Origin of the sequence: Nocardioides sp. GCM10030259, assembly GCF_042666375.1 — a bacterium.
Lineage (GTDB): Bacteria > Actinomycetota > Actinomycetes > Propionibacteriales > Nocardioidaceae > Nocardioides.
Window position 1 is genome coordinate 225,733 of the sequence record NZ_JBHTDF010000006.1, and the last position, 91,023, is coordinate 316,755.

A 91,023-nucleotide genomic window follows, 5' to 3' on the forward strand; every position below is an offset into this window, starting at 1 on the left:
AGTGCGTCACTCGTCGAGCCCGGCAACGCCGTCGCGCTGCTCGTCTACGAGAACACGTGGGCGGGGCCGTTCGTCACCGCCATGCGGGAGGCGGGTGCCGAGGTCATCGCGAGCGGTCGGATCCCGGCCGACGACGTGGTCGCCGCGCTTGACGCGCTCGAGTCGGCGAACGCCTGACAGGAAAGGGAAGGACTGACATGGGACTCATCGGAGGAATGGCCCGCACGGCGGTCGTCGCCGGCACCGCGACCGCGGTCTCGAACCGGGTGTCGCGACGCCAGGCCGGACGGTGGCAGGCGCAGGCGGACGCACAGGCCTACCAGGATCAGCAGTACCAGCAGCAGCAGTACCAGCAGCAGCAGTACCAGCAGCCGGTGTACGCCGCACCGCCCCCCGCCGCGGCTCCGCAGGCAGCGGACTCCGACGACCTGATCGAGCAGCTCCAGAAGCTCGGAGCGCTGCGCGACCAGGGCATCCTGACCGACGCGGAGTTCGATGCGCAGAAGGCGAAGCTGCTCGGCGGGTAGCTGCCGAGCACGTCGAACGGCCCCCTCGCTGAGCGAGGGGGCCGTTCCGTGCGCCGATGCGTCAGGCGAGCACCTTGGCCTTGGCCTGCTGGAACTCCTCCTCGGTCAGCGCGCCGCTCGAACGGAGCTGCGCCAGCCGCTCGATCTCGCTGGCACCTGACGACGTGCCGGAGACGCTCTGGACGTAGTCCCGCATCTGCTGGTCGCGGCGCTGCGCGTCCCGGACCGCGTGCTCACCCATCTTCTTGCCGCGCGCGATCAGGTAGACGAAGACCCCGAGGTAGGGCAGCACGATCACGAAGACCGTCCAGAGCGCCTTGCCCCAGCCACCCAGGTCGTCGCTGCGGAAGATGTCCGAGAACACGGTGATCAGCAGCCAGATCCAGATGAAGAAGAGGAAGAACCACAACATGCTGAGGAAGACGTCCCCGGGGGTGTACTCCAGGACGGTGACCATATGAACCTCCTGCGTTGCGCAGCGTCGCTGCGTCAGTAGTCGAGGCTCCGCACCTGGGAGCTCAGGACCCAGATGACGAAGCCGTTGAACGCGATGATCACGATCGACCACAGCGGGTAGTGGGGGATGAACGCGAAGTTGGTCAGGATCGCGACGCCGGCGTAGAGCATGCCGCCGACGAGGGCCCAGCCCACGCGCGCGACGATGCCGATGCCGCAGGCGACACCGATGATGCCGAGCACCAGGTGGATCGTGCCCCAGACGGTCATGTCGAGCTTGTAGAGGTACTCGCTGCCGGCCGCGTACAGCTCGTCGTTCGAGATCGCCGAGAGGCCCTGCAGGATGTTCATGCCCGAGGTGATGATCAGGAGGATCCCCGCGAGGGTCGCCCCGAAGTCGAGGACCATGCCACGAGCCGAGTAGTCGTCGTACTTCTGCTCCGTGCTCATGGTGTGCCTCCTGGCTGGCCGGTGGCTGAATGGTCGGATCGCGATGGGTGGCGTCGCACCACCCGGCGCGGGGTGGTTGCGGGGCGAGCCGCTCGATCGGCCGCCGCGGGGTCAGTCGATGTAGTCCTCCCTGCGCAGCCAGCGCAGGGCCCAGACGCCGTAGATGGGCGGGAGGTACGACGTGGCCAGCCGCTGGGTGACGGCGATGGCGAACGCCGGACCGCTGGGGACGCCGACGGCGACCAGGCCGGCGGCGATGGCGGCCTCGCCGACGCCGACGTTGCCCGGGACCGGGATGACGCTGGCGAAGAGCGCCGCGGCGGCGGTCACGAACAGGCAGGTCGGGTAGGACAGGGATGGCTGCAGCCCCTCGACCATGCAGGTCATCCCGACGGCCGTGATCATCAGTGACGCGAGGTTGGTGCCGAAGAGGCCGAGCGCGCGGACCGGGCTTTCGGTGACGACCCGCAGCGACGTCCGCAGGCTGCGCAGCGCGGTCACGAGGTGCCGGCGCAGTCTCGGCACCACGGCCACGACGATCGCGGACAGGACCATGGCCACGACGAGCAGCGCGATGATGCGGTCGAGGTTCCCCGGGCCCGAGAGGTCGACGTCCGGCCGGTTCGATGCCAGGAGCAGGGCGACGACCACGACCAGCACGTTGGCCACCGCTGCGGCGAGGGAGTCGAGGGCAGTGGCGGTGACCGCGACGGAGGGGCCCTCGCCGAAACGACGCAGGAAGGCCGTGTAGAGCGCGACGCGACCGAGGGTGGCGGAGATCGCGAGCCCGACCGTCTTGATGGCGTACTGCAGCTGCACGAGCGGGAACAGCGGCAGGCGGGTGCGCACGGTCGTCATCGCGGTGCCCGCGTCCGCGACGGACGTGGCCTGCACGACGACGAGCCCGATCGCGACCCAGGCCCAGTCGGCGTTGCGCCACGTGTCCCAGACCGTCTGCCAGTCGAGCTCGATCAGCGTCGACAGCAGGGCGTACGCCGCGAAGAGGATGATCCCGGTCTGCAGGATGTCCCGCCAGCGGATCCGGACGATCTCGGCGGGCTCGGGGGGCGGGGTGCCGGTGCGTTCGGTGATGGCCGCGCTGATCGCCGGCAGGGTGGACTTGAGGGCCTGGCCCGGCAACGACCGCGGCATCGCCGCCCGTTGCAGGTAGGGCTGGGCGGCCGCGACCGCGTCGGTCCCGATGCCGGCGAGCGCCGCGTCGACGGCCCGCTCCGCACCGACCCGCGTGGCCTGGCTGGCCAGGAGCACGGCGACGTCCTGAGCTCGCTGCGCGTCGACTGCCGCGACCACTCCCGACCCGAACTCCGACAGCACCGGCTGCCCGTCCACCACGGCGATGTGCTCGAGCGTCAGCTCGCCGTGCGCCAGCCCCGCCGCGTGCAGGGTGCCGACGGCGACCCAGACCGTCCGCAGCGTGACGTCGTCGATGCCCGCGGCGTCGACGGCCAGGGACGGAGCCGGTGCCCCGAGCACGAGCACGGCGTCGCCGGAGACCTCGGCGGACGCGACCAGCGCGTCCACGCGTACGCCGGCGCGATCGGCGAGCAGCGACATCAGCGCCTCGTGCTCGACCAGCTGCAGGCGGGTCGCCCCGGGAGCGGACTGGTCGCGGTAGAGCAGCGTGCGCCACCACCGGGCCGCGAGTCGGGCGTCCGTCGCATCGCGCCCGTAGACCTTGACCAGCAGCGGCGTGCCGTCGGGCGCCTCGGCGTACAGGATCCGGGCGCCCCAGGGCTGGGTCGGCGCAAAGCGCAGCCCCGTGACCTCGATGCCGAGCTGGGCGAGGCTGGCCGCCACCTGGCTGCGGTTGGGGTGGCCGGCGGGGGAGCCGACCAGCACCAGCGCCAGCCCGGCGCCGGCGATGCCGATCGCGAGCGCCCCCAGGACGTCGGTCGGGCCGGCGATCCCGATCGCCCAGGCGCCGATGCACTGCGCCCCGACCACGGCGACGTGGAAGCGCCGCAGGGTGACCACCACGAACGGCCGCAGGACCATCAGCACCGCCGTCACCACGGCGACCCGGAGCGTCGGGAAGCCTTGCGGTGACCCGCTGCGGACCGGTCCGGGGTCGAGCTCGGGGAGTCCGGCGCCGGCGAGGTAGGAGGCGACGAACGCGCCCCCGACGGCTGCCGCGGTCGCCACCACCACGGCCAGCGGCAGCCGGCCGCGTCGCGGCACGGTCACGACGACGGCGACGAGCACACCGATGGCGTAGGCCGCACCCAGCGCGTACGCCGCGTCGAACAGCGCGGTCGCCCAGCGCGGCAGGTCGTCCGCGACGCCGCGTACCGCGCCGTCGAGGACACCGCGGTGCGCCGCCGCCCGCGCGCATCCGAGCGCGACCAGCACGCCGACGACGACGAGGGCGACGTCGATCGGGCGCCGAGACCGGGCGTCCGTGTCCGCGACGAAGAACCCCGACGACATCCGGCGGCGACCGCCCGGGGTCGTGGTGACGGCGACGGGCGTGGTCATCACGCCGCCGCTGCCGCGAGTGGGGGCACGTGCGTGCGCAAGTCCGTCATGATCCGCGACCCATCAACCGCCTTCCTGCCTCCCCGGAGCGTGCCGGGACCGCTCGGTCCGGGGCTTCACCCTTTGCAGGTGAGCCTGCGGTCGCGCGCCCTCGGGACGCGGTCTTCCGGCGCTCCTCACCCGTCGCGGGTGAGGAAGACCGGACCGCTGGGTGGCGATGCTGGACGGCGTGACGTTCAGGTTCGCCGACCTGGCCCGCATGGCCGTGTCGTGGCTGGTGTCGACCGCCGCGCTGGCTGTCGCGGTGCGGCTGCTCCCCGGGCTCCATGCCGACAGCGCGTGGCCGCTCTTCGTCGCCGCGGCCACGACGGGGATCGTCGGTGTCCTGGTCCGGCCGGTGCTGGTCGAGGTGGGTGCGCGCATCGGCTGGCTCGCGCTGGGCGCGCTCGCAGTCGTGGGCCAGGCCGCCGTCATGTACGTCGCGCTGGTGATCGTCCCGGACATCGACGCCACCTCGTTCTGGTCGACCGTCGCCGCCGCGTGGATCGCAGCCGTGGTCGGCACGATCCTGTCGTGGCTCCTGGTCGCCCACACTCCGGAGAGCTTCGCCGCCGCGCTGCGGCGTACCGGGAAGCGGCACCCGCCGGTGTCCGACCCCGACACCGACGGCGTCGTGTTCATCCAGCTGGACGGCGTCGCCCAGCCGGTCATGCAGTGGGCGCTGGCGTCGGGAACGATGCCCACGCTGCGCGGCTGGGTGGACGAGGACTCGCACCGTCTGCACGGCTGGACCGTCCAGATCCCGTGCACCACACCCGCGAGCCAGCTGGGCATCCTGCACGGCACCTGCGACCGCGTGCCCGCGTTCCGGTGGTACGACCGCGAGCTCGGCCGGGTCCTCGTCGCCAACCGACCGGCCGACGCCGCGATCATCGAGGAGCGGGCCAGCGACGGGCGCGGCCTGCTCGCCGACGACGGGATCTCGGTCTCGAACCTCTTCACGGGCGACGCCCCGCGGAGCTCGATGACCATGAGCAGGACGGCGCTCAGCCGGGGATCGACGGAGACCCGTCGGGCGTTCGGATGGTTCCTGGTCCGCCCCGACGGCTTCGCGCGCAGCCTGGCGCGCACCGTGGCGGAGGTCTGGCGCGAACGGTTCCAGGCGCGGCGCCAGCGCCTGCGCGACGTACAGCCCCGGGTGCACCGCAACTGGACCTTCGCCGCGCTGCGAGCCGTCAGCAACGGGCTGCTGCGCGACCTCAACACCGCCATCGTCGCCGACGAGCTGATGCGCGGCACCCGGGCGATCTATGTCGACTACGTGGACTACGACGAGGTCGCCCACCACGCGGGTGGGTCGCGGATCGAGTCGCTGGCGGCGCTCGAGGGACTCGACACGGTGCTCGCCGTGCTGTCGGACGTGGCGCAGGCCGCACCGCGTCGCTATCACCTGGTGGTGCTCTCGGACCACGGGCAGTCCATGGGGCAGCCGTTCGCCTCGCGGTACGGGATCGACCTCGCGGGCCTCTGCGCCCAGCACATGGAGGAGTCCGTCACCTCGCTGGAGACGAACGTCGAGAGCTGGGGGCGCGCCGAGTCCATCGTCGACGACCTGTCCTCGGGGGCGCCCGGCTCCCGTAGCCCGCTCGGGCGCACCGGCGACCGGTTGCGCCGACACACCGGCCCGGTGACGGCCGACCACGGCGACGACGGCGGCGGGCCTGTGGTGCTCGGCTCGGGCAACCTCGGCCTGGTGTACCTGCGCCAGCCCACCCGGCTGCACCTCGAGGACCTCGAGGAGCGCCACCCGCGTCTCCTGGCCGGCCTGGCCGCGCACCCCGGCATCGGCTTCCTGTCGGTGCTGAGCCGGCGCGACGGCCCGGTCGTTCTGGGTGCTGGCGGCCGGCGGCGGCTCTCCGACGGCGCCGTCGACGGGATCGACCCGCTCGCGCCGTTCGGGGAGTACGCCGCGGCGGCGATCGCCCGTGCCACCCTCCTGTCGGAGGCACCCGACATCTACGTCAACAGTGCGATGGATCCGAGCACCCAGGAGATCGCGGCGTTCGAGGACCTGGTCGGTGCGCACGGAGGCCTCGGCGGCTGGCAGGACCACGGCATGCTGCTCGCGCCCGTCGAGCTGCTGCCCGACGCACCGGCGATCGTCGGAGCAGACATGCTCCACCGGGTGCTGGTCGGCATGCTCGAGCAGCTGGGGCACCGGACCGACCTCGGCACCCGGGAGGTGGAGGCGAGCCCCGGGTGAGGGCCACGTCCGGGTCTGCGACCGCGGTCACCGATCCGCCGCGCGGTCGGGTCCGGCCGTCGGCGTGTGGATGAGCCCGAGCTCCCGCGCGGTCCGCAGCGCGTCGGCCCGGCGCTCGACCCCGAGCTTGCGGTAGATCGAGCCGACGTGGCTCTTGACGGTGTTCTCGGTCACGAGGAGGGCCCGCGCGATGTCGCCGTACGAGCCGCCGAGCGAGAGCTGGAGCAGCACCTCGGTCTCGCGAGGAGTCAGCGGGACGACCAGTGGCTCTCTCGTGTCGGCCGCGATCGGCTGGACCGCCGGCGTCCCGGTCTCCCTCGGCGTCGGGACGTCCACGTCGGCGGGCGGGCTCGGCACGGGCGCCCGCTCGTGCGCCCTGACCGGCCGACGGTAGCGGCTGACCGCTGCCAGCGCCTCGGCGGCGAACGGGTGCGCGGCGGGGCGCTGGACCTCGTCGTACAGCAGCTCCACGAACCGGCCGTCGGCTCCGGCCGCTTCGGCGAGGACGCGCAGGAGGCGTTGCGACGCGACCGTCGTCAGCACGTGCGGCAGCGCCTCGCGCGCGTCCTGGGTCCGCCCATGCTCCAGGAGGAGGGCGAGGCGGAGGACGGCCGTCCAGGCCCGCTCGACCAGGTCGGCGTCCTGCGCACCCAGATTCGGGTCCAGAAGCGCGATCGCCTCCTTCGCCCTGCCGGCCGCGGCCGTGCCGAGGGCCTCGAACGCGCGGGCCAGCACGTCGTAGCCCAGTTCCCGCAGCTGCGCGACGTACGTCGCCACGGGGATCTCCTCGCCGGCGTCGATGGCGAGGCGGGCGCGGGTCGCGGCGACCATCTGCAGGCCGAAGCGGCTGCGGATCGCCGGCGCCGGCGCCGCAGCGGGAAGGGCACGCTCGGCCTCTTCCGGCCTTCCGGCGTCAGCGAGCAGGTGGGCGCGCAGGACCGACGCCATCAGGCTGACCATGGGATCCAGCACCGACACCGACGCTGCTCGGACCCGATCCAGCTCTCGGGCCGCCACTTCGCTGTCGAGCATGTGGAACGCCGCCCAGGCTCGGGCCAGCCGTGCCCGGACGGTCGACGTGTCCTCGTCGATGCCGTTGAGCTCGGCGAGCTCGAGGCAGCGGTCGGCCGCGAGCACCGCGGACTGGACCTCGCCGATGCAGACGTCCACGAGTGCCCGGAGGCTCAGCGCGGCGATCGTCAGCTGGTCGGCACCGAGCGACGAGGCGTCGAGCAGTGCCGCCTCGACGTGGGTCGATGCGGCGTGCAGCTCGCCGGACCACGCCTCCACGGCGGCGAGCTCCAGCCGCACCAGGCAGACGCGGGTCAGCGGGAGCTCACGGACGATGCCGTCCCCGCCCGGGTCGCCCCCGGCCTCCCCGAGAGTCGCTCGCGCCCGGGTGACCGCTGCCTCGTGGTCGAACCACCCGAACCGCGCACGCCACAGGTCGAGCAGGACCAGGTCGGCCTCGAGCAGGGCACCGACGTGCGAGGTGCTTCGCCTGGCTGCCTGGCGGGTGGATGCCTCGATGGTGAGCTGCAGCGCGCCGCCCACGTCACCCAGGGCACGACGGCTCAGCGCCGCGACACCGAGGAGCTCGGGGAAGCCGGTGCTCCGGGGCGACAGGTGCGTGAGTCCGCGCTCCAGTGCGGCACCGTCCCCGGAGACGAGCAGGTCGGGTCCGAGCTCGAGGAGCTCGAGGGCGAGGAGGTCCGGGTCCTCACTGAGGATCGCGTGCCGGATCGCACCCGGGTCATCGCCCACGGCCCGGGCGTACCGGACGCCGCGCACATGGGCGGCGCTGGCCGTACCGTCGTCCGTCGCCCAGGACGTCGCCCGCCGTCGCAGCAGCTCGATGAGGAGCGGGTGGTACTGCCAGACGATGCCGTGGCGCGCATCGGGGTACGCCGTGACGAGGAGCCCGTCGCGCGCGAGGCCGGCGAGCCGGACGGGTGCGTCCTCGAGACCGGAGAGCGCGATGGCCGCCTCGACCGTCACCTCGTCCTCGTCGCACGTGGCGAGGAGCAGCTGGCGAGTCTGCGCGGCCAGGCCGTCCAGCGACTCGCTCAGCAGGTAGTCGAGCACGGGGAGGTCGGTCATCCGCAGCAGCATGTGCATGGTCGACTTGTCGTCAGCGGCGTCGACCGCTCGGGCGCCCAGGATGAGGGCCGCCGCCCAGCCCTGGGTGCGCTCCTGCAGCTGGTGTACGTCGTCGTCGGTGGCGGCCGGCGCGTGGGAGCTGACGAGCTCCCGGGCCTCGTCGTCGCGGAAGCGGAGCTGCCCCGCCCGGATGACCGTGAGCTGACCGCTGAGCTCCAGCGGGATCAGCGGGAGGGCCAGGTCGCGACGGGTGAGCAGCACCAGGCGGAGCCGCTCGGGCACGAGGGCGATGGCGCGCGCGAGGAACCGCACCGACGAGGGGGGCAGCTGATGGGCGTCGTCGACGATCACCACCCGTGGCGTCTCGAGCGCATCGGTCTCGCGCAGGAGCTCGATCGCGTCGGCGTGCGCGGATGCCTCGTCGCGCTCCAGGACGACCCGGGCGACGGCGCTCTGGGGGACACCCGCCCCAGAGAGGATCCCGGCGATCAGGATCTCGTGCTCACGCACGGGCACCCACTGGGCGTCGAAGTCCGTGTCGGCGGCATGCCGCGCCGCCACCCAGCCGGCCACCAGGGAGGTCTTGCCCAGGCCGGCCGGTGCCACGATCATCGTGAGCGCGGTCTCCGGAGCGCCGTCGAGCAGCTCCGTGAGTCGAGCGCGCACGACCAGCCTGCGTGGCGACGCAGGTGCACTGCTCAGCAGGGCGCGCCGATCGGCGGTCGACGTCCTCCTGACACTGGCCATGACGGTCTCTCCCCGGCCTCCCGACCGACCCCACCGGATGGTGCAGCACCACCATCCTGCACCTACGGCGAGGGGTTGCACATCTGGCCACGCCGTCGCCCCGATCGGGTGATGCCGAACCATGCGGCGGGCCCCATCGTGGGATGGCAGCCGCACGAGCGAGGTGGAGCGATGGGGGAGTACCTCATCCGGGTCAGGGGCCGGGTCTCACAGGACCTGACCGACACCTTCCCGAGCCTGAGCGCGGACGCCGCTCCGGAGCAGACGACGCTCCGCGGTCACCTGGAGGACCAGGCCGCCCTCGCCGGCGTCCTGAGCCACCTCGACATGCTCGGCGTCGAGATCCTCGAGGTACGCCGGCTGCTGCCGCCCGCGAACGACGGCTAGTTGTCGGCCGGCCTCCCCCGTCCCGGGTGACGACGCTGCGCCACGGCGTTCCTAGCGTCGAGCTGTCGGCCGACCCGGCGAGGAGGAGCGATGGTGAGCCTGACCGTCTGGGAGTTCGCCACCGTCGCAGGCGCCGAGGACGCGGAGTTCAAGCTGAAGACGCTGCAGTCCGAGGAGCTGATCAGGGTCCACGACGCTGCGGCGCTCTACTGGCCGGCGGACGAGAGGAAGCCCTCCACCCGCCAGCTCGCGAGCATCCGGTGCGGGGGAGCGATGGGCGGCGCGTTCTGGGGCCTGCTGTTCGGGATGCTGTTCTTCGTGCCGCTCCTCGAGCTGACGGCCGGCGGCGCCGGAGGAGCCTCGAGCGGGGCGCTGACCGACGTCGGGATCGACGCCGAGTTCGTCGATGCGGTGCGGACGAGCGTGACCCCCGGCACCTCCGCGATCTTCGTGCTCGCCGGCGACGTGGAGCTCGACCGCGTCGAGGCGGCGCTCGCAGGCACCGGCGCCGCGCTGATCCGCACCCGTCTGTCGACCGACCAGGAGTCGGCGCTGCGCGCAGTGTTCGCCGACTGAGCCCGTCGGCTGGACGGCCGGGCCGGGGCATCACCCGGTTCAGGTGAGCCGCCGCGCACCGGTCCCGGAAAGAGCTCAGCCCCACCCCCGACGATGCGGGAGTGGGGCCTGGCGATGGTGTCCGAGGGGGGACTTGAACCCCCACGCCCTAATACGGGCACTAGCACCTCAAGCTAGCGCGTCTGCCAATTCCGCCACCCGGACGAGTGCGGTGGAACAGTAGCAAAGGCCCGGCCGAAGTTCCGCATCGGCACCGGGGTGGAGTTCGGCCTCCGCGGTGACATGCTGGGAGCATGACCGACGGACCCGTCAGCCCTGCCGCCGAGGGCGCCTCCGACCCCACCGCCGAGGTCGTCGAGCTGTGCCGAGACCTGATCCGGATCGACACCACGAACTACGGGAGCACGGCCGACGGCCCGGGGGAGCGGAAGGCCGCCGAGCACGTCGCCACCCTCCTCGACGAGGTCGGGATCGAGGCACGCATCTACGAGTCCGAGCCGGGGCGGGCGTCCGTCGTCGCGCAGTGGGGCGGCTCCGCGAGCGACCGGGGCGGGCTGCTGCTGCACGGCCACCTGGACGTCGTACCCGCCGCTGCCGAGGACTGGCAGGTGGACCCGTTCTCCGGCGAGATCCAGGACGGCTACCTGTGGGGTCGCGGCGCGGTCGACATGAAGGACTTCGACGCGATCCTGCTCTCCGTCGTCCGCGACCGGCAGCGGACCGGTCGGGTGCCGGAGCGGCCGATCACCCTGTGCTTCACCGCCGACGAGGAGGCGGGCGGCCACCTCGGCGCCCAGGTGCTGGTCGAGGAGCACACCGACGAGCTCGAGGGCTGCACCGAGGCGGTCGGCGAGGTCGGCGGCTTCAGCGTCACCGTCCGCGGCCGCCGGGTCTACCTCATCGAGGCCGCCGAGAAGGGCATGGCGTGGATGCGCCTGACCGCGCGCGGTCGCGCCGGCCACGGCTCGATGATCAACCGCGACAACGCCGTGACCGCCCTGACCACGGCGGTCGCCCGGATCGGGGGGCACCAGTGGCCGGTCCGGCTCACCCCGGCCATGCAGACCCTCCTCGCGGCCATCGGCGAGATCGCCGGCACCGAGGCCACCCCCGAGAACGCCGAGGCGCTGGTCGAGGAGTTCGGCGGCGCCGCCCGCATGCTCGGCGCGGTCATCCGCAACACCGCCAACCCGACGATGCTCGACGCCGGCTACAAGGTCAACGTCATCCCGCAGGAGGCCACCGCGCACGTCGACGGCCGCTTCCTGCCCGGCTTCGAGGACGAGTTCTTCGCGACGATCGCCGAGCTCGTCGGCGACGGTATCGACATCGACTACGTGAGCAACCAGCCGCCCTGGGAGACGCCGTACGACGGCGAGCTCGTCGACGCGATGACGCGGTCCCTCCTGGCCGAGGACGAGGGCGCGGTCGTCGCGCCGTACCTGATGAGCGGTGGCACCGACGCCAAGCACTTCCGCAAGCTCGGCATGCGCTCCTACGGGTTCGCGCCGCTGCGGCTGCCCGCCGACCTCGACTTCACCGCGCTCTTCCACGGGATCGACGAGCGGGTGCCGGTCGATGCGCTGACCTTCGGCGCGCGGGTCTTCGACCGCTTCCTCGACGAGGTCTGAGGACCGTCAGGCGGTCCGCACCGCCCGGATGATCTTGCGGCGCAGCACGACCCGGCGGGTGCCGTCGGCGGTGATCCGCACCCGGTCGAGCTCCCAGCCGCCGTGCTCGGCCCGGTCGACGAGCAGCTTGGTGACGACGTTGCGGGAGTACTCCCGCGAGAACGACACCTTGTCGAACTCCCACTCCACCCCACGGGCAGGTGGTCGGCGAAGCACACGGCTCATGCAGTTCCCCCAGTCAGGAGTCAGTCGCTGGACACATCATCCAGCGCGATGGCGATCTCGGTCGGGAGTTGCAGCTCATCTACCCCAAGTGCGCCACGGAGCTGGGCGGCGGTCCGGGCACCCACGATAGGGGCGGTCACCCCCGGCCGGTCGCGCACCCAGGCGAGCGCCACCTCGAGGGCGGACCAGCCCAGGCCGTCGGCGGCGCGGGCGACCGCCTCGACGATGCCGGCCCCGCGCTCGTCGAGGTAGGGGTTGACGAAGTTCGAGAAGTGGCTGGTGGCGGCGCGCGAGTCCGACGGCGTGCCGGTGCGGTACTTGCCGGTCAGCACCCCGCGCCCCAGCGGCGACCAGGCCAGCACCCCGAGGCCGCACGCGTCCGCGGCCGGGAGGACCTCCTGCTCGATCCCGCGGTTGAGCAGGGAGTACTCGACCTGGGTGCTCGCCAGCAGCGTCCGGCCCGGCACCGCGCGCTGCCACGTCGCCGCCTGGGCGGTCTGCCAGCCTGCGTAGTTGGAGACGCCGACGTACGACGCGCGCCCCGTCGCCACCGCGTGGTCGAGCGCCGCGAGGGTCTCCTCGAGCGGTGCGTCGTCGGACCAGATGTGCACCTGCCAGAGGTCGACGTGCTCGACGCCGAGCCGGCGCAGCGAGGCGTCGAGGGTGGTCAGCAGGTGGCCGCGGGAGGTGTCGTAGGTCCGACCGCCGTGCCGGGCGCTGATCCCGGCCTTGGTCGCCAGCACGACCTCGTCGCGGGCGACCACGTCGCCGATCAGCGAGCCGATCAGCTCCTCCGAGGCGCCGTTGCCGTACCCGGCCGCGGTGTCGACCAGCGTCCCGCCGGCCTCCGCGAACGCGATCAGCTGGTCCCTGGCCTCGTGCTCGTCGGTGTCCCGACCCCACGTCATCGTGCCGAGGCCGATCCGGGACACCGTCAGGCCGGTCGAGCCGACACGCCGCTGCTGCATGGCGACAAGGTAGTCGGCGTACGCATGCGGGTCGTCGTCGGCACGCCAGACGGTCGCCCGTAGGATTCCGCGACGTGGTGGACTACCTCCAGGCCGTCGTCCTCGGGATCATCCAGGGACTGACCGAGTTCCTCCCGATCTCCAGCAGCGCGCACCTGCGGATCTTCCCGGAGGTCTTCGGCTGGGGCGACCCGGGCGCCGCGTTCACCGCCGTCGTGCAGATCGGCACCGAGCTCGCCGTGCTCATCTACTTCTGGCGCGACATCTGGCGGATCGCCTCCACCTGGCTGAAGTCGCTCGTCCGCCCGGAGTACCGCGGCCAGCTCGACGCCCGGATGGGCTGGTTCATCATCCTCGGCTCCACGCCCATCGTGGTCCTCGGCATCCTGCTCAAGGACACCATCGAGGAGGACTTCCGCAACCTCTGGGTGATCGGCACGATGCTGATCGTGCTGGGCATCGTCCTCGGCATCGCCGACCACGTCGGCGGCACCACCAAGACGCTCAAGCAGCTCACGCTGCGCGACGCGATCCTGATGGGCTGCGCCCAGGCGCTCGCGCTGGTCCCCGGCGTCTCCCGCTCGGGCGCCACGCTGTCGATGGGCCGCTTCCTGGGCTACGAGCGCGAGACCGCGACCCGCTACGCCTTCCTGCTCGCGATCCCGGCCGTCATCGGCGCGGGCCTCTTCGAGCTCCAGGAGATCCCGCACGGCGACAACCTCTACGGCTGGGGCCCGACGATCGTCGCGACCATCGCCGCGTTCGTCGTCGGGTACGCCGCGATCGCGTGGTTGCTCCGGTTCATCTCGACGCACTCGTTCACGCCGTTCGTCATCTACCGGATCGTGCTCGGCGCGGGCACGCTCACCCTGGTCGCGGCCGGCGTCATCGCCGCCTGAGGTCACCATCGCGATAGTCCGTCACGTTCTGGTCGCCGTTCCGGCACTCCGGGCGGCCAGAACGTGACGGACTATCCCGAAGGTCGCGGTGAGGTCAGAGCCAGCCGGATCGCTTGAACAGCACCCACAGCAGCCCGGAGATCCCGCACATCAGCAGCAGCGCGAACGGGTAGCCGAAGTCCCAGCCGAGCTCGGGCATGTGCTCGAAGTTCATGCCGTAGACCCCCGCTATGAGGGTCGGGGGAGCGATCAGGCCGACCCACGCCGAGATCTTGCGCATGTCGTTGTTCTGCTGCACCGAGATCTGGGCGAGGTGGGCGTCGAACGCCGTCGACAGCAGCGAGTCGAGCGAGTCCACCGTCTCGGCGGCGCGGGCCAGGTGGTCGGCGACGTCGCGGAAGAACGGCGTCGCCTTCTCCGGTACGGCGGGCACGGCGCCGCTCGCCATCCGGGCGACGGGCTCGCGCAGCGGCAGCACCGCGCGGCGGACCTCCGCCAGCTCGCGCTTGAGCACGTAGATCCGGGCGGAGTCGTTGGTGCGGTCGGCGGAGAAGACCGACGTCTCGATCTCGTCGACGTCGACGACCAGCTCGTCGACCACGTCGAGGTAGCCGTCGACGACCCGGTCCATCACGGCGTACACGACGCCGCCGGGGCCGTGGCCGAGCACGCGGTCGGTCGACTCGAGCTTCTCGCGGGCCGAGTGCAGCTCGTTGCCCTTGCCGTGCCGGACGGAGACGACGAAGTCGCCGCCGACGAACATCGCGATCTCGCCGGTCTCGACGGCGTCGTCCTCGTCGACGTACCAGAGCGTCTTGAGCACCAGGAACATCATCTCGTCGTACCGCTCCAGCTTCGGCCGCTGGTGCGCCTTCACGGCGTCCTCGATGGCCAGCGGGTGCAGCCCGAACACCTGCGCCACGTCGGCGAGCTCGGCCTCCGTCGGCTGGTGCAGCCCGACCCAGACGAAGTCCCCGGGCTCGGTCGCGCGCTCGCGCAGCTCGCGGCACCCGCCGCCCAGGTCGACGCGGGACCCGGCCCGGTAGAGGGCGCAGTCGACGATCACGGGGCCACCGTAGTCCCACTACAGTCGCCGACATGGCAACGGTGATCCTGGTCCGCCACGGGCGCACGACGGCCAACGCGGCGGGCACTCTCGCCGGCCGGCTGCCGGGCGTGCTGCTCGACGACGTCGGGACCACGCAGGCCCAGCGGACCGCCGAGCGACTCTCCGTGCTGCCGCTCGTCGCGGCCGTGACGAGCCCTCTCGAGCGCTGCCGGCAGACCGCGAAGGCCGTCGTGGCCGCGCAGCCGAAGGGGCTGCGCCTGGTGTCGGACCGCGGGCTCATCGAGTGCGACTACGGCGAGTGGCAGGGACGCCCCATCAAGGAGCTCGCGAAGGAGAAGCTGTGGTCGACCGTGCAGACCCAGCCGTCGGCCGTGACGTTCCCGGGCGGCGAGGCGATGACGGCGATGCAGGCCCGCGCGGTGGCCGCCGTACGCCGTCGCGACGCCCTCGTCGAGGCCGAGCACGGCCCGGGCGCGGTGTGGGTCGCGGTCAGCCACGGCGACCTCGTGAAGTCGATCCTCGCCGACGCGCTCGGCATGCACCTCGACCTCTTCCAGCGGCTGCACGTCGACCCGGCGTCGGTGTCGATCATCCGCTACACGTCCAGCCGCCCGTACGTGCTCGCGACGAACACGCACTCCGGCGACCTCGGCTGGCTGGCCCCGCCGAAGAAGAAGGGCGGCCGGGAGCGGCGGTCCCACGACGCCGTCGTCGGTGGCGGGGCCGGCCCTTCCGCTACCGCCTAGGGTGGCTGCCATGGCACCCCTCGTCCACGGTTTCGACCCGCCCGAGCGCTTCGTGGCCGGCACCGTCGGCCCGCCCGGACAGCGCACGTTCTTCCTCCAGGCGAAGGACGGTGCCCGGCTGGTGAGCGTGGCCCTCGAGAAGCAGCAGGTGCAGGCGCTCGCGGAGCGCATCGACGAGCTGCTCGACGAGGTGCTGGCCAGCTCACCGGGCGACGCGGTCGTCCCCGCGATGGCACCGCTGGGGCTCGACGACACCGAGCCGCTGGACCAGCCGATCGAGGAGGAGTTCCGCGCCGGCACGATGACGCTGTCCTGGGACCCCGAGGCCGAGCGGGTCGTGATCGAGGTCTTCCCCTACACGGAGGCGGCCGTCGTCACGCCCGACCAGCTCGACGAGGACTTCGAGGAGCCCGAGCCGGACGAGGTGTTCCTGGTCCGGATCCCGGCCGGCACCGCCCGCGCGTTCGTGAAGCGGGCGGAGCAGGTGCTCGGGGCCGGACGACCGGACTGCCCGTTCTGCGGCAACCCGATCGACCCCGACGGTCACCTGTGCGTGCGGGCGAACGGTTTCCGACGGCGAGACCCGTGACGGCCGAGCCCGTCGCGGAGCTCCTCGAGGGCGAGCTCACGCTCCACGGCCGGATCATGCCGGCCTCCAACGCCACCTTCCTCGGGGACATCGCGGGCACCAGGGTCGTCTACAAGCCGATCGCGGGGGAGCGGCCGCTCTGGGACTTCCCCGAGGGCACGCTCGCCGACCGGGAGCGCGCGGCGTACCTGCTCTCGGAGGCGACCGGCTGGAACGTCGTGCCCGAGACCTGGCTGCGCGACGGTCCGCACGGCCGCGGGATGGTGCAGCGCTGGCAGGAGCCCGACCCGGAGCAGGTCGCGGTCACGCTGGTGCGCGAGGGCGAGGTCCCGGAGGGCTGGCGGCACGTCTTCGACGGCATCGACGCCGAGGACCAGCCGGTCTCGCTGGTCCACGAGGACAGCACGGCGCTGCGCCGGATGGCCGTCTACGACATCCTCGCGAACAACGCCGACCGCAAGGGCGGGCACGTGCTCGAGATGGCCGACGGGCACCGGTACGGCGTCGACCACGGCGTCACCTTCCACACCGAGGACAAGCTCCGGACCGTGCTCTGGGGATGGCTCGACGAGCCGCTCACCGACGAGGAGCTGACCTGCGTGGAGCGGGTCCGCGCAGCGGCGTGCGGGCCACTCGGCGACCAGCTCGCCGACCACCTGACCGACCGCGAGATCGACGCGCTGGTGCGGCGCTGCCTCGACCTCGCCGACCGGGCGGTGCTGCCGGTGCCGCACGGGGAGTGGCCGGCGATCCCGTGGCCGCCCTTCTGACCGCCACTCGCTACGCTTCCCGCATGCGTGCCTGGCCATCCCCGGAGATCCCGACCCTGCCCGTGGCGGGCCCGCCAGTGGCGCTCCACGACACCCCGTCGGGGTCCCCGGTCACCACGACGCCGGAGGGTCCGGCCCGGCTGTACGTCTGCGGCATCACGCCGTACGACGCGACGCACCTCGGCCACGCCAACACCTACGTCGCCTTCGACCTCCTCAACCGGGCCTGGCGCAACGCCGGCCACGGCGTCGTCTACGTCCAGAACGTCACCGACGTCGACGACCCGCTGCTCGAGCGCGCCGTCAAGGTCCACGTCGACTGGCGGGAGCTGGCCGAGCGCGAGACCGAGCTCTTCCGGCAGGACATGGCCGCCCTGCGGGTGCTGCCGCCCGACCACTACGTCGGCGCCGTCGAGTCGATCCCGCTCGTGATCGAGCTGATCCAGCGGCTCGAGGCGGCCGGCTCGATCTACCGCGTCGAGAGCGACCTCTACTTCTCCGTGACCGCCGACCCGCAGTTCGGCGCGGAGTCGGGCTGGTCGCGCGACCAGATGCTCGAGATCTACGCCGACCGCGGCGGCGACCCCGACCGCCCCGGCAAGAAGGACCCGCTCGACTGCGTCGTCTGGCGCGGCGAGCGCGAGGGCGAGCCGTCCTGGGACAGCCCCTGGGGCCCGGGACGCCCCGGCTGGCACGTCGAGTGCACCGCGATCGCCCAGCAGCACCTCGGCGGCGCCTTCGACGTCCAGGGCGGCGGCAGCGACCTGGTCTTCCCGCACCACGAGATGTGCGCCGGGCACGCCCAGGTGGCCGTGCCGGGCACGCCGTTCGCGCAGGTCTACAGCCACGCCGGGATGGTCGCCTACGACGGCGAGAAGATGTCGAAGTCGCGCGGCAACCTGGTCTTCGTCTCGGCCCTGCGCAACAGCGACATCGACCCGATGGCGATCCGGCTGGCGCTGATGCGGCACCACTACCGCGCCGACTGGGAGTGGGTCGACGACGAGCTCTGGACCGCGGTCGACGACCTCGACCGCTGGCGCCGCGCCCTCTCGCTCGGCGCCGGCGCCCCCGCCGGTCCCGTGGTCGCCGAGGTCCTCGAGGCGCTCGCGTCGGACCTCGACGCGCCCCGGGCCACCGCCGCCGTGGATCGCTGGGTCGCCGCCACGCTCGGCACCGACGGTCTCGCCGACACCTCCGATGCAGACGCCGCCGTCCAGATGATGGCGCTGCTCGACGCCGCGCTCGGCATCTCCCTCTGACCCGGACCGCACGGGCGGTCAGGAATCGCCCTGACGCCTCTTCAGGTAGCGCTCGAACTCGCGCGCGATCGCCTCGCCGGAGGCCTCGGGCAGGTCGGTCGTGTCCCGCGTCTCCTCGAGCGACCGGACGTAGTCGGCGACGTCCTCGTCCTCCTGGGCGAGCTCGTCGACGCCCCGCTCCCAGGCCTTCGCGTCCTCGGGCAGCTCGCCGAGCGGGATGCTGGCCTCCAGCAGGTCCTCGAGCTGGCCGATGAGCGCGAGGGTGGCCTTGGGGCACGGCGGCTGGGCGACGTAGTGGGGTACGGCGGCCCAGTAGGACACCGCCGGCATGTCGACCTGGGCGCAGGCGTCCTGGAAGACGCCGACGATCCCGGTCGGGCCCTCGTACGTCGACTCCTCGAGCTTGAGGCGGTCGATCAGGTCGGGCTCGGTGGCGGTGCCGGTGACCGGGATCGGGCGGGTGTGCGGGGTGTCGGCCAGCAGCGCCCCGAGCGTCACGATCATCTGCGCGCCGAGCTCGTCGCACGCGGCGAGCAGCTCCGCGCTGAACTGCCGCCAGCGCATGTTGGGCTCGATCCCGCGCAGCAGGATGATGTCGCGGTCGAGGGTCGGGGGAGAGGCGATCGCGATCTGCGTGCTCGGCCAGGTGACGCGCCGGTGGCCCTTCTCGTCGATGCCGACGGTGGGCCGGTTGACCTGGAAGTCGTAGAAGTCCTCTGGGTCGACGGCGCCGACCACCCGAGCGCCCCACACCTTCATCAGGTGGTCGACGGCCGAGGACGCGGCGTCGGCCGCGTCGTTCCAGCCTTCGAACGCCGCGATCACGATCGGGTCCACCAGGTCGGGAACGCCCTCCAGCTCGATCACGTCTCCAGCCTAGACCTCGGGAGGAGACGGCTGAGGATTTCTTGCACCCTCCCGTTGGGTGTCACGATCTGGGAAACCTGTCCGCGACGTGGACACGGTTCCTAGGCTTGATCCCTGGTCGCCGTCGGCGGCCCGAGAGGAGACGACGTGCCGTCTGCCCAGACGCCCCACCTGCGGCCCGATGCCACCGAGGAGCTCACCCGAGCCCTCGAGGCGCGGATCCTGGTGCTCGACGGCGCCATGGGCACGGCGATCCAGCGCGACCGGCCCGACGAGGCCGGCTACCGCGGCGAGCGGTTCGCAGACTGGCCGAGCGATCTCATCGGCAACAACGACCTCCTCACCCTGACCCAGCCCGAGCTCGTCGCCGGCATCCACCGCGAGTACCTCGACGCCGGCGCCGACATCATCGAGACGAACACGTTCAACGCGAACGCGGTCTCGCTCGGCGACTACGGCATGCAGGAGCTCGCCTACGAGCTCAACTTCGAGGCGGCCCTGCTCGCCCGCCGCGAGGCCGACGCGGCCAGCACGCCGGAGAGGCCGCGGTACGTCGCCGGCGCCCTGGGCCCGACGACGCGGACCGCCTCGATCTCGCCCGACGTCAACGACCCCGGCGCGCGCAACGTGTCGTTCGACCAGCTCGTCGCGGCGTACCTCGACGCCGCGCGAGGCCTCGTCGACGGCGGCTCCGACCTGCTGATGATCGAGACGATCTTCGACACGCTCAACGCTAAGGCCGCGATCTTCGCCGTCGAGACGCTCTTCGAGGAGCGCGGCCGGCGCTGGCCGGTCATCGTCTCCGGCACCATCACCGACGCCTCCGGCCGCACCCTGTCGGGGCAGGTCACCGAGGCGTTCTGGGACTCCATCCGCCACGTCCGCCCCCTCGCCGTCGGCCTCAACTGCGCGCTCGGCGCCAAGGAGATGCGCCCCTACATCGCGGAGATGGCCCGCCTGGCCGACTCGTTCGTCTCCTGCTACCCGAACGCCGGCCTGCCCAACGCGTTCGGCGAGTACGACGAGGCGCCCGAGGAGACCGCCGCGGTCGTCGCCGAGTTCGCCGAGGCCGGCTTCGTCAACATCGTCGGCGGCTGCTGCGGCACCACGCCCGACCACATCGCCGCGATCGCCCGGGCCGTCGACGGGACGGCGCGGCGTACGCCCGTCGAGCTCCCGGCGGGCATGCGCCTCTCGGGGCTCGAGCCGCTCTCGATCACCGAGGACTCGCTCTTCGTCAACATCGGCGAGCGCACCAACATCACCGGCTCCGCCCGGTTCCGCAACCTCATCAAGGCCGGCGACTACGACACCGCGCTGTCCGTCGCCGCCCAGCAGGTCGAGAACGGCGCCCAGGTCATCGACGTCAACATGGACGAGGGCATGATCGACGGCGTCGCGGCGATGGACCGCTTCACGCGGCTGATCGCCAGCGAGCCCGACATCAGCCGGGTGCCGGTGATGGTCGACTCCTCCAAGTGGGAGGTCATCGAGGCCGGCCTGAAGAACGTCCAGGGCAAGGCCATCGTCAACTCGATCTCCATGAAGGAGGGCGAGGAGAAGTTCCGCGAGCAGGCCCGGCTCTGCCGCAAGTACGGCGCCGCCGCCGTCGTGATGGCCTTCGACGAGGACGGCCAGGCCGACAACCTCGAGCGCCGCAAGGCGATCTGCGAGCGCGCCTACCGGATCCTCGTCGACGAGGTCGGCTTCCCGCCCGACGACATCATCTTCGACCCGAACGTCTTCGCCGTCGCGACCGGCATCGAGGAGCACGCGTCGTACGGCCTCGACTTCATCGAGGCGACCCGCTGGATCAAGCAGAACCTGCCCGGCGCCAAGGTCTCGGGTGGCATCTCCAACGTCAGCTTCTCGTTCCGCGGCAACAACCCGGTCCGCGAGGCGATCCACGCCGTGTTCCTCTACCACGCGATCGCCGCCGGGCTCGACATGGGCATCGTCAACGCCGGCGCCCTCGCCGTCTACGACGAGGTCGACCCCGAGCTGCGCGAGCGGATCGAGGACGTCGTGCTCAACCGGCGCCCCGACGCCGCCGAGCGCCTCCTCGAGATCGCCGAGCAGCACAACCGGGCGGGCGAGGTGGCCGAGGAGTCCGCCGAGGAGTGGCGCTCGCTCCCGGTCGGCGAGCGGATCACGCACGCCCTGGTCAAGGGGATCGACGCCAACGTCGAGACCGACACCGAGGAGCTGCGGCAGGAGATCGCCGCGCGCGGCGGTCGCCCGATCGAGGTCATCGAGGGTCCGCTCATGGACGGCATGAACGTCGTCGGCGACCTCTTCGGCGCCGGCAAGATGTTCCTGCCCCAGGTCGTCAAGAGCGCCCGGGTCATGAAGAAGGCCGTTGCCTACCTGATCCCCTTCATCGAGCAGGAGAAGCTCGACAACCCGGAGCTCGCCACGGCGAAGGACACCAACGGCACCATCGTGATGGCGACCGTGAAGGGTGACGTCCACGACATCGGCAAGAACATCGTCGGCGTCGTCCTGCAGTGCAACAACTACGAGGTCATCGACCTCGGCGTCATGGTGCCGGCGCAGAAGATCCTCGACGCCGCGGCCGAGCACGACGCCGACATCATCGGCCTCTCGGGGCTGATCACGCCGTCGCTGGACGAGATGGTCAACTTCGCCACCGAGATGCAGCGCCAGGGCCTCACCATCCCGCTGCTGATCGGCGGCGCCACCACCTCCCGGGCGCACACCGCGGTCAAGGTCGACAAGAAGTACGACGGTCCTGTCGTCTGGGTGAAGGACGCGTCGCGCTCCGTGCCCACGGCGGCCGCACTCCTCGACGATCGGCAGCGCGACAAGCTGCTCGCCACGATCCAGGAGGACTACGACTCGCTGCGGGCTCGGCACGCAGCCAAGCACGACCGGCCGCTGGTCACCATCGACGCCGCGCGGCAGAACCGCACGCCCGTCGAGTGGGACGGCTACCTGCCGCCGGTGCCCGCCCGGCCCGGGGTCCACGTGCTGTCGGACTACGACCTGGGGGAGCTGCGCGAGTTCATCGACTGGCAGCCGTTCTTCAACGCCTGGGAGATGAAGGGCCGGTTCCCCGACATCCTCAACAACCCGCAGACCGGTGAGGCGGCGCGCAAGCTCTACGACGACGCGCAGGTGATGCTCGACCGGATCGTCGCGGAGAAGTGGCTGACCGCCAACGCGGTGTTCGGGCTGTTCCCGGCGAACGCCGTCGGCGACTCCATCGAGGTGTACGCCGACGACTCGCGCTCCGAGGTCCTCGAGACCCTCCACCAGCTGCGCCAGCAGGGTGAGCACCGCCAGGGTGTGCCCAACCGCGCCCTCAGCGACTTCGTCGCTCCCCAGGAGACCGGCCTCGCCGACCACGTCGGCGCCTTCGCGGTGACGGCCGGCCTGGGCACCCAGGAGCGGATCATGAAGTTCAAGTCCGACCTGGACGACTACTCGGCGATCCTGCTCGAGGCACTGGCCGACCGGCTGGCCGAGGCGTTCGCCGAGCGGCTGCACCAGCGGGTGCGCACCGAGTTCTGGGGCTACGACAGCGGCGAGACCCTCGCGAACGAGGACCTCATCGCCGAGAAGTACCGCGGCATCCGCCCCGCGCCGGGCTACCCCGCGTGCCCCGAGCACACCGAGAAGGAGACCCTCTGGCGGCTCCTCGACGTCCAGGCCAGCACCGGCATCGAGCTCACGGAGTCGATGGCGATGTGGCCGGGCGCCGCGGTGTCGGGCTGGTACTTCTCGCACCCGCAGTCGCAGTACTTCGTCGTCGGCCGGCTCGGCCCCGACCAGGTCGCCGACTACGCCGAGCGCAAGGGCTGGACGCTGCCGGAGGCCGAGCGGTGGCTCTCGGCCAACCTCGGCTACGACCCCGAGGACTGAGCATGAGCCTGCGGGCGGTGGTCTCCGGCGTGCCCGGGATGTACCGCTCCGCCTCCTCGCAGCTCGGCGCCGTCGAGGGGTGGCGCGTGCTCGCGGTCGCGGGGTCGTGCCTGGCCCTCGCGACGCTGCGCGCCGGCGGGCGCCCGCGCGCCCAGAACGCGCTGCGGCACTTCGCCTTCTCCGCCTGGCTCGCCGCCCGGTACGGCGAGCCGGTCGCCCGCGCGATCACCGACCAGCACGAGCGGCACTCCCGGCAGCCGCTCGACAGCGAGGCCGACCAGCGCAACAACGCGGTCGGCCGCGACCACGGCCTGGGTCACCCGGAGGCGCGCGCCGGCACGCCGACCGCCCTCTGGCGGCTGGTGCGCGCCGGCCACGGCCAGTGGCGCGAAGGACGGCTCTGGGCGGTCCGGCACGGTGCGGTCGTCGCCTCCCCCTAGGCTGTGCGGGACGACGACCACCACCTGAGCGCTTCGGAGGACCAGCTGAGCACCGCGACATCCGGCAAGCCCGCACGACCGGCCGCGGTCCTCTGGGACATGGACGGGACGCTCGTCGACACCGAGCCGTACTGGATCGAGACCGAGTTCGCGCTCGCCGAGAAGTACGGCGGCACCTGGAGCGAGGCGCACGCCCTCAACCTGGTCGGCAACGATCTCCTCGAGTCCGGCCGCTACATCGCGAAGGTCTTCGGGGTCGACGTCCCGGCCGAGCGGATCGTCGAGGAGCTCCTCGACGGGGTCGTGGCGCGGGTCCAGGACGCCGTCCCGTGGCGGCCCGGCGCGGTCGAGCTGCTGGCGCGGCTGACGGAGGCGGGCACTCCCTGTGGGCTGGTCACCATGTCGTACGAGCGCTTCGTCGCCCCGATCCTGGCGCAGCTGCCGCCGGAGACCTTCCGGGTGATCGTGACCGGCGACAAGGTCGAGTTCGGGAAGCCGCACCCGGAGCCCTACCTGACGGCCGCCGCCGCGCTCGGCGTGGCCGCGGGGGACTGCCTCGCGATCGAGGACTCCAACACCGGCGCCAAGTCGGCCGAGTCCGCCGGCTGCCTCGTCCTGGTCGTGGAGAACCACGTGCCGGTGCTCGACGGCGAGCGGCGGGTCTTCGCGGACACGCTCGAGGACATCGACCTGGCCACGGTCTGGTCTGCGGGACTCGCCTAGGACTCGCCTAGGGCTCGGCTAGGCCGTCTCGGCCGCGACGTCCTGGTCGACCGGCCCGGGCTCGCGCTCGGGGAGCGGGGGAGGGGTGCCGCCGTACGCCGGGCAGATCGCCTGGTGGGAGCACCACGCGCAGAGGCGTCCGGGGCTGGGGCGCCAGTCGCCGGACTCCTCGGCCCGCCGGATGGCCTGCCAGACGGCCTCGACCTTGCGCTGGGTGGCCAGCAGGTCGGCCTCGTCGGGGACGTAGCGGAGGATCTCGCCGTTGCCGAGGTAGACGAGCTGGAGCATCGCCGGCACCACGCCGCGGGTCTTCCAGATGACCAGCGCGTAGAACTTCATCTGGAAGAGCGCCTTGCCCTCGAACATCTCGCCAGGTGAGCTCCCCGTGTTGTGGGTGGGAACGAACCCCTTGCCGCAGAGGTACATCGAGTCCCGTGCGTCGACCGCCACGCATTGGGTTGGAACCGACTCAACCGGGACGACCGAGCGAAGGACGCGACGCCGTGCCAGCGTTCGCTGCAGGTCGGTCACACCCTCGGCGGCCGCCTGTGCCTTCCGCGGCAGTGAGAAGGGGTTGAATCCGATGGGCGTGAACTCGATGACGTGCCAGGTCCGCCCGGGGCGATTCGTGTAGGGCTTCTGGAAGTGACAGGGGTTGATGCCGAGCGTGCGGAGCACCTCCACGACACCATCGGCGAGCCGGTCGTCGGTTGTGGTGAAACCGGCGCGATGGCGGATCTTGTTCCACCACCCGTCGGTGTCGAGCAGACCGCGCAGCAAGTCGATTCGCTGTTGCCTGCCAGCCCGGAGGTAGGGAGCCGGGATGTGCTTGTTGCCGATCACGCCGGCTGTCGCGAGCTGACGACCGAGCGAAACATTCCATTGCTCCAAGCCGGCGTGGGACTCCTCCTTTCGGCAACGCCTGCTGGCATGGCCCGCGGTAGGAGGTCGGAAGTCGTCGTGTCCGAAGGTGCAGCGATCGGTGAGCCTCGAGAGCGTGACGGACATGGCGGTCCCCTCGGCTCGAACTCTGATCTCGCGATTCCAGCGCTCCTTGAACAGCACCAGCATGTCGTCCAGGTCTTCCCGGCCGACCGTGATCTGCCCTGAGCGCGTGGCGCCGTCGCCGAGCCACGCGCCGAGCAGCCATGGATCGACGGGGAGGTCTGCATCGTCCTCGCACACGAGACCGTCGGCGGACTCGATCCAGAGCGAGCGTGGAGTGCCGCCCGCGACCAGTTGCTGATGCAACTCGTGCAAGCTCGTGGTGTCGATCGTCTGACGGCTGGTGACCTGTCGGTGGCTTGTGACGACCGACCACAGGTGGACGTTGTCGCACACGACCTCGCTGCCGTCGTGGAACGTCAATCGGTAGCAGGGGCGCTGGTGGACGTCCGACTTCGTCACGACCTTGGTCGGCCGCCCGTCCAACCCGACCAGATCGTCGCCGACCTGCACCGACCCCATGGTCGTCCAGCCGGTAGGGGTGGGCAGGGGCGTGTCGAGCGCCAATCCCTTGTAGTCCACCACTCTGATGCGCCCGTCGGGGGCGATGTCGATGCGGTCGACGAACCCCCGGAGCAGCAGCTTCGAGTCGAGGAGCGTCTCGACGTACAGCTCCCGCTCGGCCGGCTCGAGCCGGCGCGGGTCCTCGAGGGTGAAGTAGCGGGACAGCACGTCGCGGCACGACGTGAGCCACGACGTGATCTCGGGGCCCTCGGCCGCGTCGAACATCTCGTGCAGCGTCGGCTCCTGCTCGACCAGCGTCTCCCAGGCGGGCTCGAGCATCGCGTCGGCGCGCTCGGGCGTGCGGTCGGCGGCCGGGAGGTCGAAGAGGTCCTCGAGGACCTTGTGGATGACGGTGCCGCGGACGGCGTCGGGAGAGAACGCCTCCGGGAGCCGGTCGATGGTGCGGAACCGGTAGAGCAGCGGGCAGGTCATGAAGTCGCCCGCCCGGCTCGGCGACAGGGCGCCCAGCACGTCGACTCCGTCGACCGGGGTCGAGACCCGGGTCGCCGGCGAGTCCTGCTCCACACTCACGCGACTCACCCTAGGCGAGCCCACGGACACTGCCCCGGACGCCCGCCGGGCGGGACGGCCGGCGCGGTCGGCTAGCCTCGGGACGTGCCCGACTCGCCCTCTCGCCCTCCGGGTACCTTCCGGATCGGCACGGTCGCCGGGAGCGACGTCCTCGTCTCGTCGTCCTGGTTCCTGGTCGCCGGCCTGATCGCGATCATCGTCGCGCCGCGCATCGAGGCGACCGAGCCCGGGCTCGGCGGGTGGAAGTACGTCGCGGGCTTCGCGTTCGCCGTCATCCTGTACCTGTCGGTGCTGCTCCACGAGGCCTCGCACGCCATCATGGCGCGCCGGCTCGGATTCCCCGTCGAGTCGATCACGCTGCACTTCCTCGGCGGCATGACCGCGATCGAGGGCGAGGCGCGCAAGCCGCGCCAGGAGTTCCTGATCGCCGTGGTCGGGCCGCTGACGTCGCTCGTCGTCGGCGCCGCCGCGCTCGCGCTGTGGTTCATCACCCCGGACGGCCTGCTGCTCGTGGCGGTCGAGGGCCTCGCCGGCGCCAACCTGCTCGTCGGGCTGCTCAACCTCATCCCGGGCCTGCCCCTCGACGGCGGCCGGGTGCTGAAGTCGCTGGTCTGGAAGATCTCCGGCAACGCGCACCGCGGCACCATGGTCGCCGCCTGGGCCGGCCGGGTGACGGCCGTCGCCGCGATCCTCTGGCCGGTGTTCCAGGAGGAGGTCACCGGCGTCGAGTCCACGATCCTCGACTACGCCCTCGCGTTCATCGTCGCGGCGTTCCTGTGGTCGGGCGCGTCCGCGGCGATGTCCACGGCCCGGCTGCGCGCCCGGCTGCCGCGCCTCGTCGGCCGCCAGCTCGCCCGCCGTACTCTCACGGTGCCGGGCGACCTGCCGCTCGCGGAGGCGGTACGCCGGGCTCGCGAGGCCGGGGCGGGGAGCGTCGTCACGGTCACGACCAGCGGGGTGCCCGTGGGCATCGTCAGCGAGGCCGCCGTCCACGCGACGCCCGAGGAGCGGCGGCCCTGGGTCGCCACCTCCACCGTCGCCCGCACGCTCGACGACGAGCTGCGGCTGCCGGCCACGATCGCCGGCGAGGAGCTCGTCACCGCGATCACCCGCCACCCGTCCGCGGAGTACCTGCTGCTCGAGGAGGACGGCACCATCTGCGGCGTGCTCACCACCGCTGACGTCGACAAGGCCTTCCGGGAGGGTGGCAAGTAGGGTTCTGCGGGTGTCCGAGAGCCCTGCACCCGATGTCGCCCCCGAGGCCTGGTCCGGCGTCCACCGCGGCCCGTTGCGCGCCGGCGAGTGGGTCCGCCTGACCGACAGCAAGGGCCGCCGGCACAACATCTGCCTCGAGCCCGGCAAGCGCTTCTTCTCCAATCGCGGCCACTTCGACCACGACGAGCTGATCGGCCGCGAGGAGGGCTTCACGGTGACCTCGTCGGCCGGCGGCGAGTACCTCGTGTTCCGGCCGCTGCTGTCCGAGTTCGTGGTCTCCATGCCGCGCGGCGCCGCCGTGGTCTACCCGAAGGACGCCGCCCAGATCGTGGCGCTCGCCGACATCTTCCCCGGCGCCCACGTCGTGGAGGCCGGCGTCGGCTCCGGCGCCCTGACCTGCTCGCTGCTGCGCGCGGTCGGCCCCTACGGGCGGGTCTCGTCGTACGAGCGCCGTGAGGAGTTCGCCGACGTCGCGCGCCGCAACGTCGGGCAGTTCTTCGGCGCGCCGGCGGGGGAGACCCACCCGGCGTGGCGGCTGACGCTGGGCGACCTCGCCGAAGGGCTCCCCGCGTCGGGCGAGCGTGCCGACCGGATCATCCTCGACATGCTCGCGCCGTGGGAGTGCCTCGACGCCGCCGCGGAGGCCCTCTGGCCGGGCGGCATCGTCTGCGCGTACGTCGCGACCACGACGCAGCTCTCGCGCTTCATGGAGACCGTCCGGGTGCACGGTGGCTTCACCGAGCCCCAGGCGTGGGAGTCGCTGGTGCGCGACTGGCACGTCGAGGGCCTGGCCGTGCGTCCCGGCCACAAGATGATCGGCCACACGGCGTTCCTGGTCACCGCCCGCCGGATGGCTCCGGGCCAGCGCGCCCCGCTGAAGCGGCGGCGCCCGGCTCCCGGCGCGTACGGCCCGGACTACACCGGTCCGCGGCCGGCCGGCGTGCCCACCGATCCCGTCGAGTGAGGCCGACCTCTCCCAAATCGTGATCAACTCGGTGAAATGAACCGTACTGAGGCGCGTCTACTTGGGTAGTGTCCGAGTGACAGGAGGTGGCGCTGATGTCGACATCGGAAGGCGTTTCCAGTGCGGGCGGCCGCAGCCCGGAGGAGCTGGCCGAGCAGGTGCGGCTCCTGGAGGCCGAGGTCACGGACCTCCGCTTCCGGCTGAGCGAGAGCCCCTCCGGTTCACGCGGCCTCGAGCTGCGCCTGGCCGACGCCCAGCGCTCGCTGGCCGGCCTCAACGCGCAGAACGAGCGCCTGGCGCAGACGCTCCGCGAGGCCCGCGACCAGATCATGAAGCTCAAGGAGGAGGTCGACCGGCTGGCGCAGCCGCCCGCCGGGTTCGGCACCTTCCTCGCCCGCAACGAGGACGACTCGATCGACGTCTTCACCGGCGGCCGCAAGCTCCGCGTCAACGTGAGCCCCAGCGTCGACCTCGACCACCTCCAGCGTGGCCAGGAGGTCATGCTCAACGAGGCGCTGAACGTCGTCGCCGCGCTCGAGTTCGAGCAGGTCGGCGAGGTCGTGATGTTCAAGGAGCTCCTCGGCGACGGCGACCGTGCGCTGGTCATCGCGAACGCCGACGAGGAGCGCGTCGTACGTCTCGCCGAGCCGCTGCACGGCGAGACCATCCGCGCCGGCGACTCGCTGCTGCTCGACTCCCGCGCGGGCTACGTCTACGAGAAGGTGCCGAAGTCGGAGGTCGAGGAGCTCATCCTCGAAGAGGTCCCCGACATCGCCTACGAGTCGATCGGTGGCCTGGCCGGCCAGATCGAGCAGATCCAGGACGCCGTCGAGCTGCCCTACCTCTACCCGGAGCTCTTCAAGGAGCACGAGCTGAAGCCGCCCAAGGGCGTGCTGCTCTACGGTCCGCCCGGATGCGGCAAGACCCTCATCGCGAAGGCCGTCGCCAACTCGCTGGCGAAGAAGGTCGCGGCCCGTCACGGCAAGGACAACTCCGGTCAGGAGGTGAAGTCCTACTTCCTGAACATCAAGGGCCCCGAGCTGCTCAACAAGTACGTCGGCGAGACCGAGCGCCACATCCGCCTGGTCTTCCAGCGCGCCCGCGAGAAGGCCAGCACCGGTACGCCGGTCATCGTCTTCTTCGACGAGATGGACTCGCTGTTCCGCACCCGCGGCTCGGGCGTCTCCTCCGACGTCGAGAACACCATCGTCCCGCAGCTGCTCAGCGAGATCGACGGCGTCGAGCTGCTCGAGAACGTGCTGGTCATCGGTGCCTCCAACCGCGAGGACATGATCGACCCCGCGATCCTGCGACCCGGCCGCCTGGACGTGAAGATCAAGATCGAGCGCCCCGACGCCGAGTCGGCGCGCGACATCTTCAGCAAGTACCTCACGCCCACCCTGCCGCTGCACGCCGACGACGTCGCCGAGTTCGGCGGCGACCGCGACGCCACCGTCGCCGGCATGATCCGCGCGACGGTCGAGCGCATGTACACCGAGACCGAGGAGAACCGCTTCCTCGAGGTGACCTACGCCAACGGCGACAAGGAGGTCCTGTACTTCAAGGACTTCAACTCCGGCGCGATGATCCAGAACATCGTCGACCGCGCCAAGAAGATGGCGATCAAGGACTTCCTCGACCACGACCAGCACGGCCTGCGCATCTCGCACCTGCTCCAGGCGTGCGTCGACGAGTTCAAGGAGAACGAGGACCTGCCCAACACCACCAACCCCGACGACTGGGCGCGGATCTCCGGCAAGAAGGGCGAGCGGATCGTCTTCATCCGCACGCTCATCACCGGCAAGCAGGGCACCGAGCCGGGCCGCTCCATCGACACGGTCTCCAACACCGGCCAGTACCTGTAGGAGGGCCTCGCAAGGTCGGCGTCAGCGGGAGTGCCGCACCGCCAGCACGTCGCGGACCCGCTGCGCGTCGAACGGCTCGCCGAGCCAGGAGTAGAAGGGCTGCAGCGCCATCGGGTCGGCGACGTAGTCGTCGTACCGCACGTGGTACGCCGACTCGCCTAGGTCGGCCGCGAGGGCGAGCAGCCGGCCCTCGGTGCGCTCGAGGCGCGCCAGTGCCGTCGGGTCGTTGGCCCACCAGAGGCTCTTCGCGACGTCCTCGTGCTTGCGGGTGTTGACGACGAACCGGGCCCCGGGGAAGACCTCGCGGAGCCAGCCGACGAACTCGCCGGCGTCGTCCTTCGCCCAGCGGATCTCCTTGAACCCGATGACGCGGGTGTCGTCCTCGGGCCGCAGGATCGTGTCGAGCGCCAGCCGCCGGAAGCCGGTGAGCGAGCGCTTGACGGGGTAGCCGTCCATCCCGAAGAAGGGCCGGGTGGGGTCCGTCGGCGTGGTGGTACCGGTCAGCCGCCGCATCACCTTGCGCTGCACCCGGCGCGCCTCGACGCCCGTGCGGTGGTAGTCGTAGAGCTGCCGCATCATCTGGCGGTTCTCGCCGCGGATGAGGTAGCCCGGGATGGCGTTCAGCAGGCCCTGCAGGAGGGTCGATCCGGAGCGCCCGTACGTCATCACGAACAGGTAGCCCAGGTCCGCGCGGTCCTCGAGCGTCGCGACCCGTTGCCGGAGCGCGGCGTTCTCCTCGCGCAGCCGGGCGAGCTCACCGCGCGAGCGCACCCCGCGGGGGATCCTCACCACCCCGTCCATCCCTGCCCTTCCACTCAGTGGCCGTCGGCACCCGTCTCGGGCGCGATCGGCGTCGTCACGTCGGCCACGGTCGCCTCGAGAGCCGCCACCAGCGCCGCCGCGTCGACGGTGAGGGCCACGCCGTGCGCCCCGCCGCCGATGCTGATCCTCCCAGAGATCGACGAGTCCGCGATGACCGGCAGCGGCACGAGACTGCCCAGCGGCGTGATCGTGCCGCGCTCGTAGCCGGTGACGGCGTACGCCGCCTCGGCGTCCGGCATCGAGATGCGGTTCACCCCGAGGTGGGCCCGCAGGCGGGGCCACGCGATCTCGTGGTCGCCGGGCACCAGCACGAACCGGTGGTCGCCCTCGCTCACGCGGACGACCATCGTCTTCACGACCTGGCCCGGCTCGAGCCCGCGGGCGGCGGCCGCCTCGGCGAGCGAGCGCACCGGCCCGTGCCGGGTCACCGCGTGCTCGAGGCCGAGGGCCTCGGCAGCCGCGATGGCGCGCGCCGGGTCGTCGCTGGCTCCTGCGGTGGTCATGAGCCACGCCCTTCCATGGACAGAGGGTAAGGGCTGTTCGCCTCGCGTACGCTCGACACATGAGTGTGCGACGGGTCATGGGGACCGAGGTGGAGTACGGCATCGCCGTGCAGGGCCAGCCGCTGGCCAACCCGATGGTCGCGTCGTCGCAGGTCGTCAACGCCTACGCGTCGGCCACCGTGAAGGCCCGCCGCGCGCGGTGGGACTTCGAGGAGGAGTCGCCGCTGCGCGACGCCCGCGGGTTCGACATGTCCCGGCAGTCGGCCGACCCGAGCCAGCTCACCGACGAGGACATGGGCCTCGCCAACGTCATCCTCACCAACGGCGCCCGCCTGTACGTCGACCACGCGCACCCGGAGTACTCCACCCCCGAGGTGACGAACCCGCTCGACATCGTCCGCTGGGACAAGGCCGGCGAGCTGGTCATGCTCGACGCATCGCGGCGGGCCGGCCAGCTCCCGGGCGGCACGCCGATCGTGCTGTACAAGAACAACACCGACAACAAGGGTGCTTCGTACGGCGCCCATGAGAACTACCTGATGCGCCGCTCGACGCCGTTCGGCGACATCGTGCGGCACCTGACGCCGTTCTTCGTCAGCCGCCAGGTCGTGTGCGGCGCGGGGCGCGTGGGCATCGGCCAGGACGGCAGGGAGCACGGCTTCCAGATCAGCCAGCGGGCGGACTTCTTCGAGGTCGAGGTCGGGCTCGAGACGACGCTGAAGCGCCCGATCATCAACACCCGCGACGAGCCGCACGCGGACCCGGAGAAGTACCGGCGCCTGCACGTGATCATCGGCGACGCGAACCTGTCCGAGGTCTCGACGTACCTCAAGGTCGGCACGACCGCGCTGGTCCTGGCGATGATCGAGGACCGCTTCATCACCACCGACCTGACGGTCGACTCGCCGGTCGCCTCGCTGCGGGCGATCTCGCACGACCCCTCGGTGCGCCACCAGGTGCGGATGGTCGACGGGCGCGAGCTCACCGGCGTCCAGCTGCAGCTCGAGTACCTCGACCTCGCGAAGAAGTACGTCGAGGACCGGTACGGCTCCGACGCCGACCCGCAGACCGTCGACGTCCTCGCCCGCTGGGAGTCCGTGCTCGACCGGCTCGAGCGCGACCCGATGTCGCTGGCCGGCGAGCTCGACTGGGTCGCGAAGCTGCGCCTGCTGGAGCAGTACCGCCAGCGCGACGGCCTCGCGTGGGACGACGCCAAGCTGCAGCTGATCGACTACCAGTACTCCGACATCCGGCCCGAGAAGGGCCTCTACCACCGCCTCGTCGCCGGGGGCCGGATGGAGCGGCTCCTCGACGACACCTCGATCGAGGACGCGATGCACGACCCGCCGGAGGACACGCGGGCGTACTTCCGCGGCCGCTGCCTGGAGAAGTACGCCGCCCACGTGGCGGCCGCTTCGTGGGACTCGGTGATCTTCGACCTCCCGGGCCGGGAGTCGCTGCAGCGGGTGCCGACCATGGACCCGCTGCGCGGCAGCAAGGCGCACGTCGGCGAGCTCGTCGACCGGTGTGAGACGGCGGAGGCGTTGTTCACCGCTCTCACCCGCTGAGTGGGTAGGGTCGACCCATGGCGCAGGAGCAGAAGCAACCGCGGAAGTCCTCGGAGTCCGACGAGGTCGTCGAGACCGCCCCGGAGAGCGATGTCGCCGAGCGGAAGGATGCCCTCGACAGCGACGTCGACGACATCCTGGACGAGATCGACGACGTCCTCGAGACCAACGCCGAGGACTTCGTGAAGTCGTTCATCCAGAAGGGCGGGGAGTAGGCCTTGGGCGACCCCCGTCTCCCGGCGGCGTTCCTGCAGCCGGGCACCTCGTCGTTCTCGGACTTCCTGGCCGAGCAGGCGCCCGACCTGCTGCCCGGACGCCGTTCGGTGCCGCAGGGCCACGCCGGCGACCTCGCGCCGCACGGCACGACCATCGTCGCCGCGACGTTCGGCGGCGGCGTCGTGATGGCCGGTGACCGGCGCGCGACGATGGGCAACATCATCGCCCAGCGCGACATCGAGAAGGTGTTCCCGGCCGACGAGTTCTCTGCCGTCGGCATCGCCGGCAGCGCCGGCATCGCGGTCGAGCTGGTGCGACTCTTCCAGACCGAGCTCGAGCACTACGAGAAGATCGAGGGCACCACGCTCTCGATGGACGGCAAGGCCAACCGCCTCGCGGCGCTGATCCGCGGGAATCTCGGCATGGCGATGCAGGGGCTCGCCGTCGTACCCCTCTTCGCCGGCTACGACCTGGTCACCGGCAACGGGCGGATCTTCAGCTACGACGTGACCGGCGGCCGCTACGAGGAGACCGCCTTCCACTCCGTCGGCTCCGGCTCGCTGTTCGCCCGCGGCTCGCTCAAGAAGCTCTACCACGCCGACCTCGACGAGACCGGCTGCGTGACGGCGGTCGTGCAGGCGCTGTACGACGCCGCCGACGATGACTCGGCGACCGGCGGACCCGACCTGACCCGGCGGATCTTCCCCGTCGTCCAGGTGATCACCGCCGACGGTGGGCGCCGGCTCTCCGACGCCGACGTGGCCGCGATCGCCGACCAGGTGATCGCCGGCCGGATGACCCGGCCCGACGGCCCGGTCGCCCCGCTCGTGGAAGGTGGCCAGGCATGAGCATGCCGTTCTACGTCTCGCCCGAGCAGCTCATGAAGGACCGGGCGGACTTCGCGCGCAAGGGCATCGCCCGCGGCCGCTCCGTGGTGGCCGTGCAGTACGCCGACGGCGTGCTCTTTGCGACCGAGAACCCCTCCCAGGCGCTGCACAAGGTCTCCGAGATCTACGACCGGATCGCCTTCGCCGCGGTCGGCCGCTACAACGAGTTCGAGAACCTGCGCATCGCCGGCGTACGCCTCGCCGACATGCGCGGCTACGCCTACGACCGCCGCGACGTCACCGGCCGCGGTCTCGCCAACGCCTACGCGCAGACGCTCGGCACGATCTTCTCCAGCGGCGGCGAGAAGCCGTACGAGGTCGAGCTGTTCGTCGCCGAGATCGGCGACAGCGCCGCCGACGACCAGCTCTACCGGCTCACCTACGACGGCCAGGTCGCCGACGAGCACGGGTACGCCGTGATGGGCGGCGCCGCCGACATCGTCGGTGGCTACCTCAAGGAGCACTACGCCGACGGCGCCGCCCTCGGCGACGCGGTGCGCCTCGTCGTCGCCGCGCTCGGCCACAGCGACACCGACGACCGGGTCATCCCGGCCACGGACCTCGAGGTCGCCGTCCTCGACCGCACCCGCTCGCAGCCGCGCAAGTTCGCCCGGCTCCGCCCGGCCCGCCTCGACGAGCTCCTCGGCGACCGCGGCCCGGCCACGCCCGCTCCGGCCGAGGAGGTCGCCGGCCCGCCCGGCAACGGCGGCAACGGCGGCAACGGCGGCAACGGCGGCAACGGCGGCAACGGCGGCAACGGCGGCAACGGCGGCGACGAGCCTCCCATCGCCCCTGTCTGAGCCTGACCTCTCGATAGTCCGTCACGATCTGGCCGCCCAGCGGCCCGATCGGGCGGCCAGATCGTGCCGGACTATCCCGAAGGCGCCCTCGAATACCGAATCTCGGCAATCGCGGGGCCACAACGCGTTTGGAACTACCGTCCAGCGCCTAGGCTGATGCCGTGGACCGGCGGATCTTCGGGATCGAGAACGAGTACGGCGTGACGTGCACGTTCAAGGGACAGCGCCGCCTCAGCCCCGACGAGGTCGCGCGCTACCTGTTCCGCAAGGTGGTCAGCTGGGGGCGCAGCAGCAACGTGTTCCTGCGCAACGGGGCGCGGCTCTACCTCGACGTCGGCAGCCACCCCGAGTACGCCACGCCCGAGTGCGACGACGTCGTCGACCTGGTCACCCACGACAAGGCGGGGGAGCGGGTCCTGGAGGGCCTGCTGCTCGACGCCGAGCAGCGGCTCCACGACGAGGGGATCGCCGGCGAGATCTACCTGTTCAAGAACAACACCGACTCCGCCGGCAACTCCTACGGCTGCCACGAGAACTACCTCGTCAGCCGCGCAGGGGAGTTCTCCCGGCTCGCCGACGTGCTCATCCCGTTCCTGGTGACCCGGCAGATCGTCGTCGGGGCGGGCAAGATCACCCAGACGCCCCGCGGCGCGTCGTACTCGGTGTCCCAGCGCGCCGAGCACATCTGGGAGGGCGTCAGCAGCGCGACGACGCGCAGTCGCCCCATCATCAACACCCGTGACGAGCCGCACGCGGACGCGGAGAAGTACCGCCGGCTCCACGTGATCGTCGGTGACTCCAACATGAGCGAGACCACGACGATGCTGAAGGTCGCCAGCTGCGACCTGGTGCTGCGGATGATCGAGGAGGGCGTGGTGATGCGCGACCTCACGATGGAGAACCCGATCCGCGCCATCCGGGAGATCTCCCACGACGTCACGGGCCGCCGGAAGGTGCGGCTCGCCAACGGGCGCGAGGCCAGCGCCCTCGACATCCAGCAGGAGTACCTCCAGAAGGCGCGCGACTTCGTGGACCGCCGCGAGATCAGCACGCCGGTGATCGAGCAGGCGCTCGACCTGTGGGAGCGGGGCCTCAAGGCCGTCGAGTCCGACGACTTCGGGCTCGTCGACCGCGAGATCGACTGGGTGATCAAGTGGAAGCTCATCGAGAGCTACCGCGCGCGCCACGGCCTCCCGCTCGGCCACCCCCGGATCGCGCAGCTCGACCTCGCGTACCACGACATCCACCGCGGCCGCGGCCTCTACTACCTGCTCGAGAAGCGCGGCAAGGTCGCGCGGGTCGCGAGCGACCTGAGGATCTTCGAGGCCAAGTCGGTGCCGCCGCAGAACACCCGCGCCCGGCTGCGCGGCGAGTTCATCCGCCGCGCGCAGGAGCGCCGCCGCGACTTCACCGTCGACTGGGTGCACCTGAAGCTCAACGACCAGGCCCAGCGCACCGTCCTCTGCAAGGACCCGTTCCGGGCGTACGACGAGCGCGTCCAGCGGCTGATCGACGGGATGTGAACCGGCGGTCAGGTTCCGCTCAGGCTCGACGGCTAGGGTGTCCGGGCTGGCACCCCACCAGCACCAGTACTGCACCCGAACCGAAGGTTGAACCTCGTGTCACGACGTCTTCGACGCCTGCCCGTCCTGCTCCTCCCGATCGTGCTGGGCACCACCCTGGTCGCCTGTGGCGACGACGAGGGGAGCGACAACGGAGGATCCGGCTCGGGGGAGGCGTTGCACGGCATCACCATCACCGGTGACGTCGGCTCCGAGCCCGAGGTCGAGTGGGACGGCGCGCTCGAGGTCGACGAGACCGCCACCGAGGTCGTCACCGAGGGCGACGGCGACACCGTCGCCGAGGGCGACCAGGTCGTGGCGAACATCTGGGTCGGCAACGGCACCACGCAGGAGAAGGCGTTCTCGACGTACGACGAGAAGCAGCCGGAGACCGTCCCGGTCAGCTCCGACCTCAGCCCCGTCTTCCGCGACGCGCTCCTCGACCAGACGGTCGGCTCCCGCGTCGCCGTGACGACGACCTCCGAGGAGGCGTTCGGCCCGGCCGGCAACTCCGGGATGGGCATCGGCAACAAGGACACCGTCCTGCTCGTCGTGGACCTCATGGAGCTGTCGGTCCCGCCGGCGGCGAAGGACGTCCCGCAGTCGGAGATGCCGGGCATCATCGAGAAGGGCGGCAAGGTCACCGGGCTCGACTTCCGTGGCCTCCCCGAGCCCGACCCGAAGGGCGACCTGCTGCGCACCGTCGTCACCGAGGGTGACGGCGAGGAGGTCACCACGGACATGACCGTCAAGGTGAACTACCTCGGTTCGGTCTACAAGGGCAAGGCGCCCTTCGACGAGAGCTACTCCAAGGAGCCGGTCGAGTTCCCGCTGAGCAACGTCGTCCAGGGCTGGACCTACGGGCTCGAGGGCGTGAAGGTCGGCAGCCGCGTGCTGCTGTCCATCCCGCCGGAGCTGGGCTACGGCGCGCAGGAGCAGTCGGGCATTCCCGCCAACAGCACGCTCTACTTCGTCGTGGATGTCATCTCTGCGTCCTGACGATCTGGAAGGATCAGCAGCATGAGTGGGGTGCGGACGAGGAAGAGCGAGCGCCTGCTCAACCTCCTCATCATGCTGCTGGTCCAGCGTCACTTCGTCGCGAAGGACCGGATCCGGGAGATCCTCTACCCGGGGATGTCGACCGACGCGTTCGAGAAGATGTTCGAGCGCGACAAGGAGGAGCTGCGCAGCCTCGGCGTGCCGATCGAGGTCGGCAACCTGGACGCGTACTTCGACGACGAGCCGGGCTACCGGGTCCGCGCTGACCAGCTCTCCCTGCCCGACATCGAGCTCGCCCCGGACGAGGCGGCCGTGATCGGGCTGGCGACGCGGGTCTGGCAGCACGCCCGGCTCGCCGAGGCGACCACGGAGGCGGTGCGCAAGCTCGCCGCGTTCGGCGTCGAGGTCGACGAGTCGGCGCTCGACATCGCAGAGCCGCGGCTGTCGGCCGACGAGCCGTCGTTCGACGTGTTCTGGGAGGCGACGCAGGAGCGCACGCCGGTGCAGTTCGACTACCGGCGCTCGGGCGCGACCCGGGCGTCGACGCGCAACCTCCAGCCGTGGGGCGTCGTCCGCTACTCCGGACGCTGGTACGTCGTCGGCCTCGACACCGACCGCGGCGAGGAGCGGGTCTTCCGGCTGTCGCGGGTCCAGGGCGAGGCCCAGAAGTTGGGCGCCCCCGGCTCGTACGACGTACCGCCCGGCACCGACGTGCGCGCCACGGCCATGCGGCTGGCACCTCCTCCGCCGGCGGGGGAGACGGTCGTGCTCGTACGCCGTGACGCCGGCCGTGCGCTCCGCCGCGACGCCATCGCGCTGGAGACCGACGTCGCCGGACCCGACGACCGCACCGGCTGGGACCGCCTGCGGATCGCCCGCGGCGGCTCCGACGTCGTGGGCGAGCTGCTCGCCTACGGCGCCGACGTCTTCGTCGAGGAGCCCGACGACGTGCGCAAGATGGTGGTCGAGCGGCTGCGCGCCGTCGTCGAGGAGGCGTCATGAGCACCCCACAGGCGGGAGCGAAGGACCAGGTCGCCCGGCTGCTGACGCTGGTCCCGTTCCTGCACGCGCGGGGCAAGGTGCGTCTCGAGGACGCGGCCGCCGCCCTCGGCGTACCCGCCGACCAGGTCCTCGCCGACCTCAAGGTGCTGCTCATGTGCGGCCTGCCGGGCGGCTACCCGGACGACCTCATCGACGTCGACCTCGACGCGCTCGAGGAGCCGGAGGGCGACGGCGTCATCCGGGTGACGAACGCCGACTACCTCGCCCGCCCGCTGCGCCTCACACCGACCGAGGCCACCGCGATCATCGTCGCGCTCCGCGCGCTGCGCAGCAGTGCCGGCGGGGACACCCGCGAGGTGGTCGACCGGGCCCTCGCGAAGCTCGAGGCCGCGGCCGCCCACGGCTCCGGAGCACCCCAGATCGACCCCGGGGAGGTCCCCGGCGGCCCCGACCTGGTCCGCCTGGAGGCGGAGCTCCGCCGCGCCGCCGACGCCCGTCGGCAGGTGCGGCTGCGCTACTACGTCCCGTCCCGGGACGAGCTCTCCGAGCGGGTCGTGGACCCGCGCGGCATCGTGACCGCGCACGGCTACACCTACCTCGACGCGTGGTGCCACAGTGCCGAGGCACCCCGGCTCTTCCGGCTGGACCGCGTCGAGGCCGCCCAGGTTCTCGACAGCGAGATCGAGTCCGACCCGGAGCCGCCGCGCGACCTCGCCGACGAAGGCTTCTTCCCGCGCTCGCCCGACTCGATCGTGGTGACCCTCGAGCTCGACCCGGCTGCGCGCTGGGTCGTCGAGTACTACCCCGTCGAGGCGGTGCGCAGCCGCCGCGGCGGACGCCTGGAGGTCGACCTGGTCGTCGCCAACGAGCGCTGGCTGCAGCGCCTGATGCTGCGACTCGCACCCCAGGCACGCGTCGTGGCGCCCCCCGAGTACGCCGCGTCGTACGTCGAGACCGCCCGCGACGCGCTCACCCTGTACACCGGACAGCCGATCTGACCACCTTCGGTACTACCATGGAACCCGCCCTACTCCGCACGTGAGGAACGACATGCTTCCGCTCGCCATCGGTGGACTCGGCACGACCGAGCTCCTCATCATCCTCGGCATCATCATCCTGCTCTTCGGCGCCGCCAAGCTCCCGGAGCTCGCCCGCGGCAGCGGTCGTGCCCTGCGGATCTTCAAGACCGAGACCAAGGGTCTGATGGACGAGGACGACAAGACCCCTGAGCAGACCCAGGCCCAGCGCGAGATCGAGGCGAAGCAGGCCGAGATCGACGCGAAGCAGGCCGAGATCGACGCGGAGCGCGAGCGGCTGCACCGCAACGACGGCGCCTGACTCCACCGCAGGTGTCCCTCAGCGTCGTCCTCGACTACTTCTCCGTCCGTCCCCGCCACCCTGTCGGCGAGGACGGCCGGATGGCGCTATCCGACCACTTCCGGGAGCTGCGCGCGCGGCTGCTGCGCTCGGTGCTCGCGTTCATCGTGGTCTTCTGCGTCGCGCTCTTCTTCTACGACCAGCTCTCCGACCTGATCCGGGTCCCGTACGACGAGGCGGTCGAGCGCCTCGGCGGCACGGTCGAGTCCGAGATCGTCGTCAGCGACGTCACCGGGCCACTGATGCTCCAGCTCAAGCTGTGCGGGATCGTCTCGGTCATCGTGACCAGCCCGTTCTGGCTCTACCAGATCTGGGCGTTCATCCTCCCGGGCCTGCACCCGAGCGAGAAGAAGTGGTCGCGCATCTTCGTCGCGATCGCCGGGCCGCTGTTCTTCGCCGGCGTCGCCGTCGCCTACTACGTGATGCCGAAGGCCCTCGAGGTGCTCATCGGCTTCACCCCGGCCGACGCGACCAACCTGGTGGACTTCGAGAAGTTCTTCGGGTTCCTCACCCGGATGTTCCTGGTGTTCGGCATCGCGTTCCAGATCCCGCTCTTCGTGATCATGCTCAACCTCGCCGGCGTCGTCTCGGGCAAGGCGCTCGGCCGCTACCGGCCGTGGATCGTCCTCGGCACCTTCGTCTTCGCGGCCGTCGCGACCCCGTCGACCGACCCGTTCTCGATGGTCATGCTCGCCGTGCCCATGCTGATCCTCTTCTTCATCGCCGAGATCATCGCGCGGCTGATCGACCGCCGGCGCGGCCGCGGGGCGAACTCGACCGAGAACTGGGCCGACGACGAGGTGTCGCCCCTGTGACCGACGGCTTCACCGCGGTCGACCCCTTCGACCTCCCCGACTGGCTGGGTGTCGCGGACGTGACGTGGTCGGCGCTGGCCGGCCTGCGCACGGGGTTCGCGGTCGCGGGCCAGCTCGACGCGGACGGCGAGGGACCGCTCCCGTGCGACCTGGTCGCCGTCGACGAGGCCTACCCGGCACCGGTCGCGGCCGACGACGTACGCCACGCCGCCCACCAGGCGTGGCGGCACGGCGAGGTGCACCTGGTCGAGCGCGACGGGCGGCTCGCCCTCGCGGTGCCCGGCACGTCGTTCTCCGCCGACCTGGTGCTCGACGCCGTCGGTCGGCTGGCCCGGGCCGTCGGCGCCTCGGCCGAGCGGTACTCGGTCCGGCTGCGGATCGGCGAGACCGGCCGTTCGTCGCGCTGACCGGCTCCCGGTCGTCTAGCCTTCGCCCGTGACCGGCACCCGCGACATCGCGCTCCTGACGAACCCCACCGCCGGCAAGGGCCGGGGCGCGAAGGCGCGGGACGCCGCCCTGGAGCGGCTCAGGGAGGCGGGCGTCACCCCGCGCACGCTCGAGGGCCGGGACGGCCAGGAGAGCCTCGACCTCGCGCGCGCGTGCGTCGCCGACGGCGTGGAGACGCTCGTCGTGGTCGGCGGCGACGGGATGGTGCACCTCGGCGTCCAGGCCACCGCCGGCACCGACACCGCGCTGGGCATGATCCCGGCCGGCACCGGCAACGACGTCGCGCGCTACTTCGACCTGCCCCGCCGGGACCCGCGGGCGGCCACGGAGCGGCTGCTCTCCGGCACCCGGCGGAGGGTCGACCTGGCCCGCAGCGGGGACCGGCACTACGTGACCGTGCTCGCGGCCGGCTTCGACGCGATCGTCAACGAGCGCGCCAACCGGATGACCTGGCCGAAGGGCCAGATGCGCTACAACATCGCCACGCTGGCCGAGCTCCGGGTGTTCGAGCCGATCCCGTACACCCTCGACCTCGACGGCGCGACGCGCCATCTCGAGGCGATGCTGGTCGCGGTCGGCAACGGCCCGTCCTTCGGCGGCGGCCTCCGCATCACCGAGGGTGCGCTGCTCGACGACGGCATGCTCGACGTCGTCATCATCAAGCCGATGAGCAAGCCGGGGCTGATCCGCACCTACCCGAAGCTCTTCAAGGGCACCCACGTCACGCACCCGGCGTACGAGCACCACCGGGTCCGCTCGGTGACCGTCGCCGCGCCCGGCATCGTGTCGTACGCCGACGGCGAGCGCTTCGGCGCGCTGCCGCTCACCGTGGAGTGCGCTCCGGGTGCCCTCACCGTGATCTGCTGACCCGGCCACCTAGGCTGGGGCAATGAGCACCGGCGAGCTGACCCCGGCCGAGCGGTACGCCGAGTACCGCAAGCACCGGCAGCACCCGGTGCTCAAGGACTTCACCGGCCTCTACGACTTCCCGCTCGACGACTTCCAGCTCCGCGGCTGCGCGGCGATCGAGGAGGGCCAGGGGGTCCTCGTCGCGGCGCCGACCGGCTCGGGCAAGACGATCGTCGGCGAGTTCGCCGTGCACCTCGCGCTCCACACCGGCCGCAAGGCGTTCTACACGACGCCGATCAAGGCGCTGTCCAACCAGAAGTACAACGACCTGGTCGCCCGCTATGGCCCCGACCAGGTCGGTCTGCTGACGGGCGACAACGTCGTCAACGGCGAGGCGCCGATCGTGGTGATGACCACCGAGGTGCTGCGCAACATGCTGTACGCCGGGTCGCGCACGCTGCTGGGCCTCGGCTTCGTCGTGATGGACGAGGTCCACTACCTCGCCAACCGCGAGCGCGGCGCGGTCTGGGAGGAGGTCATCATCCACCTCCCGGAGTCCGTCGCGCTGGTCTCGCTCTCGGCGACCGTCTCGAACGCCGAGGAGTTCGGCGAGTGGCTCGAGACCGTCCGCGGGGACACCACTGTGATCGTCGAGGAGCGGCGGCCGGTGCCGCTCTACCAGCACGTCATGGTCGGCAAGCGGCTGCTCGACCTCTTCGCGTCGTCCGACGTCGACGCGGCGGCCGGGTTCGTCAAGGAGGGCGCCCCGGTCAACGACGAGCTGCTCAAGGTCGCCCGGGACGACTGGGCGAGCACCCGCGTCCGCGACCGGCGGTCGCCGCGGGGCCGGTCGAAGCCCGGCCAGCGCAACGTCGGCAACGGCCGCCGGGTCTGGATCCCCAGCCGGGTCGACGTCATCGACCGGCTGGACCGCAACGGCCTGCTGCCCGCGATCGTCTTCATCTTCAGCCGCGTCGGCTGCGACGCCGCCGTGACCCAGTGCCTGAGCGCCGGCATCCGCCTCACGACGCCGGAGGAGCGCGACGAGATCTACCAGTACGTCGAGGCCGCCTGCCGGCACCTCCCGCAGGAGGACCTGCACGTCCTCGGCTACCACGACTTCCTCGACGGCCTGACCCGCGGCGTCGCGGCCCACCACGCCGGCATGCTGCCGACCTTCAAGGAGTGCGTGGAGGAGCTCTTCGTGCGCGGGCTCTGCAAGGTCGTCTTCGCGACCGAGACGCTCGCGCTGGGCATCAACATGCCCGCCCGCACGGTCGTGATCGAGAAGCTCGACAAGTGGAACGGCGAGACCCACGCGGCGATCTCGCCGGGGGAGTACACCCAGCTCACCGGTCGCGCCGGTCGTCGCGGGCTCGACGTCGAGGGGCACGGCGTCGTGCTCTGGCAGCCGGGGATGAACCCGCGCGAGCTCGCGGGCCTCGCCTCCACGCGCACCTACCCGCTCCGCTCGTCCTTCCGCCCGTCGTACAACATGGCGGTCAACCTCGTGCACCAGTTCGGCCGGATGCGGTCGCGGGAGCTGCTGGAGCAGTCGTTCGCGCAGTTCCAGGCCGACAAGGCGGTCGTCGGGCTCGCGCGGCAGCTGCGCAAGGCCGAGGAGGCCCTCGACGGCTACCGCGAGGCCACGACGTGCGACCGCGGCGACTTCATGGAGTACGCCCGGTTGCGCCAGCGCATCAACGACGCCGAGAAGGGCGCCAGCAGGGCCCGGAAGGCGGACCTGCGCGAGGAGGCGATCGAGTCGCTGCGGGCGCTGCGGCCCGGCGACGTGATCATGGTGCCGACCGGCAAGTTCGCGGGCTGGGCCGTGGTCATCGACCCCGGGTGGTCACCCGAGGGACCGCGGCCGTACGTCGTGACGTCGGACCGGCAGGCGCGCCGCCTGGCGATGATCGACTTCCCGGCGCCCGTGGAGGCGCAGGGCAAGGTGCGGATCCCGAAGAGCTTCAACGGCCGCAACCCGCAGATGCGCCGCGACCTGGCCTCGGCGCTGCGGTCGAAGACCCACGACCTGGCGCCGCCGCGGCTGGCCAAGCAGGGCGCACGCACCGACGGGTCCCGGACGCACGCCGACGAGGAGATCTCGCGGCTCCGGGCCGAGCTGCGGGCCCACCCGTGCCACGACTGCCCGGACCGCGAGGACCATGCGCGCTGGGCGGAGCGCTGGATCAAGCTCGACAAGGACGCCCAGACCCTGCGCCGGCGGGTCGAGCAGCGCACCAACACCGTGGCGCGGCAGTTCGACCGAGTCTGCGAGGTGCTGACGGCGCTGGACTACCTCGAGGGCGACACGATCACCGAGCGGGGTCGGCACCTGATGCGGCTCTACTCCGACATGGACCTGGTCGCCGCGGAGTCGATGCGGCTGGGGCTGTGGGACGACCTGTCGCCCTCCGGTCTCGCCGCGGCGCTGTCGGTGCTGGTCTTCGAGGCCCGCCGCCCCGACGACGCCAGCTCGCCCCGGCTGCCCGGCGGTGCGATCCGCGAGGCGATCGGCGAGATGGTGAAGCTCTGGGGCACCCTCGACGCGCTCGAGCGCGACCACAAGCTCGACTTCCTGCGCGCGCCGGACCTCGGGTTCGCGTGGGTCGCCTACCGGTGGGCCGAGGGCGACGACCTCGACGACGTGCTGGTCGTCAGCGACCTCGCCGCCGGCGACTTCGTGCGGTGGATGAAGCAGCTCGTCGATCTCGCCGGCCAGGTCGCCGACGCCGCGGGCGCCGGCCCGCTGCGGGAGACGGCCCGCGAGGTCGTCCGGGCGCTGCGACGCGGTGTCGTCGCCTACTCCAGCCTGGCCGACGACGAGGAGTAGCTCACTCGGCGCGCGCGATGGCCTCGCCGACCGGGGTCTCCCCGCCCACCAGGTCCCATTGCCGCCCGACGGACCGCGGGGCGTCGATCACCCCGGCGAGCACGGCCGCGACGTCGGCGCGGGTGACGTCGCGCCGGGGTACGGACGAGCCGAGGGTCACCAGGCCCGTCGCCGGGTCGTCGGTCAGCCGTCCCGGCCGGATGATCGTCCAGTCGAGGTCGCTGGTCCGCAGCGCCGCGTCGGCGTCGCGCTTGGCCTCGACGTACGCCCGCCAGACGTCGCCGGTGTCGTCCGGGAGCGGCACGTCGACCCCGATGGCGGAGACCTGCACGAAGCGCCGGATCCCGGCGGCCCGGGCACCCTCGACCGACTTCAGGGACCCCTCGAGGTCGACCGTCCGCTTGCGCTCCTTGTTGCCGTCGGGCCCACCGCCGGCGGCGAAGACGACGACCTCACAGCCCTCGAAGGCCGCTGCGAAGCCGGCCGCGTCCTGCTTCTCGATGTCGAGCAGCCGGACCTCCGCGCCCCGTTGCTCGAGGTCGTCCCTGTAGGACTCCCGCCGGACCAGCGCCACGACGTCGTGGTCGGAGCGGCGCAGGTCGTGGATGAGGTGGCGGGCCACCTGGCCGTGGCCTCCGACGATCGCGATGCGAGTCATGCCGACCACGCTACGGGGCGTGTGAAGGGGCCCTAGCCGAGAAGAGTCTCCGTCAGCCGCTGCACCGGCGACTCGAGCCCCCACTTCGCGCCGAGCTCGGCGACGCGGGCGAGGTCACGGGGCTCGCGGGGGAGCCGGGTGTCGAGCCCGCCGAGGTCGAGGTCGCGGGCGACCGCCACGACCTGTGGCGCGACGTCGAGGTAGTCGGCGGCGGCCTTGATCTTGCCGCGCGGGCCGGGGCCCATGTCGGAGTCGGGGTCCTGGGCGGCGGCGACCAGGGTGTCCATGTCGCGGAACCGGCCGAGCAGCGTCGCGGCGGTCTTCTCGCCGATGCCCGCCACCCCCGGCAGGCCGTCGGACGCGTCGCCCCGGAGGGTCGCGAAGTCGGCGTACTGGGCCGCGTCGATGCCGTACTTCTCGCGCACCCAGTCGTTGGTCACCCGCTCGTGCTTGCCGACGCCGCGGGCGATGTAGAGGACGCGGACGTCGCGCTCGTCGTCGACCAGCTGGAAGAGGTCGCGGTCGCCGGTCACGACGTCGACGGGCTGGGTCGCCTGCGCGGCGTACGACCCGATCACGTCGTCCGCCTCGTAGCCGTCGACGCCGCGGACGCACAGCCCGAACGCCTCCAGCACGTCGAGGATGATCGGCACCTGCACCTCCAGAGGGTCGGGCACCTCCTCGATGTCGGGGGCGCCGCTGCGCTCGGCGACCACGCGGTGCCCCTTGTACGACGGCAGCAGGTCGACCCGCCACTGCGGTCGCCAGTCGTTGTCCCAGCAGCAGACCAGGTCGCTGGGCCGGTACTCGCTCACCAGCCGCGAGATGAAGTCGAGGAATCCGCGCACCGCGTTGACGGGGGTGCCGTCCGGCGCCTTGATCTCGGGGACGCCGAAGAAGGCGCGGAAGTACATCGATGCGCTGTCGAGGAGCATCAGCCGGCCGGTCTGATTGTCGGTCACCGCCGCATCCTCGCACGCCATGACGGCTAGTCTGTCGGCCGTGAGCCAGTCCGAACTCGAAGCCACGGACCGCAAGATCCTCGATCTACTCGCCAGCGACGGCCGAATGTCCTTCACCGACCTCGGCAAGGCAACGGGACTTTCGACGTCCGCCGTGCACCAGCGCGTGAAGCGCCTCGAGCAGCGCGGACTGATCCGCGGGTACGGCGCGAGCATCGACCACGAGCAGCTCGGACTGCCCCTCACCGCGTTCATCTCGATCCGCCCGATCGACCCGTCGCAGCCCGACGACTCGCCGGAGCGGCTGCGCGCGATCGACGAGATCGAGTCGTGCTGGTCGGTCGCCGGCGACGAGTCCTACATCCTCAAGGTGCGCGTCGCCGCGCCCACGGACCTCGAGGACCTGCTCGCGCGCATCCGTGCCGCGGCCAACGTCTCGACACGCACCACGATCGTGCTGTCCACGCCGTACGAGAACCGCCCGGTCACCTGACGGGGCCGCCGGCTCACCAGGCCTGCAGGGCCGCCGTACGCCGCGACGCCTCGGCGACCTCGGCCGCCTTCAGGTCGGAGGCGGAGAGGTCGGCGTGGGACGCCCACCACGCCTGCCCGGCGGCGGGGAGGGTGTGGATCGGGTCGTAGTACTCGTAGGTCTTCGTGAGCGCGTCGGGCGACGCCGCCTCGATGGACGTGCGGTAGTTCTTCGTCCAGTGGGAGATGCCCCGCTCGGTGTCGTAGGACGTCAGCTGGTGCACCCAGCGCTTGCCGACGAACGGCACGTCGCAGACGATGCGAGGCGTCGCGAAGCCCGGCAGGTAGCCCATGATGTGGTGCTGCAGCCGCTGCGCGTCGGCGACCGAGACCCGCCAGTGCTCCGAGAACGGGATCATGTCGCACATGTAGAAGTAGTACGGCATGATCTGCGCGCCATCGAGCAGCCGGAAGCACAGGTCGAGCAGGGCGTGCGGGTCGGCGTTGACGCCGTTGAGCAGCACGCCCTGGTTGCGGACGTCGCGGACGCCCGCCTCGAGCATCGCCGCCGAGGCCTGGGCCACGAGCGGGGTGATCGAGTTGGCGTGGTTGGCGTGCGTGTGGATCGCCAGCGAGACGCCGCGGCTCCGCGCGACGCCGGCGACGCGCTCCACGCCGGCGCGGACGTCGTCCTGCAGCCAGTGCTGGGGGAGGCCGATCAGCGCCTTCGTCGCGAGCCGGATGTCGCGGATGTTCTCGATCTCGAGCAGCTGGGTGAGGAAGTCCTCCAGCCGGGGCCACGGCATGTTCGCCACGTCGCCGCCGGAGACCACGACGTCGCGGACCTGCGGCGTGCGCCGGAGGTAGTCGAGCATCGCGCCGAGCCGGTCGTTGGGCTTGCCGGCGAACTTCAGCTTGTCGACGGTCGGGGTCGAGTTGCCGACCAGGTCCATGCGCGTGCAGTGGCCGCAGTACTGCGGGCAGGTCGGCAGCAGCTCGGCCAGCACCTTCGTCGGGTAGCGGTGGGTGAGGCCCTCGGCCACCCACATGTCGTGCTCGTGCAGCGAGTCACGGGTGGCGTGCGGGTGCGACGACCAGTCGGTGCGCCGGTCGGAGAACACCGGGATCATGTAGTGCCGGACCGGGTCGACGTAGAAGGCCTCGGTCATCGAGCCGGGTCCACCGGGCACGAAGGACGGCACCATCGTGTTCATCATCTGCGGCGGCACGAGCATGGACATCGTCGCGCGCTCGGCCTGGTCGCGCTCGAGGTCGGCGTAGAAGCGCTCGTCCAGCAGGTCGCCCATCAGCTCGCGGAGCTGCTTGATGTTCTTGATGCAGTGGGACCGCTGCCACTGCACGGACTCCCACTCCTCGGTCGTGACGTCGCGCCAGCCCGGGAAGCGGGTCCAGTCGGGCTCGACCAGCTCGATGCGCCGATAGGGGTACGGCTGGCCGGTCTGGTCCTCGACGAGGGCAGCGATGGACGTCTCGATGCTCATGTCGTCGAGGGTAGGCGGAGATATTGCGGCGATGCAAACGAATCGCCGGATGTTCTCCCGTCAGAGGAGCGCGCTGGCCAGCAACGTACGGCGGACGTTGGGGTGGTCGGGGTCGCGGCCGTACCGGAGCCAGTACACGCCCTCGACCAGCTCGCGCAGGCCCGCCCGGTCGCCGTCGCCCAGCAGCGTGTCCATGAGCAGCAGCCGCGGCTCGTGCCCGTCGTCGTGCGGAGGGTGGTACTCACGGACCGGCAGCAGGCGGCCGCCCAGGCGCTCGTAGAAGGCGATCCGCCGGCGGTGCTCCACGACCGACTCCTCCCGGAGGTCGGGCTCGTCGGGGTCCTCGACGTCCCAGATCAGCCGGGTCCGCCCCTCGGTGGTCAGCAGCGCCGTCAGCTCACCCCACATCACCGAGCCCGTGCCCTGTCCGCGCCGGCCGACCGCGTAGTAGCGCAGGAACGTCCAGGTCGTCCCCGCCAGGTCGCGCACGAGCGCGAGGCCCGCCGGTCCGCGGTCGTCGACCAGGACCAGCATCCGGTCCGCGAAGAGGTCGGGGAAGGGCGCCTGCAAGTCCTCCGGGAACGCGTCGACGTAGATCCGCTCGACGGCCTCGAGCTCGGGCGGGGTCAGCTCGTCGGCCTCGACCAGCCTCACCGCTCCCACACCACCTCTCCGGCCAGCACCGTCGAGAGCACCTCGATGTCACGGATCCCCGCCGGGTCGACGGTAGCGGGATCGTCCGACAGCACCGCGAGGTCGGCGTACTTCCCGACCGCGATCGTGCCGCGGTCACGCTCCGCGTGGGAGGCGTACGCCGAGCCGAGCGTGTACGCCGTCAGCGCCTCCAGCCCGCTGATCGCCTCCTCGGGACCGCAGGGGAGACCGCCGTCGGTCAGCCGGCTGACCATGTCGTGGATGCCGCGCAGCGGCGCCCCGTCGACGACGGGCCGGTCGGAGCTGCCCGGCGGTGTGATGCCGGCGTCGAGCAGCGACCGGTAGCGGTAGGCCCAGCCGGCCCGCTCCGGCCCGAGCGCGCGCAGCATGCCGTCGCCGATCTCCCCGACGAAGCGGCCCTGCGGCACCGGCACCACGCCGAGCGCCGCGGCGCGGGCGACCTGGTCGGGCCGCGAGACCCCGAAGTGCTCGATCCGGTGCCGTACGTCGGCCCGCGGCCAGCGCCGCTGCGCCTCCTCGACGGCGTCGAGCACCAGGTCGATGGCCGCGTCTCCGATCGCGTGCGCGGCGACCCGCCAGCCGGAGCGGTGGGCCTCGACGATGCGGGTGCGCAGCGCGTCGGCGTCGTCCTGGAGGAAGCCGTGGTTGCCCGGCGTGTCCGCGAAGTCCTCGGTCATCGCGCAGGTGTGCCCGATCAGCGACCCGTCGCTGAAGATCTTCACCGGGCCGATCCGCAGCCGGTCGTCGCCGAGGCCGGTGCGGATGCCGAGGTCGATGCCGAGCGTGATGTCGTCGGTCTCGTGCGCCGGGAGGGAGTGCAGGACGTCGGCGGCGACCATCAGCTCGACGCGCACCGGCAGGCGGCCCAGGTCGCGCGCCCGCTGGTACGCCGCCACCTCGACCGGGCTCTTGCCGATCCAGCCGCCGCCGACGCCCGCCTCGGTGACACTGGTGATGCCCTGCGACAGGTAGGCCGCGCCGGCGCGCTCGATCGCGTCCACCAGGGTGTCCACGGGGTAGGGGAGGACCAGCCGGTTGAGCAGCTGCTGGGCCTGCTCCTGGAGCAGCCCGGTCGGCCGGCCGGACGCGTCGGTGACCACGAGCCCGCCGGGGACGTCGACCGCGGCGTCGGCCAGGCCGAGCTCGGCGAGCAGCGGTCCGTTGACCACGCACATGTGGCCCGAGGTGTGCTTGAGCCACACCTTCCGGCCGGGCGCCGCGCGGTCGAGCGCGTCGCGGTCGGGGTGCGCGCCGATCTTGTTCTCGTCGTAGCCGGCGCCGACGATCCACTCACCCTCCGGCGCGGTCGCGGCGCGCGCCGCGATCGCGTCGTACAGCGCGTCGAGCGTCGGCACCCGCAGGTCGACCTCGGCCAGCGACAGGCCGTACCACGCCATGTGGTTGTGCGCGTCGTGGAAGCCCGGCGTGACGACCGCGCCACCGAGGTCGATCGTGCGGTGCGCCGGCACCTCCTCGAGCGCCACGACCCGGTCGCGCCAGAACGCGACGGCCGGGGCGACGTCGGCGCGGCCGGCGCCCTCGAGGGTGCGCACCCGCGCGTTCGTGAGCAGCAGATCCGCCTTCACAGCTTCGCCTTCTCCACCCGGTGCGACGCCGTCAGCGGCAGGTCGTCGCGGAACTCCCAGAAGCGTGGCACCTTGAACGCCGCCAGCCGCTCGGCGCACCACGCCTCGAGCGCGTCGGCGGAGGCGTCGGGCGCCACGACGTACGCCTTGACCTCCTCGCCGCGGATCTCGTCCGGTACGCCGACCACCGCCGCGAGCCGGACCGCGGGGTGCGCGAGCAGCACCTCCTCGACCTCGCGGGCCGCGATGTTCTCGCCGCTGCGGCGGATCATGTCCTTGAGCCGCCCGGCGAGGTAGACGCGGCTTTCGTCGTCCAGCCGCGCGAGGTCGCCGGTGGGGAACCACCCGTCGACGAACGGGTCGGGGTGCCCCAGGTAGCCGTCCATCATCCCGGGGCCGCGCAGCCACATCTGGCCGTCGTCGTCGATGCGCACCTCGCGGTGGGCCGCCGGCCGGCCCAGGCAGCCGCTGCCGACGAGCGCGTCGTGGTCGTCGGGCGTGACCCGGATGTCGGCGCCGGTCTCGGTCATGCCGAACGCCTCGAACCACGGCACGCCCCAGCGCTCCTCGAGGTCCGCGTGCAGCGCGGGCGGGATCGCCGAGCACTGCACCGCGCGGACCCGGTGGTCGCGGTCGGCGGGGTCGGGCGGCATCCTCAGCAGCAGCGTCGGCATCGCGGCGAGGCAGTAGAAGTAGGTCACCTCGTGGCGGCGCACCTGCTGCCAGAACGTCGAGGGGTGGAAGCCGTCGAGGGCGACGAGGTGGGCGCCGGCCATCAGCGCGGTGACGACGTTCCACATCGGGTCGAGGTAGAAGAACGGCTGCGCCGTCAGCATGACGTCGTCGGACGTGATCCGCGGGAACTCGTCCACCAGGCTGAAGCCCAGGGTGGTCCAGTAGCGGTGCGAGAGCAGGCAGCCCTTCGGGCGCCCGGTGGTGCCGGACGTGTACTGCACGTTGACGGCCGCACCCGCGTCGATCGGCCCCTGCTCGAACTCGCCCTCGGGCGCCAGGTCGTCGACGAGGACCACCTCGGGGGCGGGGGAGAGGCCGCCGAGGAGGTCGGCGTACGCCGGCGACGTGACGGCCAGCCGGACCCCGGCGTCGTCGAGGAGGTGCTGCGCGTCCGCGGTCCGGTAGCGCACGTTCAGCGGCGCGATCGCCGCGCCGAGCCGGGCCAGGGCCAGCCACACGAGCGGGAACTCCGGCGCGTTGTCGAGCATCACCGCGACCCGGTCGCCGGGCGCCACCCCGCGCTCGCGCAGCGCCTGGGCGAGCCGCGCCGTCCGGTCCCCGACGGCGGAGAACGTGAACGTGCGCTCCGACCCGTCGGCGGCCACGAACGTCCAGGCCGGACGCTCGGGCCAGCGCTCCTCGGCCCAGACGAGGAGCGACACCAGCGTCCGCTCAGCCACGGTTGAAGGCCTCGGTGGGAGCGTCGCTCTCGCCGGAGAGCGAGGTGAGGATCGCGTGGTCGACCTCGCGGACCATGGCGTCCTCGAGCGTCGCGTCGAGCCCGTGGTCGAGCACCTGCTTGGCCAGGCTGAGCGCCAGCGGCGGCCGCTCGGCCAGCCGGCGCGCGAGGCCGAGGGCGGTGGTCTCGTGCTCCCCGGGAGGTACGACGCGCGCGACCATGCCCAGCCGGCCGGCCTCGGCGCCGGTCACCCGGTCGCCGAGCAGCAGCAGCTCCTTGGCCTTCGCCCACCCGACCAGCGCCGGCAGCAGCTTCGAGATGCCGCCGGTGACGCTCAGCCCGACGCCGACCTCGGGGAAGCCGAACTGCGCGTCCTCGGTCGCGACGACGACGTCGCAGGCGAGCGCGAACTCGCAGCCGGCGCCGAGCGCGTAGCCGTGCACCGCCGCGACGACCGGGCCCGGGAAGCGCCGGACCAGGCGGGTGACGTCCTGGATCTCCTCGAGCCGGGCGCGGGTCTGCACCGGCGTCTCCACGGGCTCGGGCTCCTTGAGGTCGTGCCCGGCGCAGAACGCCCGGCCCCGCCCGGCGAGCACCACGGCGCGCGCGTCCTCGCGGGCCGCCCGAGCGAGAGCGGCCGCCAGGCCCGCGGTCAGCGCGGGGACGACGGCGTTGAGCCGGTCGGGGCGGTTCAGGTGGATGAGCGCGACGTCGCCGTCGCGGACGTACTCGACGGGCACAGACTCGACCTCCACGGCCGGCTCCTTCGGATCTCGGTCTACCGATCGATCGATCGGTAGGGCATCATCGGCACGGTAGGTCGTCCCGGGAGAAGGGGTCAAGCGGTGGCGGAGTCGACAGCCGGGTCGACGGCGGAGCGGCTGCGCGCGGTGGCGCTCACGCTGTTCGCCGAACGCGGCTACCACGGCACCGGCATCCGGCAGCTCGCCGACGCCGCGGGCATCTCGTCGGCCTCCCTCTATCACTACATGGGCACCAAGGAGGAGCTGCTCGTCGCGCTGATGCGGGCGAGCCTCTCCGAGCTCGTCGAGGCGGGGGAGCGGCTCGCCGCCGAGCACCCCGACCCGCGCGGTCGTCTCGTGGCGCTCGTCGAGCTGCACGTCCGCACCCATGCGACCGCACCCGAGCGGACCCGCGTCGTCGACGACGAGGTCCGGGCGCTGTCGAGCGACGCACGGGCCGAGGTCGTCGCGCTGCGCGACCGGTACGAGGCCGTGTGGCAGCAGGCCATCGCCGACGGCGTGGCGGCGGAGGTGTTCCGGGTCGGCTCGGTCCCCGTCGTCCGACGCGCGCTGCTCGAGATGTGCAGCGGGGTCGCGCGCTGGTGGACCCCCGACGGCGAGCTCGACCTGGACGCCCTCGCGGAGGAGTACGCCGGCCTGGCGCTGCGCGTGGTCGACGCGGCCTGACCGCCGGTGGACCAGACCTGCCGGACCAGACCGCGCTCGGCGCGTCCCGGACGACACGCCGGGAATCTCCGCAAAATTTCGGGCGATCCCGGGCGGTGCGAATCCCTCCTGACCTGCGACTTCTTGCATCTGCGCAGGTCATCGGGCGGTTGACAGCGGCCGGATCGCGCAGCACTGTGGCGCGCGTCCGTTCATGCAGATCGGGGTTGACGGACCGGCGTCCGAGTGGCCGGGTCGGGGGTGGGCGTGCCACCCACACTTCCGACCCTGTTCGCGGAGGTCGGTCCATCAGGCCGAGAACGGATGCGGAAGGGACCCGCGTCCCCTAGACAACAGCGCGACCCCGACAGCCGGTCGGGTTCGGGTTGGTCCGAAGGGCGCGGGATCCTTCCGGGGTCCGGATATCGTCGGAGCGTGCTGCCGCGGATCCTGGTCGCCGCCCTGTGCGGCGTCGGCCTCTCACTCGCCTTCGAGCCCGTGGCGCTGCCGATCGTGATCCCCTTCTGCATCGCCGGGTTCGTGCTGTGCTGCCGCGGGCTCCGCATCCGCAGCGGCTGGATCCCGGCGCTGGCCTTCGGCATCGGCTTCCAGTGGGTCCACCTGTTCTGGATGCGCGCGGTCGGCCCCGACGCCTGGCTCGCGCTCGCCACCGTCGAGGCCGTGTTCGTCGCGCTGCTCGGGTCCCTCACCACGGTGCTGCTCCACCACCGGTGGTGGCCGTTGTGGGTGGCCGCCGCCTGGACGACGATCGAGGTGTGGCGCAGCGGCTGGCCGTTCAGCGGCATGCCCTGGGGACGCCTGGCGTTCGCGACGGCCGACACCTTCGTCGCCGACTCGCTGCCCTGGATCGGCGCGGTGGGGGTCAGCTTCGTCCTCGCGCTCAGCGGCACGCTGCTCGCGTGGCTCGTCGTCGCCCGCGGGCGCGAGCGGCGGGTCGCCGCCGGGGTGCTCGCCGGGCTCGTGGTCGTCACGCTCGTGCCGGTCGGCGTCTCCTGGGAGGGAGAGCGGTCCGGGACCGCCGTCGTCGCGACCGTGCAGGGCGACGTCCCCGGCGACGGTGACGACATCCTGTACGACTACCGGCAGGTCACCCAGAACCAGATCGACGTCACCACCCGGCTGGCCGAGGACGTCGCCGCCGGCCGGCAGCCGCGACCCGACTTCGTGGTGTGGCCGGAGAACTCCACCGCCGTCGACCCCTTCCGCGACCAGCAGACCAACGCCGGGATCCTGACGGCCAGCCACGCGATCGGCGTACCCATCCTCGTCGGCGCCATCGTGGACGCCGGCCCCGAGCACGTCCTCAACCAGGGGATCGTCTGGGACCCGGTCACCGGGGCGGGGGACCGCTACACCAAGCGGCACCCGGTGCCGTTCGGCGAGTACATCCCCGCGCGCAAGCTCTTCACCCGGCAGTTCGGACGCCTCGCCGAGATCCCCCGCGACATGCTCAGCGGCACCCGTGACGAGCCGCTGAGCATCGCCGGCGTCGACGTCGCCGACTCGATCTGCTTCGACGTGGCGTACGACGACGGCATCCGCGCCCAGGTCGAGCGCGGGGCCGAGATGCTGACGGTCCAGACCAGCAACGCGACGTTCATCCACACCGACCAGATCGACCAGCAGTTCGCGATCACGCGGCTGCGGGCGATCGAGACGGGGCGCTGGCTGGTCGTCGCCTCGACCAACGGCGTCACCGGAGTGATCGCCCCCGACGGCAGCGTCGTCGCCAGCGCGGAGCCGCGCACGCAGGCCGCGCTGGTGGAGCAGGTCGAGCTGGTCTCGTCGGTGACTCCTGCCGTGCGGATCGGCCCCTGGTCCGGACGTCTCCTCGCCGTCCTGACCGCAGTCGGGCTCGTGCTCGCCTGGGTCCCGTATCGTCGGAGTCGTACCCGGCAGACGGCCGTGGACGCACCCCAGCCGACCGGCGTCGCCGGCGCCGAGGAGAGCAGGAGCGAGCACCGGTGACCCCCGAATCGCGGGACCCAGCAGGCGCCGAGAACCACGGCCTGGGTCGCATCGTCGTCGTCATCCCGACCTACAACGAGGTTGAGAACCTGCCCTGGATCGTCGGGCGGCTCCGGGTCGCGCAGCCGGCCGTCGACGTGCTCGTCGTCGACGACGGCTCGCCCGACGGCACCGGCACGGTCGCCGACGAGCTGGCCGCCGCCGACCCGGCCGTGAGCGTCATCCACCGGACCGAGAAGGCCGGCCTCGGCGCGGCGTACCTGCACGGCTTCCGAGTCGCCCTCGACGCGGGCTACGACGTGATCGGCGAGATGGACGCCGACGGCTCGCACCAGCCCGAGCAGCTCGACCGGCTGCTCGACGCCCTCGGCGACGCCGACCTCGTGATCGGGTCGCGCTGGGTGCCCGGGGGAGCGGTGGTGAACTGGCCGCTGCGTCGCGAGCTGCTCAGCCGCGGCGGGAACCTCTACGTCCGGCTGCTGCTCGGGGTGCCCGTGCACGACGCCACCGCCGGCTACCGGCTGTTCCGCCGTACGACGCTCGAGAAGATCGACCTCGCCTCGGTGGAGTCGACCGGCTACGTCTTCCAGACCGACATGGTCGCCCGCACCCTCCAGGCCGGGCTGACGGTCCGCGAGGTGCCGATCGAGTTCGTGGAGCGCGTCCGCGGCGACTCCAAGATGAGCGGCGCGGTCGCGTCGGAGTCGCTCCGCCGGATCACGGTGTGGGGGCTGCGCGAGCGGGCCGCCCAGGTGCGTCGCATGGTCGGACGATGACCGCGTCGAGGAGTCGCCGCCGGCGGATGATCCAGCTCACGCTGTTCGTCCTCTTCGTCCTGGTCCCGCTCCTCGAGATCTACGTGCTCGTCCAGGTCGGCCAGGTGATCGGCGCCGGGTGGACGATCCTGTTGCTGATCGCCGACGCGATCCTCGGGACCTGGCTGATCCGTCACGAAGGTGGTCGGGCCTGGCAGGCCCTGCGCGACGCGCTCGACAGCGGCCGGATGCCGGCCACCGAGCTTGCCGACGGCGCGCTCATCCTGATCGGCGGCACGCTCATGCTGGCGCCGGGCTTCATCACCGACGCCTTCGGCATCCTGCTGATCCTGCCGTTCACGCGGCCGGTGTTCCGGCGGGTGCTCGGAGCGGCGGTCGCCCGCCGCCTGACGGTCGACTTCCTCGACGTACGAACCCAGGCCGGCCCTCAGACGCGACAAGGCCCCGGACCCGGGCCCGGTGAGGGGCCCATCGTCCGGGGCGAAGTCGTGGACGAGGACTGAGTCAGCCCGCCCGGCGCTTCTTCTGATTGGCGCGGTGCAGGTGCGCGGGACCGATCTCGCCGCCGCGCAGCAGGTCGAGACGCTCCTTGAGGATGTCCTCGAGCTCCTTCTCCGACCGCCGCTCGAGCAGCATGTCCCAGTGGGTGCGGGCCGGCTTCTCGGCCTTCACCTCGGGCTGGATGCCGGAGACGCTGAGCGCCTCGGCGCCGCAGCGCGGGCACTCCCACACTGCCGGGACGTCGGCCTCGACCGACATCGTGATCTCGAACTCGTGCCCCTGCGGGCACTGGTAACCGACCTGCTGACGAGCCGCGAACTCGATGCCGCGCTCATCCTCGAAACTCTGGCCCCCGAGCCGCGCTCCACGCAGTGTGCGCTCCGCCATGAGCCACCTCCCGAATCCTTGTCCCCCGATTGTCTGTCCGAGACAGACGAGCCGCGCCATGCGTGGCGCGAGCCTCGGGGTTCGTGTACCCCGCCCGTCGATGTCTCAACCTGTTCAACGGTAGAGGGGAGGGCAAGATTCCGGGAATCGGCGCGCGTGCGCGCGATCACAGCGACTTCTCAGACAACCTGCGGCAGCTCGTTGCCCGCCTCGCGGATGCCGCGCCGCGGGTCGACCCGGACGAGCAGGGCGATGCCCACCACGAAGAGCACCATCAGCGCCAGCAGCGCCGGCCGGTAGGAGTCGGTCCACTGGTGGACGAGACCGAAGATCAGCGTGCCGATCCAGCTCGTGCCACGCTCGCAGGCCTGGTAGAGCGAGAAGTACTCCGCCTCGCGGCCGCGCGGGATGAGCTGGCTGTAGAACGACCGGGACAGCGCCTGGGTGCCGCCGAGCACCACGCCGATCGCGACGGCGAGCAGCAGGAAGAGGGGCAGGTTGTCGGCGGGGGTCAGCCAGCCCGCCACGACGACCCCGAGCCAGATGAACAGCCCGACGAGGATCACCCGGTAGGCACCGAGCCGGCCCGCCACCCGGCCGAAGCCGAGGGCACCGGCGATGCCGACGAACTGGACGACGAGGAACGCCATCAGCACGGTGCTCTTCTCGAAGCCGAGCTGCTTCTCGCCGTACACGGAGGCGGCGTAGATGACGGTCTGGATGCCGTCGTTGTAGAAGAGGTAGGCGAGCAGGAACGTGAGCGTGACGGGGTAGCCGCGCAGGTCCTTGAGCGTGTGCCACAGCTGGCCGAAGCTGGCGCGGACCAGACCACCCGACTCGGCGACCGGGTTCACCGGCGGGCGGGAGCGGATGCCGCGCACGGGGATGATGGTGAAGACCGCCCACCAGATGCCGGCCGACAGCAGGCTGATCCGCACCGCCATCTCAGTGCTGTCGCTCATCACCGTCAGCAGCACGAAGTTGCCGGCGAGCAGGAGGCCGCCGCCGAGGTAGCCGAGGGCCCAGCCGCGCGAGGAGACCCGATCGCGCTCGTCGGGGTCCGCGATCTCGACGAGCAGCGAGTCGTAGACCACGAGACTCGCCCCGAGGCACAGCGTGGCCAGCAGGAGCAGCACCGCCCCGAGCTGCCAGTTGCTGCCCGCCACCAGGAACATGAGCGCGGCCATCAGGCTGCCGGTCCAGGCGAAGCCGCCCAGCAGCTTCGGCTTGGCGGCGCTGCGGTCGGCGACCGCGCCGACGATCGGCAGCACGACGGCGGAGACGATCGTGGCGATCGTGACGATGTAGAAGACCAGCGAGCCGGCGGAGACGTCGAGGCCGAGGACGTGGAGGTCGGTCGTGCACTTGAACCCGGCGTCCTCGTCGGTCGCCCGGCCGCAGGCGGCCTTCTCCGCGACCGAGGTGAGGTACGGCGCGAAGAGCACCGCGGCCGTGGTGGTGACGAAGGCGCTGTTGGCCCAGTCGTACCAGTACCACGCCTTCTGCTCGCGAGCCCGGGTCGCCGGGTCGATCCCTGCTGCCGTCATCACGACTCCCTCCAATGGCCGCGATCGACCAGGACGGCCTTGAGTATGTCGGTGCGATCGGTGAAGAGGCCGTCGACGCCCCGGTCGAGCAGGAGCCGCATCTCGGCCTCGTCGTCGATGGTCCACACGTGGACGTGCCGTCCCGCCGCGTGCGCCCGCCGGACCAGGCCGGACGTGGCGACGACCAGCGGTCCGCGCCGGTACGGAACCTGCAGGGCCGCGCCGCTCCGGCTGACCAGCGCGGCCAGGCGGCCGGGCAGCAGCCGGAACGCGACGATCTCGGCCGGCGTCGCGCTCGTGGGGACCCGCCCCTGCGTCAGGCGGCGGAACCGCGCCGTACGTCGTCCGGAGAACGAGCCGACGAGGACCCGGTCCCACGCGTCCCGGGCGGCGACGAAGTCGGCCAGCGCCGTGACGGCGCCCTCGGACTTGAGGTCGATGTTGAACCGCGCCTGGGGGAAGGCGTCGAAGAGGTCGGCCAGGGTGGGCACGGCCTCCTTCCCGTTGACCAGCGCCTCACGCACCTCGGCGTGGCTGAGCGTCGCGATCTCCCCGCGCCGGTCGGTCACCCGGTCGAGGACGGTGTCGTGGAACGCCAGCAGCACGCCGTCCCGCGTCACGTGGACGTCGGTCTCGAGGTAGCGGTAGCCGAGGGCGACGGCGTGCCGGAACGCCGCGAGCGTGTTCTCCAGGCCCTCGATCTCCGGGTGGTAGGCGCCACCGCGGTGCGCGAACGCGAGCACCTCACCGGGGCGGTCGAGCACCGAGTCGAGGAACGCGAACCCGGTCGTCGGCGTCGTCACACGCGGCAGTATTCACCCTCCCGGCACCGGGCCCGCCCCGGACTCGCGGGGGACCCGGCGCGCGTCCGTCGACACTCACCGCAGGGGCGGTAGCGTCGTGACATGGAGACCTTGACCTGTCCTCGATGCGGCGCGGAGATGGAGACGCGCCCGCTCAGCTCCGCCCTCGGAGAAGGCGCGGTCAACGCATGTCCCGCCGGCCATGGCGTCTTCCTCGGTCGCGCCGATCTCGGCGCCCTCATCGAGGCCGAGAACGACTGGCACGCCCACGCCGGCCAGCACACCGCGCCGATGCCGCGCATCACCCCGGACATGACCGCCCCGCCCGCCAGCAAGCCGCCCGCCCGGGCGTGGGTGGAGACGCTCTTCCACTGAGGGTGGGGCTGCCGCCCCTCAGATGTCCCTGAACGTCTCGATGCTGGCGCCGAGCTGGTTGAGCCGCTCGGCGAGGTCCTCGTAGCCGCGGTGGATGACGTACGTCGAGCGCAGCACCGAGGTGCCCTTCGACGCGAGCATCGCGAGCAGGATGACCACGGCCGGCCGCAGCGCCGGGGGACAGACCAGCTCGGTGCCGCTGAAGCTCGTCGGGCCCTCGATCATGACCCGGTGCGGGTCGAGGAGCTTGACGCGCGCGCCGAGCTTGTTGAGGTCGGTCAGGTAGATCGCCCGGTTCTCGTAGACCCAGTCGTGCAGCAGGGTCTGGCCGTCGGCGACGGCGGCGATCACCGCGAAGAACGGCAGGTTGTCGATGTTGAGGCCCGGGAACGGCATCGGGTGGATCTTGTCGAGCGGGGCGTGGAGCTCCGACGGCTTGGTCGTGATGTCGACCAGGCGGGTGTGCCCGTTGAGCGCGACGTACTCGTCGGAGCGGTCGTAGCGCAGGCCCATCTCCTCGAGCAGCGCGAGCTCGATCTCCATGAACTCGATCGGCACCCGGCGGATCGTGATCTCGGACTGCGTCACGATGGCGGCCGCGAGCAGCGACATCGCCTCGATCGGGTCCTCGCTCGGCGCGTAGTCGACGTCGACGTCGATCTCGGTCAGGCCGGTCACCGACAGCGTGGTGGTGCCGATGCCGTCGATCCGTACGCCGAGCCGCTGCAGGAAGAAGCAGAGGTCCTGGACCATGTAGTTCGACGACGCGTTGCGGATCACGGTGGTGCCCGGGTGCAGGGCGGCCGCCATCAGCGCGTTCTCGGTCACGGTGTCGCCGCGCTCGGTCAGCACGATCGGCCGGCCCGGCTCGATCGCCCGGTTGACCGAGGCGTGGTAGTAGCCCTCGGTCGCCTTGACCTCGAGCCCGAACGGCCGCAGCGCCGACATGTGCGGCTCGACCGTGCGGGTGCCGAGGTCGCAGCCGCCGGCGTACGGCAGCTCGAAGGTGTCCGACCGGTGCAGCAGCGGGCCGAGGAACATGATGATCGAGCGGGTACGACGCGCGGCCGCGGCGTCGACGTTGTCGAGCGCGAGCTCGCGCGGCGGGACGATCTCGAGGTCGTTGTCGTCGTTGAGCCAGCGGCACTGGACGCCCAGGCTGCTGAGCACCTCGAGGAGCCGGTTGACCTCCTCGATCCGGGCGACCTTGCGCAGCGTCGTGCGCCCCCGGTTGAGGAGGGTGGCGCACAGCAGCGCGACCCCGGCGTTCTTGGAGGTCTTGACGTCGATCTCGCCCGAGAGCGTCGTGGGGCCGGTGACGCGCAGGTGCGTGGGCCCGGCTCCGACGGCGACGATCTCGGAGTCGAGGGCGGCGCCGATGCGGGCCAGCATCTCGAGCGAGAGGTTCTGGTGGCCCTTCTCGATGCGGTTGACGGCCGATTGACTGGTGCCGAGGAGGTCGGCCAGCTGGTGCTGGGTGAGCCCGCGGTGCTTGCGGGCGTCGCGGATCAGGTTGCCGATGCGGTTCTTGTAGCCCTCGGTCATGCAGTCAAGGTAACTCACATATGAGATAACGCAACAAACCCCGCCGGCCGGGAGTGTCGCGGCGCGGCGGGGTCCGGTCGGGAGTCAGCTACGGCGTCCGGAGGCGTAGAGGCCGGCGCCCACGAGCATCCCGATGCCCGCGGCCAGCTCGGCGACGAAGACGGCCGTCTCGTTGTCCAGGAACACCGCGAACAGGATCAGCAGGATGCCGCACAGGCCGACGACGCCGAGGATCGGCTTCTGGGGGAGCGAGGTGTTCAGCGCCATCGCGCACAGCACCACGGCCGTGCCGATGATGCCGTCGCGGTAGCCCGCCCACATGCCGTCGTACTCGGTGCCGTAGACGAGCCAGGTCGCGAGGATCAGGCCGAGGCCGGCGAGGAGGATCAACAGCCAGCCGAACGGCGCCATCACCGGCGCGGGGCCGGAGGCGTCGGGGGTCGACGTGGGAACGGCCGGGGTGCCGGGTGCGGTGCGTCGCTCGGGAGTCGCCATGGGCCGAATCCTAGTAGTGATCCGCTTCGGGCATCGCGGCGCCCGCCACTGGGTAGGTCATCCTCATGACCGATCTCGTGCTCGGCCCCGTGCTGCGGTACGTCGACGCCACCACGGCGACCGTCTGGGTGGAGACCGCGCAGGCCGCCGAGGTCACGGTCACCGCCGGCGAGCACCGGGCGGTGGCGCGGACGTTCGGCGTGCACGGGCACCACTACGCGCTCGTCGAGCTCGACGGGCTCACGCCCGGCACGATCACGCCGTACGCCGTGCACGTCGACGGCGAGCAGGTCTGGCCGTCGACCGATCCCGAGCTCGCCGAGTTCCCCCCGTCGATGATCCCCACGCTCGCGCCGGGCAAGCCCCTGCGGATGGCGTTCGGCTCGTGCCGCGTCAGCGTCGACCACGACGCGGAGGGGACCGAGCAGTTCGGCGTCGACGCGATGCGGGCCTACGCGCTGTTCATGGCGGGCCTGACCGAGGGCGGGTCGGAGGACCCCGGGGAGCGGTGGCCCGACCTCGCGCTCTTCCTCGGCGACCAGGTGTACGCCGACGAGACCAGCGAGGAGATGCGCGAGTTCATCGAGCAGCGTCGCGACCCCGAGCAGGCGCCGTGGTACGAGCTCAAGGACTACGAGGAGTACACCTACCTCTACCGCATCGCGTGGTCGGAACCGGCGAACCGATGGCTGCTCTCGACGCTGCCGACGGCGATGATCTTCGACGACCACGACATCCGCGACGACTGGAACACGTCGTGGACCTGGCGGCAGGCCATGGAGTCCACCGACTGGTGGCACGAGCGGGTCGTGGGCGGGCTCGCGGCGTACTGGGTCTACCAGCACCTCGGCAACCTCGGGCCCGAGGAGCGCGCCGTCGACGAGCTGTGGAGGCGGATCGCGGCGCACGACGGGCCCGGGGAGCTCGACCTGGGCGATGCGCTCGACGCGCTCGCGGACCGGGCCGACCAGCACCCGGAGACCTACCGGTGGAGCTACTCCCGCGAGTTCGACACCCAGGCCCGGCTGGTCGTCGTCGACTCCCGGGCCGCGAGGGTGCTGGACCCCGACCGTCGCTCGATGCTCGACGACAACGAGCTGATGTGGCTCGACGCGCAGCTCCGCGGCGACGTCGACCACCTGCTGATCGGCACGTCGCTGCCGTTCCTGCTGTCCCCGGGGCTGCACCACGCCGAGGCGTTCGGCGAGGCGCTCGCGCAGGGCGCGTGGGGACGGCCGGGGAAGTGGCTGGGCGAGCACTTCCGCCAGGGCGCCGACCTCGAGCACTGGGCGGCCTTCCAGCGCGGCTTCCGCGACGTCGCGGCGATCCTGCTCGAGGTGGCGGCCGGACGCCGGGGGCGGGCGCCGCGGACGATCACGTTCCTGTCCGGCGACGTGCACCACAGCTACCTGGCCGAGGCGTGGCCGCGGGGCGGGGTCGTCGCGAGCCGGATCCTCCAGGCGGTCTGCTCACCGATCCGCAACCCGCTGCCGGGGCCGATGCGGACCCTGACCGGCTTTGCCGCGTGGCGGCCGGCCGGCCTGATCGGGCGACTGATGTCGCTGGCGGGGCGGGTGCCGCTCGAGCCGCTGCGGTGGGCGGTGACCCAGGGACCCTGGTACGCCAACAACCTCGCGGTGCTCGAGCTCGACCCGCGCGGCATCCGGATGTGGTGGGTCAGCGGACGGGTGGTCGACGGCGACACGCACCGTCCCGTGCTCGGACGCGAGGCAACGCTCGACCCGGTGGGCTGACGTCGGATCAGGCGATGGCCAGAGCGGCCTGGCCCGGCACGGCCGAGCTGCGGCAGTCGCAGTCGTCCCCGCACGCCAGGTAGGTGTGGGCGGCGTGGCCGCAGCGCGTGCACGGCATGTCGTGCGACAGGTGCACGTCGTTGGTCTGGACGGTGTCCCACATGGTGTTGCCTCCCTCCCGCGCCACCCGGTGCCCCATGCCTCCGGTCTTGGTGGTGCGGACACCTGGAAGGTGCCATGTTCATCGGTCGCAGATACCGGATCGGACCGGAACCGCCCGCAATTGCCCCGGCTGACCGTCGCGGATGGCCCGTCCGGGGCATCCGGCGGACCCGCACCCGGGCCGGGCACGTGGCACGATCGGACGCGTGAGCAGCGACGCCGATGCCCAGCGCCTCCGCGACCTGGCGCTCCTGCGGCGCGTGCGTGATCGCATGGACCGCGAGTACGCCCAGCCCCTCGACGTCGAGGCGCTCGCGCGTGGGGTCAACATGTCGGCCGGCCACCTGAGCCGGCAGTTCAAGGCGGCGTACGGCGAGTCGCCGTACTCCTACCTGATGACGCGGCGCATCGAGCGGGCGATGGCGCTGCTGCGTCGCGGCGACCTCAGCGTCACCGACGTCTGCTTCGAGGTCGGCTGCCAGTCGCTCGGCACGTTCAGCACCCGCTTCACCGAGCTCGTGGGCATGCCGCCGAGCGAGTACAAGCGGCACGCCCGCGACGACATGGCCGGCGTCCCGTCGATCGAGTTCAAGAAGGTGACGAGACCGGTCAGGAATCGAGAAGCGCCCGTCGCACCGCGTCCCTAGGGTCGTGGTCATGGACATCAACCTTCACACCACGTTCCTCCCGCAGGACGACCCGGAGGCAGCGCTCCGGTTCTACCGCGACACGCTCGGCTTCGAGCTGCGCAACGACGTCGGCTACGACGGCAAGCGGTGGCTCACCATGGGCTCGCCCGGGCAGCCGTCCGTCAACATCGTGCTCTACCCGCCGGGCGCCGACCCGGGCATCACCGAGGACGAGCGGAAGGTCATCACCGAGATGATGGCCAAGGGCACCTTCGGCAGCATGCTCTTCTCGAGCAAGGACCTCGACGCGACATTCGAGCAGCTCCAGGCGGCCGACGTCGACATCGTCCAGGAGCCGACCGAGCAGCCGTGGGGCGTGCGCGACTTCGCCGTCCGCGACCCTGCCGGCAACATGCTGCGTGTCCAGGCGGCGTCATGAGCGCCACGACCGCCGTCACCATCGACTCGCTCGTCATCGAGACCTCCGACCCCGCCGCGACGGACGCGTTCCACGCCGCCCTCGGGCTCGGGGACGTCGTCAGCAGCCGCCGGTCCGACGCGCCGACGACCGGCTTCCGCGGGTTCACGATCTCCCTGATCGTCGCGCAGCCGAGCACGGTCGACGCGCTCGTCCGGTCCGCGCTCGACGCCGGCGCCACCGAGGTGAAGCCCGTCAGCAAGAGCCTCTGGGGCTACGGCGGCGTCGTGCAGGCGCCCGACGGCACCCTGTGGAAGGTCGTCTCCCAGTCCAAGAAGGACAGCGGTCCCGCGACCCGGGAGATCGACGACGTGGTGCTCCTCATCGGCGTCGCGGACGTCAAGGCGAGCAAGCGGTTCTACGAGGAGCGCGGCCTGGCCACCGGCAAGAGCTTCGGCGGGAAGTACGCCGAGCTCGACACCGGGTCGCGGGTCAAGCTCGCGCTCTACCCCCGCAAGGCCGCCGCCAAGGACGCCGGAGTTCCGGGGGAGGGGAGTGGGTCCCACCGGATCGTCGTGCGCGGCTCGACCGACGGCTTCACCGACCCCGATGGATATGTGTGGGAGTCCGGGTCGAACTGACCGACCTCCCACCGGCGTACGACAGATGGAGAGAATGAGCGCATGGCGTCCCAACACACGGCCGACACCCACGACCTGATCCGCGTCACCGGCGCGCGGGTGAACAACCTGAAGGACGTCAGCGTCGAGATCCCCAAGCGCCGGCTGACGGCGTTCACCGGGGTGTCCGGCTCCGGCAAGAGCTCGCTGGTGTTCGGGACCATCGCGGCGGAGTCGCGGCGGCTGATCGACGAGACGTACTCCACGTTCGTCCAGGGCTTCATGCCCAACCTGCCGCGACCCGAGGTCGACGCGCTCGAGGGCCTGACGACGGCCATCCTCGTCGACCAGGAGCGCCTCGGCGCCAACCCGCGCTCGACGCTCGGCACCGTCACCGACGCCAACGCGATGCTGCGCTCGCTCTTCAGCCGGCTGGGCGAGCCCTACATCGGCGGGCCGACGGCGTTCTCCTTCAACGTGCCCACGACGAAGGCCAGCGGCGTGATGACCGGCCCGAAGGGCGAGAAGAAGATCGTCAAGGACGCCGTCTACCTCGGCGGCATGTGCGCCGAGTGCGAGGGTCGCGGCACGGTCTCCGACCTCGACCTGTCCGTGATCATCGACGAGTCGAAGTCACTGGTGGAGGGCGCCATCCTGGTGCCGGGCTACACCGCCGACGGGTGGATGGTGGCGACCTACATCGAGTCCGGGTTCGTCGACCCGGAGAAGCCGATCAAGGACTACACGGAGAAGGAGCGTCACGACCTCCTCTACAAGCAGACGACGAAGATCAAGGCCAAGGGCATCAACGTCAGCTACGACGGACTGATCCCGAAGATCCGGAAGTCGATGTTCAGCAAGGACGTCGACTCGCTCCAGCCGCACATCAGGGCCTTCGTCGAGCGGGCCGCGGTCTTCAAGACCTGCCCCGCGTGCGACGGCACCCGCCTCAACGAGTCGGCGCGGTCGTCGAAGATCAAGGGCGCCAGCATCGCCGACGTCTGCGCGATGCAGATCACCGACGCGGCGGAGTGGGTGCGCGGGGTCGAGGACCCGGGCGTCGCGCCGCTGGTCGGGAGCCTGCTGCACCTCTTCGACTCGTTCGTCGAGATCGGCCTCGGCTACCTCTCGCTCGACCGGCCGTCGGGCACGTTGTCCGGGGGAGAGGCGCAGCGCACCAAGATGGTCAGGCAGCTCGGGTCGGCGCTGACCGACGTCACCTACGTCTTCGACGAGCCGACGGTCGGCCTGCACCCCCACGACATCGCGCGGATGAACAAGCTGCTGCTCGACCTGCGCGACAAGGGCAACACCGTGCTGGTCGTCGAGCACAAGCCCGAGACGATCGTGATCGCCGACCACGTCGTCGACCTCGGCCCGCAGGCGGGCACCGGCGGAGGGACGGTGTGCTTCGAGGGCACCGTCGACGGGCTGAAGGGCTCCGACACCCTGACCGGACGGCACCTCGGCCACCGGGCGCGGCTCAAGGACGCCGTACGCGAGCCCTCCGGCCAGCTCGAGATCCGCGGCGCCACCGAGCACAACCTGCAGGACGTCGACGTCGACGTGCCGCTCGGCGTGCTCTGCGTGGTGACCGGGGTCGCCGGGTCGGGCAAGTCCTCGCTGATCCACGGGTCCGTCCCGTCGAAGGAGGGCGTCGTGTACGTCGATCAGTCGGCGATCAAGGGGTCGCGGCGGTCCAACCCGGCGACCTACACCGGGCTGCTCGAGCCGATCCGCAAGGCGTTCGCGAAGGCCAACGGGGTCAAGCCGGCGCTCTTCTCCGCCAACTCCGAGGGCGCCTGCCCGACCTGCAAGGGCAACGGGATGATCTACACCGAGCTCGGGTTCATGGAGACGGTCGCGACGCTCTGCGAGGACTGCGGCGGCAAGCGCTTCCAGGCGGCGGTGCTCGAGATGCGCTTCGGCGGACTCAACATCGCCGAGGTGCTGGACCTGCCCGTCGCCGAGGCGCACGAGTTCTTCGGGTCCGGCGATGCGAAGACGCCGGCGGCCGCGTCGATCCTCGGGCGGCTCGAGGACGTCGGGCTCGGCTACCTCAAGCTCGGCCAGCCGCTGAACACCCTCTCCGGCGGCGAGCGCCAGCGGCTGAAGCTGGCCATGCACATGGGGGAGAAGGGTGGCGTCTACGTGCTCGACGAGCCGACCAGTGGCCTCCATCTGGCCGACGTCGACCACCTGCTCGCGCTGCTCGACAAGCTCGTCGACGCCGGCAAGTCGGTCATCGTGATCGAGCACCACCAGGCCGTGATGGCACACGCCGACTGGATCATCGACCTCGGTCCCGGCGCCGGACATGACGGCGGGCGGATCGTCTTCGAGGGCACCCCGGCCGAGCTGGTCGGCGCCAGGAAGAAGACGCTGACGGGGCAGCACCTGGCGGAGTACGTCGGGGCCTAGGTCACCGGCGCTGGTCGAGCAGCCGCGCCCGGCGTACGCCGGCCGTCAGGCGGTACGACGTCTCGACCAGCTCGGCGACCTCGCTCCAGTCGACCCCGTCGTCGAGGTCGAGGCCGACCCAGCCGGAGACGCCGAGGTACATCGGGTGGAAGAACCTCGGGTCCTCGAGCAGCGCCGGCCGCTCGACCGGGTCGGCCAGCACCAGCACCGACTCGCTGTGCCGCTCGTAGCCGTCGCCGACCTTCACGCTGCCGCCGTAGTAGGCGAAGACCTTCGTCGTGTAGAACGCCGGGATGCCGTGCGAGACCTTCTCCGCCGCGTCCGGCAGGGCCAGCGCGAGCTCGCGGACCCGGGCGAGGACCGGGTCGTCGTCGTCGAACATCCGCGGATGTGGCATGCCACGACGCTAGCGGGCGTGTAGGACAGTGGTCATGGGACACCTCCAAGATCACGCGGCGGAGCTGCTGGCGCAGAACGCCTACCTGACGCTCGGCACCGTCGGCCCGGACGGGCGGCCGTGGGCCTCGCCGGTCTACTTCGCGGCCGACGGGGTGTCGGACTTCTACTGGTCCTCGACACCGGTGAGCCGGCACTCCGAGAACCTCGCGGCGCACCCGGCCGTCAGCCTGGTCGTCTTCGACTCGACGGTCCCGCCGTACCACGGCCGGGCGCTGTACGCCGACGCCACCGCCGAGGTGCTCGCGGGCGACGACCTCGAGCGGGGCCTCGCCGTCTACCCGGGTTCACCGGAGCGCGGCGGAACCGGCCTCACCGCGGACGAGCTGTCCGGGTCGTCGCCGTGGCGGCTCTACCGTGCGCGGGCCACCGAGGTGTCGGTGCTCTGCCCGCGCGAGCCGCGGCAGCCGTGCCCGCTGCACGGTCGGAACGACGACCACCGCGCCCGCGTCTGGCCCGAGACAGCTGCACAGGGTTGAACACGTGCACTGGGTCGAGCACGGCGGGGGAGCACCGGTGGTCGTCCTGCACGGCGCGGGCGTCGACCACCGCGAGGCCGAGGCGTGCTTCGAGCCGGCACTCGGCGCGGTCCGCGGCCTGCGGCGGATCTATCCCGACCTCCCGGGCATGGGCAGGTCGCCGGCGCCCGTGGCGCTGCGCAGCGCGGACGACGTCCGCGACGTCCTGATCGACTTCGTCGACGCGGTCGCCGGCGCCGATCCGGTCCTGCTCGTCGGCCACTCGGCCGGCGCCTACTTCGCCCAGGGCATCGCCGCGAAGCGGCCGGACCGGGTCGCCGGGCTCGGGCTGGTGTGCCCGCTCCTGCCCGACAGCCGTGACGTCCCGGAGCACCGCCCGGTGGTCGCGTCGGACGATCTCGGTGACGAGTCCTTCCGCGCCTACTTCGTGGTGCAGACACCGGAGATGCTCGAGCGGTACCGCCGCTTCGTCGCCCCTGCCGAGTCCCTCGTCGACGAGGCCGCGATGGAGCGGATCGGAGAGCGCTGGCAGCTCACCGGGACCGATGACGCGGCGTACGACGGCCCGACGCTGGTCGTCGCGGGGCGACAGGACTCGACGGTCGGGTACGCCGCGGCCGCGGACCTGGTCGACCGCTACCCGCTGGCGACACTCGCCGTGATCGACGGCGCCGGGCACGCGCTGCCGCACGAGCAGCCGGACCTGCTGGCCGGCCTGCTCGCGGACCTCGTCGCGCGCACGACGAGTCGGCGCCGAGGGATGATGCCGCGGTGAGCACGTCCCAGGAACCGAAGGCGGCACTCGAGCACTATCTCCAGGGAGCGCGGGAGGCACTGCTCTGGAAGGTCGAAGGACTGTCGGAGCATGAGCTGCGCCGGCCGCGGACGCCGACCGGCACCAACCTGCTGGGGATCGTGAAGCACTGCCTCAACGTGGAGGTCGGGTACTTCGGGCCGACGTTCGGGCGCGAGTGGCCGACGCCGGGGGAGCTCGTGCCCGAAGACGCCTACGACACCGACCCGCAGGCCGACTGGTACGCCACCGCGGACGAGTCCGCTGCCGGCCTGGTCGATCTCTACCGCCGCGTCTGGTCGTTCGCCGACGCGACGATCGACGAGCTGCCGCTCGAGACCGTCGGCCGCGTGCCGTGGTGGCCGGCCGACCGCGCCGAGGTCACGCTGCACCGGGTCATCGTCCACGTCACGGCCGACCTCGCCCGCCACGCCGGTCATGCCGACATCCTGCGCGAGCAGATCGACGGCTCCGTCGGCCTTCGCATCGAGAACTCCAACATCCCCGAGGGCTGGGACTGGCCGGCGTACGTCACGAAGCTGGAGCGCCTCGCGGAGGACACGGCGCCGCGGGGCCCTGGCGCCGCCGGCGGTACGTATCGGGTGCGATCGCGGCGCCGATGAGAAGTGACGCCGACAGCAGTCAGATGTACGGCCCGGTGAACGCGGGCGCGCCTAGACGGAGAGTAGCGAGATGAGACCGCTCAGATATTCGATCAACGTCACGCTCGACGGGTGCTGTCATCACGAGGCAGGGCTCCCACCGGACGAGGAGTCGATGCGCTACTGGACCGCCGAGATGGCACGAGCCGATGCCTTGCTCTTCGGACGCGTCACCTACGAGATGATGGAGTCGGCCTGGCGGAGGCCGGCCACGAGCACCTGGCCTGACTGGATGGACGAGTGGCAGGTCCCGTTCGCCGAGACCATCGACCGGGCGAAGAAGTACGTCGTGTCGAGCACGCTGAGCGGGGTCGACTGGAACGCCGAGCTGGTGCAAGGCGACGTGGGTCAAGCGGTCCAGCGGCTCAAGCAGGAGCCGGGCGAGGGCCTGTGGGTGGGTGGGGTGACGCTGCCCGGGGCCTTGGCGAATCTGGGACTGATCGACGAGTACGAGTTTCTCGTGCAGCCGGTCCTTGCCGGACACGGGCCGACGTTGCTCGCCGGCATGCGCGAACGCATCCAGCTCGAGCTCGTGGACCGCCATGAGTTCCGGTCAGGGGCAGTCGTCCTGCGATACCGGCCCAACGGGAGTAACGGGCCGACGTCGTGAGGCGGGAGCAGTCGCATCTATGGGCGAGCCCGACTGGTTCCGCGCCTCCTGCCGCTTCGCCGATAACTGACATTATGTCAGTTCCCGCGGATCCGGCCCTCCCTCAGGTTCCTCGAGGTTCCTCTTCAGGCGTGTCCGCTGGGCTGGCCACGATGACGCCCGATCACGTGCCGCCGTCCGTCGGCGCCCGAGGGCGCGCGTGTTCGATGAGCGACGTGGCGCGTCACCAGCACCACCGCGACGGTGGTGACGACGCCGGACAGGAGAATCTCGTCGCGTGACAACCCGTCGATGTTCGGCTGGAGCTGCTTCTCGGTCGCCCAGCCGAACAGCACCTCGCTGGTGAACGCGCCGGCGGCGAAGCAGGCGATCGTCGTGATGGCGGCGGCGATGAGCCTGCCGGCGAGGCTCCGGCCGCCCACGGCGAGCCCCGCGACCACCCCGAATTCGAGCGAGATGACCCCGAGGACGGCCAATCCCTGAAGACCCAGGTCCCACTGCATGACAGCGCCTCCCCTCGATGGGCTTGTTCTTCCATCTTCGGAGCACGCGCTCCACCTCGGGAGGGCAGAAGTACCTCGACGACGGTGTGCGCTCCCGGGACTTCCGGGGGTGCGGCGGTGACCTTTGCCCATGCCTCGGCGACCCCTTCCGGAGGATCGTGAAGATCAGGAGAAGGGGGTTCGCCGTGCTGACCCTGGAGACCACGATCGCCCTGGACGGCCTCTCCGGCGATGAGTTCACGGACTTCATGCTCACCTGCGACGACACGCGGTACCGGGCGTGGTGGCCCGGCACCCACCGGCAGTTCCACGTACGTCGAGCGGGACCCGGCGAGGATCATGTCGGCGACGTGGTGTGGATGGACGAGTACGTCGGCCGGCGACACCTGCGGATGGCCGCCGCGGTGGTCGACGTGGTGCCCGGGCGGAGGATCGTCTGGCAGCTGCGCCCGTGGCGGCTGCGACCTCCGGTGCGACTGACGCTGGCCTTCGACCCCCAGGAGGACGGCGCGGTGGTCCGTCACGTCCTCACCGCCGGCTGGGCGGGATGGGCCCGCGTCCTCGACCCCGTCTGGCGGCTGTACTTCAGCCCCACCTTCGCGCACGACCTCGACCGACACGCCCGGACGGAGTTCGGGAGGCTCCCCCACCTGCTCCATCCCGACGACGACCCGACACCGTGACGGCCGTGGACCCGGTGCACCTTCTCGGTTGGCGATGACCGCGTAGGCGATCGCGAAGACGGCGACCGCCGCGATGGCGATCGAGTGGTCGCTGGGTGGGATCACGGGCGCCCGGTCACGGAGGTCCGTGGGCGGTGTCGAGGCGGACGTCGACCTCGACGAGCTCGAGGTCGTGCACCTCGACCCCGAGCCCGTCGACCGCGGACCGGACGGCACGGCGGAGCGGCCGCTGGGCGGCGGCAGCGGTCTGCGTGAGGTCGCTCGCCGCCCATCCGGTGACCGTGTGGGCGATGGTCTGCTCCGCCGCCAGCTCGGCCGCGGGCCACGGGTCGGCGTACCGGGCACCGGCCTCGGGCCGCGCGATGGAGACGGTCGCCTCCACCAGCACCAGCACCGTCACGCCGTCGGCGGTCGTCGCGCGCACACCCACGGGCAGCTCGTGCGGTCGGGAGACCTCGCGCTCGAAGCGCTCCACGAACGGGATGCGCCAGGCCCAGCCCGACGACCAGCCACGACGGACGACGCCGCGCCGCGTCACGACGGTCCACTCCCCTGGCCGCACCCGGCTCAGGGACATCGCCAGCCAGCAGAGCAGGAGCGCGCTCGCGGCGACGATGGGGTACGTCGTGGCGGTCATGTCTCGAGTCTTCGTGAGCGATCGCCTGCGCTGAATGGGTGCTACCACCCATCTGCGCCCGCGCGCACCGGGAGGCTGCCGGTCGCATGTCAGGCTGGCGGCGTGCGGTTGTACTGGAAGGTGGTGCTGATCAACGGCACCGTGCTGGCCTGCGCGACGCTCGCGCTCGTGCTCGGCCCCTTCAGTGTGTCCCGTCGCCCGGTCGTCTCCGAGGTCCTGGTGCTCGGCACCGGGCTGCTGGTCATGCTCGTCACCAACGCGCTGCTGCTGCGCTCGAGCCTGAAGCCCGTTGAGAAGGTGGTGGCCGAGTTCAACGAGATGTTCGAGCGCCTCGAGGACGAGCGCGCGACCAGCAACGCCAAGGCGCTCGCGGCCCAGGAGGCCGAGCGGCACCGGATCGCCCAGGAGCTCCACGACGAGGTCGGCCAGCACCTGACGGTCGTGCTGCTCGGCCTCAAGCAGGCCGAGCGACGAGCGCCCGCCGACCTCGCCGCCGACCTCGCGCTGCTGCGGGAGAGCACCCGCGCCGGCCTCGACGACGTACGTCGCGTCGCGCGCCAGCTGCGCCCGGACGTGCTCGACGACCTCGGGCTGGCCAGCGCCCTCGCCGCCCTCGCCAGCGACTTCGGGCAGCACAGCGGCGCCTCGGTCCGCCGCGTGGTGACCCCCGGCCTGCCCGAGCTCCCCCGCGAGGCCGAGCTCGTCATCTACCGCGTCGCCCAGGAAGCGCTCACCAACGCCGCTCGGCACGCCCGGGCCGACACCGTCGAGCTCTCCCTCACCCGCGTCGGGCGGCACGTCGTGCTGGCGGTCGCCGACAACGGGCACGGGTTCGACGTCAGCCGCGACGGCGCCGGGCTACGTGGCATGCGCGAGCGCGCCCGTCTGGTCACCGGCGACCTGACGATCGCGAGCTCCCCCGCCGGCACCACCGTGCGGCTGGAGGTCCCGGCGTGACCGCCCGGATCCTGCTGGCCGACGACCACGCGCTGGTGCGCCGCGGCGTACGCCTGATCCTCGACCAGGAGCCCGACCTCCGCGTGGTGGCGGAGGCCGGCGACGGCGCCGAGGCCATCGAGCGCATCCGCGAGACCGAGGTCGACCTGGTGATCCTCGACATCGCCATGCCCCGGATGACCGGGCTGCAGGCCGCCCGCGAGATCGGCCGGCGTACGGCGAGGGGCGAGCCGCCCAAGGTGCTGATGCTGTCGATGCACGACAACGAGCAGTACTTCTTCGAGTCGCTCAAGGTCGGGGCCTGCGGCTACGTCCTGAAGTCGGTCGCGGACGAGGACCTGGTCGGCGCCTGCCGGGCGGCCCTGCGCGGCGAGGCGTTCGTCTACCCCGGCGCGATGGGCGCGCTCGTGCGCGACTACCTCGACCGGATGCACCGCGGTGAGCGGGTCCCCGAGACCGTGCTCACCGAGCGCGAGGACGAGGTGCTCAAGCTGATCGCGGAGGGCTCGTCGTCCAAGGAGATCGCCCGCGCCCTCACGATCAGCATCAAGACGGTCGAGCGGCACCGCGCCAACATCCTCGCCAAGCTCGGCATGCGCGATCGCACCCAGCTCACCCGCTACGCCATCCGCGCCGGCCTCATCGAGCCCTGAGGCACGACGGCGGCCCACCCGGGTCACTCGGGACGGGTGATGTGCGATCGCGGATCCGGGAGGACGCTCCGAGGAGGAAATCGGACGATCGGAGGTCATCACATGACCAGTAGTCACGAGCTGGATCCCCGGAGCATGCAGGACGCCCAGGACGTCAGCAACTTCAACCCCGGCCTGCAGCCGAAGTACGTCGCTCAGGACTCGGGCTGGGTCAGCTGGGTGCAGTTCGCGGCCGTCCTGCTGTTCCTGGCGGGCTCCCTGCACGTCATCGAGGGCCTCGTAGCGATCTTCCGCGACGAGGTCTTCCTGATCACGAGGGAGCGGCTCGTGATCAACCTCGACTACACCGCGTGGGGCTGGTTCCACCTGATCATGGGCGTGATCATGATCCTGGTGGGCGCCGGCCTCCTCTCCGGCCGGATGATCGCGCGCATCGCCGGCGTGGCCGTCGCCTTCATCAGCGCCCTGCTGAACATCACCTTCATGTCGGCCTACCCGATGTGGTCGGTCATCCTGATCGCCATCGACGTCCTGGTGATCTGGGCGATCATGGTGCACGGCGGAGAGCTGAAGCGCGTCAAGGTCTGATCGGGACACGCCAGCGGGCACCTGCCTCGGAGGTCGAGGCAGGTGCCCCTCTGGCTGTCAGTGCCAGTCGCTGATCTGCACGTCGCCGGGCGCCGGAGCACCGGCGCCGCTCTCGACGAGCGACTTCAGGCTCATCAGGAACGTCGCCCACTTCGTGCTGCAGTGGTGCATGAACTCGACCGGCTCGGCCCAGCCGCGGTGCGAGAACAGCACGATCGTCCAGTCGTCGTCCTGGCGCAGGTCCCACTCGACCGTCGTACCGATCCACTCCTGCGGGCCGTCCACGACCCGCCACGCGACCCGCTTGTCCGGCACGGCCTCGACCACCTCCATGTCGAAGCCGCCGACGGGCGGGAACCGGAACTCCAGGACGCCGCCGACGGCGCCGCTCCCCTGCGCGTCCTCGGTCCACCACCCGGCCAGCGCGCCGACGTCCGTCAGCGCGTCGTACACCTTCTCGGGCGACGTCGTTCGTACGCCGACCCGGTGCAGGATGTCCACCACCGCCATCACTCCTCTTTCGTCTGCTCGTCCGTCTGCTGGTGGATCGCCTCCGCGATCCGCTTGATCCGCTGGAGCCGCGCATCCCACGCGGAACCGACCGCCTCGAGCTGTCCCACGGCGCGCGTGAGCTGCTCCTGGTCGATCCGGAACTGCCTCTCGCGCCCGGCCGTCGTCGCGTGGACCAGGCCGACCCGGTCGAGGACGACGAGGTGCTTGGCCACCGCCTGCCGGGTCACCGGCAGGTGCTCGCTGAGGCTGGTGGCCGTGCCACTCCCCTCGCTCAGCAGCAGGTCGAGCATCCGGCGCCGCGTCGGGTCACCGACCGCCGACCAGAGCTCGTCGTCCACGGGCCTGTTCATGCTCCTGCCGCCACCTTCGACGCGTACTCGGGCAGCCGCGGCAGGAAGAAGTCCCAGCCCTTGACGTGCTCGCGGTACTGCTCCTCGAGCACGGCGACCTCCCAGCCCATCTCGCGGAAGCCGGTCTCGGTCATCCGCAGGCGCGTCCCCGAGCCGGAGGGCGTCAGGTCGAACGTGACCAGCAGCGAGTTGCCCTCGGCGGCCTCCTCCCCCGGCCGGTGCGTCCAGCGGAACGTGAAGGTCCGCGGCGGCTGCACCTCCAGCACGGTCAGCCCGACCAGCGCTCCCTCGCCGTCCGGGTCTCCGAAGGTGATCTCCCCCGCCGACCCGGGCGCGACCTCGTAGCGCGCGTCGTCGGGCCACCAGCCCGCGAGGTGCTCGGGCTTGCTCACCACGTCGAAGACGACCTCGGGTGCGGCGTCGACGTAGATCTCGCGCTCGATGCTTCCCAGTTCCATGACTCCTCCTGCAACAATTGGTTGCATAGAAACGTACGCCGCCTCGGACCATTGCGCAACCCTTGGTTGCAACGTTGACCGATAGGTTGGCGGCGATGACCTGGACGACGACGCCGATCACCGCCGACCTGCTGCGCGGAGCCGTCGAGCTCGAGCAGACCGACCGTGGGCTGCTGCCGCACCGGCTGCCCGCCTGGGCGCGCGACCAGGCCGCCGACGGCCAGCTCGCGATGGCCGAGTCGCAGCCCTCCGGCGTACGTCTCGTGCTCCGCACCGAGGCCACGGCGATCGAGCTCGACGCGATCCCCACGAAGCGCGAGTACGTCGGCGCACCCGCGCGCCCCGACGGCGTCCACGACCTCGTCGTCGACGGCCGCCTGCACTCCCGGGCCACCGTGCCCGGTGGCGACACCCTCCTCATCGACATGACGACCGGACGCTTCGAGCACCGCCACGGCGAGCCCGGCACGGCGTCGTTCACGGGGCTGCCGCCGGGCGAGAAGCGGGTGGAGATCTGGCTTCCGCACGACGAGACGACCGTGCTCGTGGCGCTGCGCGCCGACGCGCCCGTGCACCACGTCACGGACGAGCGACCGGTGTGGCTCCACCACGGCAGCTCGATCAGCCAGGGCTCGAGCGCCGAGCACCCGACGGGCACCTGGCCGGCGGTCGCGGCCGGGATCGCCGGGGTCGACCTGGTCAACCTCGGGTTCGGCGGCAGTGCGCTGCTCGATCCGTTCACGGCACGCACCATGCGGGACACGCCGGCCGACGTCGTCAGCGTCAAGATCGGCATCAACCTGGTCAACCAGGACCTGGTGCGGCTCCGCGCCTTCCGTGCCGCGGTGCACGGCTTCCTCGACACGATCCGGGAGGGCCACCCCGAGACTCCCCTGCTGGTGGTCTCCCCGGTGCTCTGCCCGATCCACGAGCACACCCCGGGACCGAGCGCACCCGACCTGAGCGCGCTCGGCGAGGGACGGCTCGCCTTCGTCGCCGCCGGCGACCCCGCCGAGGTGATCGCCGGCAAGCTCACTCTCACGGTCGTCCGCGACGAGCTCGCCCGGATCGTGGCGCAGCGCCGGGAGCACGACGTACACCTCCACCTCCTCGACGGACGGGAACTGTACGGCGAGGCGGACGCGGCCGAGCTGCCGCTCCCCGACGCCCTGCACCCCGATCCGACGACGCACCGGCGGATGGGTGAGCGGTTCGCCGCCCTGGCGTTCGGCTCGGGTGGCGCCCTGGCCACCACGCCACGCTGACCCGGGGTAGCGTCCCGACCATGCCGGACCTCGACGCCATCAATGCCGAGCGCGACCGCATCCGCTCGACGTACCTCTCGCCCGAGCAGTCCCGCCCCGCCTCGTCGGCGCGCGGCGTGCACCACGTCGCGATCGTCTGCGCGGACGTCGAGACGACGGTGCGCTTCTACCAGGGGCTGCTGGAGTTCCCGCTGACGGAGATCTTCGAGAACCGCGACTATGCGGGGTCGAACCACTTCTTCTTCGACATCGGCAACGGCAACCTGATCGCGTTCTTCGACTTCCCCGGTCTCGACGTGGGGCCGTACGCCGAGGTGCTCGGCGGTCTCCACCACCTGGCGATCTCGGTCGAGCCCGAGCGCTGGGCGCACCTCAGGGCCAAGCTCGACGACGCCGGGGTCGAGTACCTCCTCGAGAGCGACAGCTCCATCTACCTGCGCGACCCCGACGGCACGCGGGTCGAGCTGATCTCGGACCGGCTCGGCGAGATGTACGGCGAGGCCGTGCTCTAGCTCGAGCAGGCTAGGCCGGCGCCGAGTCCACCAGCACCCCGATCTTGTCGATCCGGTGCTCCGGGTTGCCGAACCGGTCGGCCCACCAGTTGCCGTCGGCGTGGTCCTCGATCGTGGCGCAGGTGGAGAGCGTGATCATCGCGCGGGTGGGCTCGTCACCGGGGCGACCCGGCACCGCTGCGCGCTGAGCCCGCAGCGAGGCGGGCTGGCGGAACGACGTCGACCGGGTGCCGACGATCCGGTAGGTGTAGCGCACTCCCCCGGCCTCGACGTGCACGCGCTCGCCGCGGCGCACCGACGGTAGGTGCTCGAAGGCCCGCGTCGACGACAGGCGGTGTGCGGTCACCTGGTAGTTGCCGATGCCGCCGGGGCCGACGCCGCCGCGCGGGCCGTGCGGGCTGGCGGCCCTGCCGCCGTTCTGGATCCGGGTGCCGGGGGCGTCGTCGGTCCACCCGACGTACGGCACCACCGCGAGGTCGCGGACGCCGATCGACGCGATCGTCAGGGTGGCGCGACGCGGGGTGCCGTCCGAGTGGAGGGAGGCCTCCTCGACGGGCTCGGCACCCACCGTCGTCTGTGCCGACGGGCTCGACCGCTCCGTCGGTGCCGGCGCTCCCGCAGGAGGATCCGCGGGCGTGGAGCAGCCCGCGAGCAGCAGCACGCCCGCGGCGAGCAGGAGACGGTCAGAGGTCGGCAAGCTTCGGCAGCACGTCCTCACAGACCCGGGCGGTCCACCCGGCCGGGTCGTCGGTGCGGGGCATCAGCGTGACGAGGCTGATGCCGAGATCGGCGTACGCCGCCATGTCGGTGACGAAGCCGTCGGGGTCGGCGAGCGGGTCGGTGCCGCCGAGCATGGTCTTCTCGATGCTGTCGTAGTCGCGGCCGACGTCGTCGCAGTGCCGGCGCAGCACCTCCAGCTTGTGCCGGGCGCCGTCGACGCCCTCGGGGAAGAGGTTGCACGCGTCGGCGTACTGCGCGACCAGCCGCAGCGTCTTCCGCTCACCGCTGCCGCCGATGAGGATCGGCGGGCGCGGCTGCTGCACGGGCGCGGGCACGCAGACGGTCTCGGCGAGCTGGAAGTGCTTGCCGTCGTACGCGCCGTCCTCGTCGCTCCACATCTGGAGGGCTACCTGCAGCGTCTCCTCGAGCCGCTCGAACCGCTCCGACGTCGGCGGGAACGGGACGCCCAGCCCCCGGTGCTCGCGGTCGTACCACGCCGCGCCGAGTCCGAGCATCGCGCGGCCCCGCGAGAGCACGTCGAGCGTCGTGACGATCTTGGCGAGCAGGCCGGGATGGCGGTAGGTCGCGCCGGTCACCAGCAGGCTGAGCCGAACCCTCTCGGTGACGCCGGCGAGGTAGCCGAGGGTCGTGTAGCCCTCCAGCATCGGCTCCGGCGGCCCGCCGAGGGCCTCCATCTGGAAGTAGTGGTCCATCACCGTGAAGAGCGAGACGCCGCCCTCGTCGGCGACGCGGGCCGTCTCGGTCAGCCGCGGCAGGAGGTTCGACTCCCAGTCGGGGTGGGTGAAGCTGGCGTAGTGGATTCCGATCCGCACTCTCCGAAACTAGCCCGCCAGCCCCAACAGCCACGCGCCTCCGAGCACGAGGCAGCCGACCGTGACGGCGAGGAAGACGCCCACCCACACCAGTCCCGGCACGCGGGTCAGCCGCGCCAGCTGGTCGGCGTCCGACGTCCGGGCCCGCCCGCGGCGCCGCAGCGTCTGCAGCTCCAGCACCGGGCGCGGGGCCGCGAGCAGCAGGAACCAGGTGCCGACGTACGCCGCGGTCGACTGCACGACCCCGCTCCCCCACCACGTCACCGCGAACAGCGCGACGCCGGCGACCAGCACCGACCAGAGCCCGAAGAAGTTGCGGATCTGGAGCAGCAGCAGGCCGAGCAGCACGATGCCGAGCCACAGGACCGCCAGGGCGTGCTGGCGGTGCAGCAGGTACGCCGCGCCGAGGCCGAGCAGTGCCGGGCCGACGTAGCCGGCGAACGCCGTCAGCACCATCCCCGGGCCGCGCGGCTTCCCGCGGGAGACCGTGATCCCGGAGGTGTCGGAGTGCAGCCGGATACCCGAGAGGGACCGGCCGGTGACCAGGGCGGCGACGCCGTGGGCGCCCTCGTGCGCGATCGTCACGACGTGCCGGGTCAGCCTCCAGGCGGTCGGCGTCGCGACCAGTGCGAGCGCGACGACGGCGGGCACCAGCACGGTCGCGTCGGCCGGCGCCGGCTGGGTGCCGACCACCTCGTCCCACACATCGCTGAGGCTCACGCCGCAAGAGTGCCGGACGGGTGGGCTGGGTACGTCGGCGGCATGACTGGACCGGACGCTGGGCACCGCCGCCCCGAGGGCCTCGACGACGCGACCGTCGAAGCGCTCGGCCGGTTGTCGGAGGCGCTGGAGGCCGTGGAGGTCGCGCGCGGTCACCTCTACGCGTTCCATCGGCTGTCGGGCACCGCCGATCTCACGCTCGGTGACGCCGTGCGCCAGTTGCGCGAGGCCGGGCACGGGGAGATCGCCGACCGGATCGAGCGCGACCTGGTCGGGCGCAACGTGATCCCCGGCCGGTGGACGTTCCAGATCGTCGAGGCCTACGACGACACCTACTACACGGCGTTCCGGGAGCTCGAGAAGGCCGCACGCGACCGGCTCGCGCAGGGCCGCCGGCACCTCTACGAGGCCGAGATGAAGGAGGACCGCCGCAGCGACGGGAGGCCGGGCCACGAGGCCACTCCCGGCGAGGTGTGAGTACGTTGAGGGACATGTCCGTCCCGACGTACACGCTCAACGACGGCAGCACGCTGCCCGCCATCGGCTTCGGCACCTACCCGCTGAAGGCGGACGAGGCCGTCACCGCCATCGTCTCCGCGGTCGAGGCGGGCTACCGGCTGCTCGACACCGCGGTGAACTACCGCAACGAGGAGGCCGTCGGCGAGGCCGTGCGCGCCGCCGGGCTGCCCCGCGAGGAGCTGTTCGTCTGCAGCAAGATCCCCGGGCGCGACCACGGGTACGACGACGCGATCGCCAGCACCCACGCGTCGCTCGAGCGACTCGGTCTCGAGTACCTCGACCTGCACCTCATCCACTGGCCCAACCCCGGCCAGGACCGGTACGCCGAGGCGTGGCGCGCGCTGGTCGACCTGCGCGAGCAGGGCCTGGTGCGCGCGATCGGCGTCTCGAACTTCGCCGGTGCGCACCTGGAGCGGATCATCGCGGAGACCGGGGTGACGCCGGTCGTGAACCAGATCGAGCTGCACCCCTACTTCCCGCAGGTCGAGATGCGCGCCGTCAACGAGCGGCTCGGCATCCGCACCGAGTCGTGGAGCCCGCTGGGCAAGCGGCAGGCGCCGTTCACCGAGCCACCGGTGGCGGATGCGGCCGAGACGCACGGCGTGACCCCGGCGCAGGTGATCCTGCGCTGGCAGGTGCAGCTCGGCGCCGTACCGATCCCGAAGTCGTCGACGCCCGAGCGCCAGCGGCAGAACCTCGACGTCTTCGGCTTCGAGCTCACCGAGGACGAGATGGCGGCCATCACGGGCCTCGGGCGCCGCGACGGCCGCCTGTTCGGCGGCGACCCGGACACGCACGAAGAGATGTGATCCCTCTACTCTCTGCGCATGCGTTCGCGTCTGCTCGTCGTACCGGCCCTGCTGCTCTCGGCCACCGTCGCCCTGGCAGGCTGCTCCGACGGCGATGACGAGGGCGGCTCCGCGGCGGACAGCGCGCCGACCGACGCGACGTCCTGCGACTACCCGTCGTCGCCCGCGGGCGCGGCCAAGGAGGTCGACCCGCCCCCGCCGTCGACCACCGTCAGCGGGACGGTGCCGGCCACCATCGAGACGAGCATCGGCGACATCGCCGTCGAGCTCGACGCCGACGCCACGCCGTGCACGGTCAGCTCCTTCGTCTCGCTCGCCGAGCAGGGCTACTTCGACGACACCACCTGCCACCGGCTCGTCACGCCGCCCGCGTCGATCGCGGTGCTGCAGTGCGGTGACCCGACCGGCACCGGCACCGGCGGCCCGGGCTACTCGTTCGCCGACGAGCTCAGCGGCTCGGAGACCTACGAGGCCGGGACCCTCGCGATGGCGAACGCCGGGCCCGACACGAACGGCTCGCAGTTCTTCATGGTGTACGCCGACTCCATGCTGCCGCCGGACTACGCGGTCTTCGGGCACCTCGACGAGGCGTCGGTGAAGCTCGTCGCGGACGCCGCCGCCGACGGCAGCGACAACGCCAACGGCGCCAACGACGGCCGGCCAGTCACGCCCGTCGACATCGCCACGGTCACGGTGGACTGAGCGGGAACCCCACGCCGGTCAGCTCCTCCGACCGCTCCCACAGTCCGCGCGCCAGGCCGGGGTCGAGCGCGTCCCGGCTGCGACCGACGGCCGTCGGCAGGCCCCTCATCTCCCGGAGGCCGTCGGGTCCGATGTAGGTGTTGCCGGGCACGTCCATGGTCGCGGCGTACAGCGTCGTGAGCGCGCCCTTCGCGACCGGCATGCCGGCGAGCCGGTGGCCCCAGCCGCCGACCCAGGTGTAGAGCGCGTTCCCGGTGTTGCCGGTGATCGACGTGGCCGTCGAGCCGGGGTGGGTGCCGACGGCGCGCAGCGTCGAGCCGGCCGCGGTGAGGCGCCGCTGCAGCTCGGCGAGGAAGAGCAGGTTCGCGAGCTTCGACTCGGCGTACGCGGCGTAGGCCCGGTAGGGCCGGCGCTCCCAGTTGAGGTCGTCGAGGTCGAGCCGGGCGCCGCGGTGGGTGTGGGACGAGGTCACGACCACGCGGTCGCGCAGGCGCGGCAGGAGCAGGTTGGTGAGCGCGTAGTGGCCGAGGTGGTTGGTGGCGAGGTGGGTCTCGAAGCCGTCGACCGTGCGCGCGTACGGCACCGCCAGCACGCCGGCGTTGTTGATGAGCACGTCGACGGGTCCGACGTCCGCGGCGAACGCGCGGACAGATGTGAGGTCGGCGACGTCGAGGCGGCGTACGTCGACCGCCCCCGTCAGGGTCGCCGCGACCCGCCTGCCCTTCCCCAGGTCGCGTACGGCGAGCACCACCTCCGCCCCGTGCGCAGCGAGCACGCGCGCGGTCTCGAGACCGAGACCCCCGCTGGCGCCGGTGACCACGAACCGGCGGCCGTCCTGGGCGGGCAGGTCGAGAGTCATGGCGGACAGCGTGCCAGAGCACGACACGCCCGGGACGAAATCCGCCCTTGAACGGGGGCCATGCGTCGGCAAGGGTGGTCTGGACCAGCCAAACGCCATCGGAAAGGCGAGCATGCTCACCCTCACCGAGAACGCCACAGCCATCGTCAACGAGATCACCCACCAACCCGGCCTCGAGGAGAGCGCCGGGCTCCGCATCACGTCGACCTCCACCCCCGACCCTGCCTTCGAGGTCACCGCGGCCGCCCAGGGCGAGCCCGGCGACCAGGTCGTCGAACAGGGTGGCGCTACCATCTATCTGGACGAGAACGCCGCCGCGATGCTCGACGACAAGGTGCTCGACGCCGCCGTCGACCAGACCGGCAAGGTCGAGTTCGCCCTGGCGCTCCAGGGCTGACCCGAGCCACCAGACGGGCCCCGGCCACCGACCGGGGCCCGTCTGCCTGTCCGCACACCGCTTGGAAAGATCGCACCCATGACGACGACCGCCCGCGAGGTCCACCTCGCCTCCCGCCCGCACGGCGTGCCCACGCCCGAGAACTTCCGCACGGTCGAGGCCGAGCTCGCCGACCCCGGCCCGGGCGAGGTGCTGGTGCGCAACACGTTCCTGTCCGTCGACCCCTACATGCGGGGCCGCATGAACGACGTGAAGTCCTACGTGCCGCCCTTCGCGCTCGACGCGCCCATGGACGGCGGCGCGGTCGGCGAGGTCGTCGCGTCCGCCGCCGACGGCATCTCCGTGGGCGACACGGTGCTGCACCAGGCGGGCTGGCGCACCCACGCACTCCTGCCCGCGCAGGCGGTGCGCCGGGTCGACGCGTCGCAGGTCCCGGCGTCGGCGTACCTCGGCGCGCTGGGGATGCCGGGCATGACGGCGTACGTCGGCCTCACCCGCATCGGCGCGCTCGCCGAGGGCGAGACCGTCTTCATCTCCGGCGCTGCGGGAGCCGTGGGCTCGGCTGCGGGCCAGATGGCCCGCCGCCTCGGCGCGAAGAAGGTCATCGGCTCCGCCGGGTCGCCGGAGAAGTGCGCGTGGCTCACCGACGAGCTCGGCTTCGACGTCGCGCTCGACTACAAGGCGGCGCCGATCGGCCGGCAGCTGCGCGAGCACGCGCCGGTCGACGTCTACTTCGACAACGTCGGCGGGGACCACCTCGAGGCCGCGATCTTCGCGATGTCCGACTTCGGCCGGATCGCCGCGTGCGGAGCGATCTCGGAGTACAACGCCGACTCCCCCACTCCCGGCCCGCGGAACCTGATGATGGTCGTCAGCAAGCGCCTCACCCTGCGCGGCTTCATCGTCAGCGACCACCGCGACGTCGCCGCGGAGTTCTACCGGGTGGCCGGCCAGTGGGTCGCCGACGGCTCGCTGACCTGGCGCGAGACGATCGTCGACGGCCTCGACAACGCGGTCGACGCGTTCCTCGGCCTGCACCGCGGCGACAACACCGGGAAGATGCTGGTCCGGCTCTGACGGATGCGTCGGTGGGCCCGCATCCGATAGAAGTGACACGTGGAGGGTGATCAGTCGGTCGTCCGCTTCGACACAGCCGACCGGGCACTGCTGCGCGCCGGGGTGTGCCTCGTCCGGCGTACCGGGGGTCCCGACGAGGGCTGGCACCTCTCGGTGCCGCACGACCACGACGATCTCCGACGCCCACTGGGCGCGTCCGTCGTGTCCCCGCCGAAGGCGCTGCGCGACCTGGCGCTCGGGTGGACGAGAGGCGCACCGCTCACGGCGGTGGCGACGGAAGAGCCGACGCCGCCGCGCAGTGAGGTGCCGGCGCCGCAGGCCGGCGGACCCGTGTCGCTGGTGGTGCACGACCGGCTGGTCGAGCAGGTCGACAGGCTCGCGAGGCGCGACGTCGACGTACGCCGCGGCCTCGACGGGGGCGTGCACAAGATGCGCGTGGTGTGCCGACGCCTGCGGTCGCTGCTCGCGACCTTCCGCCCGGTCCTCGATCCCGCGGAGGTCGAGGCGCTGCGCGCCGAGCTCGCGTGGCTCGGCGGTGTGCTCGGCGTGGCGCGCGACGGCACCGTCGTCCACGAGCGGCTCCGCGACCTGGTCGCCACCGAGCCGCGCGGTCTCGTGCACGGCCCGGTCCTGCGGCGCCTGCGCGCCACCTACCGCGGGCGCGGCCGGGCCGATGTGACCGCGGCGCTCGGCTCCCGGCGCTACTTCGACCTCCGCGACCGCCTGGACCGCCTGGTGGCGGATCCGCCCTGGACGGAGCTCGCCAGCACGCCCGCACGCGACGTCGTACCTGACCTGTTGCGCAAGGACTTCAGGCGCTTCCGGCGGCGCGTCCGGACGGCCGAGGAGTCCGACGACCCGATCGTCGCCCTGCACGATGCGCGCAAGGCGGCGAAGCGGCTGCGGTACGCAGCGGAGACCGTCCGCCCCGTGGTCGGGAGGCCGGCACACCGACTGGCACGGGAGGCGCGCCGGGTGACGTCGCACCTCGGGGAGCTGCAGGACACCGTCGTCACCCGGGCGGAGCTGCGCGCACTGGTCCGCGCCGCCGAGACGGCGGGCGAGTCGACGTTCACCTACGGCCGCCTGCACGCCCGCGAGGAGGCCCGGGCCCGCCAGCTCGTCCGGTCGTTCCGCAGCCGCGACATGGTCGGCGCGCTGAGGAAGCGGTCCCGGGCGGCACGTCAGTAGACGACGCGCCAACGCCGACCGCTCCCGTGTCTCGCCGTCGAGAACTGCGCATGCACATCCCGAATCGGGTTACGAAGTGACTTAGGCCACGACCCGGGAGGGGTCAAGGCACAACTCGGGGAGGGTCATGAAGAAGCTATTCGCACGCAGCACGAAGACCGTCGCACTACTCATCGTCCTGGCGATGTGCCTGCTCACGGCGCAGGCCGCCACCGCCTCGGGGCAGCAACGGGCGGATGCGGCCGACCGGACGGTCGCCCACACCAAGAAGGGTGATCTCAACTCCAAGATCGTCGGCACGACGAAGAACGGCCGGAAGGTCACGGGCTCGTTCGTCCCGCTGGAGTTCAGCCGGAAGGCCGACAAGCTGCTCGTCACCGGGCTGATCCAGGGCGTGGTCCACGAGAAGAACGGGGACAAGACGACCTTCGCGAAGCTCAAGAAGATGCGCGTGACCGACATCACGGGCGACCCGGACGCACTGCCCGCCGTGGGCCGCACGGCGCAGGCGCAGGCGACCTGCGACATCCTGAACCTGGTCCTGGGCCCGCTGGACCTGAACCTGCTGGGGCTGGAGGTGCATCTCGACCGGGTCGTCCTCGACATCGTCGCGGTGACCGGAGCCGGCAACCTGCTGGGCAATCTGCTCTGCGCCGTGGCCGGGCTGCTCGACGGCGGCCTCGGCGGAGCGCTCAGCGGACTGCTCGGGCAGCTCGTCGACGTGCTGAACGACATCCTCGGCGTACTGCGTCTGGGCTGACCGCACGCTCGTGGGTCCGCAGGCGGCGCGCCTGCGGGCCCATCGGGCTGCTTGAGCCGCGCACCCAGCGGGTACTACTAGCCCGACAGCTCGGGGGAAGAGCTCAGTGAAAGGGCATCAACATGGCCATCGGCCTCGGCATCGTCCTCATCGTCGCCGGACTGATCCTGGTCCTCGACGTCGTCAACATCGACTCGACCGCCGTCGACACCGGCACCCTCGGCTGGATCCTGCTGGTAGCCGGCGGGCTGGCGATCGTCATCTCGCTGGTCGTGAACCAGCAGCGCACCCGGTCCACCCACGTCGTGGAGGAGCGCCGCGACCTGCCCCCGCGCTGAGCGAGGCTTCCGGCGTCATTCGGGGAGCAGCGTGCCCAGCGGTCCGAGGTCGATGTTGAGGTCCTCGGTGGTCAGGCCGTAGCGGTCCTTGAGGTCCTCCATCGCCTGCTCGAGGGCCATCAGCCCGCTGCCGAGCCCCTCGATCTGCTCGTCGGTGAGGTCACCCTCATCCACGCGGCGCAGGGCCTGCTTCTCCATGAGCTGCCGGATCAGCTCGATGATCGTCAGGACCAGCTTGAGCAGGTCCCGCTCGACCGCCTCCCGGTCGGTCTCCAGCCGTTGCGGCAGGAGGGTGCGCCGCGGCGCGCCGGACTCCCGGTCGGGCTCGCGTGCAACTCCGATGTCGTGTGCCCGGCCGAGGTCGGCCAGGTCGTCCCAGGGCATCCCGCTCATTCCGCCACCGGCTTCCGGCTCTCGGCCATCGCGGCACGCACGGAGCTGATCATCAGGTGCAACCGGATCTCGACGAGGTCGACCCCCGCCAGCGAGACGACGACGTCGCCCGCCACCACGACCCCGCTGCCGAGCAGCCGGTCGAGCAGGTCGACGAGGGCGATCGGCGCCAGGTCGCGGGCCGGCTGTCGCTGGGCGGCAGGTGCGCCCGAGCCGGCCTCGACGGCGGCGTCGGTGTGGAGAACGGTCACCGCTGCTCCAGCATCGCGAACGAGTACGGCGGCCACGGGCCCCGACCGTCGATGACCACGTCGGGGTGCTCAGCGGCGAGCGCCGCGACCAGGCCTGCGAACTCCTCGGCGTCGTCGTTGCCGACGAGGTACGCGGCGTTGAGGACCATCGTGCCCTGGTGGCCGGAGAGCCGCGGGTCCTGTGGCGGCAGCTGCCGGCTGTCCCGCGCAAGCGACTCGAGGCGCTCGTGGACGTGCTGGGCCGTCTCGGCGGCCGCGTCGGCGGTGACGGTGCGGCGGGCGGCGTCGGACTTCTTGCGGCGCAGGTACTCCGCACCGCTGGCCGGCGCCGACGTCTCCACCGGCTGGGCCGCCTCCGCCGGGACGAGCAGCTTCACGCTCCACTCGGAGCACCCCTGCACCCGGTCGAGCACCGCGGTGAGGGCGACGTACCACTCGCGCAGCCGGGCCCGCACCGCGTCGTCGTCGAAGCAGACGGTCGCCAGCCGAAGCGGCGCCGTCGGCGCGCGCACCGCGGCCGCGTGGATGACGTCGTCGTGACTGCGCACGACGGTCTCGAGCCACTGCAGGTCCTCGAGGTTGCGGCGCAGCGCCTCCTCGCCGTACGACGACAACGGCACGGTGCTGACCAGAGCCACGAGGTCCTGGTGCTCCACGAGCTCCACCGGCGCCCCGTCGATGCCGCGCACCGTCTGCACGATGTCGGTGTCGAGACCGCGGCAGACGGCGTACATGTACCGCCCCGTTCCGGACGACTGCGGCGGCCGGGTCGCAGTGGGCTCCGGCGCCCCCGTCATCGGCTCCTCCCGCCGCTGCGACTGGACTTCTTCGCCGGGGCGCCGTCGGACGAGCCGTCCTCGGAGTCGCCGCCCTCGAGCTCGGCGATGCGCTCCCGCAGCTCGCGGTTCTCGTCGTCGAGCCCGCGCTCGCGGACCGTCAGCATCGGGTCGTGGCGCCACCAGTCGATGCCCATCTCCTCGGCCTTGTCGACCGAGACCACCAGCAGCCGCAGCTTGATGGTGAGCAGCTCGATGTCCAGCAGGTTCACCCGGATGTCGCCGGCGATGATGATGCCCTTGTCGAGCACCCGTTCGAGGATGTCGGCGAGCGAGGCCGGCTGGGGCCGGCCCGTCTGGCTCGGCGGACCGCTGTAGTACGGGCGCGTCGTCGGTACGTCGCTCGGCCTCTCGGTCACTGCCGCTCCTCCCCTGCGCTCCCCCGGACGTAGCGGTCGACCCGGCGGTACCCGGTCAGGTCACCGGACTGGTCGACGGTCACGTCGTACACGGCGAGCACATCGGTGGTGGTCGGGATCCGGCGCATCTCCAGGACCTCGACCTGGATCGTCCATCCGTCGTCGTCCTTGGCGATGCCGACGATCCCTTCGAACTCCTTGCCGGTCAGGTCGACCAGCTGCTGTGCGCCGACCAGTGCCACCTGGGCGCCGCGCGGCGCACCCTGCTCGCCTCCGCTGCCACCGGAGTCGGGGCGCGCGGAGGCCCTGGGGGCGGACTTGGCCGTCCTGGCGGTCGTGGACTTCTTCGTCGCCGTCTTCTTGGCCGGCTGCTTCGCGGTCTTCTTCGCGGCCGCCTTCTTCGCCGGAGCCTTGCGGGTGGTCTCAGCCATGCCCGGTCCTCTCCTGCCCGATCATCAGGCGTTCGATCAGTTCGTCTTCCCACGCTGTCGCGGTGCTCTCGTCGATGCTGCCCTCGTCGCGCAGGCGGTCGACCTCCTCGAGCTCGCTGCGGATCGCGGCGGGGTCGTAGTAGATCTCCTCCGCCTGCCGCAGGATCTGGTCGGCGACCGCGATGGTGCCGCGCAACGGGGCGATGGGCAGAGTCAGGATGCCCGTGATCAGGCCCATGCCGCCTCCCCGACGAAGTCGTACGGCGCCAGCGGGCCGAGCAGCCTCATCCGGATCCGCTCGTGCACCGCCTCGGCCAGCTCCTCCAGCCGCGCGACCAGCTCCTCGGCCCGGGCGTCGTCCACGAGCAGCGCCACGTCGAGCACCTGCGTGGGTGACGGCGGCGTGCGCACCACGTGCTCGACCGCCAGGGGTGCGACGGCGTCCAGGAGCCAGTCGGAGTCGAAGCCGCTGCGGTCCTGCATCGCGTGGTAGACGAGCTCGCCCAGCCGCGCCCGCTCCTGGAACGCCGCGTCCTCCGGCAGGTCCCTCGTGTACTCCCGCAGGGCCTTGATCTCCGGGTCGGTGGTGACGAGGTCGGCGAGGACCGCCTCCTCGACGTACGTCGCGCGGAGGTTGTACTGCCGGCGTCCCTCGAGGTCGTCGAGGAACGCGACGAACCCGTCCTGTCCCGGCCCGAGCAGCTCCTCCACGACCGCGTCCCCGTCGGGCAGCATCGACCCGAACCGCACCGGGGCGATCGGCCCCGTCTCCGCCAGGACGTCGAGGACCGACTGGTAGGCCAGCAGCTCCGCACGACGCCCGGGCGGGCGGTCGACGGCGACGGTCGTGACCGCCGCGGCGAGCGGTCCGGCGACGACGAACTCCACCGGCGAGCCATCCAGGCCCGTCAGCTCGTCGACCACGCCCTCGGCATCCCGGGCGCGGACGACGCCGTACACGAACAGCGCACGGTCGACGTCGACGCCGGCCGATGCGACGTGCCCGGTTGCCGCGCCTGTGCTCATCGCGAGGACTCAGCGCGCCGCCGGCTCGAGGACTTCTTCGCGGGCCGGCGCTCTTCTTCGTCGTCGTCGTCGCTGCTGCCACTGCTCAGGGCACGCTTGACCCCACGGACCGCCCCCGAGGCCTTGCCCGAGGCACCTGACTCCTGGAGGTCGTGGACCATCTCACCGAGGTCCTTGCCGCCCTTCTCGTAGAGGTCGAGCCGGTTCGTCGCCTCCGCGAAGCGAAGGTAGGTGTCGACGCTGGCGATCACGATGCGGGCATCGATCGTGATCAGCTCGATCCCGACCAACGACACCCGGACGTAGGCATCGATGACGATGCCCTTGTCGAGGATGATGTCGATGACGTCCGCGAGTCCGCTCGGTTTGGGACGCTCGAGGTAGCCGCCGCCGCTGCGGCGCTGGGTCTGCACGGTCATGGCAAGGCCTCCTGGTTCCGATCACTCAACTCGCACGCCGGCGACGCGAGCGCCGCTGGGGCTCTTCTTCGGGCTCTTCTTCGGGTTCTTCCTCTTCCTCGTCGTACTCGTCCTCGGGCTCCTCCTCGGCTTCGGGCTCATCCTCGGCCTCGGGCTCCTCCTCGAGCTCGTCCTCGGACTCTTCGTCCTCGTACTCGTCTTCCGGCTCTTCCTCAGGCTCTTCTTCCGGCTCGTCCTCGTACTCGTCGGCCGGCTCTTCGTCCTCGTACTCCTCGGACTCCTCCGACTCCTCGGACTCCGCCTCGTCCTCCGGCTCGTCCTC

102 protein-coding genes and 1 tRNA gene (1 of these 103 only partly in view) are annotated in these 91,023 nt (G+C 71.7%); 59 read left to right on the top strand and 44 right to left on the bottom strand.

Annotated elements, in window-relative coordinates:
* Nucleotides 1–177, top strand: the end of a protein-coding gene (locus ACFQQI_RS07885) for a DUF6325 family protein (RefSeq protein ID WP_378560488.1). It extends 264 nt beyond the left edge of the window; the window shows 177 of its 441 coding nt (coding positions 265–441); its start codon lies off the left edge, out of view; its stop codon occupies nt 175–177.
* 20 nt (nt 178–197) lie between these two features.
* The gene (locus tag ACFQQI_RS07890; RefSeq protein ID WP_378560491.1) at nt 198–527 is read left to right on the top strand and encodes an SHOCT domain-containing protein; all 330 of its coding nucleotides are present in this window, start codon (nt 198–200) and stop codon (nt 525–527) included.
* Nucleotides 528–588: 61 nt separating this feature from the next.
* On the opposite strand, the gene ACFQQI_RS07895 is transcribed toward ACFQQI_RS07890, so the two are convergent.
* From ACFQQI_RS07895 to ACFQQI_RS07905, 3 genes are all read right to left on the bottom strand, one after another.
* Nucleotides 589–984: an SHOCT domain-containing protein gene (locus ACFQQI_RS07895; protein ID WP_378560493.1), complete on the bottom strand. Its 396-nt coding sequence runs from the start codon at nt 982–984 to the stop codon at nt 589–591.
* A gap of 32 nt (nt 985–1,016) precedes the next feature.
* Nucleotides 1,017–1,433, bottom strand: a complete 417-nt coding sequence (locus ACFQQI_RS07900; RefSeq protein ID WP_378560496.1) for a hypothetical protein — start codon at nt 1,431–1,433, stop codon at nt 1,017–1,019.
* 111 nt (nt 1,434–1,544) lie between these two features.
* Complete coding sequence (locus tag ACFQQI_RS07905; RefSeq protein WP_378560499.1) at nt 1,545–3,929, bottom strand: lysylphosphatidylglycerol synthase domain-containing protein; 2,385 nt, start codon at nt 3,927–3,929, stop codon at nt 1,545–1,547.
* Nucleotides 3,930–4,158: 229 nt separating this feature from the next.
* Between ACFQQI_RS07905 and ACFQQI_RS07910 the strand changes: the two genes are divergently transcribed.
* The gene (locus ACFQQI_RS07910) at nt 4,159–6,192 is read left to right on the top strand and encodes a phage holin family protein (protein ID WP_378560502.1); all 2,034 of its coding nucleotides are present in this window, start codon (nt 4,159–4,161) and stop codon (nt 6,190–6,192) included.
* A 27-nt stretch (nt 6,193–6,219) separates the two neighbouring features.
* Here the strand turns inward: ACFQQI_RS07910 and ACFQQI_RS07915 are convergent, their stop codons facing one another.
* Entirely contained in the window at nt 6,220–8,958 is a 2,739-nt protein-coding gene (locus tag ACFQQI_RS07915) for a LuxR C-terminal-related transcriptional regulator (RefSeq protein ID WP_378560505.1), read from the bottom strand.
* Nucleotides 8,959–9,210: 252 nt separating this feature from the next.
* On the opposite strand from ACFQQI_RS07915, the gene ACFQQI_RS07920 reads away from it, so the two are divergent.
* Together ACFQQI_RS07920 and ACFQQI_RS07925 are read left to right on the top strand one after the other, a co-directional pair.
* Nucleotides 9,211–9,426 carry a hypothetical protein gene (locus ACFQQI_RS07920; RefSeq protein ID WP_378560508.1) on the top strand — a complete coding sequence of 72 codons (216 nt, stop codon included), beginning with the start codon at nt 9,211–9,213 and terminating at the stop codon, nt 9,424–9,426.
* Nucleotides 9,427–9,519: 93 nt separating this feature from the next.
* The gene (locus ACFQQI_RS07925) at nt 9,520–10,002 is read left to right on the top strand and encodes a DUF1269 domain-containing protein (protein ID WP_378560511.1); all 483 of its coding nucleotides are present in this window, start codon (nt 9,520–9,522) and stop codon (nt 10,000–10,002) included.
* A gap of 115 nt (nt 10,003–10,117) precedes the next feature.
* On the opposite strand, the gene ACFQQI_RS07930 is transcribed toward ACFQQI_RS07925, so the two are convergent.
* Nucleotides 10,118–10,206 (bottom strand) — tRNA-Leu (locus ACFQQI_RS07930).
* Nucleotides 10,207–10,295: 89 nt separating this feature from the next.
* On the opposite strand from ACFQQI_RS07930, the gene ACFQQI_RS07935 reads away from it, so the two are divergent.
* Nucleotides 10,296–11,633, top strand: a complete 1,338-nt coding sequence (locus ACFQQI_RS07935) for a M20/M25/M40 family metallo-hydrolase (RefSeq protein ID WP_378560514.1) — start codon at nt 10,296–10,298, stop codon at nt 11,631–11,633.
* A 6-nt stretch (nt 11,634–11,639) separates the two neighbouring features.
* On the opposite strand, the gene ACFQQI_RS07940 is transcribed toward ACFQQI_RS07935, so the two are convergent.
* Nucleotides 11,640–11,858 carry a DUF5703 family protein gene (locus tag ACFQQI_RS07940; protein ID WP_378560517.1) on the bottom strand — a complete coding sequence of 73 codons (219 nt, stop codon included), beginning with the start codon at nt 11,856–11,858 and terminating at the stop codon, nt 11,640–11,642.
* Nucleotides 11,859–11,878: 20 nt separating this feature from the next.
* A complete protein-coding gene (locus tag ACFQQI_RS07945) occupies nt 11,879–12,826 on the bottom strand; it encodes an aldo/keto reductase (RefSeq protein ID WP_378560520.1) in 948 nt (315 codons plus the stop codon).
* 74 nt (nt 12,827–12,900) lie between these two features.
* On the opposite strand from ACFQQI_RS07945, the gene ACFQQI_RS07950 reads away from it, so the two are divergent.
* Nucleotides 12,901–13,725: an undecaprenyl-diphosphate phosphatase gene (locus ACFQQI_RS07950; RefSeq protein WP_378560523.1), complete on the top strand. Its 825-nt coding sequence runs from the start codon at nt 12,901–12,903 to the stop codon at nt 13,723–13,725.
* Between the two features lie 94 nt (nt 13,726–13,819).
* On the opposite strand, the gene corA is transcribed toward ACFQQI_RS07950, so the two are convergent.
* A complete protein-coding gene (corA, locus tag ACFQQI_RS07955; protein ID WP_378560526.1) occupies nt 13,820–14,791 on the bottom strand; it encodes a magnesium/cobalt transporter CorA in 972 nt (323 codons plus the stop codon).
* Nucleotides 14,792–14,823: 32 nt separating this feature from the next.
* Between corA and ACFQQI_RS07960 the strand changes: the two genes are divergently transcribed.
* From ACFQQI_RS07960 to mshC, 4 genes are read left to right on the top strand one after another with little or no spacing between them, the layout of a single operon-like run.
* Nucleotides 14,824–15,540: an MSMEG_4193 family putative phosphomutase gene (locus ACFQQI_RS07960; RefSeq protein ID WP_378560528.1), complete on the top strand. Its 717-nt coding sequence runs from the start codon at nt 14,824–14,826 to the stop codon at nt 15,538–15,540.
* Between the two features lie 10 nt (nt 15,541–15,550).
* Nucleotides 15,551–16,129, top strand: coding sequence for a DUF3090 domain-containing protein (locus ACFQQI_RS07965; protein WP_378560531.1), 579 nt, complete (start codon nt 15,551–15,553; stop codon nt 16,127–16,129).
* Complete coding sequence (locus tag ACFQQI_RS07970; RefSeq protein WP_378560534.1) at nt 16,126–16,899, top strand: SCO1664 family protein; 774 nt, start codon at nt 16,126–16,128, stop codon at nt 16,897–16,899. Before ACFQQI_RS07965 ends, ACFQQI_RS07970 begins: the two co-directional genes overlap by 4 nt.
* Before the next feature lie 23 nt (nt 16,900–16,922).
* The gene (gene mshC, locus ACFQQI_RS07975; protein ID WP_378560537.1) at nt 16,923–18,161 is read left to right on the top strand and encodes a cysteine--1-D-myo-inosityl 2-amino-2-deoxy-alpha-D-glucopyranoside ligase; all 1,239 of its coding nucleotides are present in this window, start codon (nt 16,923–16,925) and stop codon (nt 18,159–18,161) included.
* Between the two features lie 18 nt (nt 18,162–18,179).
* Here mshC and ACFQQI_RS07980 read toward each other — a convergent pair whose 3' ends face one another.
* A complete protein-coding gene (locus tag ACFQQI_RS07980) occupies nt 18,180–19,028 on the bottom strand; it encodes a PAC2 family protein (protein ID WP_378560540.1) in 849 nt (282 codons plus the stop codon).
* Nucleotides 19,029–19,199: 171 nt separating this feature from the next.
* Here ACFQQI_RS07980 and metH point away from each other — a divergent pair, with 171 nt between their 5' ends.
* The 3 genes from metH to ACFQQI_RS07995 are packed head-to-tail and all read left to right on the top strand — an operon-like array spanning nt 19,200 to nt 24,076.
* Nucleotides 19,200–22,913 carry a methionine synthase gene (metH, locus tag ACFQQI_RS07985; protein WP_378560798.1) on the top strand — a complete coding sequence of 1,238 codons (3,714 nt, stop codon included), beginning with the start codon at nt 19,200–19,202 and terminating at the stop codon, nt 22,911–22,913.
* A gap of 2 nt (nt 22,914–22,915) precedes the next feature.
* Nucleotides 22,916–23,353: a DUF6973 domain-containing protein gene (locus ACFQQI_RS07990; protein ID WP_378560543.1), complete on the top strand. Its 438-nt coding sequence runs from the start codon at nt 22,916–22,918 to the stop codon at nt 23,351–23,353.
* A gap of 3 nt (nt 23,354–23,356) precedes the next feature.
* Complete coding sequence (locus tag ACFQQI_RS07995; RefSeq protein WP_378560546.1) at nt 23,357–24,076, top strand: HAD family hydrolase; 720 nt, start codon at nt 23,357–23,359, stop codon at nt 24,074–24,076.
* Nucleotides 24,077–24,094: 18 nt separating this feature from the next.
* Here ACFQQI_RS07995 and ACFQQI_RS08000 read toward each other — a convergent pair whose 3' ends face one another.
* Nucleotides 24,095–26,116 (bottom strand): PD-(D/E)XK nuclease family protein, encoded by a 2,022-nt coding sequence (locus tag ACFQQI_RS08000; protein WP_378560549.1) that lies wholly within the window; start codon nt 26,114–26,116, stop codon nt 24,095–24,097.
* 84 nt (nt 26,117–26,200) lie between these two features.
* Between ACFQQI_RS08000 and ACFQQI_RS08005 the strand changes: the two genes are divergently transcribed.
* From ACFQQI_RS08005 to arc, 3 genes are all read left to right on the top strand, one after another.
* On the top strand, nt 26,201–27,331 hold the full coding sequence (locus ACFQQI_RS08005; protein ID WP_378560552.1) for a site-2 protease family protein: 1,131 nt from the start codon (nt 26,201–26,203) through the stop codon (nt 27,329–27,331).
* A gap of 10 nt (nt 27,332–27,341) precedes the next feature.
* Nucleotides 27,342–28,295, top strand: coding sequence for a tRNA (adenine-N1)-methyltransferase (locus ACFQQI_RS08010; RefSeq protein WP_378560555.1), 954 nt, complete (start codon nt 27,342–27,344; stop codon nt 28,293–28,295).
* A gap of 95 nt (nt 28,296–28,390) precedes the next feature.
* A complete protein-coding gene (gene arc, locus ACFQQI_RS08015) occupies nt 28,391–30,160 on the top strand; it encodes a proteasome ATPase (RefSeq protein WP_378560558.1) in 1,770 nt (589 codons plus the stop codon).
* 21 nt (nt 30,161–30,181) lie between these two features.
* Here the strand turns inward: arc and ACFQQI_RS08020 are convergent, their stop codons facing one another.
* A complete protein-coding gene (locus ACFQQI_RS08020) occupies nt 30,182–30,949 on the bottom strand; it encodes a sulfotransferase (protein ID WP_378560561.1) in 768 nt (255 codons plus the stop codon).
* 26 nt (nt 30,950–30,975) lie between these two features.
* Nucleotides 30,976–31,485, bottom strand: coding sequence for an aminoacyl-tRNA deacylase (locus tag ACFQQI_RS08025; RefSeq protein ID WP_378560564.1), 510 nt, complete (start codon nt 31,483–31,485; stop codon nt 30,976–30,978).
* 59 nt (nt 31,486–31,544) lie between these two features.
* Between ACFQQI_RS08025 and dop the strand changes: the two genes are divergently transcribed.
* The 13 genes from dop (at nt 31,545) to ACFQQI_RS08090 (ending at nt 44,843) form a co-directional block, all read left to right on the top strand.
* Entirely contained in the window at nt 31,545–33,053 is a 1,509-nt protein-coding gene (gene dop, locus ACFQQI_RS08030; protein WP_378560567.1) for a depupylase/deamidase Dop, read from the top strand.
* 17 nt (nt 33,054–33,070) lie between these two features.
* Nucleotides 33,071–33,268: a ubiquitin-like protein Pup gene (locus ACFQQI_RS08035; RefSeq protein WP_378560570.1), complete on the top strand. Its 198-nt coding sequence runs from the start codon at nt 33,071–33,073 to the stop codon at nt 33,266–33,268.
* Between the two features lie 3 nt (nt 33,269–33,271).
* Nucleotides 33,272–34,117, top strand: a complete 846-nt coding sequence (prcB, locus tag ACFQQI_RS08040; protein ID WP_378560573.1) for a proteasome subunit beta — start codon at nt 33,272–33,274, stop codon at nt 34,115–34,117.
* Nucleotides 34,114–34,956 (top strand): proteasome subunit alpha, encoded by an 843-nt coding sequence (gene prcA, locus ACFQQI_RS08045; protein WP_378560576.1) that lies wholly within the window; start codon nt 34,114–34,116, stop codon nt 34,954–34,956. Before prcB ends, prcA begins: the two co-directional genes overlap by 4 nt.
* Before the next feature lie 161 nt (nt 34,957–35,117).
* Nucleotides 35,118–36,479 (top strand): Pup--protein ligase, encoded by a 1,362-nt coding sequence (gene pafA, locus ACFQQI_RS08050; RefSeq protein WP_378560579.1) that lies wholly within the window; start codon nt 35,118–35,120, stop codon nt 36,477–36,479.
* Between the two features lie 96 nt (nt 36,480–36,575).
* Nucleotides 36,576–37,517, top strand: a complete 942-nt coding sequence (locus ACFQQI_RS08055; RefSeq protein WP_378560582.1) for an FKBP-type peptidyl-prolyl cis-trans isomerase — start codon at nt 36,576–36,578, stop codon at nt 37,515–37,517.
* A gap of 21 nt (nt 37,518–37,538) precedes the next feature.
* Entirely contained in the window at nt 37,539–38,519 is a 981-nt protein-coding gene (locus ACFQQI_RS08060) for a helix-turn-helix transcriptional regulator (protein WP_378560585.1), read from the top strand.
* A complete protein-coding gene (locus ACFQQI_RS08065; protein WP_378560588.1) occupies nt 38,516–39,517 on the top strand; it encodes a helix-turn-helix transcriptional regulator in 1,002 nt (333 codons plus the stop codon). Before ACFQQI_RS08060 ends, ACFQQI_RS08065 begins: the two co-directional genes overlap by 4 nt.
* 52 nt (nt 39,518–39,569) lie before the next feature.
* Nucleotides 39,570–39,857 (top strand): twin-arginine translocase TatA/TatE family subunit, encoded by a 288-nt coding sequence (gene tatA, locus ACFQQI_RS08070; RefSeq protein ID WP_378560591.1) that lies wholly within the window; start codon nt 39,570–39,572, stop codon nt 39,855–39,857.
* An 80-nt stretch (nt 39,858–39,937) separates the two neighbouring features.
* Nucleotides 39,938–40,711: a twin-arginine translocase subunit TatC gene (gene tatC / locus ACFQQI_RS08075; protein ID WP_378560594.1), complete on the top strand. Its 774-nt coding sequence runs from the start codon at nt 39,938–39,940 to the stop codon at nt 40,709–40,711.
* Nucleotides 40,708–41,118, top strand: coding sequence for a hypothetical protein (locus ACFQQI_RS08080; protein ID WP_378560597.1), 411 nt, complete (start codon nt 40,708–40,710; stop codon nt 41,116–41,118). The genes tatC and ACFQQI_RS08080 overlap by 4 nt, the downstream gene beginning before the upstream one ends.
* Before the next feature lie 28 nt (nt 41,119–41,146).
* The gene (locus tag ACFQQI_RS08085) at nt 41,147–42,025 is read left to right on the top strand and encodes a diacylglycerol/lipid kinase family protein (protein ID WP_378560600.1); all 879 of its coding nucleotides are present in this window, start codon (nt 41,147–41,149) and stop codon (nt 42,023–42,025) included.
* Nucleotides 42,026–42,047: 22 nt separating this feature from the next.
* Nucleotides 42,048–44,843, top strand: a complete 2,796-nt coding sequence (locus ACFQQI_RS08090; protein WP_378560603.1) for a DEAD/DEAH box helicase — start codon at nt 42,048–42,050, stop codon at nt 44,841–44,843.
* A gap of 1 nt (nt 44,844) precedes the next feature.
* Here ACFQQI_RS08090 and ACFQQI_RS08095 read toward each other — a convergent pair whose 3' ends face one another.
* Both ACFQQI_RS08095 and ACFQQI_RS08100 read right to left on the bottom strand, forming a co-directional pair.
* On the bottom strand, nt 44,845–45,501 hold the full coding sequence (locus ACFQQI_RS08095) for an SDR family oxidoreductase (protein WP_378560606.1): 657 nt from the start codon (nt 45,499–45,501) through the stop codon (nt 44,845–44,847).
* Between the two features lie 32 nt (nt 45,502–45,533).
* The gene (locus tag ACFQQI_RS08100) at nt 45,534–46,463 is read right to left on the bottom strand and encodes a 5'-3' exonuclease H3TH domain-containing protein (protein WP_378560609.1); all 930 of its coding nucleotides are present in this window, start codon (nt 46,461–46,463) and stop codon (nt 45,534–45,536) included.
* 40 nt (nt 46,464–46,503) lie between these two features.
* Between ACFQQI_RS08100 and ACFQQI_RS08105 the strand changes: the two genes are divergently transcribed.
* A complete protein-coding gene (locus ACFQQI_RS08105) occupies nt 46,504–46,956 on the top strand; it encodes an Lrp/AsnC family transcriptional regulator (RefSeq protein ID WP_378560612.1) in 453 nt (150 codons plus the stop codon).
* A 13-nt stretch (nt 46,957–46,969) separates the two neighbouring features.
* Here the strand turns inward: ACFQQI_RS08105 and ACFQQI_RS08110 are convergent, their stop codons facing one another.
* Genes ACFQQI_RS08110 through ACFQQI_RS08130 form a run of 5 tightly spaced genes read right to left on the bottom strand, consistent with a single transcriptional unit; the run spans nt 46,970 to nt 52,866 of the window.
* The gene (locus tag ACFQQI_RS08110) at nt 46,970–48,436 is read right to left on the bottom strand and encodes a KamA family radical SAM protein (protein ID WP_378560615.1); all 1,467 of its coding nucleotides are present in this window, start codon (nt 48,434–48,436) and stop codon (nt 46,970–46,972) included.
* Between the two features lie 60 nt (nt 48,437–48,496).
* The gene (locus ACFQQI_RS08115) at nt 48,497–49,090 is read right to left on the bottom strand and encodes a hypothetical protein (protein ID WP_378560618.1); all 594 of its coding nucleotides are present in this window, start codon (nt 49,088–49,090) and stop codon (nt 48,497–48,499) included.
* Complete coding sequence (locus tag ACFQQI_RS08120) at nt 49,087–50,697, bottom strand: amidohydrolase (protein ID WP_378560621.1); 1,611 nt, start codon at nt 50,695–50,697, stop codon at nt 49,087–49,089. The genes ACFQQI_RS08115 and ACFQQI_RS08120 overlap by 4 nt, the downstream gene beginning before the upstream one ends.
* Nucleotides 50,694–52,112 carry an AMP-binding protein gene (locus ACFQQI_RS08125; protein ID WP_378560624.1) on the bottom strand — a complete coding sequence of 473 codons (1,419 nt, stop codon included), beginning with the start codon at nt 52,110–52,112 and terminating at the stop codon, nt 50,694–50,696. Before ACFQQI_RS08125 ends, ACFQQI_RS08120 begins: the two co-directional genes overlap by 4 nt.
* Nucleotides 52,105–52,866, bottom strand: a complete 762-nt coding sequence (locus tag ACFQQI_RS08130) for an enoyl-CoA hydratase/isomerase family protein (protein WP_378560627.1) — start codon at nt 52,864–52,866, stop codon at nt 52,105–52,107. The genes ACFQQI_RS08125 and ACFQQI_RS08130 overlap by 8 nt, the downstream gene beginning before the upstream one ends.
* Before the next feature lie 90 nt (nt 52,867–52,956).
* Between ACFQQI_RS08130 and ACFQQI_RS08135 the strand changes: the two genes are divergently transcribed.
* From ACFQQI_RS08135 to ACFQQI_RS08150, 4 genes are all read left to right on the top strand, one after another.
* Nucleotides 52,957–53,541 (top strand): TetR/AcrR family transcriptional regulator, encoded by a 585-nt coding sequence (locus tag ACFQQI_RS08135; protein ID WP_378560630.1) that lies wholly within the window; start codon nt 52,957–52,959, stop codon nt 53,539–53,541.
* Between the two features lie 414 nt (nt 53,542–53,955).
* Nucleotides 53,956–55,509: an apolipoprotein N-acyltransferase gene (gene lnt, locus ACFQQI_RS08140; RefSeq protein WP_378560633.1), complete on the top strand. Its 1,554-nt coding sequence runs from the start codon at nt 53,956–53,958 to the stop codon at nt 55,507–55,509.
* Nucleotides 55,506–56,285 carry a polyprenol monophosphomannose synthase gene (locus tag ACFQQI_RS08145; RefSeq protein WP_378560636.1) on the top strand — a complete coding sequence of 260 codons (780 nt, stop codon included), beginning with the start codon at nt 55,506–55,508 and terminating at the stop codon, nt 56,283–56,285. The genes lnt and ACFQQI_RS08145 overlap by 4 nt, the downstream gene beginning before the upstream one ends.
* Nucleotides 56,282–56,788: an FxsA family protein gene (locus ACFQQI_RS08150; RefSeq protein WP_378560639.1), complete on the top strand. Its 507-nt coding sequence runs from the start codon at nt 56,282–56,284 to the stop codon at nt 56,786–56,788. The genes ACFQQI_RS08145 and ACFQQI_RS08150 overlap by 4 nt, the downstream gene beginning before the upstream one ends.
* Nucleotide 56,789: 1 nt before the next feature.
* Here ACFQQI_RS08150 and ACFQQI_RS08155 read toward each other — a convergent pair whose 3' ends face one another.
* From ACFQQI_RS08155 to ACFQQI_RS08165, 3 genes are all read right to left on the bottom strand, one after another.
* Nucleotides 56,790–57,173, bottom strand: a complete 384-nt coding sequence (locus ACFQQI_RS08155; protein WP_378560642.1) for an RNA polymerase-binding protein RbpA — start codon at nt 57,171–57,173, stop codon at nt 56,790–56,792.
* 179 nt (nt 57,174–57,352) lie between these two features.
* Nucleotides 57,353–58,720 carry an MFS transporter gene (locus ACFQQI_RS08160; protein ID WP_378560644.1) on the bottom strand — a complete coding sequence of 456 codons (1,368 nt, stop codon included), beginning with the start codon at nt 58,718–58,720 and terminating at the stop codon, nt 57,353–57,355.
* Nucleotides 58,720–59,523: a glycerophosphodiester phosphodiesterase gene (locus ACFQQI_RS08165; RefSeq protein WP_378560647.1), complete on the bottom strand. Its 804-nt coding sequence runs from the start codon at nt 59,521–59,523 to the stop codon at nt 58,720–58,722. The genes ACFQQI_RS08160 and ACFQQI_RS08165 overlap by 1 nt, the downstream gene beginning before the upstream one ends.
* A 102-nt stretch (nt 59,524–59,625) precedes the next feature.
* Here ACFQQI_RS08165 and ACFQQI_RS08170 point away from each other — a divergent pair, with 102 nt between their 5' ends.
* Nucleotides 59,626–59,898, top strand: a complete 273-nt coding sequence (locus ACFQQI_RS08170) for a zf-TFIIB domain-containing protein (protein WP_378560650.1) — start codon at nt 59,626–59,628, stop codon at nt 59,896–59,898.
* Nucleotides 59,899–59,916: 18 nt separating this feature from the next.
* Here the strand turns inward: ACFQQI_RS08170 and ACFQQI_RS08175 are convergent, their stop codons facing one another.
* Together ACFQQI_RS08175 and ACFQQI_RS08180 are read right to left on the bottom strand one after the other, a co-directional pair.
* Nucleotides 59,917–61,443 (bottom strand): UDP-N-acetylglucosamine 1-carboxyvinyltransferase, encoded by a 1,527-nt coding sequence (locus tag ACFQQI_RS08175; RefSeq protein ID WP_378560653.1) that lies wholly within the window; start codon nt 61,441–61,443, stop codon nt 59,917–59,919.
* A gap of 84 nt (nt 61,444–61,527) precedes the next feature.
* Nucleotides 61,528–61,938, bottom strand: coding sequence for a hypothetical protein (locus ACFQQI_RS08180; RefSeq protein ID WP_378560656.1), 411 nt, complete (start codon nt 61,936–61,938; stop codon nt 61,528–61,530).
* Between the two features lie 65 nt (nt 61,939–62,003).
* On the opposite strand from ACFQQI_RS08180, the gene ACFQQI_RS08185 reads away from it, so the two are divergent.
* Nucleotides 62,004–63,692, top strand: coding sequence for an alkaline phosphatase D family protein (locus ACFQQI_RS08185; protein WP_378560659.1), 1,689 nt, complete (start codon nt 62,004–62,006; stop codon nt 63,690–63,692).
* A 7-nt stretch (nt 63,693–63,699) separates the two neighbouring features.
* Here ACFQQI_RS08185 and ACFQQI_RS08190 read toward each other — a convergent pair whose 3' ends face one another.
* A complete protein-coding gene (locus ACFQQI_RS08190) occupies nt 63,700–63,855 on the bottom strand; it encodes a hypothetical protein (protein WP_378560662.1) in 156 nt (51 codons plus the stop codon).
* Between the two features lie 271 nt (nt 63,856–64,126).
* Between ACFQQI_RS08190 and ACFQQI_RS08195 the strand changes: the two genes are divergently transcribed.
* Genes ACFQQI_RS08195 through ACFQQI_RS08210 form a run of 4 tightly spaced genes read left to right on the top strand, consistent with a single transcriptional unit; the run spans nt 64,127 to nt 67,942 of the window.
* Nucleotides 64,127–64,501 carry a helix-turn-helix transcriptional regulator gene (locus tag ACFQQI_RS08195; protein ID WP_378560801.1) on the top strand — a complete coding sequence of 125 codons (375 nt, stop codon included), beginning with the start codon at nt 64,127–64,129 and terminating at the stop codon, nt 64,499–64,501.
* A 10-nt stretch (nt 64,502–64,511) separates the two neighbouring features.
* The gene (locus ACFQQI_RS08200; protein WP_378560665.1) at nt 64,512–64,922 is read left to right on the top strand and encodes a VOC family protein; all 411 of its coding nucleotides are present in this window, start codon (nt 64,512–64,514) and stop codon (nt 64,920–64,922) included.
* Entirely contained in the window at nt 64,919–65,542 is a 624-nt protein-coding gene (locus ACFQQI_RS08205; protein WP_378560668.1) for a glyoxalase, read from the top strand. The genes ACFQQI_RS08200 and ACFQQI_RS08205 overlap by 4 nt, the downstream gene beginning before the upstream one ends.
* A gap of 42 nt (nt 65,543–65,584) precedes the next feature.
* Nucleotides 65,585–67,942: an ATP-binding cassette domain-containing protein gene (locus tag ACFQQI_RS08210; RefSeq protein ID WP_378560670.1), complete on the top strand. Its 2,358-nt coding sequence runs from the start codon at nt 65,585–65,587 to the stop codon at nt 67,940–67,942.
* A gap of 1 nt (nt 67,943) precedes the next feature.
* Here the strand turns inward: ACFQQI_RS08210 and ACFQQI_RS08215 are convergent, their stop codons facing one another.
* Complete coding sequence (locus ACFQQI_RS08215) at nt 67,944–68,339, bottom strand: MmcQ/YjbR family DNA-binding protein (RefSeq protein WP_378560673.1); 396 nt, start codon at nt 68,337–68,339, stop codon at nt 67,944–67,946.
* Between the two features lie 34 nt (nt 68,340–68,373).
* On the opposite strand from ACFQQI_RS08215, the gene ACFQQI_RS08220 reads away from it, so the two are divergent.
* The 4 genes from ACFQQI_RS08220 to ACFQQI_RS08235 all read left to right on the top strand — a co-directional run bounded on the left by ACFQQI_RS08220 (nt 68,374) and on the right by ACFQQI_RS08235 (nt 70,942).
* Nucleotides 68,374–68,877: a pyridoxamine 5'-phosphate oxidase family protein gene (locus ACFQQI_RS08220; RefSeq protein ID WP_378560676.1), complete on the top strand. Its 504-nt coding sequence runs from the start codon at nt 68,374–68,376 to the stop codon at nt 68,875–68,877.
* A gap of 4 nt (nt 68,878–68,881) precedes the next feature.
* Nucleotides 68,882–69,652, top strand: coding sequence for an alpha/beta fold hydrolase (locus ACFQQI_RS08225; RefSeq protein WP_378560679.1), 771 nt, complete (start codon nt 68,882–68,884; stop codon nt 69,650–69,652).
* Entirely contained in the window at nt 69,649–70,293 is a 645-nt protein-coding gene (locus tag ACFQQI_RS08230) for a DinB family protein (RefSeq protein ID WP_378560682.1), read from the top strand. The genes ACFQQI_RS08225 and ACFQQI_RS08230 overlap by 4 nt, the downstream gene beginning before the upstream one ends.
* 70 nt (nt 70,294–70,363) lie before the next feature.
* The gene (locus tag ACFQQI_RS08235) at nt 70,364–70,942 is read left to right on the top strand and encodes a dihydrofolate reductase family protein (RefSeq protein ID WP_378560685.1); all 579 of its coding nucleotides are present in this window, start codon (nt 70,364–70,366) and stop codon (nt 70,940–70,942) included.
* 125 nt (nt 70,943–71,067) lie between these two features.
* Here the strand turns inward: ACFQQI_RS08235 and ACFQQI_RS08240 are convergent, their stop codons facing one another.
* Nucleotides 71,068–71,445, bottom strand: a complete 378-nt coding sequence (locus tag ACFQQI_RS08240; RefSeq protein ID WP_378560688.1) for a hypothetical protein — start codon at nt 71,443–71,445, stop codon at nt 71,068–71,070.
* 185 nt (nt 71,446–71,630) lie between these two features.
* Between ACFQQI_RS08240 and ACFQQI_RS08245 the strand changes: the two genes are divergently transcribed.
* Nucleotides 71,631–72,128 (top strand): hypothetical protein, encoded by a 498-nt coding sequence (locus tag ACFQQI_RS08245; RefSeq protein ID WP_378560691.1) that lies wholly within the window; start codon nt 71,631–71,633, stop codon nt 72,126–72,128.
* A 115-nt stretch (nt 72,129–72,243) separates the two neighbouring features.
* Here ACFQQI_RS08245 and ACFQQI_RS08250 read toward each other — a convergent pair whose 3' ends face one another.
* On the bottom strand, nt 72,244–72,765 hold the full coding sequence (locus ACFQQI_RS08250; protein WP_378560694.1) for an SPFH domain-containing protein: 522 nt from the start codon (nt 72,763–72,765) through the stop codon (nt 72,244–72,246).
* A gap of 102 nt (nt 72,766–72,867) precedes the next feature.
* Here ACFQQI_RS08250 and ACFQQI_RS08255 point away from each other — a divergent pair, with 102 nt between their 5' ends.
* From ACFQQI_RS08255 to ACFQQI_RS08265, 3 genes are all read left to right on the top strand, one after another.
* Nucleotides 72,868–73,722 carry a sensor histidine kinase gene (locus ACFQQI_RS08255; RefSeq protein ID WP_378560697.1) on the top strand — a complete coding sequence of 285 codons (855 nt, stop codon included), beginning with the start codon at nt 72,868–72,870 and terminating at the stop codon, nt 73,720–73,722.
* Nucleotides 73,719–74,375 carry a response regulator gene (locus ACFQQI_RS08260; protein ID WP_378560700.1) on the top strand — a complete coding sequence of 219 codons (657 nt, stop codon included), beginning with the start codon at nt 73,719–73,721 and terminating at the stop codon, nt 74,373–74,375. The genes ACFQQI_RS08255 and ACFQQI_RS08260 overlap by 4 nt, the downstream gene beginning before the upstream one ends.
* A gap of 102 nt (nt 74,376–74,477) precedes the next feature.
* Nucleotides 74,478–74,963 (top strand): hypothetical protein, encoded by a 486-nt coding sequence (locus ACFQQI_RS08265; RefSeq protein ID WP_378560703.1) that lies wholly within the window; start codon nt 74,478–74,480, stop codon nt 74,961–74,963.
* 57 nt (nt 74,964–75,020) lie between these two features.
* On the opposite strand, the gene ACFQQI_RS08270 is transcribed toward ACFQQI_RS08265, so the two are convergent.
* From ACFQQI_RS08270 to ACFQQI_RS08280, 3 genes are read right to left on the bottom strand one after another with little or no spacing between them, the layout of a single operon-like run.
* The gene (locus tag ACFQQI_RS08270; protein ID WP_378560706.1) at nt 75,021–75,473 is read right to left on the bottom strand and encodes an SRPBCC domain-containing protein; all 453 of its coding nucleotides are present in this window, start codon (nt 75,471–75,473) and stop codon (nt 75,021–75,023) included.
* Nucleotides 75,473–75,826 (bottom strand): ArsR/SmtB family transcription factor, encoded by a 354-nt coding sequence (locus ACFQQI_RS08275; RefSeq protein ID WP_378560709.1) that lies wholly within the window; start codon nt 75,824–75,826, stop codon nt 75,473–75,475. Before ACFQQI_RS08275 ends, ACFQQI_RS08270 begins: the two co-directional genes overlap by 1 nt.
* Nucleotides 75,823–76,284, bottom strand: coding sequence for an SRPBCC family protein (locus ACFQQI_RS08280; protein WP_378560712.1), 462 nt, complete (start codon nt 76,282–76,284; stop codon nt 75,823–75,825). Before ACFQQI_RS08280 ends, ACFQQI_RS08275 begins: the two co-directional genes overlap by 4 nt.
* 95 nt (nt 76,285–76,379) lie before the next feature.
* Between ACFQQI_RS08280 and ACFQQI_RS08285 the strand changes: the two genes are divergently transcribed.
* Nucleotides 76,380–77,549 (top strand): SGNH/GDSL hydrolase family protein, encoded by a 1,170-nt coding sequence (locus tag ACFQQI_RS08285; protein WP_378560715.1) that lies wholly within the window; start codon nt 76,380–76,382, stop codon nt 77,547–77,549.
* A gap of 20 nt (nt 77,550–77,569) precedes the next feature.
* On the top strand, nt 77,570–78,061 hold the full coding sequence (locus ACFQQI_RS08290; protein ID WP_378560718.1) for a VOC family protein: 492 nt from the start codon (nt 77,570–77,572) through the stop codon (nt 78,059–78,061).
* A gap of 10 nt (nt 78,062–78,071) precedes the next feature.
* On the opposite strand, the gene ACFQQI_RS08295 is transcribed toward ACFQQI_RS08290, so the two are convergent.
* From ACFQQI_RS08295 to ACFQQI_RS08305, 3 genes are read right to left on the bottom strand one after another with little or no spacing between them, the layout of a single operon-like run.
* Entirely contained in the window at nt 78,072–78,758 is a 687-nt protein-coding gene (locus ACFQQI_RS08295) for a sortase domain-bontaining protein (RefSeq protein WP_378560721.1), read from the bottom strand.
* Nucleotides 78,745–79,614, bottom strand: a complete 870-nt coding sequence (locus ACFQQI_RS08300) for an LLM class F420-dependent oxidoreductase (RefSeq protein WP_378560724.1) — start codon at nt 79,612–79,614, stop codon at nt 78,745–78,747. Before ACFQQI_RS08300 ends, ACFQQI_RS08295 begins: the two co-directional genes overlap by 14 nt.
* Before the next feature lie 9 nt (nt 79,615–79,623).
* Complete coding sequence (locus tag ACFQQI_RS08305; protein WP_378560727.1) at nt 79,624–80,334, bottom strand: M50 family metallopeptidase; 711 nt, start codon at nt 80,332–80,334, stop codon at nt 79,624–79,626.
* A 42-nt stretch (nt 80,335–80,376) separates the two neighbouring features.
* Here ACFQQI_RS08305 and ACFQQI_RS08310 point away from each other — a divergent pair, with 42 nt between their 5' ends.
* The 3 genes from ACFQQI_RS08310 to ACFQQI_RS08320 are packed head-to-tail and all read left to right on the top strand — an operon-like array spanning nt 80,377 to nt 82,364.
* A complete protein-coding gene (locus ACFQQI_RS08310) occupies nt 80,377–80,811 on the top strand; it encodes a hypothetical protein (RefSeq protein WP_378560730.1) in 435 nt (144 codons plus the stop codon).
* A 14-nt stretch (nt 80,812–80,825) separates the two neighbouring features.
* Complete coding sequence (locus ACFQQI_RS08315) at nt 80,826–81,662, top strand: aldo/keto reductase (protein ID WP_378560733.1); 837 nt, start codon at nt 80,826–80,828, stop codon at nt 81,660–81,662.
* Between the two features lie 18 nt (nt 81,663–81,680).
* Complete coding sequence (locus ACFQQI_RS08320) at nt 81,681–82,364, top strand: peptidylprolyl isomerase (RefSeq protein ID WP_378560735.1); 684 nt, start codon at nt 81,681–81,683, stop codon at nt 82,362–82,364.
* Here the strand turns inward: ACFQQI_RS08320 and ACFQQI_RS08325 are convergent.
* Nucleotides 82,351–83,223 (bottom strand): oxidoreductase, encoded by an 873-nt coding sequence (locus ACFQQI_RS08325; protein WP_378560738.1) that lies wholly within the window; start codon nt 83,221–83,223, stop codon nt 82,351–82,353. The genes ACFQQI_RS08320 and ACFQQI_RS08325 overlap by 14 nt on opposite strands.
* On the opposite strand from ACFQQI_RS08325, the gene ACFQQI_RS08330 reads away from it, so the two are divergent.
* The 5 genes from ACFQQI_RS08330 (at nt 83,222) to ACFQQI_RS08350 (ending at nt 86,986) form a co-directional block, all read left to right on the top strand.
* Nucleotides 83,222–83,620 carry a Fe-S cluster assembly protein HesB gene (locus tag ACFQQI_RS08330; protein ID WP_378560741.1) on the top strand — a complete coding sequence of 133 codons (399 nt, stop codon included), beginning with the start codon at nt 83,222–83,224 and terminating at the stop codon, nt 83,618–83,620. The two genes, ACFQQI_RS08325 and ACFQQI_RS08330, sit on opposite strands and share 2 nt — an antisense overlap.
* A gap of 78 nt (nt 83,621–83,698) precedes the next feature.
* Nucleotides 83,699–84,697, top strand: coding sequence for an NADP-dependent oxidoreductase (locus ACFQQI_RS08335; RefSeq protein WP_378560744.1), 999 nt, complete (start codon nt 83,699–83,701; stop codon nt 84,695–84,697).
* Nucleotides 84,698–84,736: 39 nt separating this feature from the next.
* Nucleotides 84,737–85,888: a CHAD domain-containing protein gene (locus tag ACFQQI_RS08340; protein WP_378560747.1), complete on the top strand. Its 1,152-nt coding sequence runs from the start codon at nt 84,737–84,739 to the stop codon at nt 85,886–85,888.
* A gap of 127 nt (nt 85,889–86,015) precedes the next feature.
* The gene (locus ACFQQI_RS08345) at nt 86,016–86,648 is read left to right on the top strand and encodes a hypothetical protein (protein ID WP_378560750.1); all 633 of its coding nucleotides are present in this window, start codon (nt 86,016–86,018) and stop codon (nt 86,646–86,648) included.
* Nucleotides 86,649–86,770: 122 nt separating this feature from the next.
* Nucleotides 86,771–86,986 carry a DUF6458 family protein gene (locus ACFQQI_RS08350; RefSeq protein WP_378560753.1) on the top strand — a complete coding sequence of 72 codons (216 nt, stop codon included), beginning with the start codon at nt 86,771–86,773 and terminating at the stop codon, nt 86,984–86,986.
* Between the two features lie 15 nt (nt 86,987–87,001).
* On the opposite strand, the gene ACFQQI_RS08355 is transcribed toward ACFQQI_RS08350, so the two are convergent.
* The 9 genes from ACFQQI_RS08355 to ACFQQI_RS08395 form a co-directional block, all read right to left on the bottom strand.
* Nucleotides 87,002–87,379: a gas vesicle protein K gene (locus ACFQQI_RS08355; RefSeq protein WP_378560756.1), complete on the bottom strand. Its 378-nt coding sequence runs from the start codon at nt 87,377–87,379 to the stop codon at nt 87,002–87,004.
* Nucleotides 87,376–87,630 carry a gas vesicle protein GvpJ gene (gene gvpJ, locus ACFQQI_RS08360; RefSeq protein ID WP_378560759.1) on the bottom strand — a complete coding sequence of 85 codons (255 nt, stop codon included), beginning with the start codon at nt 87,628–87,630 and terminating at the stop codon, nt 87,376–87,378. Before gvpJ (ACFQQI_RS08360) ends, ACFQQI_RS08355 begins: the two co-directional genes overlap by 4 nt.
* Nucleotides 87,627–88,364: a GvpL/GvpF family gas vesicle protein gene (locus ACFQQI_RS08365; protein ID WP_378560762.1), complete on the bottom strand. Its 738-nt coding sequence runs from the start codon at nt 88,362–88,364 to the stop codon at nt 87,627–87,629. The genes gvpJ (ACFQQI_RS08360) and ACFQQI_RS08365 overlap by 4 nt, the downstream gene beginning before the upstream one ends.
* Nucleotides 88,365–88,423: 59 nt before the next feature.
* A complete protein-coding gene (locus tag ACFQQI_RS08370) occupies nt 88,424–88,825 on the bottom strand; it encodes a gas vesicle protein (protein WP_378560765.1) in 402 nt (133 codons plus the stop codon).
* Complete coding sequence (locus ACFQQI_RS08375) at nt 88,822–89,256, bottom strand: gas vesicle protein (RefSeq protein WP_378560768.1); 435 nt, start codon at nt 89,254–89,256, stop codon at nt 88,822–88,824. Before ACFQQI_RS08375 ends, ACFQQI_RS08370 begins: the two co-directional genes overlap by 4 nt.
* Nucleotides 89,249–89,494, bottom strand: coding sequence for a gas vesicle protein GvpG (locus ACFQQI_RS08380; protein WP_378560771.1), 246 nt, complete (start codon nt 89,492–89,494; stop codon nt 89,249–89,251). Before ACFQQI_RS08380 ends, ACFQQI_RS08375 begins: the two co-directional genes overlap by 8 nt.
* Nucleotides 89,485–90,282, bottom strand: a complete 798-nt coding sequence (locus ACFQQI_RS08385; protein ID WP_378560774.1) for a GvpL/GvpF family gas vesicle protein — start codon at nt 90,280–90,282, stop codon at nt 89,485–89,487. The genes ACFQQI_RS08380 and ACFQQI_RS08385 overlap by 10 nt, the downstream gene beginning before the upstream one ends.
* Nucleotides 90,279–90,701, bottom strand: a complete 423-nt coding sequence (gvpJ, locus tag ACFQQI_RS08390) for a gas vesicle protein GvpJ (RefSeq protein ID WP_378560777.1) — start codon at nt 90,699–90,701, stop codon at nt 90,279–90,281. Before gvpJ (ACFQQI_RS08390) ends, ACFQQI_RS08385 begins: the two co-directional genes overlap by 4 nt.
* A 25-nt stretch (nt 90,702–90,726) precedes the next feature.
* Nucleotides 90,727–91,023, bottom strand: a 297-nt coding sequence (locus ACFQQI_RS08395; RefSeq protein WP_378560780.1) for a hypothetical protein, incomplete at its 5' end; no start/stop codon positions are given.

Bases quoted from the DNA above. Each gene is read 5' to 3' on its own strand.
- ACFQQI_RS07890 (WP_378560491.1), top strand. From the start codon at position 198: ATGGGACTCATCGGAGGAATGGCCCGCACGGCGGTCGTCGCCGGCACC.
- ACFQQI_RS07895 (WP_378560493.1), bottom strand. From the start codon at position 984: ATGGTCACCGTCCTGGAGTACACCCCCGGGGACGTCTTCCTCAGCATG.
- ACFQQI_RS07900 (WP_378560496.1), bottom strand. From the start codon at position 1,433: ATGAGCACGGAGCAGAAGTACGACGACTACTCGGCTCGTGGCATGGTC.
- ACFQQI_RS07905 (WP_378560499.1), bottom strand. From the start codon at position 3,929: ATGACCACGCCCGTCGCCGTCACCACGACCCCGGGCGGTCGCCGCCGG.
- ACFQQI_RS07920 (WP_378560508.1), top strand. From the start codon at position 9,211: ATGGGGGAGTACCTCATCCGGGTCAGGGGCCGGGTCTCACAGGACCTG.
- ACFQQI_RS07935 (WP_378560514.1), top strand. From the start codon at position 10,296: ATGACCGACGGACCCGTCAGCCCTGCCGCCGAGGGCGCCTCCGACCCC.
- ACFQQI_RS07940 (WP_378560517.1), bottom strand. From the start codon at position 11,858: ATGAGCCGTGTGCTTCGCCGACCACCTGCCCGTGGGGTGGAGTGGGAG.
- ACFQQI_RS07945 (WP_378560520.1), bottom strand. From the start codon at position 12,826: ATGCAGCAGCGGCGTGTCGGCTCGACCGGCCTGACGGTGTCCCGGATC.
- ACFQQI_RS07960 (WP_378560528.1), top strand. From the start codon at position 14,824: ATGGCAACGGTGATCCTGGTCCGCCACGGGCGCACGACGGCCAACGCG.
- ACFQQI_RS07965 (WP_378560531.1), top strand. From the start codon at position 15,551: ATGGCACCCCTCGTCCACGGTTTCGACCCGCCCGAGCGCTTCGTGGCC.
- mshC (WP_378560537.1), top strand. From the start codon at position 16,923: ATGCGTGCCTGGCCATCCCCGGAGATCCCGACCCTGCCCGTGGCGGGC.
- ACFQQI_RS07990 (WP_378560543.1), top strand. From the start codon at position 22,916: ATGAGCCTGCGGGCGGTGGTCTCCGGCGTGCCCGGGATGTACCGCTCC.
- arc (WP_378560558.1), top strand. From the start codon at position 28,391: ATGTCGACATCGGAAGGCGTTTCCAGTGCGGGCGGCCGCAGCCCGGAG.
- ACFQQI_RS08025 (WP_378560564.1), bottom strand. From the start codon at position 31,485: ATGACCACCGCAGGAGCCAGCGACGACCCGGCGCGCGCCATCGCGGCT.
- dop (WP_378560567.1), top strand. From the start codon at position 31,545: ATGAGTGTGCGACGGGTCATGGGGACCGAGGTGGAGTACGGCATCGCC.
- ACFQQI_RS08035 (WP_378560570.1), top strand. From the start codon at position 33,071: ATGGCGCAGGAGCAGAAGCAACCGCGGAAGTCCTCGGAGTCCGACGAG.
- prcA (WP_378560576.1), top strand. From the start codon at position 34,114: ATGAGCATGCCGTTCTACGTCTCGCCCGAGCAGCTCATGAAGGACCGG.
- ACFQQI_RS08060 (WP_378560585.1), top strand. From the start codon at position 37,539: ATGAGTGGGGTGCGGACGAGGAAGAGCGAGCGCCTGCTCAACCTCCTC.
- ACFQQI_RS08065 (WP_378560588.1), top strand. From the start codon at position 38,516: ATGAGCACCCCACAGGCGGGAGCGAAGGACCAGGTCGCCCGGCTGCTG.
- tatA (WP_378560591.1), top strand. From the start codon at position 39,570: ATGCTTCCGCTCGCCATCGGTGGACTCGGCACGACCGAGCTCCTCATC.
- tatC (WP_378560594.1), top strand. From the start codon at position 39,938: ATGGCGCTATCCGACCACTTCCGGGAGCTGCGCGCGCGGCTGCTGCGC.
- ACFQQI_RS08090 (WP_378560603.1), top strand. From the start codon at position 42,048: ATGAGCACCGGCGAGCTGACCCCGGCCGAGCGGTACGCCGAGTACCGC.
- ACFQQI_RS08095 (WP_378560606.1), bottom strand. From the start codon at position 45,501: ATGACTCGCATCGCGATCGTCGGAGGCCACGGCCAGGTGGCCCGCCAC.
- ACFQQI_RS08110 (WP_378560615.1), bottom strand. From the start codon at position 48,436: ATGAGCATCGAGACGTCCATCGCTGCCCTCGTCGAGGACCAGACCGGC.
- ACFQQI_RS08150 (WP_378560639.1), top strand. From the start codon at position 56,282: ATGACCGCGTCGAGGAGTCGCCGCCGGCGGATGATCCAGCTCACGCTG.
- ACFQQI_RS08155 (WP_378560642.1), bottom strand. From the start codon at position 57,173: ATGGCGGAGCGCACACTGCGTGGAGCGCGGCTCGGGGGCCAGAGTTTC.
- ACFQQI_RS08160 (WP_378560644.1), bottom strand. From the start codon at position 58,720: ATGACGGCAGCAGGGATCGACCCGGCGACCCGGGCTCGCGAGCAGAAG.
- ACFQQI_RS08170 (WP_378560650.1), top strand. From the start codon at position 59,626: ATGGAGACCTTGACCTGTCCTCGATGCGGCGCGGAGATGGAGACGCGC.
- ACFQQI_RS08175 (WP_378560653.1), bottom strand. From the start codon at position 61,443: ATGACCGAGGGCTACAAGAACCGCATCGGCAACCTGATCCGCGACGCC.
- ACFQQI_RS08180 (WP_378560656.1), bottom strand. From the start codon at position 61,938: ATGGCGACTCCCGAGCGACGCACCGCACCCGGCACCCCGGCCGTTCCC.
- ACFQQI_RS08185 (WP_378560659.1), top strand. From the start codon at position 62,004: ATGACCGATCTCGTGCTCGGCCCCGTGCTGCGGTACGTCGACGCCACC.
- ACFQQI_RS08190 (WP_378560662.1), bottom strand. From the start codon at position 63,855: ATGTGGGACACCGTCCAGACCAACGACGTGCACCTGTCGCACGACATG.
- ACFQQI_RS08195 (WP_378560801.1), top strand. From the start codon at position 64,127: ATGGACCGCGAGTACGCCCAGCCCCTCGACGTCGAGGCGCTCGCGCGT.
- ACFQQI_RS08200 (WP_378560665.1), top strand. From the start codon at position 64,512: ATGGACATCAACCTTCACACCACGTTCCTCCCGCAGGACGACCCGGAG.
- ACFQQI_RS08205 (WP_378560668.1), top strand. From the start codon at position 64,919: ATGAGCGCCACGACCGCCGTCACCATCGACTCGCTCGTCATCGAGACC.
- ACFQQI_RS08210 (WP_378560670.1), top strand. From the start codon at position 65,585: ATGGCGTCCCAACACACGGCCGACACCCACGACCTGATCCGCGTCACC.
- ACFQQI_RS08215 (WP_378560673.1), bottom strand. From the start codon at position 68,339: ATGCCACATCCGCGGATGTTCGACGACGACGACCCGGTCCTCGCCCGG.
- ACFQQI_RS08220 (WP_378560676.1), top strand. From the start codon at position 68,374: ATGGGACACCTCCAAGATCACGCGGCGGAGCTGCTGGCGCAGAACGCC.
- ACFQQI_RS08235 (WP_378560685.1), top strand. From the start codon at position 70,364: ATGAGACCGCTCAGATATTCGATCAACGTCACGCTCGACGGGTGCTGT.
- ACFQQI_RS08240 (WP_378560688.1), bottom strand. From the start codon at position 71,445: ATGCAGTGGGACCTGGGTCTTCAGGGATTGGCCGTCCTCGGGGTCATC.
- ACFQQI_RS08250 (WP_378560694.1), bottom strand. From the start codon at position 72,765: ATGACCGCCACGACGTACCCCATCGTCGCCGCGAGCGCGCTCCTGCTC.
- ACFQQI_RS08265 (WP_378560703.1), top strand. From the start codon at position 74,478: ATGACCAGTAGTCACGAGCTGGATCCCCGGAGCATGCAGGACGCCCAG.
- ACFQQI_RS08270 (WP_378560706.1), bottom strand. From the start codon at position 75,473: ATGGCGGTGGTGGACATCCTGCACCGGGTCGGCGTACGAACGACGTCG.
- ACFQQI_RS08275 (WP_378560709.1), bottom strand. From the start codon at position 75,826: ATGAACAGGCCCGTGGACGACGAGCTCTGGTCGGCGGTCGGTGACCCG.
- ACFQQI_RS08280 (WP_378560712.1), bottom strand. From the start codon at position 76,284: ATGGAACTGGGAAGCATCGAGCGCGAGATCTACGTCGACGCCGCACCC.
- ACFQQI_RS08285 (WP_378560715.1), top strand. From the start codon at position 76,380: ATGACCTGGACGACGACGCCGATCACCGCCGACCTGCTGCGCGGAGCC.
- ACFQQI_RS08290 (WP_378560718.1), top strand. From the start codon at position 77,570: ATGCCGGACCTCGACGCCATCAATGCCGAGCGCGACCGCATCCGCTCG.
- ACFQQI_RS08310 (WP_378560730.1), top strand. From the start codon at position 80,377: ATGACTGGACCGGACGCTGGGCACCGCCGCCCCGAGGGCCTCGACGAC.
- ACFQQI_RS08315 (WP_378560733.1), top strand. From the start codon at position 80,826: ATGTCCGTCCCGACGTACACGCTCAACGACGGCAGCACGCTGCCCGCC.
- ACFQQI_RS08320 (WP_378560735.1), top strand. From the start codon at position 81,681: ATGCGTTCGCGTCTGCTCGTCGTACCGGCCCTGCTGCTCTCGGCCACC.
- ACFQQI_RS08330 (WP_378560741.1), top strand. From the start codon at position 83,222: ATGGCGGACAGCGTGCCAGAGCACGACACGCCCGGGACGAAATCCGCC.
- ACFQQI_RS08325 (WP_378560738.1), bottom strand. From the start codon at position 83,223: ATGACTCTCGACCTGCCCGCCCAGGACGGCCGCCGGTTCGTGGTCACC.
- ACFQQI_RS08335 (WP_378560744.1), top strand. From the start codon at position 83,699: ATGACGACGACCGCCCGCGAGGTCCACCTCGCCTCCCGCCCGCACGGC.
- ACFQQI_RS08345 (WP_378560750.1), top strand. From the start codon at position 86,016: ATGAAGAAGCTATTCGCACGCAGCACGAAGACCGTCGCACTACTCATC.
- ACFQQI_RS08350 (WP_378560753.1), top strand. From the start codon at position 86,771: ATGGCCATCGGCCTCGGCATCGTCCTCATCGTCGCCGGACTGATCCTG.
- ACFQQI_RS08355 (WP_378560756.1), bottom strand. From the start codon at position 87,379: ATGAGCGGGATGCCCTGGGACGACCTGGCCGACCTCGGCCGGGCACAC.
- ACFQQI_RS08365 (WP_378560762.1), bottom strand. From the start codon at position 88,364: ATGTACGCCGTCTGCCGCGGTCTCGACACCGACATCGTGCAGACGGTG.
- ACFQQI_RS08375 (WP_378560768.1), bottom strand. From the start codon at position 89,256: ATGGCTGAGACCACCCGCAAGGCTCCGGCGAAGAAGGCGGCCGCGAAG.
- ACFQQI_RS08380 (WP_378560771.1), bottom strand. From the start codon at position 89,494: ATGGGCCTGATCACGGGCATCCTGACTCTGCCCATCGCCCCGTTGCGC.
- ACFQQI_RS08385 (WP_378560774.1), bottom strand. From the start codon at position 90,282: ATGAGCACAGGCGCGGCAACCGGGCACGTCGCATCGGCCGGCGTCGAC.
- gvpJ (WP_378560777.1), bottom strand. From the start codon at position 90,701: ATGACCGTGCAGACCCAGCGCCGCAGCGGCGGCGGCTACCTCGAGCGT.